Source organism: Maribacter sp. BPC-D8, from assembly GCF_035207705.1.
In the GTDB taxonomy this organism is placed as follows: domain Bacteria; phylum Bacteroidota; class Bacteroidia; order Flavobacteriales; family Flavobacteriaceae; genus Maribacter.
This window is the reverse complement of record NZ_CP128187.1, coordinates 1-115,343: the sequence shown is the minus strand read 5'-3', so window position 1 is coordinate 115,343 and position 115,343 is coordinate 1. Positions and strand designations below refer to the sequence as shown.

The 115,343-nt window shown below is 36.2% G+C and carries 84 protein-coding genes, 2 tRNA genes and 3 rRNA genes; 55 read left to right on the top strand and 34 right to left on the bottom strand.

The window, feature by feature from the left end:
• Positions 1-5: 5 nt before the first annotated feature.
• From QSV08_RS00445 to QSV08_RS00425, 5 genes are all read left to right on the top strand, one after another.
• A complete protein-coding gene (locus QSV08_RS00445; protein ID WP_073247251.1) occupies positions 6-209 on the top strand; it encodes a membrane or secreted protein in 204 nt (67 codons plus the stop codon).
• Between the two features lie 43 nt (positions 210-252).
• Entirely contained in the window at positions 253-810 is a 558-nt protein-coding gene (locus QSV08_RS00440; protein ID WP_324025676.1) for an RNA polymerase sigma factor, read from the top strand.
• Between the two features lie 108 nt (positions 811-918).
• A complete protein-coding gene (lipA, locus tag QSV08_RS00435; RefSeq protein ID WP_036156039.1) occupies positions 919-1,794 on the top strand; it encodes a lipoyl synthase in 876 nt (291 codons plus the stop codon).
• 101 nt (positions 1,795-1,895) lie between these two features.
• Entirely contained in the window at positions 1,896-2,906 is a 1,011-nt protein-coding gene (gap, locus tag QSV08_RS00430; protein WP_324025675.1) for a type I glyceraldehyde-3-phosphate dehydrogenase, read from the top strand.
• Positions 2,903-5,122 carry a hybrid sensor histidine kinase/response regulator gene (locus QSV08_RS00425; RefSeq protein WP_324025674.1) on the top strand — a complete coding sequence of 740 codons (2,220 nt, stop codon included), beginning with the start codon at positions 2,903-2,905 and terminating at the stop codon, positions 5,120-5,122. Before gap ends, QSV08_RS00425 begins: the two co-directional genes overlap by 4 nt.
• Here the strand turns inward: QSV08_RS00425 and lpxK are convergent.
• Positions 5,103-6,104 carry a tetraacyldisaccharide 4'-kinase gene (gene lpxK, locus QSV08_RS00420; RefSeq protein WP_324025673.1) on the bottom strand — a complete coding sequence of 334 codons (1,002 nt, stop codon included), beginning with the start codon at positions 6,102-6,104 and terminating at the stop codon, positions 5,103-5,105. The genes QSV08_RS00425 and lpxK overlap by 20 nt on opposite strands.
• 50 nt (positions 6,105-6,154) lie before the next feature.
• Here lpxK and QSV08_RS00415 point away from each other — a divergent pair, with 50 nt between their 5' ends.
• From QSV08_RS00415 to QSV08_RS00405, 3 genes are all read left to right on the top strand, one after another.
• Positions 6,155-7,249, top strand: coding sequence for a Nif3-like dinuclear metal center hexameric protein (locus QSV08_RS00415; protein ID WP_324028336.1), 1,095 nt, complete (start codon positions 6,155-6,157; stop codon positions 7,247-7,249).
• Between the two features lies 1 nt (position 7,250).
• Entirely contained in the window at positions 7,251-8,030 is a 780-nt protein-coding gene (locus tag QSV08_RS00410; RefSeq protein ID WP_324025672.1) for a zinc ribbon domain-containing protein, read from the top strand.
• 71 nt (positions 8,031-8,101) lie between these two features.
• Positions 8,102-8,515, top strand: coding sequence for a DUF4174 domain-containing protein (locus QSV08_RS00405; RefSeq protein ID WP_324025671.1), 414 nt, complete (start codon positions 8,102-8,104; stop codon positions 8,513-8,515).
• Here QSV08_RS00405 and QSV08_RS00400 read toward each other — a convergent pair whose 3' ends face one another.
• Positions 8,516-9,859 (bottom strand): FAD-dependent oxidoreductase, encoded by a 1,344-nt coding sequence (locus tag QSV08_RS00400; RefSeq protein WP_324025670.1) that lies wholly within the window; start codon positions 9,857-9,859, stop codon positions 8,516-8,518.
• Positions 9,860-10,012: 153 nt separating this feature from the next.
• Between QSV08_RS00400 and QSV08_RS00395 the strand changes: the two genes are divergently transcribed.
• The 8 genes from QSV08_RS00395 to QSV08_RS00360 all read left to right on the top strand — a co-directional run bounded on the left by QSV08_RS00395 (position 10,013) and on the right by QSV08_RS00360 (position 31,659).
• Positions 10,013-10,648 carry a flavin reductase family protein gene (locus QSV08_RS00395; RefSeq protein WP_324025669.1) on the top strand — a complete coding sequence of 212 codons (636 nt, stop codon included), beginning with the start codon at positions 10,013-10,015 and terminating at the stop codon, positions 10,646-10,648.
• Complete coding sequence (locus tag QSV08_RS00390; protein WP_299325835.1) at positions 10,648-10,803, top strand: DUF2256 domain-containing protein; 156 nt, start codon at positions 10,648-10,650, stop codon at positions 10,801-10,803. The genes QSV08_RS00395 and QSV08_RS00390 overlap by 1 nt, the downstream gene beginning before the upstream one ends.
• Positions 10,796-12,091, top strand: a complete 1,296-nt coding sequence (locus QSV08_RS00385; protein WP_324025668.1) for a DASH family cryptochrome — start codon at positions 10,796-10,798, stop codon at positions 12,089-12,091. Before QSV08_RS00390 ends, QSV08_RS00385 begins: the two co-directional genes overlap by 8 nt.
• Before the next feature lie 27 nt (positions 12,092-12,118).
• Positions 12,119-13,651: a cryptochrome/photolyase family protein gene (locus QSV08_RS00380; protein WP_324025667.1), complete on the top strand. Its 1,533-nt coding sequence runs from the start codon at positions 12,119-12,121 to the stop codon at positions 13,649-13,651.
• A 726-nt stretch (positions 13,652-14,377) separates the two neighbouring features.
• Positions 14,378-14,659 (top strand): hypothetical protein, encoded by a 282-nt coding sequence (locus tag QSV08_RS00375; protein ID WP_324025666.1) that lies wholly within the window; start codon positions 14,378-14,380, stop codon positions 14,657-14,659.
• The gene (locus QSV08_RS00370; RefSeq protein ID WP_324025665.1) at positions 14,659-28,503 is read left to right on the top strand and encodes a Calx-beta domain-containing protein; all 13,845 of its coding nucleotides are present in this window, start codon (positions 14,659-14,661) and stop codon (positions 28,501-28,503) included. Before QSV08_RS00375 ends, QSV08_RS00370 begins: the two co-directional genes overlap by 1 nt.
• Positions 28,504-28,791: 288 nt before the next feature.
• The gene (locus tag QSV08_RS00365; RefSeq protein WP_324025664.1) at positions 28,792-29,694 is read left to right on the top strand and encodes a type IX secretion system membrane protein PorP/SprF; all 903 of its coding nucleotides are present in this window, start codon (positions 28,792-28,794) and stop codon (positions 29,692-29,694) included.
• Positions 29,695-29,712: 18 nt separating this feature from the next.
• Positions 29,713-31,659, top strand: coding sequence for an OmpA family protein (locus QSV08_RS00360; protein WP_324025663.1), 1,947 nt, complete (start codon positions 29,713-29,715; stop codon positions 31,657-31,659).
• Positions 31,660-31,811: 152 nt separating this feature from the next.
• Here the strand turns inward: QSV08_RS00360 and QSV08_RS00355 are convergent, their stop codons facing one another.
• The 4 genes from QSV08_RS00355 to QSV08_RS00340 form a co-directional block, all read right to left on the bottom strand.
• Positions 31,812-32,360 carry a ClpP family protease gene (locus QSV08_RS00355; RefSeq protein WP_324025662.1) on the bottom strand — a complete coding sequence of 183 codons (549 nt, stop codon included), beginning with the start codon at positions 32,358-32,360 and terminating at the stop codon, positions 31,812-31,814.
• A gap of 118 nt (positions 32,361-32,478) precedes the next feature.
• Positions 32,479-33,312: a mechanosensitive ion channel family protein gene (locus QSV08_RS00350; RefSeq protein WP_324025661.1), complete on the bottom strand. Its 834-nt coding sequence runs from the start codon at positions 33,310-33,312 to the stop codon at positions 32,479-32,481.
• A 24-nt stretch (positions 33,313-33,336) separates the two neighbouring features.
• Positions 33,337-33,525 carry a hypothetical protein gene (locus QSV08_RS00345; protein ID WP_324025660.1) on the bottom strand — a complete coding sequence of 63 codons (189 nt, stop codon included), beginning with the start codon at positions 33,523-33,525 and terminating at the stop codon, positions 33,337-33,339.
• On the bottom strand, positions 33,525-34,151 hold the full coding sequence (locus QSV08_RS00340; RefSeq protein ID WP_324025659.1) for an RNA polymerase sigma factor: 627 nt from the start codon (positions 34,149-34,151) through the stop codon (positions 33,525-33,527). Before QSV08_RS00340 ends, QSV08_RS00345 begins: the two co-directional genes overlap by 1 nt.
• 78 nt (positions 34,152-34,229) lie before the next feature.
• Here QSV08_RS00340 and QSV08_RS00335 point away from each other — a divergent pair, with 78 nt between their 5' ends.
• The 3 genes from QSV08_RS00335 (at position 34,230) to QSV08_RS00325 (ending at position 37,387) form a co-directional block, all read left to right on the top strand.
• Positions 34,230-34,910 (top strand): hypothetical protein, encoded by a 681-nt coding sequence (locus QSV08_RS00335; protein WP_324025658.1) that lies wholly within the window; start codon positions 34,230-34,232, stop codon positions 34,908-34,910.
• Positions 34,911-34,953: 43 nt separating this feature from the next.
• A complete protein-coding gene (locus tag QSV08_RS00330; RefSeq protein WP_324025657.1) occupies positions 34,954-36,114 on the top strand; it encodes a hypothetical protein in 1,161 nt (386 codons plus the stop codon).
• A 106-nt stretch (positions 36,115-36,220) separates the two neighbouring features.
• Entirely contained in the window at positions 36,221-37,387 is a 1,167-nt protein-coding gene (locus tag QSV08_RS00325; RefSeq protein ID WP_324025656.1) for a hypothetical protein, read from the top strand.
• A 6-nt stretch (positions 37,388-37,393) separates the two neighbouring features.
• Here QSV08_RS00325 and QSV08_RS00320 read toward each other — a convergent pair whose 3' ends face one another.
• The 3 genes from QSV08_RS00320 to QSV08_RS00310 form a co-directional block, all read right to left on the bottom strand.
• Positions 37,394-38,542: an MFS transporter gene (locus QSV08_RS00320; protein ID WP_324025655.1), complete on the bottom strand. Its 1,149-nt coding sequence runs from the start codon at positions 38,540-38,542 to the stop codon at positions 37,394-37,396.
• 93 nt (positions 38,543-38,635) lie between these two features.
• Positions 38,636-39,904: a kynureninase gene (kynU, locus tag QSV08_RS00315; protein ID WP_324025654.1), complete on the bottom strand. Its 1,269-nt coding sequence runs from the start codon at positions 39,902-39,904 to the stop codon at positions 38,636-38,638.
• A 65-nt stretch (positions 39,905-39,969) separates the two neighbouring features.
• On the bottom strand, positions 39,970-40,440 hold the full coding sequence (locus QSV08_RS00310) for a GNAT family N-acetyltransferase (RefSeq protein ID WP_324025653.1): 471 nt from the start codon (positions 40,438-40,440) through the stop codon (positions 39,970-39,972).
• A gap of 62 nt (positions 40,441-40,502) precedes the next feature.
• Here QSV08_RS00310 and QSV08_RS00305 point away from each other — a divergent pair, with 62 nt between their 5' ends.
• Positions 40,503-41,144 carry an O-methyltransferase gene (locus tag QSV08_RS00305; protein WP_324025652.1) on the top strand — a complete coding sequence of 214 codons (642 nt, stop codon included), beginning with the start codon at positions 40,503-40,505 and terminating at the stop codon, positions 41,142-41,144.
• On the opposite strand, the gene QSV08_RS00300 is transcribed toward QSV08_RS00305, so the two are convergent.
• The 6 genes from QSV08_RS00300 to QSV08_RS00275 all read right to left on the bottom strand — a co-directional run bounded on the left by QSV08_RS00300 (position 41,107) and on the right by QSV08_RS00275 (position 46,548).
• Positions 41,107-41,682, bottom strand: coding sequence for a phosphatase PAP2 family protein (locus QSV08_RS00300; protein ID WP_324025651.1), 576 nt, complete (start codon positions 41,680-41,682; stop codon positions 41,107-41,109). The genes QSV08_RS00305 and QSV08_RS00300 overlap by 38 nt on opposite strands.
• Before the next feature lie 6 nt (positions 41,683-41,688).
• Positions 41,689-42,018, bottom strand: coding sequence for a Sec-independent protein translocase subunit TatA/TatB (locus QSV08_RS00295; protein WP_324025650.1), 330 nt, complete (start codon positions 42,016-42,018; stop codon positions 41,689-41,691).
• Positions 42,019-42,110: 92 nt separating this feature from the next.
• Positions 42,111-44,423, bottom strand: a complete 2,313-nt coding sequence (locus QSV08_RS00290) for a M1 family metallopeptidase (RefSeq protein ID WP_324025649.1) — start codon at positions 44,421-44,423, stop codon at positions 42,111-42,113.
• A 57-nt stretch (positions 44,424-44,480) separates the two neighbouring features.
• A complete protein-coding gene (locus QSV08_RS00285) occupies positions 44,481-44,987 on the bottom strand; it encodes a DUF6702 family protein (protein ID WP_324025648.1) in 507 nt (168 codons plus the stop codon).
• Between the two features lie 51 nt (positions 44,988-45,038).
• Entirely contained in the window at positions 45,039-45,812 is a 774-nt protein-coding gene (locus tag QSV08_RS00280; RefSeq protein WP_324025647.1) for a hypothetical protein, read from the bottom strand.
• Positions 45,802-46,548 carry a hypothetical protein gene (locus QSV08_RS00275; RefSeq protein WP_324025646.1) on the bottom strand — a complete coding sequence of 249 codons (747 nt, stop codon included), beginning with the start codon at positions 46,546-46,548 and terminating at the stop codon, positions 45,802-45,804. Before QSV08_RS00275 ends, QSV08_RS00280 begins: the two co-directional genes overlap by 11 nt.
• A gap of 293 nt (positions 46,549-46,841) precedes the next feature.
• On the opposite strand from QSV08_RS00275, the gene QSV08_RS00270 reads away from it, so the two are divergent.
• The 9 genes from QSV08_RS00270 to QSV08_RS00230 all read left to right on the top strand — a co-directional run bounded on the left by QSV08_RS00270 (position 46,842) and on the right by QSV08_RS00230 (position 65,032).
• Positions 46,842-50,240, top strand: coding sequence for a beta strand repeat-containing protein (locus QSV08_RS00270; RefSeq protein ID WP_324025645.1), 3,399 nt, complete (start codon positions 46,842-46,844; stop codon positions 50,238-50,240).
• Positions 50,240-51,403, top strand: a complete 1,164-nt coding sequence (locus QSV08_RS00265; RefSeq protein ID WP_324025644.1) for a gliding motility-associated C-terminal domain-containing protein — start codon at positions 50,240-50,242, stop codon at positions 51,401-51,403. The genes QSV08_RS00270 and QSV08_RS00265 overlap by 1 nt, the downstream gene beginning before the upstream one ends.
• A 237-nt stretch (positions 51,404-51,640) precedes the next feature.
• The gene (locus QSV08_RS00260; protein ID WP_324025643.1) at positions 51,641-59,674 is read left to right on the top strand and encodes a hypothetical protein; all 8,034 of its coding nucleotides are present in this window, start codon (positions 51,641-51,643) and stop codon (positions 59,672-59,674) included.
• A 4-nt stretch (positions 59,675-59,678) separates the two neighbouring features.
• Positions 59,679-60,719: a hypothetical protein gene (locus QSV08_RS00255; RefSeq protein WP_324025642.1), complete on the top strand. Its 1,041-nt coding sequence runs from the start codon at positions 59,679-59,681 to the stop codon at positions 60,717-60,719.
• The gene (locus tag QSV08_RS00250; protein WP_324025641.1) at positions 60,703-61,878 is read left to right on the top strand and encodes a hypothetical protein; all 1,176 of its coding nucleotides are present in this window, start codon (positions 60,703-60,705) and stop codon (positions 61,876-61,878) included. Before QSV08_RS00255 ends, QSV08_RS00250 begins: the two co-directional genes overlap by 17 nt.
• Before the next feature lie 3 nt (positions 61,879-61,881).
• Positions 61,882-63,054, top strand: a complete 1,173-nt coding sequence (locus QSV08_RS00245) for a gliding motility-associated C-terminal domain-containing protein (RefSeq protein ID WP_324025640.1) — start codon at positions 61,882-61,884, stop codon at positions 63,052-63,054.
• 129 nt (positions 63,055-63,183) lie between these two features.
• Entirely contained in the window at positions 63,184-63,918 is a 735-nt protein-coding gene (locus tag QSV08_RS00240; RefSeq protein WP_324025639.1) for a M15 family metallopeptidase, read from the top strand.
• Positions 63,919-63,957: 39 nt separating this feature from the next.
• The gene (locus QSV08_RS00235; RefSeq protein WP_324025638.1) at positions 63,958-64,728 is read left to right on the top strand and encodes a M48 family metalloprotease; all 771 of its coding nucleotides are present in this window, start codon (positions 63,958-63,960) and stop codon (positions 64,726-64,728) included.
• 136 nt (positions 64,729-64,864) lie between these two features.
• Entirely contained in the window at positions 64,865-65,032 is a 168-nt protein-coding gene (locus tag QSV08_RS00230; RefSeq protein ID WP_324025637.1) for a DUF6747 family protein, read from the top strand.
• A gap of 106 nt (positions 65,033-65,138) precedes the next feature.
• Here the strand turns inward: QSV08_RS00230 and QSV08_RS00225 are convergent, their stop codons facing one another.
• Together QSV08_RS00225 and QSV08_RS00220 are read right to left on the bottom strand one after the other, a co-directional pair.
• The gene (locus tag QSV08_RS00225) at positions 65,139-65,525 is read right to left on the bottom strand and encodes an ankyrin repeat domain-containing protein (protein ID WP_324025636.1); all 387 of its coding nucleotides are present in this window, start codon (positions 65,523-65,525) and stop codon (positions 65,139-65,141) included.
• Positions 65,526-65,723: 198 nt separating this feature from the next.
• Positions 65,724-66,116: an ankyrin repeat domain-containing protein gene (locus QSV08_RS00220; RefSeq protein ID WP_324025635.1), complete on the bottom strand. Its 393-nt coding sequence runs from the start codon at positions 66,114-66,116 to the stop codon at positions 65,724-65,726.
• Positions 66,117-66,340: 224 nt separating this feature from the next.
• Here QSV08_RS00220 and gpmI point away from each other — a divergent pair, with 224 nt between their 5' ends.
• From gpmI to QSV08_RS00205, 3 genes are read left to right on the top strand one after another with little or no spacing between them, the layout of a single operon-like run.
• Entirely contained in the window at positions 66,341-67,858 is a 1,518-nt protein-coding gene (gpmI, locus tag QSV08_RS00215) for a 2,3-bisphosphoglycerate-independent phosphoglycerate mutase (protein WP_324025634.1), read from the top strand.
• 30 nt (positions 67,859-67,888) lie between these two features.
• A complete protein-coding gene (gene map / locus QSV08_RS00210) occupies positions 67,889-68,707 on the top strand; it encodes a type I methionyl aminopeptidase (protein WP_324025633.1) in 819 nt (272 codons plus the stop codon).
• Positions 68,708-68,716: 9 nt separating this feature from the next.
• Positions 68,717-69,481, top strand: coding sequence for a class I SAM-dependent methyltransferase (locus QSV08_RS00205; RefSeq protein ID WP_324025632.1), 765 nt, complete (start codon positions 68,717-68,719; stop codon positions 69,479-69,481).
• Here QSV08_RS00205 and QSV08_RS00200 read toward each other — a convergent pair whose 3' ends face one another.
• The 8 genes from QSV08_RS00200 to QSV08_RS00165 all read right to left on the bottom strand — a co-directional run bounded on the left by QSV08_RS00200 (position 69,482) and on the right by QSV08_RS00165 (position 77,058).
• Positions 69,482-70,495, bottom strand: coding sequence for an FAD:protein FMN transferase (locus tag QSV08_RS00200; protein WP_324025631.1), 1,014 nt, complete (start codon positions 70,493-70,495; stop codon positions 69,482-69,484).
• Positions 70,492-70,854 carry a Na(+)-translocating NADH-quinone reductase subunit F gene (locus QSV08_RS00195; protein ID WP_324025630.1) on the bottom strand — a complete coding sequence of 121 codons (363 nt, stop codon included), beginning with the start codon at positions 70,852-70,854 and terminating at the stop codon, positions 70,492-70,494. Before QSV08_RS00195 ends, QSV08_RS00200 begins: the two co-directional genes overlap by 4 nt.
• 73 nt (positions 70,855-70,927) lie before the next feature.
• The gene (nqrF, locus tag QSV08_RS00190; RefSeq protein ID WP_324025629.1) at positions 70,928-72,235 is read right to left on the bottom strand and encodes an NADH:ubiquinone reductase (Na(+)-transporting) subunit F; all 1,308 of its coding nucleotides are present in this window, start codon (positions 72,233-72,235) and stop codon (positions 70,928-70,930) included.
• A gap of 2 nt (positions 72,236-72,237) precedes the next feature.
• A complete protein-coding gene (gene nqrE / locus QSV08_RS00185; RefSeq protein WP_324025628.1) occupies positions 72,238-72,999 on the bottom strand; it encodes an NADH:ubiquinone reductase (Na(+)-transporting) subunit E in 762 nt (253 codons plus the stop codon).
• A 21-nt stretch (positions 73,000-73,020) separates the two neighbouring features.
• Positions 73,021-73,668 (bottom strand): NADH:ubiquinone reductase (Na(+)-transporting) subunit D, encoded by a 648-nt coding sequence (locus QSV08_RS00180; protein WP_324025627.1) that lies wholly within the window; start codon positions 73,666-73,668, stop codon positions 73,021-73,023.
• Position 73,669: 1 nt separating this feature from the next.
• Entirely contained in the window at positions 73,670-74,422 is a 753-nt protein-coding gene (locus QSV08_RS00175; protein ID WP_324025626.1) for a Na(+)-translocating NADH-quinone reductase subunit C, read from the bottom strand.
• Positions 74,423-74,424: 2 nt separating this feature from the next.
• On the bottom strand, positions 74,425-75,705 hold the full coding sequence (locus QSV08_RS00170) for an NADH:ubiquinone reductase (Na(+)-transporting) subunit B (protein ID WP_073247426.1): 1,281 nt from the start codon (positions 75,703-75,705) through the stop codon (positions 74,425-74,427).
• A 3-nt stretch (positions 75,706-75,708) separates the two neighbouring features.
• Positions 75,709-77,058 carry a Na(+)-translocating NADH-quinone reductase subunit A gene (locus tag QSV08_RS00165; RefSeq protein ID WP_324025625.1) on the bottom strand — a complete coding sequence of 450 codons (1,350 nt, stop codon included), beginning with the start codon at positions 77,056-77,058 and terminating at the stop codon, positions 75,709-75,711.
• 153 nt (positions 77,059-77,211) lie between these two features.
• On the opposite strand from QSV08_RS00165, the gene QSV08_RS00160 reads away from it, so the two are divergent.
• The 5 genes from QSV08_RS00160 (at position 77,212) to QSV08_RS00140 (ending at position 82,326) form a co-directional block, all read left to right on the top strand.
• Complete coding sequence (locus QSV08_RS00160; RefSeq protein WP_324025624.1) at positions 77,212-78,453, top strand: DUF5103 domain-containing protein; 1,242 nt, start codon at positions 77,212-77,214, stop codon at positions 78,451-78,453.
• A 27-nt stretch (positions 78,454-78,480) separates the two neighbouring features.
• Complete coding sequence (locus QSV08_RS00155) at positions 78,481-79,605, top strand: DUF3667 domain-containing protein (RefSeq protein ID WP_324025623.1); 1,125 nt, start codon at positions 78,481-78,483, stop codon at positions 79,603-79,605.
• A 5-nt stretch (positions 79,606-79,610) separates the two neighbouring features.
• The gene (apaG, locus tag QSV08_RS00150; protein WP_324028335.1) at positions 79,611-79,997 is read left to right on the top strand and encodes a Co2+/Mg2+ efflux protein ApaG; all 387 of its coding nucleotides are present in this window, start codon (positions 79,611-79,613) and stop codon (positions 79,995-79,997) included.
• 73 nt (positions 79,998-80,070) lie between these two features.
• Complete coding sequence (gene pruA, locus QSV08_RS00145) at positions 80,071-81,699, top strand: L-glutamate gamma-semialdehyde dehydrogenase (protein ID WP_324025622.1); 1,629 nt, start codon at positions 80,071-80,073, stop codon at positions 81,697-81,699.
• 114 nt (positions 81,700-81,813) lie between these two features.
• Positions 81,814-82,326 (top strand): DinB family protein, encoded by a 513-nt coding sequence (locus tag QSV08_RS00140; protein ID WP_324025621.1) that lies wholly within the window; start codon positions 81,814-81,816, stop codon positions 82,324-82,326.
• Positions 82,327-82,628: 302 nt separating this feature from the next.
• Here QSV08_RS00140 and rsmG read toward each other — a convergent pair whose 3' ends face one another.
• Complete coding sequence (gene rsmG, locus QSV08_RS00135) at positions 82,629-83,264, bottom strand: 16S rRNA (guanine(527)-N(7))-methyltransferase RsmG (RefSeq protein ID WP_324025620.1); 636 nt, start codon at positions 83,262-83,264, stop codon at positions 82,629-82,631.
• A gap of 120 nt (positions 83,265-83,384) precedes the next feature.
• On the opposite strand from rsmG, the gene QSV08_RS00130 reads away from it, so the two are divergent.
• Together QSV08_RS00130 and QSV08_RS00125 are read left to right on the top strand one after the other, a co-directional pair.
• Complete coding sequence (locus QSV08_RS00130; protein ID WP_324025619.1) at positions 83,385-84,485, top strand: fatty acid desaturase family protein; 1,101 nt, start codon at positions 83,385-83,387, stop codon at positions 84,483-84,485.
• A gap of 15 nt (positions 84,486-84,500) precedes the next feature.
• Positions 84,501-85,691 (top strand): pyridoxal phosphate-dependent aminotransferase, encoded by a 1,191-nt coding sequence (locus tag QSV08_RS00125; RefSeq protein WP_324025618.1) that lies wholly within the window; start codon positions 84,501-84,503, stop codon positions 85,689-85,691.
• Between the two features lie 76 nt (positions 85,692-85,767).
• On the opposite strand, the gene QSV08_RS00120 is transcribed toward QSV08_RS00125, so the two are convergent.
• Both QSV08_RS00120 and trkA read right to left on the bottom strand, forming a co-directional pair.
• On the bottom strand, positions 85,768-87,261 hold the full coding sequence (locus QSV08_RS00120) for a TrkH family potassium uptake protein (RefSeq protein WP_299326168.1): 1,494 nt from the start codon (positions 87,259-87,261) through the stop codon (positions 85,768-85,770).
• A gap of 1 nt (position 87,262) precedes the next feature.
• On the bottom strand, positions 87,263-88,612 hold the full coding sequence (trkA, locus tag QSV08_RS00115) for a Trk system potassium transporter TrkA (RefSeq protein WP_324025617.1): 1,350 nt from the start codon (positions 88,610-88,612) through the stop codon (positions 87,263-87,265).
• Between the two features lie 228 nt (positions 88,613-88,840).
• Here trkA and ubiE point away from each other — a divergent pair, with 228 nt between their 5' ends.
• Together ubiE and QSV08_RS00105 are read left to right on the top strand one after the other, a co-directional pair.
• Complete coding sequence (gene ubiE, locus QSV08_RS00110; RefSeq protein WP_324025616.1) at positions 88,841-89,578, top strand: bifunctional demethylmenaquinone methyltransferase/2-methoxy-6-polyprenyl-1,4-benzoquinol methylase UbiE; 738 nt, start codon at positions 88,841-88,843, stop codon at positions 89,576-89,578.
• Between the two features lie 54 nt (positions 89,579-89,632).
• Positions 89,633-90,325, top strand: a complete 693-nt coding sequence (locus tag QSV08_RS00105; RefSeq protein WP_324025615.1) for a porin family protein — start codon at positions 89,633-89,635, stop codon at positions 90,323-90,325.
• Between the two features lie 201 nt (positions 90,326-90,526).
• Here the strand turns inward: QSV08_RS00105 and QSV08_RS00100 are convergent, their stop codons facing one another.
• Positions 90,527-91,246: a TrmH family RNA methyltransferase gene (locus QSV08_RS00100; RefSeq protein ID WP_324025614.1), complete on the bottom strand. Its 720-nt coding sequence runs from the start codon at positions 91,244-91,246 to the stop codon at positions 90,527-90,529.
• Positions 91,247-91,300: 54 nt separating this feature from the next.
• On the opposite strand from QSV08_RS00100, the gene QSV08_RS00095 reads away from it, so the two are divergent.
• The 14 genes from QSV08_RS00095 to QSV08_RS00030 all read left to right on the top strand — a co-directional run bounded on the left by QSV08_RS00095 (position 91,301) and on the right by QSV08_RS00030 (position 109,041).
• A complete protein-coding gene (locus QSV08_RS00095; RefSeq protein ID WP_324025613.1) occupies positions 91,301-93,865 on the top strand; it encodes a BamA/TamA family outer membrane protein in 2,565 nt (854 codons plus the stop codon).
• Positions 93,866-93,926: 61 nt separating this feature from the next.
• On the top strand, positions 93,927-94,994 hold the full coding sequence (gene fbaA, locus QSV08_RS00090) for a class II fructose-bisphosphate aldolase (protein ID WP_282076246.1): 1,068 nt from the start codon (positions 93,927-93,929) through the stop codon (positions 94,992-94,994).
• A gap of 29 nt (positions 94,995-95,023) precedes the next feature.
• A complete protein-coding gene (gene accD / locus QSV08_RS00085) occupies positions 95,024-95,899 on the top strand; it encodes an acetyl-CoA carboxylase, carboxyltransferase subunit beta (protein WP_324028334.1) in 876 nt (291 codons plus the stop codon).
• A complete protein-coding gene (locus QSV08_RS00080; RefSeq protein ID WP_324025612.1) occupies positions 95,896-96,381 on the top strand; it encodes a hypothetical protein in 486 nt (161 codons plus the stop codon). Before accD ends, QSV08_RS00080 begins: the two co-directional genes overlap by 4 nt.
• A gap of 105 nt (positions 96,382-96,486) precedes the next feature.
• Positions 96,487-96,756, top strand: a complete 270-nt coding sequence (rpsO, locus tag QSV08_RS00075; protein ID WP_324025611.1) for a 30S ribosomal protein S15 — start codon at positions 96,487-96,489, stop codon at positions 96,754-96,756.
• A 211-nt stretch (positions 96,757-96,967) separates the two neighbouring features.
• The gene (locus tag QSV08_RS00070; RefSeq protein ID WP_324025610.1) at positions 96,968-99,190 is read left to right on the top strand and encodes a polyribonucleotide nucleotidyltransferase; all 2,223 of its coding nucleotides are present in this window, start codon (positions 96,968-96,970) and stop codon (positions 99,188-99,190) included.
• Positions 99,191-99,350: 160 nt separating this feature from the next.
• Positions 99,351-100,214 carry a sigma-70 family RNA polymerase sigma factor gene (locus QSV08_RS00065; protein ID WP_299326462.1) on the top strand — a complete coding sequence of 288 codons (864 nt, stop codon included), beginning with the start codon at positions 99,351-99,353 and terminating at the stop codon, positions 100,212-100,214.
• A gap of 258 nt (positions 100,215-100,472) precedes the next feature.
• A complete protein-coding gene (pulA, locus tag QSV08_RS00060) occupies positions 100,473-102,455 on the top strand; it encodes a type I pullulanase (protein ID WP_324025609.1) in 1,983 nt (660 codons plus the stop codon).
• Positions 102,456-102,484: 29 nt separating this feature from the next.
• Positions 102,485-102,709 (top strand): VF530 family DNA-binding protein, encoded by a 225-nt coding sequence (locus QSV08_RS00055; protein ID WP_073247394.1) that lies wholly within the window; start codon positions 102,485-102,487, stop codon positions 102,707-102,709.
• The gene (locus QSV08_RS00050) at positions 102,709-103,167 is read left to right on the top strand and encodes a tRNA (cytidine(34)-2'-O)-methyltransferase (RefSeq protein ID WP_324025608.1); all 459 of its coding nucleotides are present in this window, start codon (positions 102,709-102,711) and stop codon (positions 103,165-103,167) included. The genes QSV08_RS00055 and QSV08_RS00050 overlap by 1 nt, the downstream gene beginning before the upstream one ends.
• A gap of 362 nt (positions 103,168-103,529) precedes the next feature.
• Positions 103,530-106,637: a WD40/YVTN/BNR-like repeat-containing protein gene (locus tag QSV08_RS00045; protein ID WP_324025607.1), complete on the top strand. Its 3,108-nt coding sequence runs from the start codon at positions 103,530-103,532 to the stop codon at positions 106,635-106,637.
• Positions 106,638-106,720: 83 nt separating this feature from the next.
• On the top strand, positions 106,721-107,371 hold the full coding sequence (gene rpe, locus QSV08_RS00040; protein WP_324025606.1) for a ribulose-phosphate 3-epimerase: 651 nt from the start codon (positions 106,721-106,723) through the stop codon (positions 107,369-107,371).
• Positions 107,368-108,348 (top strand): YpdA family putative bacillithiol disulfide reductase, encoded by a 981-nt coding sequence (locus QSV08_RS00035; RefSeq protein WP_324025605.1) that lies wholly within the window; start codon positions 107,368-107,370, stop codon positions 108,346-108,348. The genes rpe and QSV08_RS00035 overlap by 4 nt, the downstream gene beginning before the upstream one ends.
• Before the next feature lie 87 nt (positions 108,349-108,435).
• On the top strand, positions 108,436-109,041 hold the full coding sequence (locus QSV08_RS00030) for a hypothetical protein (RefSeq protein WP_324025604.1): 606 nt from the start codon (positions 108,436-108,438) through the stop codon (positions 109,039-109,041).
• Between the two features lie 566 nt (positions 109,042-109,607).
• Here QSV08_RS00030 and rrf read toward each other — a convergent pair.
• The 5 genes from rrf to QSV08_RS00005 all read right to left on the bottom strand — a co-directional run bounded on the left by rrf (position 109,608) and on the right by QSV08_RS00005 (position 114,867).
• A 5S ribosomal RNA gene (gene rrf, locus QSV08_RS00025) occupies positions 109,608-109,719 on the bottom strand.
• Between the two features lie 168 nt (positions 109,720-109,887).
• A 23S ribosomal RNA gene (locus QSV08_RS00020) occupies positions 109,888-112,719 on the bottom strand.
• 141 nt (positions 112,720-112,860) lie between these two features.
• Positions 112,861-112,934: transfer RNA gene (locus QSV08_RS00015), tRNA-Ala, on the bottom strand.
• A 152-nt stretch (positions 112,935-113,086) separates the two neighbouring features.
• Positions 113,087-113,160 (bottom strand) — tRNA-Ile (locus QSV08_RS00010).
• A 182-nt stretch (positions 113,161-113,342) separates the two neighbouring features.
• Positions 113,343-114,867: ribosomal RNA gene (locus QSV08_RS00005) — 16S ribosomal RNA — on the bottom strand.
• The 16S, 23S and 5S rRNA genes sit together here with 2 tRNA genes alongside, the layout of an rRNA operon.
• Between the last annotated feature and the right edge of the window lie 476 nt (positions 114,868-115,343).

Genomic DNA, 115,343 nt, shown 5'->3' with positions numbered 1-115,343 from the left:
AGCACATGAAACTAGTATTATTAACCATTGGGTTGTTAGCATTGGCATTTGCGGGTATCGCAATTAAAATATGGTCTAAAAAAGACGGAGAGTTTGCAGGAACTTGCGCAAGTCAAAGCCCCTTTTTGAATCAAGATGGACAAGCTTGCGGTATGTGTGGCAAAATGCCAAGTGAACAAGATTGCAAAAAGGATATGATTACCGAGTAATCAAAATTTCTTATCTTAACATTACGCATACCAAAATCATTTTTTGAATAAAACAGACACTTTAGAAGAAACAATACGCAAAGCGAAAGAAGGCAAGCAAATTGCCTTTAGTCGCTTGTTAGATATGTTCTGGAATGATGTCTACGGCTTTCAACTAAAGCGTACCGAAAACGAGAATGATACTGAAGACATTACCATTCAAACTTTCTCTAAAGCTTTTGACAAAATAAAAACCTACAACGATTCGTACGTATTTAAAACTTGGTTAATTGCCATTTCTAAAAACATACATATCGATTTAGTCAGAAAGCGAAAAAAGAGCTTATTAGATTCTAGAAGTAATTCTGAAGTAATAACGAGTGCTTTAGATGCTTCACCTTCTATGGAAGATCAATTGATTCAAGAACAAAATTTAGCCGATTTACTTAGAGATATTAAAAAACTGAAACCTCATTATCAAGCCGTTATCAATCTTAGGTATTTTAATGAATTAAGTTATGCTGATATTGCCGCTCATTTGAACGAGCCCATTAACAGTGTCAAAGTAAAACTTCTAAGGGCTAAAAAATTACTTTCAGAAATTATTAAAGAAAGAAAGTAAAATATAATTCAATTAAAAATTTCTCATAATTTAGAACTCATTTGTGTAGCACGTAATTCTGCGTTATCCTCACTTTTTTAGTTCGTATATTTGTATAAAATTTAGAGCATGTCTACAGTTTTAAAAGAAAATGTTGCCCCACCAAAAGGTAAACCGAAATGGCTTAGAGTAAAATTACCTACGGGTAAGAAATACACTCAGCTTAGAGGTTTGGTAGATAAGTATGACCTACATACTATTTGCACTAGTGGTAGCTGCCCTAACATGGGTGAATGCTGGGGTGAAGGTACCGCAACTTTTATGATACTAGGTAATGTTTGTACTAGATCATGCGGATTCTGCGGTGTTAAAACCGGTAGACCTGAAAATGTAGATTGGGCTGAACCTGAAAAGGTTGCTAGATCTATAAAAATTATGGGTATTAAGCACGCTGTAATTACATCTGTTGACAGAGATGACCTTAAAGACATGGGTTCTATCATTTGGGCAGAAACAGTGAAGGCAATACGCAGAATGAACCCTACTACAACTTTAGAAACTTTAATTCCTGATTTTCAAGGTATAGAAAAGCATTTAGATAGAATTGTAGCCGTTTCTCCTGAGGTTGTTTCACATAATATGGAAACTGTTAAAAGACTGACTAGAGAAGTACGTATACAGGCAAAATACGAACGTAGTCTTGAAGCGCTTAACTACTTGAAAAAGCAAGGCATCAATAGAACTAAATCTGGTATTATGCTAGGTCTTGGCGAACACGAAGATGAAGTAATTACCACATTGGCAGATTTGCGTAATGCAGATGTTGATGTTGTTACTATAGGTCAGTACCTGCAACCATCTAAAAAACATCTTCCTGTTAAGGAATTTATTACTCCTGAGCAATTTAAGAAATATGAAGATATAGGTCTTGAAATGGGATTTAGACATGTTGAAAGTGGCGCCTTAGTTAGATCTTCTTACAAAGCACACAAGCATATTCTATAAATCCTTAAGAACATAATTCTTAGTCACTATTCTAAGGAAAATTAATAGTTCTCATTTAATGAGAACTATTTGTATTAACTGAACACACTTATCGGTAAATAATGCAAAAACTGAACATCGGCATTAATGGTTTTGGAAGAATAGGTAGAACCCTATTTCGCCTTATGCAAGCACATGAAAATTTAAATGTGGTTGCCATTAACGATTTGGCAGACACCCGTACACTTTCGCATTTATTAAAATACGATAGTATTCACGGTACTTCGCCTCTTGATATTTCGCATGATGAAAAACATATTATCGTCGACGGAAATGCTATTTCGTTATACAACGAATCTCATCCTTCTAAAATAAATTGGTCTTCTGCAGCGGTAGACGTAGTTGTAGAATGTACCGGTAAATTTAAAGACAGAGAAACATTATCTTTTCATATTAAAAATGGTGCTAAAAAAGTCATTTTATCAGTACCACCAACCGAAGATGACATAAAAATGATTGTCTTTGGTATTAATGAAAATACATTGACAAAATCTGATGATATTATATCTAATGCGTCTTGCACCACGAACAATGCTGCGCCAATGATAAAAATTATCAATGATTTATGTGGTATTGAGCAAGCTTATATTACAACTATACATTCTTACACTACCGACCAAAGTTTACATGACCAACCACATAGAGATCTAAGAAGGGCTCGAGCAGCATCACAATCTATAGTACCAACAACCACTGGTGCAGCAAAAGCATTGACCAAAATATTCCCAGAATTAGCAGATAATATAGGGGGTTGCGGTATTAGAGTACCAGTACCTAATGGTTCGTTGACCGATATTACCTTGAATGTAAAACGGGCTACAAGTATTGAAGAAATAAACTCTACATTTGAGAAAGCGTCAAAAAATCAGTTTAAAAATATTGTACACTATACCAGTGACCCAATAGTTTCTATTGATATAAACAATAGTTGCTATTCTTGTACGTTTGATTCTTTGATGACTTCTGTAATAGGAAAAATGGTCAAAATTATCGGCTGGTACGATAACGAAACCGGGTACAGTAGCAGAATCATAGATTTAATTAATTTTATTAGTACTAAAAATTATATTTGAAGATTTTATTTTTAAATAAAGCACTTAAAATTTTACTAGTCCCCATTGTAATTTTGGCGACTACCACTGCCCTATTCTCACAAGATCAAATTCAAAAAACTGATATACAACCTTATTTCGATCAAGCAAGAAAATTCAAGAATCAAGATAAAATTGATCTTGCGCTTGAAACACTAAATACAGCTGCGAATGAAGCTGAAAAAGGTGAAGATATTAAAGGTCTTATCGATAGTTTACACGAATTAGCATTACTCTACTTAAAGATTGATAAAGAAGGTGATACCGAGTTTTACTGGGATCGCGCGAGTGTTCTATTAAAAGATATCGCATACCCTTATGGTGATGGTATGCACAAGTATATTGAAGCTATTCTTTTACATAGAAGTAACAGAAACTTTCAAGCATTATTTATGCTGAATGAAGCTAAACAATTAAATAACGATCGTAATTTCTATAACAATCTGTTATTAACCGAAGCAAAGGTATATCTCAGTTTAGAGAAATATGATAGTGCCTCTAAAAATTTAAATTCCCTTATTGTAAACACAGATCTTTACGAAAAAGAATATCTTACCACCCAGGCGTATCTAACGCTAGCTGAATTAAATTTGAAAATCGATAATTTATCTGAGGCTGCAAAAAATGGTGAGAACGCCCTAACGCTTGCTACTGCCAACGGTTTTTTAGAAGACATTAAAAATTCGAATACGTTATTATCTTCTGTATACGAAAGACTTGGTTTATACCAAAAGTCTCTTGTAAACACGCAAAATTTGGTACAATTAAAAGATTCGATTTTCAATATTGATAAAAATATAATTGAAGCCAAAACAGCAGATAAAATCAGGGACGATTATAAGACTGAAGAGATTGCACGCCAAGAGAAAAAAATAGAAGAGCTTACCGAATCTCAAAACAGATCTGAACTTACAGCTATTTTAACTTCTGCATTTTTAATTATTATTTCATTGTTGGCAGTTACGCTTTATAGAAATAACCAGATAAAGTTAAAAACTAACGATCTTTTACAGACCAAAAACAAAGAACTACAAATTGCTCGTGATGGTGCCGTACAAGCTATGGAAGCGAAAACGAATTTCCTTTCTACTGTAAGTCACGAACTTAGAACTCCGCTGTACGCTGTTACCGGCTTAACCCATCTTCTATTAGAAGAAGACCCAGAGGAGCATCAAAAAGAACATTTAAAGGCGCTAAAATTTTCTGGAGATTACTTACTTAACTTTATTAATGACATTCTACACATCAATAAAATTGATGCTAATAAATTAGAACCCCTAAACATGGAGTTCAACCTTAATAAGGTGATTAATGAAGTAATTAATTCTTTAGGACAAAGTGCAAAGGCGAATAAGACAAACTTAGTTTTAGAATATGATTCTGAAATACCAGGTAATTTACTGAGCGACCCACTAAAACTTTCTCAAGTTTTCATGAATTTGATTGGTAACTCCATCAAATTTACAAAAGGTGGTGAGGTAAAGGTTATTGCCAAATTATTGAATAAAGTCGAAGATGATGTTACCATCTATTTTGAAGTTAAAGATAATGGTATCGGCATCTCAAAAGAAAAGCAAAAAAGTATTTTTGAAGGATTTGAACAAGGCTCTATTCAGATTAACAGAGAGTATGGTGGTACCGGTTTAGGTCTTACCATTGTAAAAAGTCTACTAAGCTTATTTGAAAGTAAAATTGAGCTTGAAAGTGCATTAGACGAAGGCAGTTCTTTCTTCTTCGAAATTAGGATGAAGAGCATTGACAGTACAACTGAAGATATTCCTTTTGAAATTACACCTAAAGATTATGATTTTAAAGGGCTGCATTTACTAATTGTTGAGGATAACAAAATAAACCAAGTTATCACTAAAAAGATGCTCTCTAAAAGAGAAATGACCAGTGATATTGCCAACAATGGTCATGAAGCAGTCACTGCCGCTCAAGAGAATGTATATGATGCCATACTTATGGATATTCATATGCCTGGCATTAGTGGTGAAGAAGCGACCATTCAAATTAGAAAATTCAATCAAGATACTCCCATAATTGCCTTAACAGCTATTTCATTAGATGATAGTTTAGAGAGTTTCTATGCCGCAGGTTGTGACGACGTAGTTACGAAACCATTTAAGCCTGAAGTTTTTTACCAAAAGATAGGGGAGAATATTTTTGACAAAAGACCTAAGAAGTCTTTGTCATAAACTGATTTAATGCTGCTTCTAAAATAGCTTTACCATCTTCTAAAAACTCATGCTGAACTTCAATATAGTGCAACTTAGGCAGTTTAGATTGCAAACGGACATAGTCTTTCTCTGTAGTTAGAATACATTCCTTTTCTCTTAATATCGCAATCTCTTGATCAGAAAAAAAATGATGATCACTATATTTTAAGTGCTCAAAAGTGAGTCCCACCGAATGTAAATATTTCTCTAATGGCGCAGGATTAGCAATACCCGTTACCAATGTCACCTTTTTCCCTTTTAACGAATTTAAAGTCACCTCAGTTCCTTTTAAATCAGTATTATATGTCAAATAACTAAATAATAGCTTTTGATCAGATGCTATATTCATTTTTGCCGCTATAGAAGCTCTGTATTGTTTAGATACATCTGTCGGACATTTAGTTACTACTATCACATTTGCACGACTTGCCTCCCTTTTAGAATCTCGCAAGTTACCCGTTGGCAAATACCAATCATTCACATACAAATTGTCATATGCGGTTAATAGAATAGAAAAATCTGGTTTTACTTTTCTATGCTGAAAAGCATCGTCTAATAAAATGACATCTGGCTTTATTATATTTTCAAGCTCACTAATACCGTTTCTTCTATCGGCATCGACCGCTACTGTAATTTCAGGGAATTTAGTTTTTAGTTGAAAAGGTTCATCTCCCAAATCTTCTACACTGGTATCTTCGGTAGAAAGTAAGAATCCTTCCGATTTTCTTTTATATCCTCTACTTAGAATTGCCAATTGAAAGTCTTGACCAAGAGAACGAACTAATAATTCTATCATAGGTGTTTTTCCTGTTCCGCCTACACTTAAATTACCCACACAAATCGTTTTTGTCGAAAACGATTTTGAAGAAAAAATACCCATATCGTACAGGCGATTTCTAAGAAACACAATTAAGCCGTAGACTAATGAAATAGGAAAAAGAAGTTTTCGTAACACCTGCATCAGAACGAAATTATAATAATTTATCTTTGGATATCTTATTTTTCAATAAAATGACTGTAAAAGACATCACCAAAATATTAGAGGACTCCGCTCCTTTAAGCTATGCCGAAGATTTTGACAACGTAGGATTGTTAGTTGGTAACGCTTCTGCAGAAGTCAGCGGAGTACTTGTTACTCTAGATACTTTAGAAAATGTTGTCGATGAAGCCATTGCTAAAAAATGTAATTTAATTGTAAGTTTTCATCCTATTATTTTCGGGGGACTAAAAAAAATTACCGGTAAAAATTATGTGGAACGTGTAGTTATCAAAGCGATTAAAAACGACATTGCCATATATTCTAACCATACGGCTCTTGACAATGCTCGACATGGTGTTAATGCTAAAATCTGTGAGGTTTTAGGCTTATCGAACACCAAGATATTGATTCCTCAAAAAAATACGATTAAAAAACTAACTACCTATATCCCTAACGATAATCTAGAAGAAGTAAAAAATGCACTTTTTACTGCTGGTGCAGGTGATATTGGCAATTATTCTGATTGTAGTTTTACGGTTGAAGGTAATGGCACCTATAAAGGGAATGCAGATGCGAACCCTACAAAGGGAAGTATTGGCACAACGCATACAGAAAATGAAGTAATGCTTACCTGTGTATTTGGTAAGAACGAAGAATCTGCTGTAGTTAATGCTTTATTGTCTTCTCACCCATATGAAGAAGTAGCTTATGACATACAAACTATAGAAAATACCAACCAATATATTGGTATGGGTATGGTGGGCGAAATGGATAAAGAGCTTTCAGAAACAGCGTTTTTGGACCATTTAAAGCTTAAAATGAATGCTAAATTGGTACGACACTCTAATTTTTTAAATAAACCAGTAAAAAAAGTAGCCGTACTTGGTGGCAGTGGTTCATTTGCCATTGGCGCAGCAAAAGCAGCCGGAGCAGACGTATTTGTTACCGCAGACCTTAAATACCACCAATTTTATGAGGCTGAAAACCAAATAGTTTTGGCAGATATAGGACACTTTGAAACTGAGCAGTTTACAAAAAACCTTTTAGTTGATTATCTTACGAAAAAAATTCCTAATTTTGCAATCCATTTATCGGAAAGTATAACAAATCCCATCAATTATTTTTAATATGGCAAAAAAAGAAGATTCATCTGTAGAAGCAAAGTTAAGAGCATTATATGATTTGCAATTAATTGATTCTAGGGTTGATGAAATAAGGAATGTTCGAGGAGAACTTCCTTTAGAAGTAGAAGATTTGGAAGATGAAGTCCTTGGCCTAAAAACGAGAATGGATAAACTTAAATCTGATTTAGAAAATATCAATTTTGAAATCGGTGCTAAGAAGAACCTTATTGAAGAAGCAAAGACTTTAATTAAAAAATACGGCGAGCAGCAAAAAAATGTTCGTAACAGTAGAGAATTTAACTCTATCAGTAAAGAATTGGAGTTTCAAGAATTGGAAATTCAATTAGCTGAAAAGAATATAAAAGAATTCAAAGCTCAAATTGATCAGAAGAAAGCGGTTATTTCTGAAACTAAAGAACGTTTATCTGAACGTGAAGCTCACCTTAAGCATAAGAAAAGCGAATTGAACGCTATTCTTGCCGAAACTGAGAAAGAAGAAAAAGCGTTATTACAAGAGTCTATCAAATTTCAAGATAAAATTGAAGAGCGTTTGGTAAAGGCATATGCACGTATTCGTAACAATGTTAAGAATGGTTTAGCTGTTGTGCCAATTGAAAGAGGTGCTGCTGGTGGTTCTTACTTTACTATTCCACCTCAGGTTCAAGTTGAAATTGCTTCAAGAAAGAAGATAATTACAGATGAGCATAGTGGTCGTATTTTAGTTGACCCAACGTTAGCTGAAGAAGAAAGCGAAAAAATGCATAAAATGTTCGCTAAACTATAATAGCAAACATCTTACATATATTAAAAAAGCCATCTTTAAAAGATGGCTTTTTTTTGTTTACATTCATAACTATGAAATCTCTAAAAATCATTTTCATTTTTATTATGATGTATAGTTTTAATATGGAAGCTCAAGATTTATCGGACTACAAATGGAAAAATAGAATTATAATTCTTTATGAAAACGATACTAACATTACCGATGTAAAGTCTGCCTTAGAAATTATCGATAACAATGCCTCTAAATTTACTGAAAGAGCTCTTCTTGTTTTCGTTTACAAAGACAATCTATTATATAGCGTTGATAGAAAACCTACAGAAATAAAAAAATCAGAGATACTGCCAGAAACATACGATGGTTATATTTTAATAGGAAAGGATGGCGGAATTAAATCTAAAACCACATACCCATTTAACCTAGAAAAATTGCTTGACTTAATAGATAGTATGCCAATGCGCAAAAGCGAAATGAGGTATAATAAGTAATTACCCTATTAGCTTTAGCATTAGTTTTTCAACTTCTTCACTATCCCATTTCTTTGCTATATTTGGTAATTTCATAACTTCTCGCATAATATCTTCTTGTGCATCGCCTTCTGCTAGTGCTTCTGCATAGGGTCTATTTGAGAATGTTACTCTACTGTAAGCAGGAATCCATTTTCCTGGATGCTTTGCCGAAAAGTGCTTTTCTATTTTTTTCTGTAGTAAGAAATTAGTGTCGGCAGTTTTACTGCTCATCTCCACAAAATTACGGTAGCTTAATTCTGCAATTGCATCTGCATTCGGCTTGCGTTTTTCTTGATAGGTAGAAAAAATACGACCCCAATCATCTCCTAATTCCTTAATAATTTCATCTAACACAAAAATATCTTCGAAGCCAGCGTTCATTCCTTGTCCGTAAAATGGCACTACGGCATGCGCTGAGTCACCTACAAGGGCTACTTTGTCCCAATATGTCCAAGGATAGCATTTCATCGTTACCATGGCGCTCGTTGGGTTCTTAAAGAAATCTTCTGTAAGATTCTCTATATCATCCATAACATTCGGAAAATAGGTATTGAAAAAATGTACTGCTTCTTTTTTGGTCTTTATATTCTCAAATGAAACATCACCTTCAAAGGGCATAAATAATGTACAGGTAAAACTGCCATCTAAATTTGGCATAGCGATAAACATAAATTTACCACGTGGCCATATATGAAAAGAATTCTTATCTAATTTATGAGAACCATCTGCATTTGCCGGTATGGTCAATTCTTTATACCCAACATCGATAAAACTCTGAGAATAATCAAATCTACTACGTCGTTGCATTTTATGACGAACGCGCGAAAATGCTCCGTCGCAACCAAATACTAAATCGAACGGATATTCTATCCACTCCCCTTTTTCACTTTCTCCTGTAAATACTTTGGCGCCTGGTAAATCTATATCCCAAACTTTTTCTTCGAAACGAAACTCTACTCCGTTCTCTTCTGCCAAATCAATCATTCGCCTATTAAGAACGCCACGCGAAATAGACCAAATAGCCTCGCCGTCTTTACCGTACTTTTGAAAATATTGCTCCTTCCCTATTACATGCATCGCCCTTTTATCTAAGGGTATGGCGATTTCTTTAATCTCGTCTTCTATGCCTACTGCCCTTAAAGCGTTCCAGCCACGATTGCTCATAGCAAGATTAATGGATCGACCAGAAAATTCTATATTTCTAATATCTGGTCTTCTATCGAATACCGTAATTTGATGTCCGTATCTTTTCAGGTAAATGGCAAGCAAAGATCCTACTAGGCCTGAGCCAATAATGGCAATGTTCTTTTTTTCTTGGGTCATGTTTAAGGCTTTAAGCCAACATTAATTGAATGTTAAAAATATGAAATTATGCCTTCATTTCTTGTATAAAGAGATAAACTAAACTAATCATTTTCTTTATTGAGCGCATATCTGTTTAATTTTTAATTATTTTTGTTAAACAAAATATATAATTTGGAACATTTTAGTAAAGAAGACCTAGGTAAAATGCCTAGTAGATATAGAGCTCATTTAATCAATAGTTGCACCGGTTATAAATCTGCGAACCTACTTGGTTCTAAATCTGCTAGCGGTATTAGTAATTTGGCGATTTTCAATTCTGTAGTTCATATTGGTAGTACACCACCTATGCTTGGGTTTATTCTGAGACCATTAACCGTTAAAAGAAACACCTATGTCAACTTTAAAGAAAGCGGATTCTTCTCAGTCAACCAGGTTAACGAAGCTATTATTAAAGATGCACACCATACTGCTGCTAGTTATGACGAAAATATTTCAGAGTTTTCAAAAACTAATTTAACCGAATCTTATTTAGATGATTTTCAGGCTCCGTACGTAAAAGAGAGTGCAATTAAATTAGGTTGCAGCTATGTAAACGAATATGAAATTAAAGAGAATGGATGTCTATTAATAATTGGTGCTATTGAACATGTCTACATACCAGATGACATTTTACACGATGACGGTTGGTTGCAGTTAGATAAAGCAAATACTGTTGCCGTCAATGGTTTAGATGCTTATGCCCTACCGCAGCTTTTAGCAAGATTCGCTTATGCAAAACCAGACGAACCCAGTAAAAATATAGTATAGTGGCACATAAAAAAGTAAATCTTGAAACTAAAATTTGCGCTACTTGTAATAAACCTTTCTCATGGCGCAAGAAATGGGCACGCAATTGGGACGATGTAAAGTACTGCGGAGAAAAATGTAGACGTAATAAACTTAAAACCGAAATTCATGAATAATTTAATCTGGTTTAGAAACGACCTACGTGTTCGTGATAATTCTTCTCTGGTAGAAGCTATGAAAGGCAATAAGGTTATCGGCTTTTACTGTTTTGAATCTTCATTCTTTGAAACTGATGAATTCGGATTCAAAAGGACAGAAAAATACAGAGCAAAATTTCTGCTAGAAACTGTACAGCAACTAAAAGCAGAACTTGAAAAACTAAATATTCCGCTTTTTGTTTATCACGGTAATTCTGCAGATTACTTACCTAGTCTAATAGAGAAGCATACAATCGATACTATCTTCTTGCAAAAAGAATGGACAAGAGATGAGCTTGTGATATTGAACGACGTAAAGAAAAAAGTACCTTCTGAAGTCAAATTCAAGGAGGTGTATGATCAATTTTTATATCACCCAAATGATATCCCTTTTGATGACTTTACATCTATACCCAATATTTTTACAAACTTCAGAAAAAAGTGTGAAGCTATTTGCAAAGTAAGACCTATTGCCGAACTACCTACTAAATTATCTGATGAAAACTTAGTGGTAAATGATACTGAAATTCCCACTTTTAAAGAACTCGGCTTCACAAATTTCTCTACACATACTAATTCTGCTTTTCCTTTTAAAGGAGGAGAATTAGAGGCGCTCAAGAGAGTTCAAAATTACTTTTGGGAAACTAATAAACTAGGTTTTTATAAGAAAACGAGAAACGGATTAATTGGTGTCGACTATAGTTCTAAATTATCTGCTTGGTTAGCAAATGGCAGTATCTCGCCAAGAATAATTTACTGGGAAGTAAAAAAATTCGAACGTGAAATCATTAAAAATCAAGATACGTATTGGTTAATTTTTGAATTGATTTGGAGGGATTATTTTAAATATGTTTCGCTAAAACACCATGATGCAATTTTTAAGTTAGGAGGAATTCTAAATACTACTTATGATCCGAGAACCAATGAAAAAGATAAACATACTTGGATCAATGGTTTAACTAAAGAACCCTTTGTAAATGCCAACATGAAAGAACTATTAGAAACCGGATGGATGAGTAATAGAGGTAGACAAAATGTGGCTAGCTTTTGGTCTAAAGAACTAGAGCAAGATTGGCGAATTGGTGCCACATATTTTGAAAGTATGCTAATAGATTATGATGTACACAGCAATTGGGGAAATTGGATGTACGCTAGCGGAGTAGGTAATGATCCCAGAAACAGAAAATTTAATATCAAAGGTCAAGCTGAAAGGTATGACGCTGCAGGTAAGTATCAAAGGTTATGGTTACAAGAGACCTTATTCTAACCTAAACACCAAATAACAAACAAGAAAATGAAAATAGTACGCTTAATTTTAGGTGACCAATTAAATCAAAATCATTCGTGGTTTTCCTCAGTAAATAATGACATCACTTATGTGATGGCTGAAATGAGGCAAGAGACCGATTATGTAAAACATCATATTCAAAAAGTGACCGCCTTCTTTCTCGCAATGCGAAGTTTTAAAGAAGACCTTTCTGCAAAAGGGCATAGTTTCATGTATTATCAACTAGATGATAAAAACAATCCTCAAGATTTAGAGCAAATTATTTCAAACACAATAGCCGAAACTAATGCCGATAAATTTGAGTATCAACTACCAGACGAATATAGGCTTGACCAGCAGCTACAACAAATTTGTAGTTCTTTAGATATCGCTCATGATCATTACGATACCGAGCATTTTTATACGACCCGGTCTGAACTACAAGATTTCTATAAAGGTAAAAAGCAAATGGTCATGGAAAGCTTTTATAGAATGATGCGTAAAAAGCACGACATAATGGTGCAAAATGACCAACCGGAAGGTGGAAAATGGAATTACGACCAAAGCAATAGAAATAAATGGAAAGGGCAACCACCTATACCCAAAGAAAAAGAATTCATTAAAAATGTAGATGAAATCATTGAGCTTCTTAAGAATACCAATGTGCAAACAATGGGTAGCATAGATTCAGAATCGTTTGCATGGCCAGTAACAAGAGAAGAATGTTTAAGCACATTAGACTATTTCTGCAAACAACTTTTACCGCATTTTGGCGATTACCAAGATGCGATGCATGATGACGAGAAGTTTCTTTTTCATTCTAGATTATCTTTTGCCATGAATGCTAAAATACTATCACCTAAAGAGGTTATGGCTGCTGTTTTAGACCATTTTTATGATAAAACTACCGATATTAATATCTCTCAGGTGGAAGGATTTATCAGGCAAATTTTGGGCTGGAGAGAATATATGAGGGGAATCTACTGGAAAGAAATGCCTCAGTACAAACAATTAAACACCTTAAAAAACACTAATAAATTACCAGGTTTCTTCTGGACGGGCGATACAAAAATGAATTGCCTAAAAAAAGCTATTGGGCAAAGTTTAGATGCCTCGTATGCTCATCATATTCAACGCCTTATGGTTATTGGTAATTTTTCTTTACTGACACAAATAGACCCCGACGAAGTAGATAAATGGTATTTAGGGGTTTATATAGACGCCATAGAATGGGTTGAAATTACCAATACTAGAGGTATGAGCCAGTTTGCCGATGGCGGTATCGTAGCAACAAAACCTTATGTAAGCAGCGCTAATTACATCAACAAAATGAGTAATTATTGCGGCAATTGCCACTATAGCCATACCAAGAAAATTGGTGAAAAAGCATGCCCTTTTAACGCTCTTTATTGGAATTTTCTATCTGAAAAAAGAGAACATTTTAAAGACAATCAACGTATGAATATGATGATGGCACTTTTGAATAAAATGGACGGGAACAAGCTTGCAGAAATTCAAGAAAGAGCTGCTCATATTATTGAAAATCTAGACACAATTTAATGGTTATTTAAAATAAAATTAACACCTCAAAATAGTCTAAATAGTACTTTTGAAACGTAAATAATTAGAACATTCCGCGAGAGCGCCTATATAAAGAAAACACCTTTTCATAATTATGAAAAGGTGTTTTTATTTAGTTCAAATTCATCAAAAAAAACACACTTTTAAATCTTCATTCGCGACTTTATAATTATCGCTAATCAGCTGAATACATTGATTTTATCGATAAAATACATCTCTCTACTTTAAGTGATTTAAACCACTTCTTTCACAACAATTTTAACAGTCTACAACAATTACATATTAAGTGTAAAAAATACCTTTTGTTTAAACTTTCAGCTTCTTTATATTATTACAAATATTTAATTAACTGAATGTCAGTGTATTATGTTTTTTAAATATTTAAACAAAAAAATATTTATTAATAATTGAAAGAAACAGATTACAAACTAAATACCACAGAATAGCAGGGCTTCACAACAAGTATTAAATATTCAGAGGGTATCAGCGTTATTTTGCCAACGTATGTTCATCGACGAATGACACCGTGTGGACTATAAAATTTAGTTTTTAAACAGTTAGGTGCTAATTTTGTGTCAGAATTAGATCCCAAATCTGTTCTAAAAACTTTTCTTAACCTGCTAGCCAATAATGTTTTGCATTCAACTTGCAATCATTTTTGATAAGGTTAAGGATTAATATTAAGAATTAAACTTAACCATTATTATGAAGTCAATTGACACTTCTAACAACATCATCACCCTTTACAGAAATTTAACTTCTGCACATCCTCAATTTGGATGGCAGTCTTCTTCGGTTATTTATTCCGGAGTATACAATTTTGACCATATGGTGAAGAACAATAAAAGTGCTCATCAGGTTGACCTTTCTCCTAATTTAATAGAGACCGTGTTTGGAAATAATACATTTTCAAATAACTCTAATATGGTTTCAACTCACTCTACTTTTTCAAAAAGTACATTTTCAACTAATACAAAGAATCAATAATGAAGAATTCTACTTTCATAAAATCGACAATGTTATTATTTGTCATGTGGTTCTTTTTTGGTTCTGCAAATGTAATGGCACAGACCTTTTCTGTTTCTGACGCAAGTGCGAACGAAGGGTCTAATATGACTTTTACAGTCACCTCTAGTACTCCGCTCACCGGTAACTATACTTTTGATATTGCATACGCAAATAATGGTACTACAACCGCAGCAGATTATAACGGACCAAATTCGGTTACCTTAAGTTTTCTATTAAATACTACAGATACATTTACTGTTGCTGCATTGAACGATGATTGGGTAGAGGTTACACAACAAGAATTCACATTAACGTTAAGCGATCCTTCAAGCACGTATACTTTCGCTGATGCCAATGGTATCGGTACCATTACAGATACTGATGTCGCCTATGTTACTGGCAGCAATTATGACATTACAGAAGGTGGAGAGATACAATACAGTTTATCATTATCTAACGGCACCAATTCTGGCGGTCAACAATACGTTGGTATTGAAGATGCGTATAGTGTTGATTTTTCAGTAGAAATTAACCCTAGCTCATCGAGCCCGGCAACTGATGGTTCTGATTTTAATTCTTTTACCACTACAGTTACTTTTCCTGCTAGTTCAGTGGCTGGTTCCGAAATAATTATTCCTATACCGACTATTGACAATACTATTGTTGAACCTTCTGAAGAATTTAACGGAGTTAAGTCTAGAAACGCGGCAGAAGCTACCAAATATGGTTCTGCACCATCTAGAGTTAGTATAAATACAGAACGATCTGCATTACGTATTCATGATAATGACGTCGCTACAATTAATTTAAGTAATACTAACGAACTAGAATCTGTTGGTAATGCCAATATTGTATTTACATTAAACGGTGATGTTCAAAATGATTTCACTGTAAATTACAGTACTTCAGATAATTCTGCCGTAGCATCTTCAGATTATAACTCTAGTTCAGGTTTTGTGATTTTTAACGGGAATAACACTGAAAATTATTTTAGAATTTTTGCAATAACCGATGATTCAATAATTGAATCTACAGAATATTTTACAGTAGTACCAACATATAGTCCTTCCCCTATCTCTAGTGCAATGACTAATTATGTGCCACAAAATATTGTTTTTGCAACTAATGAAGGTGTTGTTACCATTACAGATGATGATTTAGATACCGATTTTGACGGAGTTAACGATTTAGTTGATGAAGATGATGATAACGATGGTATTACCGATATTAACGAAGGTAGCGGAGATTCTGACTTAGACTCAATCATAGATAGTTTAGATTCTGATTCAGACAATGATGGTTGCCCAGATGCTGTTGAAGCGGGACATACAGATCCTGATGATGACGATTATTTAGGCACTTCTCCTATTTCTGTAACCTCAACAGGTTTAGTAGTTGGACAAGGTGGCTATACAGGTACTGATAGTAAAGTAACAACAGCTTTTCAAACTGTAAGTATAACATTGCAACCTACAGATAGAGTTGCTAACCTAGGTGACACAGTTACCTATACAACTGCAGTCAATGGAACGGCACTTACCTATCAATGGGAAGTTAGTGCTGATGATGGTGCTAGTTGGAATCCAATTTCAAATGGCGGAGTTTATTCGGGAGCTACTACTACAGCTTTGACCTTAACTACGATTACTAGTACAGAAAGTGGTAATCAGTATCGTTTTAGTGCATTTGATAGTCAAAACTTATGTACGCCATATACCTATTCTAACGCTGCTGATTTATTTATTAGACCTACAATAGCAATTGCCGATGATAGTACTGCCGAGGGCACTGACCTAGATTTTGCAGTTACCCTTTCTCACGCAGTGAATGAGGTGGTAACTTTTGATTTATCTTATACAAATATTACTACGCTAGCCACAGATTATACGGCATTAGCTAATTTTTCAATTCCTAGTAATACACTAAATACCAATATTTTAATACCTGCTATTGACGACTCACTTATTGAAAGTGATGAAACCTTTACTTTAGGTATGACTAATGGATCCACTAATACTGGTAACATTACAGATACCGCAACAGGCACAATTACCAATATAAATACACCTGCCGCTGGCGACGGAGTATCTATAGCCGATTTTTCTATAAATGAAAATGTGGGTACGGTAGATTTTGTTTTGACCTATACCGGCCCAACAGTTCAAAATGCATTTACAGTTGATTATGTTATAACCGATGTAAGTACAACTTCTAGTTCAGATTATAATGTAAACCTAACAGGTCAGGTTACTTTCCCTGCCGGTACTGCCGATGGAGATACGCAACCTTTATTATTAGCAATTACAGATGATACAGTAATTGAGGGCGATGAGAGCTTAACGGTACAAATATCGAATATCTCTAACAGTCTCTTAGCTATTATAGATGCAGATGCTTCGGGTACAATTACAGATAACGACACTACCCCAACTACAGGTTTATCTATCGCAGATATCAATTTTAACGAATCGACTGCATCAGCTAATTTCGTGGTAACCTATAATGGTGGTAACGTTAAAACCGGATTTACTGCAGATTACACCATAACAAATGGTTCTGCTATATCTGGTACGGATTACAGTGCTTCTTTAACCGGACAAGTTTCATTTCCAAATGGTACGACAGATGGTGCAACCCAACTTGTAAGTGTAACTATTATAGATGACCTTATTATTGAAGGTGATGAAGACTTGAATATTGAATTAACTAATCTTTCTACTACTCTTATCAATTTGGTTGATCCAAATGCAGTGGGTACTATCTTAGATAATGATTCAAAAACAGCCACTACAGGTTTAACAGTTGCTGATATAATTGTAGATGAAGATACTGGTACAACTAATTTCGTAGTAACCTATAACGGTAGCGAATTACAAAATGCTTTCACCGTAGATTATACTATAACTGGTGATACAGCTACTGCCGGTTCAGATTTCAGCGGTAATCCTGCGCTATCGGGTCAGCTAACTTTCCCTGCTGGAACCTCAGACGGCAATGTGCAAAATGTAAGTATCAATATCAATGACGATACTTTTATTGAATCTGATGAAACCATCAATTTTCAATTAACGAATTTATCAACAACCTTAATCAATTTGGTCGATGCCAATGCAATTGGTACCATTACCGATAATGATGTTAAAACAGCTACTACAGGTTTAAGTGCTGCTGATTTTTCTGTTAGCGAATCTGCAGGAAGCACGAATTTTGTAATCACTTATAATGGTAACGATATTCAAACTGGTTTTACGGTTGATTATAATATTACAGACGGTACAGCTACTGCTGGAAAAGATTATAGTACTACGCTCGCAGCAGGACAGTTGAGTTTCCCTACTGGCGCTACAAATAATGACCAACAGACAATTACAGTAACAATTTCAGAAGATTCTTTTATTGAAGCTACCGAAGATTTAAACATTCAGCTTTCAAACTTGTCTACAACATTAATTAATATTGTAGATCCTACAGGCACTGGTACTATTACTGACAACGACAATACTGCTGCTAACGGAATAGATTTTCAAAACGCAACTGTTACGGTTGCCGAAGGAGACCCAACCGATAATGTTAATGCAACTTTTATAGTTGAATTTAATGGTGATGTAGATACTGGTGAAACCGTTGAAGTAGATTATTTTGTAAATAATGGTTCTGCTAACAATGCAACAGATTTCAACCCTAATGCTACTATACAAACGTTAACTTTTACCAATACTACAAAAACTCAAAATATTGTTGTACCGATCATAAGTGACAATGTAATTGAAAATGAAGAAGACTTCTTTGTAAACTTAGTAGCTATTCGTTCTAATGTAGGAGTTAATTTATTGAACAACCAAGCTAGAGGAGTAATTACCGATGATGATGGTGGTTCCCTTTCTGTAACCGGTTTTAGTATTGTAGAACAAACAAACAGTATAAATTTCGATGTTACCTATACTGGAGATAGATTAAATGGCGGTTTTACCCTGGCATACGATATTGCTGATATTACTACGACAACTGGCGTTGATTACACATTGACTACAGCTCCTGCCACGTCGGGCACCTTAACCTTTACAGGTGTAAATAACGAAGTACGCTCAGTTCAAATTAATATAGTAGGTGATGACTTTATAGAGAATAATGAAGATTTAAGTATCACAATTTCAAATCCGACCTCAACTAAAATCAGCATTACAAATGCAGATGCAATCGGTAGTATTACAAATGATGATACAGGTACTATTGCCGTTACCGGTTTTACAGAAGATGAATTTAATACAACTGCAAATTTCGATGTTACCTATACCGGTAACCCTGTTAATGGAGGCTTTACAGCAACATACGAAATAACCGATAATACGACCACAGCTGGTAGTGATTACTCTGTAGCTTCACAAACTGGTACGCTTAACTTTTCAGGTGCTACGTCAGAAGTTATTCAGGTTCCTGTAAATATTATTCAAGATGCATTGATTGAAGGTGATGAATCTTTAAGAATAACGATTACTTCAATTTCACCAAATTTAATTACGGCATCTGCCCCAACAGCTATAGGTACTATAACAGATATAGATCACTTACCTACTGCTGTAAATGATTCTTTTGTTGTTTTCCAAAATCAAACCTCAGCACATATTACCGTGCTTGATAATGATGATTATGGTTTTGATGGACCGGCTTCAACTAATCCATTACAAATAGTAAACAACCCAATAAACGGTACCGTTACTCTTATGGATAATGGCACCCCTGGTGATGCTACAGATGATTATTTTGAATATCTACCTAGTCCGTCTTTTAACGGAAACGATACTTTTAGATATAAGATAGTGGATTCTAACGGTTCTGAAGATGAAGCGGTAGTCAACATATTTGTAAACGATACCAACCTTAAAAAAGATTTTGAAATTCGTTATTCTGGCAGTATTAATGGTGATTTTACCATGATTGCCAATAATGTTCTTTCAAGAAATGCAACTGGAAATTATAATGGCGAAGACGGTAACCATACTTTTTTCGATAATGTTTTTGTTGATATCGATTCTGATCCAACAACATTTAACTCTACCAATGCCAACTTAGCTAATCCTGAGCCATCGTTAAGCTGTTTAAATATTAAGAAAGCATACCTATACTGGGCTGCTGCAGATAAAGAATATGATGGTACTACGGGTGGTAGCGCAACTGAACCATCTTGGAATTACGATCAGGTGAAATTAATGCTACCTGGTCAATCTTCTTACACAACTATTTCTGCAGACGAGGTTATTTATAGAGGTCGTAATGATCATTTTCAAAATGACCCATACGTTTGTATTAAAGATATTACTGATGATATAAATGCACTTTCTACCCCATTTGGTTCGTACCAAGTAGGTAATGTAAAAGCTACTGAAATGGACTTACGTTCGCATGGTATTGCAAATGTTACCGGTACTTCTGGTGGATGGCAAATTGTCTTTGTATATGAAAATGTTTCTCTTGACCCTAAAAACATCACACTATATGATGGTTATGTTCACACTTTTGCTTCTGATGGTGCAGGTGAAACAGAATTTAACTTTAGCGGTTTTGAAACCATTCCGAACGGAATAATAAATGCTGATGTAATGTTAGGTGCCTTAGAAGGTGACCGTGACCTTACTGGTGATCAATTATTAATTTATGACACTTCAAATAACTGGTCTAAATTATCGACTACATTAAGAGATGAGGACAACTTCTTTAATAGCCGAATAACTATTGACGGTCTAAATTATGTAGATAGAAATGCCGCTAGTACAAACACTTTAGGTTTTGATGCTACTGTTTTTCCTTTAGCAAATACTTCTAATCGATATATAGATAACGATCAAACTTTTGCCCGTTTTAAAATTACAACCGATCAAGAATCTTACGGTCTATATTTAATGGGCTTAAGTGTAGATGTATACAAACCTAGTTTAGGCGCCTTAAGCTTAGACACAAATGCAACAGGTCCTTTCAACGCCGGCGATATTGTACCCTTAACTTTAAATGTTACCAACATAGGTAATGATAATATTCAAGATTTGGTAATTACTACGGTATTACCAATTGAAGCTAATTTTTCTGGGGTAGGAACTTTACCTTCAGGTATTACGCATTCTTATGACCTAGCAACAAAGACCTTAACTTTTACAGCTCAAAATGGTTTCACCGATATGGGCGATAATTACGATCTTGATTTTGATATTGAAATCATTGAGGCTTGCCACTTTTTAGAGACCGCTTGTACAGCTAGTTTTGAATTGCAGGCAAATGCTACCTATAGCGGGGTTACCAACGGAGACCCAATTACTACGAATAGTTCTTCTTCTACAGATTCTTGTGGTATTGGTACGCATACACCAACGATTATTGATGTACAACAGCCTGCACAAGTAAATTGGTCTACAGCTCCAAATGCATTGGACAGAACTGTTGCTTGTGATAATATTGCCGCGCTGAACAATGCTAATTCTTTAGTACCGGCAACGGCATCTTGTAATTTTACATTAGATAAAACTGCTGGAAATTTTGTGCAATCTGGCGCATGCCCAACACAAGGTACATATACCAATACTTGGACGTTTACCGATGCTTGTGGTAGAGTAAGTGATACTTTCACTCAAGTTATTACTATAGAAGATAAAGAAGCTCCGACTTTCAACGAGTCATTACCACAAGACTCTTACGCTGCTCATGATAATATTCCTGTAGCACCAGTACTTTCTGCTAACGACAACTGTGATTCTAATTCTACAGTTACCTTCGACGAAACTTATATTGGTGATAATACAAGCACTGATTATACAATTATTAGAACTTGGACAACCAATGATTGTGCAGGTAACAATACTAGCCATACACAACACATTTACGTTAGTGAAAGTGGTAATCCTATTGGTATTAGCATTAACGATGTTACCGTAAATGAAGATGCAGGTACGGCAGTACTTGAAATTACACATACAGGTACCGTTTCTGGCGGTTTCACCTTAAACTATGCTACTGCAGATGATACTGCACTACAACCAGGTGATTATGTTTCGGCGTCAAATACTGTTGTTTCTTTCGCAGGTACAAACAATGAAGTACGCTTTGTTACCATTACAATTAATGATGATTCAATTATAGAAACTACCGAGCAATTCTTTGTACAACTTACTAGCGGTACAAATACGCCTACCATTAATGATAATGAAGGTATTGCGAGCATAACAGATAATGACAATGTTCCTGGCAGTACTGGTATCTCCTTTGCAGATGACAATGTTATTGTTACCGAAGGCACTAATACCTACGCTAGATTTGTGGCTACGTTCACGGGTACTATTGCTCCGGGTGAAACGGTTACTGTTGATTATGTAACTGCTAACGGCACTGCTATAGAACCTGACGATTACACTTCCTTTACAGGCACGGTGACATTCAACAGTACTACGAATTCTGTAAATATAGACGTTCCGATAATTGATGACAGTTTTATAGAACCATCAGAAGATTTTACAATCACATTATCTAACATACAATCGAATATTAATGTTGGCTTCCTTGATGAACAACCGACAAATACAGCAACTGGTACTATTAATGATGACGATAATATACCTGGTACAACTGGTATATCTTTCCAGAACGACAACATCACAGTAGATGAAGCTGCAGGTACTGCAACTATTAATGTTTTACTTACTGGTAATGTTCAAGGTGGCTTCACGTTAGATTTTACAACTAATGATGATACCGCTACACAACCTGGTGATTATAGCACAAATAGCGGACAATTAACTTTCGCAGGTACAGATGGCGAATTACAACCAATTACCGTTGCTATTAATGACGATGGTATTATAGAAGTTACCGAAGGTTTGTTTATTGATCTTTCTAATCTTTCTACTACATTAATAGCGATAAATGATGATCAAGGTGTTATCAATATTACAGATAACGATAGTCTTGCCGGAACTGGTATTTCATTCCAAAATGATGATATTACCATTAACGAAGCTGATGGTACTGCTACTATAAATGTTCTTTTAACTGGTAACGTTCAAGGCGGATTCACATTAGATTACGCTACTGCAGACGATTCTGCCATTCAACCGGGAGATTACACTAGCATTGCTGGTCAATTGACTTTTGCAGGTACTGATGGTGAAGTTCAACCTATTACGGTTACTATTATTGATGATGATATTATTGAGGCTACCGAAAGATTATTGGTTGACCTTTCTAACCTTTCTACATCATTAATTACAATTAACGATAACCAAGGTAATATCAACATTATCGATAATGATAATATACCAGGTACAACGGGTATCTCGTTTGAAAATGATGATATTACTATCAACGAAGATGCTGGTACAGCAACGATTAATGTTTTACTTACAGGTAATGTTCAAGGTGGATTTACTTTAGACTATATCACTAACAATGATACGGCTGTTCAACCTGAAGATTATACGGCAACATCTGGTCAGTTAACTTTTGCAGGTACTGATGGTGAAATACACCCAGTTACCGTATCCATAATCGATGATACTGTTATTGAGGCTACTGAAAGGTTATTTGTTGACCTTTCTAACTTATCTACAACTTTAATTGCTATTAACGATAGTCAAGGTAATATCAATATTACTGACAATGATAATGTTGCTGGTACAGGTTTGGCTTTTCAAAATGATGATATTACAGTTGATGAAGGTGCCGGTACAGTTACTGTCAATGTTTTATTAACTGGAAATGTAGGCGGAGGCTTTACTGTAGATTATACCACTGGCGATGATACTGCGCTTGAACCAGATGATTATACAACCAGTTCAGGTCAATTGACTTTTGCAGGCACCGATGGTGAATTACAACCTATTACGGTAACAATTATCGATGATAGTGTCATTGAGACATTAGAGCGTTTATTCGTTAACCTTTCTAACTTATCGACTACATTAATTACTATTACCGACAACCAAGCTAACGTCAATATCACAGATAATGATTATATACCTGGTACTACTGGTATTGCGTTTGAAAATGATGATATTACTATAGATGAGGCTGCGGGTACAGCAACAATAAATGTGCAATTAACTGGTAATGTTCCTGGCGGATTCACTTTAGATTATACCACTAATAATGACACTGCTATTCAACCAGGAGATTATACCCCTACCAACGGGCAATTAACATTCAATGGTAATGACGGCGAAATTCAACCTATAGTTGTTCCTATTATTGATGATAATATCATTGAAGCCACTGAAAGGTTATTTGTAGACCTTTCTAATTTATCGACTTCTCTAATTATTATAAATGATAACCAAGGGAATATTAACATTACGGATAATGACAATATACCGGGTACAACAGGTATCTCTTTCCAAAATGATGATATTACAGTAGATGAAGCTGCAGGTACTGCAACTATCAATGTATTGTTGACAGGTAACGTTCAAGGCGGATTCACTTTAGATTACACCTCTAATAATGATACGGCCGTAGAACCAGGTGATTACACTGCTGATGCAGGACAGTTAACCTTTGCTGGTACAGATGGTGAAATTCAACCTGTAACTATAACCATCATTGACGACAATATCATTGAAGCGACCGAAAGATTGTTTGTAGACCTTTCTAATTTATCTACGACCTTAATTGTCATTAATGACAACCAAGGGAACATCAACATTACAGATAATGATAATGTGATTGGTACAGGTATCTCATTTGAAAATGATAATATCATAGTAGATGAAGCTGCTGGTACCGCCACCATAAATGTAGTATTGACCGGTGACGTTCAAGGCGGCTTTACTTTAGATTATACGACCAATGACGATACTGCTGCCCAACCTGGTGATTATACTACTAGTGCAGGACAGTTAACATTTGCAGGTACTGATGGTGAAACACACCCTATTACTGTTAGTATAATTGATGATAGCTTAATTGAAACAACAGAGAGATTATTTGTAGACTTATCTAATTTGTCTACTACTACTGTTATAGCTATTAATGAAACCCAAGGAAATATTAGTATTACTGATAATGATAATATACCAGGTACAACGGGTATTGCATTTGAAAATGATAATATCACGGTAGATGAAGCTGCTGGCACGGCTACAATCAATGTACAATTAACAGGTAATGTACCTGGCGGATTTACTATTGATTATGCTACGGCAGATGGTACTGCAATTCAACCTGGCGATTATACTAGTAATTCTGGTCAATTGACCTTTGCTGGTACCGACGGCGAATTACAACCTATTATAGTTTCTATTATAGATGATAATATTATTGAAGTAACAGAAGCGTTGTTGGTGAATTTATCTAACCTTTCTACTTCTTTAATCGGTATTAACGATAACCATGGGAATATTAATATCACAGATAATGACAATATACCTGGTGTTACTGGTATATCATTTGAGAATGATGATATCACTATTGATGAAGCTGCTGGTACTGCTACTATAAATGTAGTATTGACCGGTAATGTTGAGGGCGGATTCACGCTTGATTACACTACTAATAATGATACAGCTGTTGAACCTGGTGATTATACTACCGATGCAGGACAGTTAACCTTCTCAGGTACTGATGGAGAAATTCAACCTGTAATCGTAACAATTATTGATGATAACATCATTGAAGCAACCGAAAGATTGTTTGTAGACCTTTCAAACCTATCTACAACTTTAATTGCCATCAATGATAACCAAGGTAATATCAATATCACCGATAATGATAACATACCAGGAGTTACTGGTATATCATTTGACAATGATAATATCACTATAGACGAAGCAGCAGGTACGGCAACAATTAATGTATTGCTTACTGGAAACGTGCAAGGCGGATTCACATTAGATTATACAACTACTAATGATTCTGCTATTGAACCTGGTGATTACACTACTAGTTCGGGTCAATTGACCTTTGCCGGTACTGACGGAGAAACACATGCTATTACAATTAGTATTATAGATGATACATTAATAGAGTTAACTGAAAGTCTATTTGTAGACCTTTCAAACTTATCTACTCCGTTAATTACAATCAATGATGATCAAGGTGTTATTAATATCACTGATAATGATAGTGACCCATCTCTTTATGGAGTTGCCTTTGATATTACTTCAATTGATGTAAATGAAGATGCCGGTACAGTTTCTCTTGATGTTATACTTAATGCCGATGTTCAAGATGAGTTTACGGTAGAATACTACACTGTAGATGGTACTACTTTAGATGGTAGTGATTACACGGGTGTTCCACAAAATACTCAGACATTAACATTTGGCGGTACAAATTCAAATACACAGACCATCGTAATTCCTATTATTGATGATACGTTGATTGAATCTACAGAAGATTTCCAAGTAATATTAGAGAATATATCTACTCCGATAGTTGGTATACTTGCCAATGATACGGCTACAGTTAATATCATTGATAATGATGCTGACCCATCTCTTTACGGTGTTGCCTTTGATACTACTTCAATTGATGTAAATGAAGATGCTGGCACAGTTACTTTAACTGTCGTTCTTAATGCAGATGTTCAAGATGAGTTTACTGTTGAGTATTATACTGTAGATGGTACTACCTTAGATGGTAGCGATTATACAGGTGTTCCTCAAAATACACAGACCTTAACGTTTGGTGGTACAAATTCAAATACACAGACCATCGTAATTCCTATTATTGATGATACGTTGATTGAATTCACAGAAGACTTCCAAGTAATTATTGAAGACATCTCTACCCCTATTGTTGGTATTCTTACCAATGATACCGCTACAGTTAACATAATTGACAACGATGCAGATCCAGCTCTTTATGGGGTTGCTTTTGATATCACTTCAATTGATGTAAACGAAGATGCTGGTACAGTTTCTCTTGATGTTGTACTTAATGCAGATGTTCAAGATGAGTTTACGGTTGAATATTATACTGTAGATGTCACTACCTTAGATGGTAGCGATTATACAGGTGTTCCTCAAGATACACAGACATTGACATTTGGTGGTACAAATTCAAATACACAGACCATCGTAATTCCTATTATAGATGATACTTTGATTGAAGCTGCAGAAGACTTCCAGGTTATTCTTGAAGACATCTCTTCTCCTATTGTTGGTATTCTTGCCAATGATACGGCTACTGTGAATATCATTGATAATGATGCCGACCCATCACTTTACGGTGTTGAGTTCGATACTACTTCGATAGAAGTAAATGAAGACGCTGGTACGGTTACTATTAACGTAGTTCTGAATGCAGATGTTCAAGATGAGTTTACTGTTGAATTCTATACTGTTGATGGTTCTACTGTTGATGGAATGGATTATACGGGAGTTCCTCGTAATACACAGACATTGACATTTGGTGGAACAAACCCGAATACACAGACTATAACAATTCCTATTATTGATGATATCATGATTGAAGATCCTGAAACATTCAGTGTAATTCTTGAAAATATCTCGAATCCGATTATAAGTATATTATCAGATAATATTGCCACGGTTACTATTATTGATAATGATGGTAATGAAGGTTGGCCAACTGATGAGACTATTGAAGCATGTGATGCAATACCTGATGCTTTTGTAATAACCTCTGATAGCGCTTGTGCCATTACTGTTGTTTATAAAGAACTAATCGCTGGTCAAGATGATGAGTGTGCTACAGAATATACGATTACTAGAACATGGACGATTACCGATTGTGTTGGTAATGTTCGTACACATACCCAAGTAATTACTATTGAAGATACGGTTGCACCAACTTTCAATGAAACGCTACCTCAAGATATGACGGTTGAATGTGGTATGGTTCCAGATGCAACTACATTAACCGCTACTGATTCTTGTGAGCCTAATATTGATGTAACGTTTGAAGAAACGATTACAAATGATGAAAACTGTGCTCTAGGGTATACAGTTACCAGAACTTGGACAGCTACTGATTGCGCAGGTAACATGGTTGAACATACGCAGGTAATTACTGTAGAACCTACGGACCCAATTATGAGTCAGCCGTATGAAGAAGAAGTTACCATTATATGTGGTGATGATATTCCTGAAGCACCAGAAATGGTATTCACGGGTGGCTGTAGCAATTTTGATGTTGTTTACAATGAAGAAACGCAACAAGCTGATGATTCTGATGATTACATGATTATTAGAAACTGGAACGTAACTGATTCTTGTGGTAACACTGCTTCTTTTGAACAAATCGTTTTTGTTCTGCAACCACAATTGCAAGAAATTACCATAAACGTTTGTATTGAAGAAGAGTCTATTGACTTATTGAATTACCTCCCGGCAGATTTCGACCGTAATGGTTCATTCATGATTTTAGAGGGCGATGTAGTATTGGAGCAAAATTATTTTGATCCTATGACCCACGAACCTGGTGAATACAAAATTGCCTACAGTTCTACTGAAGGTACTTGTAAGTATTATGTTGACTTTACCGTTATCGTTGACACAGAATGCATACCATGTGGTAAAGGTGATATAGAAATTTCTAAGGCAGTTACCGCTAACGGAGATGGTGTAAATGATTTCTTTGAAATCAAAGGTGTAGAGTTTTGTGCCTTTAGTTTTGATGTTATGATATTTAACCGTTGGGGTACTAAAGTAGCCGAGGTTAAAGATTATCAAAATGACTGGGGCGGTGAATCTCCTGATGGTTCTTTCGGACAATCTGGAATGTTACCGACCGGTACTTACTATTATATTATTAATGCTACCGATATAAATACTGGTACAATTCTAGAACCATTTAATGGGTATATCTACCTAGGTACTAATTAAAATTTAAACATATAATTCATAATACCTCATCATTTTATTGATGAGGTATTTTTATTTTCACTGACAAAAAAAATCAACACAAACTACTACATATAAGCCTTTTACATACTTATTCTAGTTTAACCGATAAATATATCAATTGAACGAAAATGCTGTTTCAGAACGAATAATCTGGGGTGTCAGCCGTTATTTTTTAAATACTTAAGAACAGCTATTAAATTTGTAACCAATAAGATAACCTACTTATACATTAACATATAGCCTTTAAAGCTAAACCCAAACACAACCATGAAAAAAGCTAATCTACTTTTAGCCATTCTACTTATAACAGGTGCCTTTGTAAGCGCACAGCAGTTGCCCCAGTTTACGCAGTATATGTATAATACAATTTCTGTAAACCCTGCTTATGCCGGTAGTAGAGAAACGTTGAATGCAACTATTTTACATAGAAACCAATGGGCAGGTTTAGAAGGTAATCCAAGAACTAGTACCCTATCAATACATTCTCCTATGAAAAATGAGCGCGTAGGTATTGGTGTATCTTATATCAATGATAAGTTAGGTTTTGAAAGTACAAATTATTTCTACGGAGATTTCTCATATACCGTTCCTGTTAACCAAAAAGTTAATATGCGTTTTGGTCTAAAAGGTGGTTTCACTAGCTACAATCTTGAAAATCCTGATCCTAACGATCAGTTCTTCAATGCTAATTTCAACAACATAAATCCAAACTTTGGTGCTGGTTTTTATATTGGTTCCAACAGATGGTATGCAGGTATTTCCTCTCCTAGAATATTAAATACAGATTTAAACGATGGTGAGTTTGAAGCTATTGAGCGTAATAGTTACTACGCTATTGGTGGTATGGTATTTGACCTTTCTGAAACCACAAAATTCAAGCCTACCGTTATTACAAAATTCACCAATGGTGCCCCGGCAACGTATGATTTTACTATTAACTTTTTATTCAACGAAAAGTTTTGGATTGGCACTTCTTACCGTGTAAACGATGCATCAAACTTTGGTGCTATGATGGACTACCAAGTGTCTAGAGATTTTAGAGTTGGTTATGCTTATGATTTACCTACCTCAGCAGTAAGACCTTACACTGGTGGTACACACGAAGTTATTTTAATCTATGAACTTTTCAAAAAGGTGTTAGGCCCTGTTAAGTCTCCTAGATATTTCTAATAATTTAAAATCGATAAGATGAAAAATTATAAAAATATTGTAGTAATAATGCTGCTTTTACTAGTAGCTCAATTATCTATTGCACAGGTAGCATCACAAAAAAAGGCTGATTACTATTTCAGTAAATTCTCATACTCTTTAGCGATACCTGAGTATGAACGAATGGTAGAAACAGATTTCAACGCAGAATATGCACATCAGCAATTAGCCGAATGTTATTTATTAATACGCGACTATAAAAAATCTATTCCTCACTTTAGCGCTGTTATAAACAATGCAACCCTACCTACAGATTACTATTTTAAATATGCCATGGCCTTATACGCCAACGGCGATATGGAGGAGTCTGAAGTTTGGATAAAAAAATATAAAAAATACAATAAGAACGATTCTCGTGTTAAGCGATTTTTACAAGATGGCAACTTAGCTTCTGTAGTTTTTAACAGTAGACAACGTTACGAAGTGGAGCCGGTCGCCTTCAATTCTACCGACAGCGATTTTGGTGTGTATCGATTTATGGGCAACTTATATTTTGGTTCTTCAAGAAGAGATGCTGTAACCGGTGAAAGTTATGGTTGGAACGATGAGCCTTGGTTAGACCTTTTTGTAGTTCAAGAAGATAACCCTCTCTCTGAACCTAAACGCGTAAAAGGGAACATCAATACTAAATACCATGAAAGTTCTGTAGCATTTTCTACGGATTATAAGAATGATACTATCATGTATTTTACCCGAAACAACTTCTATGACAAGAAAGCTGGGTACGGAGTTTCTAATGAAATAAACTTAAAAATATACACAGCTAAACTAGTTGATAATAAATGGGAAGAAAATAGCAACCTTAGGGTTAATAGTGACTATTATTCCACTGGGCATCCGTCTGTAAATCTTGCGAGAACACGCATTTATTTTGCATCGGATAGACCTGGTGGTTATGGTGGCACCGATATTTACTATGCTGAAATTCATGAACGTGGTGGTGTACAAGAACCTATTAATGCCGGACCTATTGTAAACACGGAAGGCAATGAAATGTTTCCTTTTATAAATGAGGAAGGGAAACTATTCTTTAGTTCTGATGGTCATGTTGGGTTTGGTCAATTAGATGTTTTCTCAACCATTTCTAATGAAGAAGATGAGGTTATTGACATTATAAATTTAGGTACGCCTATCAATAGTTCTAGTGACGATTTTGCTTATTACGGTTTACCGAACGGATTAGACGGCTACGTAAGTTCTAATAGAGAAGGTGGTGTAGGTAGCGATGATATCTATAAATTTAAATTTACACCTGCATTAGATGTTGAAGGTTATGTGGTAGATGGCGTAAACAACCAAATGCTTGACAGTGTTCAAATTAAATTATTTGACCAAGTTACCAATACAATGGTAGCACAAACAATGACAGATGAAAATGGGTACTATAGATTTCCCGTTAATAGAAAAACAAACTATATGATAGAGGCGGTTAGAAAAACACATCCTCATAAAAACGTTTACTTCAACACGTCAAAAACACCAAAGGCTCAAAAAATAATGAGACAAGATATTGTTCTTGAGCCTGTTATGGATTTGAAATTACTAGCGGGACTTAATAAAATATATTTCGATTTTAATAAAAGTGATATAAGACCAGATGCTGCGAGAGAATTAGATAAAGTAGTTCGTGTTATGAATAACACCTACCCTGATATGATTATTAAGCTAGAAGCACATACCGACCCCGTAGGTAGTCACGAATACAATGATGACCTTTCTGAAAGAAGGGCTAAGTCTACCTATGAATATCTTATTGAAAATGGCGTATCACAAGATAGAATTGTTTCTTACAAAGGTTTTGGTAAACGTGTACCTATTAATAAATGTACTAGCAAAGAAGATTGTACTGCTGAAGAATTAGAGCTAAACAGAAGAACAGAGTTCCCGATTATGCAAATCAAAAAAGGTGTATTGGCATCTAAATAATTTTTTAAGAATACCTCATAAATTCAACAACAACCTTATCGCTTTAAGATAAGACCGGATAACATTTTGTTTTCCAAAAGTTAACTACCAACCAAAAAAAAGTCCTTTACCAATCTGGTAAAGGACTTTTTAATTTTTATAGCTGTTGTAACCTATTCCATAATACCGTCAACGATACCATATTTGATAGACTCTTCTGCATTCATCCAATAATCTCTATCGAAATCCTTTAAAACCTTATCAAAATCTTGACCACAGTTATCTGCCAATATATGTGCACTTAATTCTTTAGTTTTAATAATTTCTCTAGCTTGTATTTCAATATTAGAAGCTTGACCTCTTGCACCACCACTTGGTTGGTGAATCATTACCTGTGCATGTGGCTGAATAAATCTTCTTCCCTTTTTACCTACTGATAATAAGATAGAACCCATTGATGCCGCCAAACCTGTACAGATAGTTGAAACCGGACTCTTTAATGCTTTTATAGTATCATACATTGCAAAACCAGAAGTAACATAACCACCCGGACTATTAATATATAATTGAATTTCTTTATCGCTCTGCATATCTAGATATAACAACCTGTCAATTACATGTTTTGCAGAATCGTCATCAACCATACCCCAAAGAAAGACTTTTCTTTCCTCCAGCATTTTCTCATCTATGGCTTCCTGAATTTTTCCTTTTTTAGCACTCATATTTTAAGTTTATTTATCTCTAACAAAATTAATGAATTAATTCATAAACATACGTAGCAATAACATTTTGAATTATTACCATATCTGTTCTTACTAAATGAAAAACGTTAATTTTCGATTAGGATTGTTCTTCTACGGTAACTGTTTTCTCTACTACCTTTTTAATAGGGATAACAACCTTACCAGATTTCGTTTTCAATATCATTGAAATATTATCAATACCGATTACCGTACCCTGTAAATCCCCTATTTTAACCTTATCTCCTACCTCGTAAATCTTTCTTGAGTAGAATGTTCTTAATAGGTCACCTACAATTTCTCTAGACCCTAAGCCTAATGCCAATGCAATTGCCAATAAGAATGCACCTAGTACAATAGTAAAGTTATTAGTGATAATCTGTGTATCTATACCTGCTTGGTTCAATGCAGTAATACTAACAAATATGATAATTAGATAAAATAAAACATTACCTAACAACTTACCACCACCAAGACCAATTGAATCAAATACTTTAATAATTGTTTCTTTGATTGTTTTGGCTAAAAACAGCCCTAACATAAGTATTACCATCGCCGATAATAATATTGGCAAGTATCTTAATAGGTTGGCAATTTCGGTCGATATAATGGTTAAGCCCATAATATCTGATGCAACGATTATAAATACCAACCACAATAATACCTTTATAAAAGTGATAATTATCTTAGGTAAATCTATTTTGATATCGGCATCACCGAACAGTTTTGCTTCATTAATTTTTTCAGAAGCTTTATCTAATTTGATGGCTTTGAATATTCTTTTTAAAACAAAGGTGACAACCTTAATAATTATCCAACCAAAAATAATAACGATGAATGCTCCGAAAATTCCTGGCAATGCAGAGGCAATATCTTTGAAAATATTACTTAAAGATTCGAAGGTGAGGTCTTTCCACTTATCAACTGTATCCATATAACTTATTCTACTTTATTTTTATTAGCTTTTAGATTTCGTCTGTAACATACCTTCTATTATTGAGGCAAAACTGTCTGTAAACAGACCAGATAATTCCATGATCAATTTAGCCGTAGCAACGTCGCCCATAACTTTTTTACGTAGTTCTGGCGGAACATCTTTTAGGTCCCCGTCTAAATTTTTAAATGGATTTTGGTTCTGTTCTAACATCAGTTTAGAGTTTTATACATTTCCGTAACCTTAGCCTTAGCTCTCTTCAACCTCATTTTAATAGCGCTTGATTTAAGCTCTAAAATATCTTCCAATTCTTTTATTGATGCTCCATCTTGATATTTCAACAACAATATCGTCTTATCTTCTGGAGCAATAAGTTCTAATGCTTCTTTAAGTTTATCGACTTGCATTTGCAATAACAAATCATCAGTAACTTCAACAGGTACATCTTCTTGCACGTCGAATTTTACTGAATTATCGTCGATTTTCCGTTCCTTATTTCTATTGACATAATTGACACAGAAATTATAGGTAAAAGAATATAACCAGGTAGAGAATTTTGAATTCCCTTTAAAAGAACCAAGCTTAACATATAACATTAAAAATATATCTTGGGTCAAGTCTTCTGCCTCTTTGTTCGATTTTGCAAACCCCAAGCATTTATTGTAAACCAATTTAGAGTACCTATCATAGAGCACACCAAAGAGCATAGAGTCATTGTTAGATACAATGCGTTCTACTAACTCTAAATCGGTATAGTCTTCGTTTTTACCACTAGAAACCGTTTTTTCACTGAATTGGTTTCCAATAATAATAAAACATAGCTTTTTAAGAAATGTCACTTTGATAGATGGTTTACAAAAAATAAAAGTAGGTTAAAGATACTGTAATTGATATATTTACTTGAAAATCTGCTGAAAATGAAAAAATTAATTATTCTTTCCATTATTATTTCAAGTGTTTTTACAGCATGTAAAACCGACCAAAAAAAGCCTAAAATTGCTCTTGGCGAAGATACGCAATTGACAGTTCTTGAAAAAATCGCAAATGCAAACGGATTTGAAAAATGGAAAGATGTACAAAGTATCAAGTTCACATTTAATGTAGACCGAGATGATGAGCACTTTGAACGTACTTGGTTATGGAAAACATCGTCTAACGAAGTTACCATGATGACCAGACAAGATACTATTACCTATAACAGAAAAGCAGTTGATAGCACCATGACCGCAACAGATGGCGGATTTGTAAATGATAAGTTCTGGTTACTAGCTCCTTACCAATTAGTTTGGGATCAAAAAAGTTTTACTTATAAACATACCGAAGGTGTAGAAGCTCCGATCAGTAAAGCTACTATGCATAAATTGACCACAGTCTATTCAAACGATGGTGGTTACACACCTGGTGATGCGTACGATTATTATTTTGGTGATGATTTTATTATTAAGGAATGGGTTTACAGAAAAGAAAATCAGTCTGAACCTAATATGACTACCAGCTGGGAAGACTATAAAACTGTAAACGGATTGAACATTAGTATGATGCACAAAAGACCAGATGCTGATTTCTCTCTTTTCTTTACAGGTGTAGAGGTGAAATAATTCGGTACGGAGTTTGATATTGTTCAGAACTAACTCACCAATTATGAAACTCTCCCTATTCACATTACTTCTTTTTTCTTTTTTTAGCTACGCCCAATACAGCACTAGCGCTATTGTTTTAGATAGTGCAGACAATTCTCCGTTAGAATTTGTCGGTATTTACAATAGTAAAGATCATACGATGACCAATGCCGATGGGCGTTTTCAGTTTACATCATCTTTAGATTCTGTTGTTATTTACAGACCTGGGCACGAAACAATCAAAGCTATTTTTAGCAATCTAAAAGACACCATATTATTAGAAAAGAGTGTTTTAGAATTAGATGAGGTAGTAGTTACCAATCAAAAATCAATTCTACAAGAAGTTTACGAATCTCTAAATAAAAACTACAGCGCTGAACCCTATAAAGAGAAGTTTATGCTTCGTGCAATTAATAAATATAATGGAGAGATGCACAGGATTGAAGATATTACAGGTAAGCTTTCTATTAAAAACATGTTCAAGGATGACTCTACCAAAGAATCAAAAAAGGACTTTATTGTAGAGTTAATTAATATGAGAAAATTAGGTCTAAAAAATGATGCTAAAAATGCTTATTTGGTTTTCCCTTCATTAAAAGATTTCTATAATCAACTTACTGAAATTACCCAAAACGAGTCTCTTTATGATATTACCGAAAAGAAATTTAATAATGGTGAGAATATAAAAATTGAATTCATTAAAGAGTCGGACTCAATTGATATTAAAGGTTATTATATTATAAAAGTCAGCGATTTTGCAGTCCAAGAATACAAGTTTGAAAAAAACTCGAAAAAAGGTGAACTTTTCAAAAATAAGCACCTCTTATACAGAACAAGTTTTTACAAGAAACATTCGTTTTTTAAGAAAAAAATTGATTCAGATAAATATTATCTTAATTCTGGAAATCTTGAATATACAGTTATAACTACCGATAATGAGAATTCTTTCGAAGGGAAACATAACCTCAAAGTGATTTTAATAACCTCAGATAATTTTGGGAATTTTCAAGTTACTAAGAATGCAAATGCCACCAAAGACCTTTTTAAATTAGACTACCCATACAACCCTAGCTACTGGAACGAACAGAACCAATTACTTTTAACTGATGAAATGACGGCCTTCATTGAAAAAGTACAAGACCCACAAAACGATTTTAAAATTAGCAGTAACCTTAAAAATTAAACAGCTAATAGGAAAGATTACTTGTCAACGGTATACAATAGTCTTTGGCTAAAAATTAAATATAATGGTATAAAATTTGATGTACTTCAACTTCATTAATTACACTATGAAACTTCAATTCTTCTTACTTTTTTTATTTTCTATTTTCAGCTATGCTCAGCATACTACAAAAGCTGTAGTTTTAGATAGCGCAGACAATTCTCCGTTAGAATTTGTAGGTATTTACAATAGTATAGACCATACAATGACCAATGCTGATGGGCGTTTTCAGTTCTCTTCTAGCTCAGATTCTATTATCGTTTACAGCGTTGGGTATGATAAACTTATAACCACTTCTCAAAAAGTAAAGGACACCATCTACCTTAACAAAAGTGTATTAGAATTAAATGAAGTAACCGTTACCAATGAAAAAACGCTCTGGCAAAAAGTAGGGGATTCTGTAAGATCCAACTACCCTACTTACCCTTATAAAGAGAAATTTTTATTAAGAGGTGTATTGCGATATAATGGTGAAATTACACGAATACAAGATTTACAAGGAAAGCTAGAAAGAAGAACGCTCTTATACACTAAAGAAATTGATCCAGACAAAAAAGATTTTAAAGTTGAGTTGACCAATATGCGTAAAGTTGGCTTGGTAAAAGACGAAAAACAAGTGTATTTCATCTTCGAAACTTTTTACCAATTATTCATGAACTTCACTCCGCTGAATGCAACAGGAGATGCTTTTGATTTAACCGAATCGACTTTCGAGAATGGCAATAAAATAAATCTAAGCTTTCACACCAAGCCTGAATTTGACAATGAAGAAGTAAAAGGACATTATATCATTAATACTAAAAACAATGCATTAGAAAGTATTTCCATGAATTTTAATTTTAAAAATAAGCCCTACAAAAAAGACGGGGAAACAAGATTTAGAACAGTATCGGTAGAAAAAGAAATTTACCTTTCAAAATCTTCTAAAAATAATAAGTATCATATAGCATCTGCCAAGTATGATGTAAAAGTGGAATTGACTGATGAGCAACAATCATACACTTCATACTACGATGTTTCTTTTATTCTAACCACTTCAGATAATGAAGGCGATTTTGAGGTAAAGAAAAATGTGAGCACTTCTAAAGATCTTTTTAAAATAAACTACCCTTACGACGAGAGTTACTGGAATGCACAAAACCAATTGCTTTTAACTGATGAGATGGTAGATTTTATTGAGAAAGTACAAGATCCCAATAGCGAATTTAAAATCCGGAGTAATATTAAAAACTAAGTAGAGCTACGCCTTTTTTCTTTTTAACAAGAGTGTAAATAGTAGAATTAAGAATGCACATGCTAGCAGCACTACAAAACTTCTAGTAAGACTATAATTTTCTGCTAAGAATCCTAGAATTGGTGGGGCACATAAAAACCCAGCATACCCTGCTCCTGCAATAAATGCTATGCCCTTTGAGGAATCTATTCCTTTTACATTCCCTCCTATTCTAAATACTTCGGGCACCATTACTGAAAAACCTAATCCGTTCAAAGCAAAGCCTATGATACTTAAATAGGTATTTCCTGTAAGCACCAAAAAATAGCCCAATATCGCAAGAATAGCACCTAGCGCGACTATTTTAACTGAACCAATTTTGTCGCTGATTCCATCACCCAAAAAGCGACCTAGGGTCATGGTGATTTGAAATCCTAAAAATCCTAATCCCCATAGGGCTTCTGGTGCTAGTGCAATTTCTTTTAAGTACAATCCGCTCCAATCTACAATAGCACCTTCACTACCCATTGCCATAAAAGAAATAAGTCCCAAAAGCAACAATGGTTTTAGCAAACCAAAACTAAATGGTTCATTTTCGATTTCTTCAGCTACTTCGGTAAAATAATAGTTCCTGAATTTTAAATTGACCAACAAAACCAGTAACACGGCAATAGTCATGTGTAATACGGGATTTGACAACGGACCAATTAAAAAGCTACCCAAACCTGCCAATACTCCGCCAAGACTAAAAAAGCCATGCGAAGCTGCCATAAATTTGACTTTATCTTTTTTCTCTATTTCGGTAACCAAGGTATTCATCGAAATATCGGTAATGCCGTTTGCTGCCCCAAAGAGAAATAAAGCTCCCATTAATACATAATAATTAGGAGCTAGCAACGGTAACATTGCCGCTGCACAACTTAATAGTACACCATAAAAAGTGGTTTTACCTACACCTACCCTATTAACAATACCAGAAGCAAACGGAAAAACAGTAAACACACCCAATGCCAAAAAGAAAATAGCTATCCCTAATTCAGATTTACTGATTTCTAAAGCATCTTTTACAGCTGGTATATAGATTGCCCATGTACCAAAAAGAATATTAATACTTGCGAAAACCCACGAGGGACCGAAATATCTAGCATTCCCTAAAATTAATCGTAATGACTTCACTTTTTATTTGTTGTCCGTTGTCCGTTGTCCGTTGTCCGTTGTCCGTTAAATATTAAAAAAAATCTATGTTCTATTCTCTAAATTCTATAAAATTTAATTTGCTAGAACCCCTGCTTTTAAAATTTGACCAAAACGGTACATATCTTCATAGGTAGAATAAAAAGGTGCTGGTGCCAAACGAATTACGTTTGGTTCGCGCCAATCGGTTACGACGCCGTTTTCCATTAAATAATTGAACAGAGATTTTCCTTGTCCGTGTAAGAACACAGATAACTGACAACCTCTATCTTCGGGAGTGATAATTTCAAAAGAACTATCTACTTCTTTATCTATTTCGTGTAGAATATATTCCAAGTACGATACGATCAATTTTCTCTTTTCAATCAACTTTTGCATACCCACTTCTTCGAACATCGTAAGTGAAGCCAAATAAGGTGCTACAGATAATATGGGTGCATTACTTATTTGCCAAGCATCTGCATTTTCCATTGGCTCAAATTCTGGCTTCATAAGAAAACGAGTTTCTTTCTTCGTTCCCCACCAACCTTCGAAACGTTGAATATCTTTCTTGTTTAGGTGTCTTTTATTTACAAAAATTCCTGATGCATTTCCTGGTCCGCTGTTCATATACTTATAACTACACCACGACGCAAAATCTGCATCCCAATCATGCAATTTTAATTCTACATTACCTACGGCATGCGCTAGATCCCAACCTACATTGGCGCCTACAGCTTTTCCGGCTTTTGTAATGGTTTCCATATCCATCACCTGACCATTGTAATAATTTACTCCGCCTATTAAAACTAATGCTAGCTCATCACCTAATTCATTAATTTTCTCAAGTATATCTTCTGTTCTCCAATGGTGTTCTCCATCGCGTTTCTTAATCTCAACAATGGTTTCTTTTGGATCTAAACCATGAAAGCGAACCTGGCTTTGAAACATGTATTGATCACTAGGGAAAGCCTTTTCTTCGCACAGAATCTTAAATCTTTTCTTTGTTGGGTTGTAGAAAGAAACCATCAATAAATGAAGGTTCACGGTCAAGGTATTCATCACCGAAACTTCTTCTGGCAATGCACCAACCACTTTTGCCAATGGTGCTGCTAATCGCTCATGATAGTCCCACCATGGTTTTTCAGCATAAAAATGCCCTTCTACCGCTAATTCTCCCCAATCTTTCATGACCTCATCAACAAAAGATTTGGTTCGTTTTGGTTGTAATCCTAAAGAGTTTCCTGTAAAATAGATAACTTCTTTCCCTTTGATTTTAGGAAAAATGAACTCATCTCTATATGTTTTTAAGTTGTCTTTTGCATCTAACGATTGTGCAAACGCCAACGTATTTTTAAATTCCATAGCTAATTTTGTATAAAAGTAATCATAAGCCTATAATTTTATAAGCTCTATTAAATATATGGGTACTACAATTCTGTTCTTAAACGCATTTCTATCATATGTCTTTTGAACCCTTTTTTCTCGTAAGCGCGTATGGCAGGTTCATTATCACTATAGACATCTAACTTAATTTCGGTTAATCCTGCTTTTTTAGACCAATCTAACAAGGCGTCAACAATTTTACCGTTTAATCCCCTACCTCTATAATCTGGGTCTGTATACATAAACCCTAAGTAGGCAAAAGCTTCGTGATCCAAGTAATCTTTGGCTGCTTTTTCTAACGCATAACCCGTAGCAACAATTTTATCGCCATCGCATGCTAATAGTATCGTAGCTCTGGGATTTTCTATTAGTGCTTCTAAATCGTAATAAATTACGCCGCTTTCTTTTATTGCTGGATTCATAGGACGTTCTGCATTGACTACTTCTTGCTCATATTTTCGTAACACGGGCACATCACCTTTGACGGCTTCTCTTATAGTTATTTCATTATTCATCGCTACTCTAATTTAGACCCTTAATTTAAGGCTTAAAACCCTATTTTTGCAAAAAGAAACGCATGCATTTTTTATCACCTCTTTTAGAAAACTATTTAGCCGATAATTCACAAGCTGAACCTAAATTATTACAAGAACTTACGCGTGAAACGCACTTAAAAGTCATACAACCCCGTATGCTTACAGGTCATTTTCAAGGGCGTGTTCTAAGCTTGCTTTCTAAATTGACGAATCCGACCAATATTCTTGAAATTGGCACCTACACGGGGTATTCTGCCTTATGCCTTGCGGAAGGATTACCGAAAAACGGACAATTACACACCATAGATGTCAATGCAGAACTAGAACATATTCAGCGTTCTTTTTTTGATCGAAGCGATTATGGTTCTCAAATTATTCAGCATGTGGGTAATGCACTAGATATCATTCCCAAAATGGATATTACTTTTGACCTTATTTTTATTGATGCCGAAAAAAAACAGTACAATAAATATTTAGAAGCGGTACTACCAAAAACCAAGTCTGGTTCTGTTATACTTTCTGATAATGTATTGTGGTCTGGCAAAGTGGTAGAGACCTTAGACCCTAAAGATGTTACTACAAAAGTGTTGTTAGACTATAACAAAAAACTAAGTGAGCATCCGCTTTTAGAAACGGTATTGCTACCTATACGCGATGGTTTAACTTTAAGTAGGGTGAAATAAGCAAACCGTACAATCTATAGAATAGCCAAGCCGATAATATACCTACCAAAGCACCCACCATTAAATCGATAGGGAAATGCACACCTACGTACACTCTACTCATTGCAAATAATATGGGCCAGATATAAAATAGGTATACCCATTTAAATTTTCGTCTTAAAAAAAGTACCGTTATGGTGATGACAGAAAAGGATGATGAAGCGTGACCTGAGAAAAAACTGAAGCCTGACGGACTTCTTAATATTCGAATCAACGTATTTAGCTCTTCGTCATTGTTTGGCCGTAACCTAGCAACCACATTTTTGGTCAAATCTGTTAATGTACCCACAAATACAACCATTACCAACAAGGTCAAAATCATAGCTATAGCTTCTCGCTTTGGAAACTTAACAAAGAAAAGGATTATGATAAATGCAAATAAGGGAAGCCAAGGTGGAAATTTGGTTACTGTAGACCAAAAAACATCGTACTGCTCAATACCAAGACTGTTAAGATAGACAAAGGCATCTCGATCCCATTGTAAAATCTTATCTAACATAGAAGTCTACTTTCTCTTGATACTGCCTGTTACATCATTGATGTTTTTGCTGACATCGGCAATTTGTTTCTTAACATCACTACCTAAGCCCGAGCTAATATCTTTTTTCATATCATCGATATCTTTCTTAATATCGGTAACGAAACTAGTATCTATACCCTGCTTGTCTGCACTCTTCTGAATCTCTTGTTTAATATCTTCGGTAGCATCTTTAAGTTGACGCATACCCTTACCCAACCCCTTCGCAATATCAGGAATTTTGTCGGCACCAAAAACCATCACTACGATAAACATAATGAAGAAAATTTCTGCGCCACTAATAAATAATGAATACATCCCAATCATACTACAAATATAAACAAGTTTAGTATCGAAATTAAAAAAGCCCCGTAGTTATACGAGGCTTTTTTTAATAATTATTTTGTTACTTATTTTCCTTTTACTTCACCCTTCATTTTATCGAAATCGCTCTCTTGCTCTTTCTTCGGCCAGCTATTGTTTGTAGTATCAATATCTGCCGTTTCCATTTTGGGATCAATGTTTACACCTTTTAACTCAGAAGTAGATGAAATCACCATACTTACCTCTTTGCTATTCTTTCTCCATATTTCTGGAGGGTAGGTTACATTCTCAACAGAACCATCTGCATACGTATATTCTACAATCAATGGCATTGGTAAGCCACCCGGACTGTTATATGTTACTTCGTAAAAATACTTTGGCTCTTTAACCGCTGCTCTTTCTGCTGCAGTCATATTATCCATCATAAATTCTTTTAAAGTTTTTGAAGTCTCTGAAGGTAAATTATCCTTTAATTCAGGAGCTACCATATTTGCATCATCAAATTCCTCTAAGTAAACCATTGGTCTTAAATTAGATTCTGGAATACCACGTTCAGCTAAATAAGCTTTCATTTTTTTATTCGGCTGATCGCTTACATAATATTTCTTGATATCCTTTACGCCCATATCTACATAATCAGTAGTATAGAACCAACCTCTCCAGTACCAATCTAAATCTACAGCAGAAGCATCTTCCATTGTTCTAAAGAAATCTTCTGGGGTTGGGTGCTTAAACTTCCAACGGTGAGAATACGTTTTAAAAGCATGGTCAAACAACTCACGCCCCATTACTGTTTCTCTCAATATATTTAAAGCTGTTGCCGGCTTACCATATGCATTCGGACCTAGTTGAAATACATTTTCTGGATTAGACATAATCGGAGAAATAGTACTTTGATCTCCGCTCATGTAAGGTACGATCTTCGCAGGATCACCTCTTCTAGACGGGTACTTATCATTTGGCGCTATTGCCGCTGGATATTCTTCACCAAATTCTTGCTCAGCCATAAACTGCATAAAAGTATCTAAACCTTCATCCATCCATCCCCATTGACGTTCGTCTGAGTTTACGATCATTGGAAAAAAGTTATGACCTACTTCGTGAATAATTACACTGATCATTCCGTATTTAGTTCTATCTGAGTAGCTACCATCTTTATTTGGTCTACCGTAGTTCCAACAAATCATTGGGTACTCCATACCTTGCTGCTTAGCATGTACAGATATTGCTTTAGGGTAAGGGTAGTCAAAAGTATGCGATGAGTACGACTTTAACGTATGTGCAACTGCTTTAGTAGAATACTCTTCCCATAACGGGTTACCTTCTTTAGGGTACATAGAAACCGCCATGATATCTCTGTTACCTAACTTAACAGCTTGCATGTCCCAAATGAACTTTCTTGATGTTGCAAAACCGAAATCACGAACATTTTCTGCCTTAAGCTTCCATGTTTTTGTTTTCTCTGAAAATCCTTTTTCAGCTGCTTCTGCTTCTGCCTGCGTTACAATAATAACAGGTTTGTCATACGACTTCTTTGCCTGCTCATAACGACTCATCATTGCTTTGGTAAATACTTCTTTTCTGTTTTGAAGTACACCTGTACCATCTAAAATATGATCTGCAGGTACTGTAATATTCACTTCATAATTACCAAATGGCAATGCAAACTCGCCATTACCCCAAAACTGGTGGTTCTGCCATCCTTCTACATCATTATAAACTGCCATTCTTGGAAAAAACTGAGCAATTACATATGCTCTGTTTCCATCTTCTTCAAAAAACTCATATCCAGATCTAGCTCTGTTTACTGTATGATCAGGTATGTTATAATTCCACTTTATATCAAAAGAAAATTTATCTCCACTTTTAAGCGGTGTAGGTAAATCTACACGCATCATGGTGAAGTTCACTGTAAATGGTAATGCTTTACCTGAATTATCTTTTACGTAATCGATATTAAAACCGCCATCAAAAGACTCTGTCATGTAATTACCAACAAATTTCTCAGGTGAATCGCCAAGAGAAACTCCGCTACCGTTCTTTAAGGCTGCTTTTGAATCTTTTGTTCTAACATTCTGATCTAACTGCACCCATAAGTACTCTAAATCATCTGGTGAATTATTTGTGTAGGTAATTGTTTCTGTACCGAATATTTTGGCATCTTTATCATCTAAACGAATATCCATTACATAATCTGCCTGCTGCTGATAATAATCAGGACCAGGAGCACCCGAAGCCGACCTGTAGGTGTTCGGCGTAGCGAACTCTTCATATAATTGTTTAAACTTACTCTGGTTGGTGTGCCCAGCTTCCTTTTCTTTGGTAACCGCCTCTTGTGCAAAAGTTACAGCGGCAAAAAGGAATAAAATAGACGCAAATGCGTACTTTACTCTTATCATTTCTTAGTTATTTAGTGTGGGAAAATTAAAGTTTTTATAGGGATATCTTAATCTTTGTTACAAATTTAACATTCCTTTAATACGTGATTTTACAAGTACATGGCTCTTTTTCTTTCCATTTACCTTCATATGCACCACATTCTGCTGATCATCATATATATCTGTCAGCACCTCATTGGTTATACCAATTTGCTTTAAAGTTTCAAGGGGAATATTTGGGACTTCTAAGTAACAAATGACCATATCTGAATCGTATTTATGACCTATGAAATCGTATTTTACTGTTTCGCCATTTATCTCTACCAAGAATTTAGTACGCAAGTATCTTTCTAAATACTCCTTATCTACCGATGATTCTTTATCTGTACCCAATGACGAAGCAAATTCATACCTTTCTTTTAGTACCGCATTCATATCATCGATAAAAACGCGTGTAATTATTTGTACGGCTTGATCTTTTTCTGAATAATCTACATTGGTTACACTGATGTAAAATTTATGCGCTGCCGTAAATGCAAAAAGGGGAAGTATTAACAACAAGAATGCTGTTCTAGTAAGTTTCATATTGTATTGTTTAATAGCTTCTTTACAAACCATATGCCAAAGATAAGATGCTTAATCTAAAGTGTTATTTTCTCTGTACAGTAAACTTTTCTGTCGCAGATACTCCCAAATCTCTAATTCGCTATGGGTATCTACAATCTGTTGAAATCTTGGATCTACCTCGCAGTAATATAGAAAATCGTCTATTTTATCTTCAGGGATCGATAGTTGCTTTACATAAACACTATCCTCATAAAAGTCCCTTACGCGTTCTGTTCGATCATAAAGCTTATTTCGCTCTACTCGTTTTTTTAACATTTTGGTACGCCCCGAAATTGCATTTATTAAGGGATCAAAACTCATAATAGGGTTACCAGTGGCCGCTTTAAGCTCTCGTTCTGCCTTCGTAGGTATTTTTACATATGCATTTGGTAGCCCTAAAGTAGATGCGGTAACTATCGGATCTAAATCTAAAGTTGGCAGATCAGCCAGCAGATTACCACTAAGGTTATAGGGTGTTACGGTAACTTCATCTAATTCGGTCAAAGCATCTTCTAAACCTACAGAAATCAACTTACTTTCAAAAATCGACGCGCTGACCACTATAATTTTCTTTTTGTATTGAATAGCAGAAAACTCTAAGGTATCTAATACACTAACAGGTATCGAAAAATACCCGTATTCATCTGTAATAGTAGCTCTTTGTGAAGTTAAATTAAGTACATGTGTCGCAGCAACGTCGCCGTCATCGCTATACACTCTACCTTCTAATCTTTTAGAATCACCTATTTGTGCAAATATGAATGCACTAGAAAAAAGAAAAAATAGTAGGAGTCTACTCCTCATTTAAATTTTTAAGAAATGTCTTACTATGATCAACCAAAGAATCGATCAACTGAAATTCATTTTCCTTTTTTAATAAAGACCTCGTTGGCATTTGATCATCACAATAGAATAAAAACTCATTTATTTTATCTTGAGGTATATTTAAATCTACCACAAAGAAAGAATCGTCATATACCTGTCTAAGAACTTCGCTAACTTTTAATTTAGGCGCTTCTTCTGTCGCTTTCTCATCTTGAGCTTTGAAAATAGCCCTAAAAATATTCACGAAATTTAAACCGTCTTGCATACCTTTCTCAGAATCAGACATGGCTATATTATCTACCTTAGTACCACGATCAATTTCGTATTCGTATTCTTTAAACTCTTGGTTCTTTACTGCTAAAAAACGTTCTTGCTGTTCTGGGGTTATTACTACCTCGTCTAACTCCGTCACTTTTTCGTTGACCTCTACCACCAAACGATTATTGGCTAAAATTTCTTCAGTAATCGTCACCACTTTAATATTGTAGTTAACGGCAGAAAAAGCAATTTGATCACCCACCTTTACATTAATTCGAAACAAACCTTGATCATTGGTTATTGTGGCGTGTTCAGCAGTGACATTGATAACATTTTCATTGGGCACCCCAATGTTCATGTATATTACCGAACCTCTTAATGGTTGTCTGGTATCATCTTGCGAAAAGCCAGATACTGTTGTAAATAATACGAGTAAGAAAAGTAATTTTTTGGTCATTTAGTGTATATTAAAACTGATAATACCCTAAGTAAAGGGCTATCAAAAGATAAAGAAAAGATTTGTATTCTTCATAAAAAAAAACCCGCCAATAAATTTTTGTTAATTTCTTCATAGCAGATAGTAATTACCAGGGCTAACAAAACCCCAAATTAGATATAAAAACTACCCCATTCAACGACATTAGATGTTCTTTAACCCAATAGCCTATTATTTCAACTTATAAATAAAGCGGATTAAGAAGATAATTCTATTTTTGTTTATCACTATTTTCTCGTCTTAAGACACTAAGTATGAAAGCAATAATTTTCTTTATTTTATTTACAGTACTAGCGGCACCTACCGCATTCGCACAAATTAAAATAGGAGACAACCCACAAAATATAGATGCTTCGTCGGTTTTAGAGCTTGAAAGCACTTCTAAAGTATTGGTAATAACCCGTGTAACCACATTAGAGATGGAGGCTATTACTCCGCAACGTGGTGGTATGGTCTACAACACCGATACAGAGTGTATTAATTATTTCGACGGTACACAATGGGTTAATTTATGCGACGCCGTTAACTTTTCTATTACCAACGACCCTATTATAAATGGTAGAAGTACTATTGAAATTACCGAAGCTGAAGGAAGTATTAATTTAGAAGTTGCCAAAAACAGTATTTTAGGCGATAATATTATTGATGGCGGTATAGGACCAGATGACATTCAAGATAATTCGATTACCCAAGATAAATTAGCAGCCGAATCTGTAGGTTCTAGCGAACTAAGACAAAACTCGGTTGGATCAGAAGAAATTAGAGATGCCAGTATTGCACCGGCAGATATGGCAAATTTTGTACCGGGACAAGTATTGACTACCGATGAAAACGGAATTGTACAATGGGAAGACTCCGACGGACTTTTCGATTTAACATTTAGTAAATTAGATACTACCCTAACTATTGCTAGATCTACCATAGCAGGAGTTTCAACGATTAGCTTAGGTGCCTTAATAGGTTCTGATGATCAACAATTAGACCTTACGGCTAATATTCTTAGTATTGAAAATGACCCGAATACCATTGATTTATCTACATATTTTCAAACCTTAAGCATTGACCCTGTCACAAACGAAATAACTTTAAGTAATGGCAATACAATAACATTACCTGCTGCAGCTGTAGAAGTTGATGGTATTGTTGGTAATGAAATTTTAAATGCTACGGATGCCACACTTGTACGTAATGGCGACGGAACAAATGCCGACCCCTATACTATTGATGTTGAAGTAGGTGGTATAGATACCGCAGAATTAGCAAACAATTCTGTAACCACCGGAAAAATCGCAAATAATGCCGTAAGAACGGCAGACATTTTAAACGGTACCATATTGCCTGTGGATATTGCACCGTCTGATGCCGCACCAGCAAATGCACAGATTTTATCGACAAGTACTACTGGAGTTGTTGGGTGGATAGATATCCCAGAAGGCGCAGTAGATACAGATGAGCAACAATTAACTATCGTAGGGAATCGTATTTCGTTAACCGATGGTGGTTTTGTAGATATACCTGAAGGAAATCTAAGTTTAGATGATGGGTTTATATTTGTTGGTAACGCAGCAACCGACCCAACACCTGTTGCCGTAGGCGGCGATGTCACCATGAATAATATTGGTGAATTTACTATTGAAGATGCAGCAGTTACACCTGCTAAGATTAATCCTGCACCGGGTGTATTAACCGAAGACCAAGTGTTGATCACAACAATTGCGGGAGATGTCGAGTGGGCAGATTTCCCTCCTGGAGGAGGCGGAGGTACTGACCAAGATGCTAGCGAAGTTGATTTTACACCTATCGGCAATACAGTAAGTACCGATGTTCAAGCGGCGATAACAGAACTACAAACTGAAATCGATGGAATAACTATTACAGGCGGCGAAACCAATACAGCCTCCAATCAAGGTGTTGCGGGAGTTCCAACTTTTATTCAAAAGAATGGTGTCGATCTTGAATTCAGAAGTATAAATGCAGGGTCAAATAAAGTAACTGTTATCGAAGATGCTATCAACAACGAAATTCTTGTCGATATCGATGATACAAACTTAGCAATAACGGAAAGCCAAATTTCAGACCTTACCCATACAGCAAATACTGATGAACAGATTGCTTCAGCAGTTCCTTTTGCTCCAGCTGGAAATACAATAAGTACCGATGTTCAAGCAGCTATTGTAGAAATTCAAACTGAAATTGATGGATTTACCATAACAGGTGAAACCAATACAGCTTCAAATCAAGGGATTGCAGGAGTTCCCGTTTTTATTCAAAAAAATGTTGCCGATCTTGAATTCAGAAGCGTAAATGCCGGCTCAAATAAAATAACTGTTATCGAAGATGCTATCAACAACGAAATTCTTGTCGATATCGATGATACAAACCTAGCAATAACGGAAAGTCAAATTTCAGACCTTACCCATACAGTAAATACTGATGAACAGATTGCATCAGCAGTTCCTTTTGATCCAGCTGGAAATACAATAAGTACCGATGTTCAAGCAGCTATTGTAGAAATTCAAACTGAAATTGATGGATTTACCATAACAGGTGAAATCAATACAGCTTCAAATCAAGGAATCGCAGGAGTTCCTGTTTTTATTCAAAAAAATATTGCCGATCTTGAATTCAGAAGCGTAAATGCTGGCTCAAATAAAGTAACTGTTATCGAAGATGCTATCAACAACGAAATTCTTGTCGATATCGATGATACAAACCTAGCAATAACGGAAAGCCAAATTTCAGACCTCACTCACACTATTAATACCGATAACCAGATTGCATTAGCAGTTCCTTTTACTGCTGTTGGTAATACAGTTAGTACAGATGTACAAGCAGCTATCGTGGAAATACAAACTGAAATTGATGCGTTAAACGCTGGTGATAATTTATCTAACACCAACCTTACTCAATCTGCCGATAGAACATATGATTTAAACGGGAATGATTTAACCTTCGACATTACAAATAGCATCCTTTCCTTTGCTGGAACAGGAAGTAATGTTGGGATTGGTAATATAACTCCTCAAGATAAATTAGATGTTGACGGGCAAATTAGAGCTCGAAATGGTTTCGCTGGAAACATAGGTTCCTCAGGAAACCCTAGTTATGGTTTTTCTACAGAGTCAAATATGGGAATGTATCGTGCAGGTGTAAGCCAGTTAGGCTTCTCTACAAGTGGCAATGAAGCAATGAGAATTATAGCTAATGGAGATATTGGTATAGGTATAACTCCAACCGTAAAGCTTCATGTCAATGGTGATATAAGAGCAGTAGGAGAAATTCAGGCAACTGGAGATATCACGGACAACGTTCCAGATTATGTTTTTCAAAAATATTTTCTTGGTAATTCCATTCTAAATCCTAATTATAACTTTGAAGATTTAGCTGAAATTGAAAAATTTGTAAAAGAAAATAATCACCTTCCAGGCATCAAATCTGCTACCGCAATAAAAGAACAAGGTTTTTGGGATTTAGGCGAAACCTCTAGAGTAAACCTTGAAAAGATAGAAGAACTATTTTTGCATACTATTGAGCAAGAAAAGAAAATTAAAGAATTGCAGAGCACCAATGATAACATGAGTACAGAATTAGAGGCTTTAAAAGCCCAAATGACAGAGATTAAAACCATGTTATTAGAAAAGCAGAACGACTAATGAAAAAATACATACACATACTTTTCTTTCTATTTGCGGCAACTATTTCTGCCCAAACAGCATTATATAATAATGGCAACTTACGTATTCACGAAGGTGGGCAAATTGGTTTTCATACCAACCTCATTAATGAATCGCCTTTAGATAATAATCTTGGGCTAGCAGGTTTTTATGGATCTGAGCTTTTAACAGTTTCGGGCAACGTTACTCCGCAGTTCTATGATATGGAAATTGCTTTGGAGAACAACATGCAACTGAACCTTGGTATGGATAATACGAATAACACCAACTTTATTTTTGGTAGTATCCTCACCCCTACTGCACAACCAGATATATTCTACAATTTCGTAGATAATTCTTTTTACAGTGGTGAAAATGACTTTAGTAAAATTGAAGGGTATGCGGCAATTACCAATCAGCAAAATTTTGGTTTCCCGGTTGGTGATGTGCAATATTTAAGACCTTTAATTATAAATTCTGAGAGCGTAAACTTATTTGCTAAATGTGCCTATTATTTTGAAAATCCGAATAATGCACCAGCTCCTTTAGATAGTTATAACACGGCAAAAACTGCCCTAGATGTTGAATCGGTAAATACATTTGAATTTTGGAGATTAGAGGGTTCTATTCCTTCTACCGTAACCCTAAGTTGGAATATACGTAGTAGCATAGAAACTTTAACCGATAACGTTGATGAAGTTATACCAGTTGGGTGGAGCAAAGCCTCTCAAAGTTGGGTTAATTTAATCGGTAGTGTTCCTGTAGGTACTTTAACCGAAGGTTTTGTAACTACAGAATCTTTCACTCCAGATGATTACGAAGTTATAACACTGGGCTCGTCTAAAAGTCCGTTCGAACCGCTATCTAGAGATGTACTTTTTATAGATAATTTCTTTATTTCTGTAAATGGTGATGGAATCAATGACAATTTTTTCATTGAAGAATTAGAAGAATATGACAGTAACTTTCTCCAAATCTATGATCGCTACGGACTAAAAGTATTCGAAAAAACAGATTACGTAAATGATTTTGTCGGATTCTCAAATCTGAACAATGTACCTTTCGGAGAAGAAAAAGGATTACCGACGGGCGTTTATTTTTATACTGTTTATATACCTGAAGGAGACTTAAATTATCAGGGCTTTTTATACCTATCTAGATAACCAATTCAGCCATAAATTTGTTTCCGCATTAAATAATTTTGAAAGAAATATCTTACCATAAAATCAACCTCCTACACATTTATATTCTTTTACACTCAGATTAAACGCATATTTCAACGTTGTAACGAAAGCTTTATCGGGTTTCCCAACATATTCCCTTAGGTTCACAACATAATATATTTTTCCTACAGCGTCCGATTTATTTTTGCAGATGATAACATATTCCCCAATATTTAGATGTCTACAAAAATTAAATTTCTATTATTCTTCGTTTTCATTTCATTCTGTGCAAATGCGCAGGTGAAAATAGGTCAGAATCCTAATACCATAGATTCAGCTTCTATTGTCGAGCTAGAAAGTACAGACAAAGCATTTGTACTTACCAGACTTACTACGGCACAAATGCAAGCAATCTCTCCACTAAACGGTGCGGTGGTTTATAATACCGACACGCAATGTGTGCATTATTATAACGGATTGATATGGACAAACCTTTGCGATGGTAATTCTTCTTCATCATTTTCATTTAATGATAATGGAGATGGCACCATTACACTTTCTGACGGAAACGGAAATAACGTAACCTTTAATGGGGCGGCACAAACCATATCTACACTTGCAGACAATGGTGATGGCACATACACATATACCAATGAAAACGGAATAGATACAATTATTTCTATCGTTAGTACTGACAATCAAAATTTACAAACCGACAATACACCTGGGAATATTAGTATTGATAACGGTAACGCAATTGCCATCAATGTAGATGATGCAGATGCAGATGACCAAAATGAAATTCAGACATTAAATTATACTTCGGGAGTACTTACCTTATCTAATGACCCAAATGCAACAACTGTCGATTTATCAGGATTTGACCAAAATGCTGCTGATGATTTTTCAGGAAGCTTCAATGATTTAATTGACCTACCTGTAAATTTAGACACCGATGCTACTGATGATTTTAACACTGGAATCTCTTTTGATGGAACTAACTTAACCGTATCTGATGCCGGTGGCGATGTAAGCACTAATATAAGCGGACTTGCATATGACGATACTGCCATTCAGGCGGATGTTGATCAGAACTCTGCGGACATTGTTAATATGGAAGCTGAGCAAACAACTCAGAATACTGCAATAGCTACAAATGCTACAGACATCGCAACGAATGCGACAGATATTGACAACCTTGAAGCGGAGCAAACAACTCAAAATACTGCAATTGCTACAAATGCGACAGACATCGCAGCGCATAATGCTGCCGATGGAGATTTGAGCGCTACGAACGAATACAACACAGGCATCAGTTTTGACGGAACAGACCTTACGGTTACAGATCTTGGTGGTGATCAAACTATTGACATTAGTGGTTTGGCTTATGACGACACTGCTATCCAAGCGGATGTTGATCAGAATACTGCCGACATTGCTACCAATGTAACCGATATCGCTACTAACGTAACGAATATCGACAACCTTGAAGCAGAGCAAACAACTCAGAATACTGCAATAGCTACAAATACAACTGACATCGCAACGAATGCGACAGATATTGACAACCTTGAAGCAGAGCAAACAACACAGAATACTGCAATAGCTACTAACGCTACAGACATCGATGCGCATAACGCTGCCGATGGAGATTTGAGCGCTACGAATGAATACAACACAGGTATCAGTTTTGATGGAACGGACTTGACCGTTACTGACCTTGGTGGTGACCAAACAATAGACATTAGCGGTCTGTCTTATGACGATACTGCAATCCAAGCGGATGTTGATCAGAATACTGCCGACATTGCTACCAATGTAACCAATATCGCTACTAACGTAACAGATATCAACAACCTTGAAGCAGAGCAAACTACGCAGAATACCGCAATAGCTTCAAATGCTACAGATATTGATACTCTGGAAGCGGAGCAAACAACTCAGAATACCGCTATCGCTACAAATGCGACAGACATCGCAACGCATAATGCTTCCGATGGAGATTTAAGTGCTACAAACGAATACAACACAGGTATCAGTTTTGATGGAACAGACCTTACGGTTACAGATCTTGGTGGTGATCAAACAATAGACATTAGCAGTCTTGCTTATGACGACACTGCTATCCAAGCGGATGTTGATCAGAATACTGCCGACATTGCTACCAATGTAACCAATATCGCTACTAACGTAACGGATATCGACAACCTTGAAGCAGAGCAAACAACTCAGAATACTGCAATAGCTTCAAATGCGACAGACATCGATACTCTTGAAGCAGAGCAAACAACACAGAATACCGCTATCGCTACAAATGCTACAGACATCGCAGCTCATAATGCTGCCGATGGAGATTTGAGTGCTACGAACGAATACAATACCGGCATCAGTTTTGACGGAACGGACTTAACCGTTACAGACCTTGGTGGTGATCAAACAATAGACATTAGCGGTCTGACTTATGACGACACTGCAATTCAAGCGGATGTTGATCAGAATACTGCCGACATTGCTACCAATGTAACCGATATCGCTACTAACGTAACGAATATCGACAACCTTGAAGCGGAGCAAACTACTCAGAATACTGCAATAGCTACAAATACAACAGACATCGCAACGAATGCGACAGATATTGACAACCTTGAAGCGGAGCAAACAACTCAAAATACTGCAATAGCTACAAATACAACTGATATCGCAACAAATGCGACAGACATCGATACTCTTGAAGCAGAGCAAACAACACAGAATACCGCTATCGCTACAAATGCTACAGACATCGCCGCTCATAATGCTGCCGATGGAGATTTGAGTGCTACGAACGAATATAACACAGGCATCAGTTTTGATGGAACGGACTTAACCGTTACTGACCTTGGTGGTGACCAAACTATTGACATCAGCAGTTTGGCTTATGACGACACTGCAATCCAAGCGGATGTTGATCAGAATACTGCCGATATCGCTACTAACGTAACGGATATTGACAATCTTGAAGCGGAGCAAACAACCCAGAATACTGCAATTGCTACAAATGCAACAGACATCGCAACAAATGCGACAGACATCGCAGCTCATAATGCAGCCGATGGAGATTTGAGTGCTACGAACGAATACAATACCGGCATCAGTTTTGATGGAACGGACTTAACCGTTACTGACCTTGGTGGTGATCAAAAAATAGACATTAGCGGTCTGGCTTATGACGACACTGCAATTCAAGCGGATGTTGATCAGAATACCGCCGACATTGCTACCAATGTAACCAATATCGCTACTAACGTAACGGATATCGACAACCTTGAAGCAGAGCAAACAACACAGAATACTGCAATTGCTACAAATACAACTGACATCGCCGCGCATAATGCAGCCGATGGAGATTTAAGCGCTACGAACGAATACAACACAGGTATCAGTTTTGATGGAACGGACTTGACCGTTACAGACCTTGGCGGTGATCAAACTATTGACATTAGCGGTCTTGCTTATGACGATACTGCTATCCAAGCGGATGTTGATCAGAATACTGCCGACATTGCTACCAATGTAACCGATATCGCTACTAACGTAACGGACATCGACAACCTTGAAGCGGAACAAACAACTCAAAATACTTCAATAGCCACAAACGCTACTGACATCGCCGCTCATAATGCTGCCGATGGAGATTTAAGCGCTACGAACGAATACAACACAGGTATCAGTTTTGATGGAACGGACTTGACCGTTACAGACCTTGGCGGTGATCAAACTATTGACATTAGCGGTCTTGCTTATGACGATACTGCTATCCAAGCGGATGTTGATCAGAATACTGCCGACATTGCTACCAATGTAACCGATATCGCTACTAACGTAACGGACATCGACAACCTTGAAGCGGAACAAGCAACTCAAAATACTTCAATAGCCACAAACGCTACTGACATCGCCGCTCATAATGCTGCCGATGGAGATTTGAGTGCTACGAACGAATACAATACTGGCATCAGTTTTGATGGAACAGACTTAACCGTTACAGACCTTGGCGGTGATCAAACAATAGACATTAGCAGTCTTGCTTATGACGACACTGCTATCCAAGCGGATGTTGATCAGAATACTGCCGATATCGCTACTAACGTAACGGATATCGACAATCTTGAAGCAGAGCAAACTACTCAGAATACTGCAATAGCTACAAATACAACTGACATCGCAACGAATGCGACAGATATTGACAACCTTGAAGCGGAGCAAACAACTCAAAATACTGCAATAGCTACAAATGCTACTGATATCGCAACAAATGCGACAGACATCGCAGCTCATAATGCTGCCGATGGAGATTTGAGTGCTACGAACGAATACAACACAGGTATCAGTTTTGACGGAACGGACTTAACCGTTACTGACCTTGGTGGTGATCAAACAATAGACATTAGCGGTCTGGCTTATGACGACACTGCAATTCAAGCGGATGTTGATCAGAATACTGCCGACATTGCTACCAATGTAACCGATATCGCTACTAACGTAACGGACATCGACAACCTTGAAGCAGAACAAACAACTCAGAATACTGCTATTGCTACAAATACAACTGATATCGCAACAAATGCGACAGACATCGATACTCTTGAAGCAGAGCAAACAACACAGAATACCGCTATCGCTACAAATGCTACAGACATCGCAGCTCATAATGCTGCCGATGGTGATTTGAGTGCTACGAACGAATACAATACCGGCATCAGTTTTGATGGAACAGACTTGACCGTTACTGACCTTGGTGGTGATCAAACAATAGACATTAGCAGTCTGGCTTATGACGATACAGCAATCCAAGCGGATGTTGATCAGAATACTGCCGATATCGCTACTAACGTAACGGATATCGACAATCTTGAAGCAGAGCAAACTACTCAGAATACTGCAATAGCTACAAATACAACTGACATCGCAACGAATGCGACAGATATTGACAACCTTGAAGCGGAGCAAACAACTCAAAATACTGCAATAGCTACAAATGCTACTGATATCGCTACAAATGCTACAGACATCGCCGCGCATAATGCTGCCGATGGAGATTTGAGCGCTACGAACGAATACAACACAGGTATCAGTTTTGATGGAACAGACCTTACGGTTACAGATCTTGGTGGTGATCAAACTATTGACATTAGTGGTTTGGCTTATGACGACACTACCATCCAAGCGGATGTTGATCAGAATACTGCCGACATTGCTACCAATGTAACCGATATCGCTACTAACGTAACGGATATCGACAACCTTGAAGCAGAGCAAACAACTCAGAATACTGCAATTGCTACAAATACAACTGACATCGCAACGAATGCGACAGATATTGACAACCTTGAAGCGGAGCAAACAACTCAAAATACTGCAATAGCTACAAATGCTACTGATATCGCAACAAATGCGACAGACATCGCAGCTCATAATGCAGCCGATGGAGATTTGAGCGCTACGAACGAATACAACACAGGTATCAGTTTTGATGGAACGGACTTAACCGTTACAGATCTTGGTGGTGATCAAACTATTGACATTAGTGGTTTGGCTTATGACGACACTGCTATCCAAGCGGATGTTGATCAGAATACTGCCGACATTGCTACCAATGTAACCGATATCGCTACTATCGTAACGGATATCGATAATCTTGAAGCGGAGCAAACAACTCAGAATACTGCAATAGCTACAAACGCTACAGACATCGCTGCGCATAACGCTGCCGATGGAGATTTGAGCGCTACGAACGAATACAACACAGGTATCAGTTTTGACGGAACGGACTTAACCGTTACTGACCTTGGTGGTGACCAAGCAATAGACATTAGCAGTTTGGCTTATGACGACACTGCTATCCAAGCGGATGTTGATCAGAATACTGCCGATATCGCTACTAACGTAACGGATATCGACAATCTTGAAGCAGAGCAAACTACTCAGAATACTGCAATAGCTACAAATACAACTGACATCGCAACGAATGCGACAGATATTGACAACCTTGAAGCGGAGCAAACAACTCAAAATACTGCAATAGCTACAAATGCTACTGATATCGCAACAAATGCGACAGACATCGCAGCTCATAATGCTGCCGATGGAGATTTGAGTGCTACGAACGAATACAACACAGGTATCAGTTTTGACGGAACGGACTTAACCGTTACTGACCTTGGTGGTGATCAAACAATAGACATTAGCGGTCTGGCTTATGACGACACTGCAATTCAAGCGGATGTTGATCAGAATACTGCCGACATTGCTACTAACGTAACGGATATCGACAATCTTGAAGCAGAGCAAACTACTCAGAATACTGCAATAGCTACAAATACAACTGACATCGCAACGAATGCGACAGATATTGACAACCTTGAAGCGGAGCAAACAACTCAAAATACTGCAATAGCTACAAATGCTACTGATATCGCAACAAATGCGACAGACATCGCAGCTCATAATGCTGCCGATGGAGATTTGAGTGCTACGAACGAATACAACACAGGTATCAGTTTTGACGGAACGGACTTGACCGTTACAGACCTTGGCGGTGATCAAACAATAGACATTAGCGGTCTGGCTTATGACGACACTGCTATCCAAGCGGATGTTGATCAGAATACAGCCGATATTGCTACCAATGTAACCGATATCGCTACTAACGTAACGGACATCGACAATCTTGAAGCAGAGCAAACTACTCAAAATACTGCAATAACTACAAATACAACTGACATCGCTGCGCATAATGCAGCCGATGGAGATTTGAGCGCTACAAACGAATACAACACAGGTATCAGTTTTGATGGAACAGACTTGACCGTTACTGATCTTGGTGGTGACCAAACTATTGACATTAGTGGTTTGGCTTATGACGACACTGCTATCCAAGCGGATGTTGATCAGAATACTGCCGACATTGCTACTAACGTAACGGATATCGACAACCTTGAAGCGGAACAAACTACTCAAAATACTGCTATCGCAGCGAATACTACCAATATTACTGCCGTAGACAATAAAGTAGATGCACACATTCTTGCTGATGAAGATACTTCTGCTACCAACGAACTATCAGACCTAAGCTTAAGCGCTACCAACATTCTTACATTGACAAATCCATTAACTGGATCTAACCAAGTTGATTTGAGTACTGTTTCAACCGACAATCAAACAGTAGAAATGTTAGCTTTTAATGGTTCTACATTTGAACTATTATTAAAAATAGAAGATGACCCAACAACTCACGTGGCCAATTTATCTTCTTTATATGCAGATGGAACTGAGACTGAAATTACAGCAGGTGATGGCATTCAAATATTAGGTGATGGTTCTAGCTCTTTACCATATACTATTACTAATGATTTCACAGAGATAGATGGTAGTGTAACCAATGAAACCAACACTAGTTTTTCTACTGTTGATGTTGCCGGCACAGACTACTTAAGAATATCTGATTCTAACGGAGACTTAGATGTGCCTTTAACAGACTTATCACATACAGGTACTACAGGTTCTGTTTTCTTTGCTGGAGCAGATGGCACACCAACTGAAAATAATTCTGAATTATTTTGGAACAACGGGAGTAATAGCCTTGGTGTAGGAACGAATACACCTTCAAATAAATTAGAAGTTTCAGGTGCAATTCGTTCTCAAGGAATGCTTAATTCAAATGGAACTGCTAATGAACCTTCATATAGATTTTCTAATGACACCAATACAGGTATTTTTAGACCAGCAGCAGACGAAATAGCCTTTACAGTAGGAGCAATTGAAGCTTTAAAAGTGGAAGAAACTTCTGGAAACACATCTGTAATCGTAAACGAAACTTTAGAATTAGAAGGTGCGGTATTAGATGAGAATGATTCTGCAGGTACTGCCGGGCAAGTGCTTAGCGCAACAGCTACAGGCACAGAATGGGTAGATAATTACAACCCTGTAAAAGCAATAGGTAAAATCAGCTCAACCGGAACAATAACTAAAGCTACAACTGGAGTTACGGTTGCTAGAATTAGTGTTGGTTACTACCGCGTTACTTTACCTGCAGGTTCTGTATCTGATGCAGACTACATTATACAATTATCGCAACCAGGTAGAAACGGTGTTGGCAATGACGATCCGGGTATCTCCTACTCTAACCAAACTGCAACTAGCTTTGAGGTGATCATTGGTGATAATGATAATGGTGCTACAGATAGAAGTCGTTTTGATTCTGAATTTATGTTTACCATTTTAGATTTATAGTCGTATGAAAAAGATATTCACTTTATTTTTATTTATAGCTATTGTTCAAGGAACATATGCTCAAATAGATGGTTCTTTATTACTAGGATTGACCCAGGCTACAACGTCTGAAATTAGTTTAATCACAAATCCTACAGAAGGTTCGTTAGTTTACAATACTACTGAAAAAGCTGTTTATCAGTTTGATGGTAGTAATTGGATTTCTATTACAAAATTACCTCTTGATCTTGCAAATGGTGATGATGACACTACATATTCAGCAGGAAACGGAATTATATTACAAGAAACTACCATGTCTGTTGATCAAGATGCATTAACACCAGATTGGTCGAACATAAAAAATATACCGACTAATCTTGATACTGACAGTGGTAATGAAATACAAAATCTTTCTAAATCAAGCAATAAAATTACGCTAAGTAATGGAGGTGGTTCTATAGCCGAAACAGAAACTGGTATGAAACAAGATACCGATACCGGTAAAATCTACTTTATTAATGAAGCTTCTAACGAGTACACTGCAAACATTGTTTCTGCAGATGAAAATAATGAGCTTAAAGCTGGCTCAGATGGCGGTGTTTATTTAGAGGTTGCGAATAGCAGAAAAATCACTTATTCTCAAACCTTTGGAGGTAGAGCTTATTATTACAATAATAGGTGGTATTCTCTAAATGACGCATACGGAGTAGTTTATTTTCATTGGAATTCAAATAAAGGAGTTGCCAATACCCCTACATATAATATAGCAGGGCAAGCTGGCGTTCCTATTACTAGAGATGTTACCCTGATAAAATTTGTTATGAAAAACGATTTTACAGCAGCCCCAACGGGTACACAACAAATTAACTTAGCCGTATTAAGAAGCGGCTCTTATATTAATATTGGCACTTATGACATTAAAGGATCAAGTACCAACGTTACCATGTTCAATCAAGATATAAATTTTGAATTGAAAGAAGATGACCTTTTAGTTTGGTCGTGTAGAAATGTTAGCGGTGGAAATTTACTTTCATATGCCTCAATAACCTATGAGTTTGGATATTAAAAAAAACATATTAAGTCTATTCGTATTCCTTTGCATTAGTTTTTGCTATTCGCAAGCACCTACTGCAGGTGATCTTGTAGCAATTCATTCGGCTACTTTAGCTGAAATAAATGCAATTGTTAGTCCGCATGAAGGATCGTTAATCTACAATTCTGATGACAGTTTTCTGTATCAGTTTACAGGTAGTGTATGGCAAAAACTTACCCCAGAGGGTAATGAAACAAAAATTATATCTGACGGAAATGTCAATATAGTAGGTACAGGTACATCGGCAGATCCCTATATCGTTTCTTCAATCAAACCTACGTTCACAACAAACCCTGATGGGTCTTTTACATTTTCTAATGGTGTTGATCCAGATGTAAACTTTTTACCTACAGTGCCGGGCAACTCCCCTATCGTTTCAAATTCTGATGCGGGTACGGGTAATTGCTCTCAATTCGGATTAAATGAAACAAGAAATGTAATTATTCAAGGTGCCTACTTTGATGGTGCTTCTACAGTTGCTATTACAGGACAAACCGTAAATTCAGTAGTTATAAACAGTTCTTCTCAAATAACGGCTAATGTAACCTCTGGCTCTGCTTATGGTAATTTTGACATTTCGGTGACCAATAACGCTGGTGCAAGCACATTAATTGGTGGTTTTAATATACAGACCTCATCTACATTAACGACTAGTGGTATTGCTATTGCAGATATGATATTGACCGGCTCTATGACCTATAATGGTATGCAACTTAAAAAAACCGCCACCGCAGGTTGGAACGCCCAAGGGTATTCAACAGCTAATGGCATCAGTGCTACCAATGGCGGACATTTAGACTGGGTTGCCGATCAATCTAATAAGTATGTTATGATCGGTTTAAGCGCTTCGCCATCTAGTAGTGCATCGTATACCAATTTAGATTATGCCATGTATATGGTACCAAACAGTCAAATTCAGATTAGAGAAAACGGAGCAAGTTTAGGCTATGTAAGTAGTTATTCTGCTGGAGATAGGTTAACCATAAATATAGATTGTTTAGGTAATGTAACGTATTTGAAGAATGATATTTTAATATATTCTTCCTCTAAAAAAGCAACCAACCCATTGTATTTTGATTCTTCATATCATGGTGTAGATGCATCAATTTCTAATATATCAATGACCTATTAAATCATGAAAATATTCAAAATCATACTTGCCTTCTTACTACTACAAAATACCATTGTAGCACAAGATGCCGTGCATAATTATGGTAATATTCAAATTCACGATGATGGTTTGGTTGGTTTTCATATGGATGTAATAAATAACGGAGCTTTTAATCAGAATAAAGGTTTAGTAGGTTTTTATTCTTTCGACAAGGCTTTAACGATATCAGGTGGGTCAAATCCTATTTTTTATGATTTTGAGGTTGCAGTAGATAATGATCTTTATATAGATAATACAGTAGGTATTCAAAATAACGCAAACTTTATTGCGGGTGACATAGTTACATCAAGAGTAGCATCCGAAGTAAACATCAATTTTATAAATGATTCATTTTATACAGGGGAAGCAAATTTCACAAAGGTTGATGGTTACACTGCCATAAGCAAGAAGTCTGAATTTACGTTTCCTGTAGGGCAATTTGATAAAATACGTCCTTTAACCATTGAATCAATCGGTTCTAACGATTATGCAAAGTCTGCCTATTACTACGAAGACCCTAATACTACTAGTGTATTTAACACAAGCTTTAGCACATTCATTAAAGAGAATGAAGCCTTATCAATTAGCGAATATGAGTTTTGGCATTTAGAAAGTACCATACCGTCAAAAGTGATATTAACCTGGGACGAAGAGAGCAATGCTTACCTATTCGGAGAGACTATTGCGGAAATAAAAGTTGTAGGCTGGAGTGTAGATGATAAAATTTGGGTCGATTTAGGCAACACCAATGTTGAAGGCAACTTTGCTTATGGATCGGTTACTTCTAAAGAATTTACACCTAGTGATTATGAGATCATTACTATTGGCGGCAATTCTGATATTATAGAAACGCTTGATAATATAACTCTAGATAATTATTACATGACCCCTAACGGTGATGGCATCAACGACTTTTTAGAGATTGAAGGCATTGAAAATTCACCTAATAATACCTTACAAATCTATAATAGATATGGAAGACTGGTATTCTCTTTAGATAATTATAGTGAGGAGTTTACAGGTTTATCTAATGTAAATGGGGTAGTTTCTAGAAATACCGGTCTGCCTTCAGGCATCTATTTCTATATTGTAAACTTGAAAGATTTAAACTATAAACATCAAGGGTACTTATACCTTACGACCTACGAAGAAAATTGATCATTAATTCTATTAAGATTAAGATTCATTACTTTTACTTTAAGATTGCATGATTTACTACTTTCAAAAGTTTTTCTCTTTTGGTATAGTTTGGCAAATCTTTTGCATTACATAACACAACATACAATTATGCAGAGAAGAACATTTATTAACAGAAGTAGTTCGGCAGCTTTAGCTCTTGCCCTTGCACCTAATTTCTTTATACAAGAAGAAACTGAGTACGGTATTTTAGAACTCATGGGTAAAGAAGATATCAAGTTATACGGTAAAGACATCAACCTCCGAAAAGAAGCTCATGATGCCTTTGTTGAAATGAAAAAAGCTGCTTACAAAGACGGTATCGATTTAAAAATTGTTTCAAGCTTTAGAAGTTATGATAGGCAAGAGGCAATTTTTGAGCGTAAATATTTAAAATATACAGATGATGATGGTATGAACCCTACAGATGCTATCAATAAAATTATAGAATACTCTACCATACCTGGTACAAGTAGACATCATTGGGGTACAGATATTGATGTTGTCGACGGGTATAGAAAAGTAGATGGTGATATTTTGGTACCACACAAGTATGAAGGTGAAGGACCTTATGTTGACTTTAAAAAATGGATGGATGAAAATTCTGAGACCTACGGATTTTTCTTAGTGTATACTGACGAAGCAAAAAGAAGAGGTTTCAAATACGAGCCATGGCATTATAGTTATGCTCCATTATCGATACCGATGCTTGAACAATTTAGAAGTAAAAATGTCGCTTCAATTATAATTAGAGAAGATTATTATGGGGCAGAACATTTTACTATGAACTTTTTAAAATCATACATTCAAAATAATATATTAGATATTAATAGAAACCTACTGTAAGCATTTCGTACATTAGAGCCTGTACTATAACACATTACCATGAGAAGAGGAAGTTGGAAAATTAGAATATTTATCGGTTTGGCTATTGTTGCCTTTGCATTTATACAAAAATGTAGCAACACTGAAGAAAACCCTTATACCGGTCGATCCCAACATATTACTATGTCTTCTGAACAAGAAATCGCTATTGGTTTACAAAGTGCTCCAGAAATGGCACAACAACATGGCGGTCTTTACCCTGACCAAAGTTTACAGGCTTTTGTCGAATCTGTCGGTAATAAACTGGTTCAAAACAGTGTTGCCAAAGAGACTCCGTACCAATATGATTTTCATTTATTAGCCGATGATCAAACCATAAATGCCTTTGCATTACCTGGCGGACAATGTTTTATTACTTACGCCTTATTCTCACAACTTAACGAAGCACAATTAGCTGGTGTTTTAGGTCATGAAATTGGTCATGTAATCGGTAGACATTCTGCAGAAAGAATAGCCGATAGCCAAACATGGCAGACAGCAACTATGGGTGCTACTGTTGGTGCTGGTGATATGGGTAGTATTTTAGGAAGTATTGGTCAGAATACACTACTAAAAAATGGTCGTGGCGATGAGTTGGAAAGTGATGAACTAGGGGTTCTATTTATGATTCAATCTGGTTATGATCCATACGAGATGATTAAAGTGATGGAAATTTTAAAAGCTGCTGGTGGTCCAGACCGTACTCCTGAATTTCAGAATACCCACCCAGATCCTGAGAATAGAATAGAAAAAATCAGAGAAGCTATAGACAAATACAAAAACCAAGGTTAATCGGTTTTTTTGCACACTTCATCTAGAGGACAATACTCAGTGTTTTTATTTTTGTAGATTTGAGGAAGTCCCAAGCTTATTTTGCCATTTATGAATTGCCTTTATAGCTATGATTTAATCATAGAAGAACACTATAATGGGAACAATTACACATTTCAGAAACTTATACGTGCAGGCGTTTGAGAACTGTAAACCAGTAGTTTTGGTTACATTTTTAAAGGTCTACTCAGTATTTTGTGCCCTAATGATATTTTCGGCACTGTATGCTTTTGTTGTTAGAGCAGCAAATGGATTTGATTTTTAACGCGTTTTACTCTTTTACCTGAACACTATTTGAAGTAGAATTACGTAGTATTAAAAAGGGCTCATTGATATTTCAATGAGCCCTTTTTATTTTCACAAAGATAAAACTATGAATCTTGCTTAATTACATCTAATACATCTTTAGCATTCGACATTTTCGCATAGTCTTTTGCTGTATAACCTTGATCGCTTTTAATGTTAAGATTCGCGCCGTTCAATAATAAAACCTTAAGTACTTCTGCCTTATTATATCTAGCGGCATACATTGCCGGCGTTAGACCCATAGACTTCTCATTAGACTTTTCACCTAAAGCCAACAAACTTCTTACTTGATCTACATCACCCTTCATAACTGCTTTACATAACGAACTAATTTCGTCATTTACAGAAATAGATACTGCTTCATTTAAATTTATACCGTCATTATTATTTGCATAAACTCCTGTTAATGTAAATACACTAACGAACAACAAAATTGAGATTGATTTTTTCATAATATTTACGTGGTTTTGATTAATATTATTATTAATAACTTAAAATTAAGTATATAATTATATTAATAACGTAACTTTAAGAAAGATATAGTAAATATTTAACAATTGACAGATACTAAGAAAACCCTATGATCCAATTTATTTCAAAATTGGATCATAGGGTTTTAGATTTACAAGTAGAAATCGTTTAAAATAGACTTAACTTCCTACTGCAGTTTCAATTAATTCGAGAGCCTCTGTTGCATTAGATAATTCGGCATAACGTTTTGCTGTATGCCCTTGACTACTCTGCATCTTAAGATCGGCTCCGTTATTAATAAGTATTTCCAAAACGGCTACCTTATTATAACGAGCGGCAAACATGGCAGGCGTCATACCTAAAGATTTCTGATTTACATCTTCGCCTAAATCGATCAACCGTTTTACGGTCTCTAAATCGCCCTGTATAACAGCTTTACAGAAAGAGCTAATATCTACTCTTGACACAAGGTCAATGTTATTCGTTGGTGCTAAAGTTTCATTTTCAGCAGCTAAAACAGTTGTTCCTATGGTAAGAATTACCATAGATAATGTAAGGATTACTTTTTTCATGATGATTGATTTTTAATTGATGAGTACAATAGTGTACATTTAAAAGACGCCAGTTATCATTAATTGTTTCATCCTTTAACATTGTTATAACTAAACTTTAACAAACAAATCTTCACCCAAACTTAAAATATGTTGCGATACACCTCCAAAATGAAAAAGGTCGGTAATCTAGTAGCTTAACTTGGCAGAACATAGTATTTTTGTACTCCTAAAACCTTATGAAGATGAACAAAAAAGTAATCTTAATGATATTAGATGGATGGGGTAAATCTCCTGACCCATCGATATCTGCAGTTGATAAAGCCAATACTCCTTTTATAGATAGTTTATATACCAAATATGCTAATTCTAACCTTCTTACAGATGGTATGAACGTTGGCTTACCTGAAGGTCAAATGGGTAATAGCGAAGTGGGTCATATGAATTTAGGGGCTGGTCGTATTGTATATCAAGATTTAGCTAAAATCAATAAGGCAGTTAAAGAGAATACTTTAAGTTCTGAACCGGTTTTAAAAAGTGCTTTCGAATACGCAAAAAAGAATAATAAAGATGTTCATTTTTTAGGACTTTTAAGTGATGGTGGCGTACATAGCCATACTAATCATATTAAAGGACTTATTGCCGCTGGTAAAGAATCTGGAGTTGAAAATATGTATTTACATGCTTTTACCGATGGTAGAGATGTAGATCCAAAAAGTGGAAAAGGTTTTTTAGAAGATATCGTTCATTTTGGTGCTGACAAAAACACGAAACTAGCTACTGTTATCGGTAGATATTACGCTATGGATCGTGACAAACGATGGGAGCGAGTTAAAGAAGCTTATGATGTTATCGTAAATGCAGAAGGTGAAAAATCGACTGATATTGGCAAAACCATTCAAAAAAGCTATGACAATGACATTACCGATGAGTTTATAAAACCTATCGTAATGACCAGTACAGACGGCACTCCTGTTGCTTCTGTAAAAGAAGATGATGTCGTTATATTCTTCAACTTTAGAACTGACCGTGGTCGAGAATTAACGCAGGTTTTAAGTCAGATAGATATGCATGAGCAAAACATGCATAAACTTAACTTATACTACGTTACACTTACTAATTATGATGAATCATATGAAAAGGTTCATGTGGTCTATAATAAAGATAATATCGTTGAAACTTTAGGCGAGGTATTAGCTAACGCAGGTAAAAAGCAAATACGTATTGCCGAAACCGAAAAATACCCACACGTTACTTTCTTTTTCAATGGTGGTAGAGAAGTTCCTTTTGATGGCGAATCACGTATTTTATGTCCGTCGCCAAAAGTGGCTACATATGACCTTCAACCAGAAATGAGTGCTTATGAGATTAGAGATAAAATCATTCCTGAAATTAAAAAAGGAGATGTTGACTTTATCTGCTTAAACTTTGCTAATCCTGACATGGTAGGTCATACCGGTGTTATGGAAGCTGCAATTAAAGCTTGTGAAACTGTAGATGAATGTGCAAAAGATGTTATTACAGCAGCTATCGAAAAAGATTACTCTGTAATTGTTATTGCCGATCACGGTAATTGTGAAACTATGGTAAATGAAGATGGTAGCCCTAACACGGCACATACTACTAACCCTGTTCCACTAATTTTAGTAGACAAAGATATTCACCATATCAAAGATGGTGTATTAGGAGATATTGCACCTACCATCTTAAAAATGATGGGTGTAGAAAAATCAAAATTTATGACCCAAAATTCATTGGTATAAATTTAGGTACAACCGAAAGTATTTTATTTTATGATTAAATTAAAAACAGCAGAAGAGATTGAGTTAATGCGCGAAAGTGCGCTTATTGTTTCTAAAACTTTAGGAATGATAGCCTCTGAAGTTAAACCCGGAGTTACTACACTACATTTAGATGCTTTGGCCGAAACTTTTATTCGTGACCATGGTGCAATACCTGGTTTCTTAGGTCTTTACGATTTTCCGAATTCATTATGCATGAGCCCAAATGCTCAAGTAGTACATGGTATTCCAAATAATACCCCTTTAGTTGAAGGGGATATTATTTCAATTGACTGCGGTGCTTTGAAAAATGAATTTTACGGTGACCATGCTTACACTTTTGAAGTGGGAGAAGTTAGCCCAGAAATCAAGAAATTATTAGAGGTTACCAAAAAATCGTTATACGTTGGTATTCGAGAATTTAAAGTTGGTAATCGTGTTGGTGATGTTGGGTATGCCATTCAAAAATTCACTGAAGACCATGGTTATGGTGTAGTTCGTGAATTGGTTGGTCACGGTCTTGGTAAAAAGATGCACGAAGGTCCTGAAATGCCTAATTACGGCAGACGTGGTAGAGGCAAGAAATTTGTTGAAGGTATGACGGTTGCTATCGAACCTATGACCAATATGGGTACAAAGAATATCAAACAACTTAAAGACGGCTGGACAATTCTTACTGCAGATGGTAAACCGAGCGCTCATTTTGAACATGATGTTGCCATAGTTAATGGAAAACCAGAGCTACTATCTACCTTCAAATATATTTATGAAGCTTTAGGTATTGTAAGTGATGAAGAAGATGAGTTTACAAAATCTACCGTAAAAAGTTAGAAAATACAGATGAAGAAAATTTTTAAATTTTTTCTTAACCTTGTTCCAAGACCTGTATTAATTTCTTTAAGCTATATAGTAAAGCCTTTTTTTAAGGCTTACTATCGTGGCAATACCTATGAAGACCCTATTGACGGCAATACTTTTCGTAGCTTTTTACCATACGGATATGAAAAACCACGTGAGAACGTGCTTTCACCTTCTACCCTTTCATTAGAACGTCATCGTTTACTATGGTTGTTTTTAAAAGAGGAGACCGACTTTTTCACTGCTCCGTTACATGTTTTGCATTTTGCCCCTGAACAAGCTTTCTATAAAAGATTCAGAAAACTAAAGAATCTAAATTATGTTACTACAGATTTAAATTCTCCTTTGGCAGATGTTAAGGCAGATATCTGCAACCTTCCGTTTGAAGATAATATGTTCGATGTAATTCTATGCAATCATGTACTAGAACACATACCAGATGACACGAAAGCTATGTCTGAGTTATATAGAATTCTAAAACCTGGCGGTTGGGGCATTTTTCAAATTCCTCAAGATTTAAGCAGAGAAGGAACTTTCGAAGACGACACCATAACCGACAAAGTTGAACGTGCTAAAATATTTGGTCAATATGACCATGTTCGTATTTACGGAAGAGATTACTTTGATAAATTAAGAAGCATAGGTTTTACCGTCGAAGAAATAGATTTCACCAAGCTCATGAGCCAAGAAAACATCAATAGATATCGCTTAGCACCCGGAGAGATAATTCCGTTCGTAAAAAAATAGTTATTTCACTACAAGCGCTTTAAATCCTTTTGTCGAAAACTCTTTTGTCTCACCATTCTCATCTAAATAAATAATATAAGCTTCTAGCTTATTATTTTCTTCAACAAGTTCAAAAGCATCCTCTAAATTCATCGCCATTAATGCTGTTGCATAAGCATCTGCTGTAGCACAGTTATCAGCTAATATAGTTACGGCAAGTGTATTAGACAATTGTGTATAGCCGGTTTTAGGATTTACGGTATGCACAAACTTTTTACCAGTTTCTTCATCTATTCTAAACTTTCGATAGTTACCCGAAGAAGCTAATGCCCTATCATTTAAATGAATTAATATTTTGGTAGCTCTATTTACCTCCATTTCAGGATCATCGATACCTACCACCCAAAACTTATTTTTTATGATATTCTTTCCTTTGGCTACCAATTCTCCGCCTACTTCAATTAAATAGTTATCAATACGCTTAGCATCTAACATAGCAGCAAGTCTATCAATGGCATATCCCTTAGCAATAGCGTTAAAATCCAAGTAGATATTAGGATTATCTTTTACGATATGGTTACTATCTTCTAAAGTAATCTTATCCAATCCAACAAAATTCAACAAACTATCAATTTTTAGACTGTCCATCGAAATTTGACGTTCAGGTCCGAAACCCCATGCATTTACAAGCGTACCTACCGTTGGATCAAAAAAGCCATTAGTTTCTTCGTGTATTGATTTAGATAACTCAAATACTTCTTGAAACATCTTATCAACAACAACAGTACTATCTCCTTTATTAATTCTAGAAATATCAGACTCCGGAATATAAGTAGATAAAGAATGATTGATAACAGCGAATACTGAATCAATATCTTTTTGTAAATCTAATTTCTCGTTAGAGATTGAAATTATACTATAAGATGTCCCTAAAGCGCCACCTACATTTTCATTTCGAAATTCGGCATCTCCTTTCTCCTTACAGGATGAAAACAAGGTTAATATCGTGGCGATTACTAAAATATAATTCTTCATAATTCTACTAAACCATCAAAGTCAACTATATACTCTTCATCTAAATATACAGGCAAATTTTTATCTACAGCATTTACCAGCCCCACACCTGCATAAAAGGTAGTCGCTTCAAATTTAACAGCATGTTCTTTCATTTTAGTAAGGTCAGACATAAAGAAATCCATATCCTTTGGGTCACCAGGGTATTCAATTGCCTTTACCACAACAAAGCGCATCTTCTTATCTTTTGTACATACAAACTGCGGATTCTTGCGCAATTCACTGTTTACAGCTAAAAACTCAAACCCTTCATCTTCTAATTGCTTGCCTACAATATTCATTGCCAAATTATGAAGTTCTTGTTCTGTTAATACATGCATACTTAACTATGTTTTATAAAAAAACCGATACATTACATATCGGTTAGTTTTAATTATTTAAAAGACTTAAGGTTTAACCACCGAAGTCATCAAAACGTATATGCTCATCTGGGATACCGAAATCTTCACCCATTTTCTGAACAGCTTTGTTCATCAACGGAGGTCCACAGAAATAAAGTTCGATATCTTCAGGAGACTCATGCAGGCTTAAGTAGTTATCAATTACACAATTGTGAATGAAACCTACGAAACCATCACCAGGAGCATCAATATTCTCTTTTACCTTCCAATTATCTTCTTCTTGTGGTTCAGATAATGCTAAGTAAAATTTGAAATTTGGAAACTCTTCCTCCAATTTATAAAAGTGATCTAAATAGAATAATTCTCTTTTAGAACGACCACCATACCAGTACGATACTTTTCTCTTAGTTCTTAATGTTTTGAATAGGTGATATAAATGAGAACGCATTGGTGCCATACCTGCACCACCACCTACGTATAACATTTCTGAATCTGATTCATTGATAAAGAATTCACCGTAAGGTCCAGAGATAGTACAATCATCACCTGGCTTCAAATTAAAAATGTAAGAAGAAGCAACACCAGGGTTCACATCCATCCATCCATTTTTAGCACGATCCCATGGCGGAGTAGCGATACGTACATTCAACATAATCTCTCTTCCTTCAGCAGGGAAAGAAGCCATTGAATACGCTCTTTCAACCGTTTCTGGATTCTTCATTGTTAAAGGCCAAAGGTTGAATTTATCCCATTCTGCTTGGAATTTATCTGGAGTTTCATGTTCCTCAGGGTGTGCTGTAATATCAATATCAGCATACTTAACCTCACACTCAGGAATTTCAATTTGAATATAACCACCAGCTTTGTAACCCATATCTTCAGGGATTTCAACTACAAATTCTTTGATAAAAGATGCTACGTTATAGTTACGTACCACTTTTGCCGGCCATTTCTTAATACCGAATACCTCTTCAGGAATGGTAATATCCATGTTTTGCTTCACTTTAACTTGACAAGCTAAACGTATACCATGGTTTAATTCTTTTTTAGAGAAATGCGGAGTTTCTGTAGGTAATGCTTCACCACCACCAGAAAGTACATGACATTCACACTGAATACATGTTCCACCACCACCACAGGCAGATGGTAAAAATATTTTTTGGTTACCTAAGGTTGATAATAAAGATCCACCTGAAGAAACTTCAATTTTCTTCTCTCCGTTAATTGTAATGGTTACAGGACCAGATGGAGAAAGTTTTTGTTTAGTAAACAGAAGCAATGCTACTAATGCCATCAACAGTATTAGAAATGCGACAACAGTTATTAAAATAGTTCCGCCTGTACTTGCAGCTAAAATCATGTTTATTTATTTACGTCGTTATAAGAAATTACCTTTTCGTCAATTTCTTCGTTCTTTTCTACTACTACTTCTTCGACAGGTGTTACAACCTCTGGCTGAATTACCTGATTAACTTGCTCTGCAGCTTCTTCAGCATCATCACCACCACCAGTTAACATACCTCCAAAACTTTGAAAGCCAATACCCATAAGACCTGTGATAATAAACGTAATACCTAGACCTCTTAAAGGAGCAGGAACATTACTATATCTAATTTTCTCACGAATAGCTGCAATCGCTAAAATTGCCAAGAACCATCCAATACCAGAACTAACACCATAATTGAATGCTAAACCTAAGGTTTCAATTTCTCTTGCCTGCATGAATAAAGATCCACCAAGAATTGCACAGTTTACTGCAATCAACGGTAAAAATATACCCAGTGAGTTATATAAAGAAGGTGAAAATTTCTCAACCACAATCTCTACTAATTGTACCATTGTAGCAATGGTAGCAATGAATAAAATAAATGATAAAAAGCTAAGGTTGTAATCTGCATATTCAGGACCTAACCAAACTAAGGCTCCGTCTTGTAATAAATACTTATCTAACAACCAGTTCATTGGTACAGTAACCGCCAATACGAATATAACAGCAGCACCTAAACCAACCGCAGTAGCCACTTTTTTGGATACCGCTAAATAAGAACACATCCCCAAGAACACGGCAAATACCATGTTATCGATAAAGATGGACTTAAAAAATAATTCTACATGTTCTAACATAATTTCTACTTAAATGTCTGTTTAACTCTCTTCTACTAACGCAGGATTTCTTGAACGTTGTACCCAAATAATGATACCAACCACAATTAATGCCGCTGGAGGAATAATCATAAATCCGTTATTCTCATACCCTGTTGCATACAAACCTGTTTTTGTTATTGGATCACCTAAAACCGGATAACCAAAAAGTGTTCCTGAACCCAAAAGTTCTCTAAAGAACCCTACGATAACCAAAATAACACCGTAACCTAAAGAGTTACCTATACCGTCCAAAAATGAACGCCATGGTCCGTTCGCCAAAGCAAAAGCTTCAAAACGTCCCATAATTATACAGTTTGTAATAATTAGACCTACGAATACAGCCAAGGTTTTACTTAACTCGTAAGCATATGCCTTAAGTACCTGATCCACTATAATTACCAATGTAGCAACTACAATTAACTGAACAATAATTCTAATTTTCGATGGAATGATATTTCTCATCAATGAGATAACTACGTTACCTGCACCTAATACGAACATTACAGAAATAGCCATTACCAAAGACGCCTTTAGCTCTGCTGTAATTGCCAATGCCGAACAAATACCCAATACCTGAATGGTAATAGGGTTATTGTCTGCAAGTGGATCCGTAATAAGATTTGCATCTTTTTTTGATAGTAGTGCCATATTACTTTGCTCTAATTGTTTCTAAATAAGGTTTATATAATTTAACGGTTTCCTTAATCATAGCAGAAACACCGTTACCTGTTATAGTAGCACCCGCTAAGGCATCTACTTCATTATCATCTTTTGTCTTGTTCAAAGGATCGTTATTACCTTTAGCTACAGCGATACCTGCGTATTGCGTACCATTTAAAATAGTCTCTCCGGTAAAATCGTCCATGAAATAACGCATTTTAATGTTTGCACCTAAACCAGGTGTTTCTCCTTTATGATCAAAATATACACCTTGAACAGTCATTGTGTCATCTAAAGCGATAAAACCCCAAATAGCATCCCAAAGACCTTTACCGTACATAGGGATGATATAAAATTTCTTACCATCTTTCTCCCCAATAAAAACTGGCAATTTATAAGGTTCTCCCTTTTTAATATTAGCCAATTGCTTTTTTAAATCGATTAAATATGCTTCGTTATCTTCAGTGATTTTATCACCTTGAATAACCAATTGCTCTTTGATATAACTTGCAAACTCATCTTCTACTACATCTGTAGGTATAAAGTTTACACTACCAGCATCATCTCCATTTTCATTTACACCCATGGCATAAAGAATGTTCTGCTGTTTTTCAAAACGCTCATTTTCTTGAATGTTAGGACGTAATGCTGAAGCCAAAAACGCAAGTATTGACCCAACTACCACAACCATAACAGCCGCAAAAACTACTGTATAAACGTTACTATCTGTTTTTTGTGCCATAATTAAACTGTTTCAGCTTTAAGTTCTTCTGCCTTACCATCTGAATCTTTTGGATAGATAGTAGCGTTTTTCAATCTGTTCATTCTTCTCTTAATATTACCTCTAACCACATAATGATCAATTGTTGGTGCAAATACGTTCATTAAAAGAATCGCTAAGAAAACACCTTCTGGGTAAGCTGGGTTGAATACACGAATCATTACAGAAATAAATCCTATAAAGAAACCATAATACCACTTCCCTTTATTTGTTTGTGAACCAGTAACAGGATCCGTTGCCATATAGACAATACCGAATGCCAAACCACCTACGATTAAATGTTTCCAGAAATCGAAACTCATCAATCCGTAAAATTTACTTGATTCGCCTACCCAACCAAAATCTACTACCTGATTGAATATTAAACCCATTACCAATGAACCAATAACAGCACTTACCATTATTCTCCAACTAGCAATCTTTGTAAATATCAAAAACAAACCGCCTAATAAGATTAGAAATGCAGATGTTTCACCTACAGAACCAGGTATAAAACCGAAGAACATATCTGAAACAGAATAGGTCATTTCAGCCCCTTTATTCTGAGCTAAATACCCTAATATAGTTTCACCTGATATTGCATCAACATTTGCGCCAGCTAAAATTTCTTCTGAACGCTCACGAGCTCCATAAACCCAAACTTTATCACCACTCATCCAAGTTGGATAAGCGAAGAACAAAAATGCTCTAATAGTCAATGCCGGGTTAAGAATATTCATTCCTGTTCCTCCAAAAACTTCTTTACCAATAACAACACCAAAAACAACAGCTACAGACAACATCCAAAGCGGCGTATCGATAGGCACTATTAAGGGCACTAACATACCGGTAACTAAATACCCTTCTTCTACTTCGTGACCTTTTATAACCGCAAAAATAAATTCTACTAAAAGTCCGACACCATAAGAGACAACTACTAATGGCAATACCTTAATGATACCGATCCAAAAGTTATCCCAAGTAAGGAAATCGTTCATCAAAGAAAAATCTGCCGGAAAACCGTTTATTGCAGAAAAATGCTGATAACCTGCGTTGAACATTGAGAATATTAACACTGGTACCAGTGCCATTATTACCGTGTTCATTGTACGCTTTAAATCATCTGCTGATTTTACGTGTGTACCACCTGCATGAGTAGTCTCATCTGGCGAAAACAAAAAAGTATGAAAGGCATTAAAGGCAGGAGCCATTTTCTTACCCTGATACTTCAGTTTAAGTTCGTGTAATTTGCTTTTTAAACTCATTTCTTATCCTATTTCTTTTTGCAATAAATCTAACCCCTCACGAATAATCTTCTGGTGCGGTTGCTTAGAAATACATATAAACTCAGTTAACGAAAAATCTTCTGGAGCCACTTCGTACAAACCTAACTGCTCCATTTCATCCAAGTCTTTTATCATGCAAGCTTTTAATAGTTGCATTGGAAAAATATCCATTGGAAAAACTTTCTCATATTGTCCCGTTACTACGAAAGCTCTGTGCTCTCCGTTAGTATTGGTATCTAAATCATACTTTTTGTTTGGCTGCATCCAAGAGAACGTCAATGCTCTGGTAGCCGAAATTTTATTGAAAACTGGCTTATTCCATCCGAACAATTCATAATCGTCTCCTTCTGGAATAACCGTTACTGTATTGTTATAATACCCTAAGTAACCGTCTGGTCTACTTTTAGAACCTGTAAGCACATCACCATTGATGACTCTAAAGTTTTCTTCGTTTACACCACTAGCGTATAAGAAGGTAGAAATCTCTGCTCCTATTTTAGTTGTATAATATTTAGGCGCCTTAACTGAAGAACCTGCAAGCGCTATAACACGCTCTGCATTGAACTTACCTGTCAATAAATACTCACCTATAATAATTAAATCTTGCGGAGTAACCGTCCAAACCAATTCACCTTTATTAATAGGATCTAACTTATTAATATGCGTACCTACCAAACCTGAAGGATGCGGACCAGAAACATTATGCAACTCTACCCCTGTCATTGAAGACAATGGCGATTTACTAGAACCTACAGATACATGAACTTTACCTGGCGTTAATTTACCTAATGCAGTAATTGCAGATTGTAGTTCTTTTTCTTTACCCTGTAATACATAATCCAAATCTGCCTGTAAGGGTCCACTTGAATACCCAGAAATAAAAATAGATTTCGGTGTAGTATCAGGATTAGCGACTACGTCATAAGGTCTCTGTTTAATAAATGGCCAACAGCCACTTTTTAACAGAACTGCCTTCAACTCTTCTTTCGATGTATTCTCTACATCAACAGCAGCAGCAGAAAACGACTCTTGTGTCTTGTCTGCTAATATCTTTAAGGTCAAAATACGTCTTCTATCCCCTCTTTCAATCTCAATAAGCTCACCGCTTACTGGTGAAACAAAAAGCATGCTCTCCATGTTTTTGTTATAAAACAAAGGTTCTCCCGCTTTTACTTCGGCGCCTTGCTTTACCAACATTTTAGGGGTAATTCCGTGAAAATCACTTAACTGTATAGCGTAAACATTACTTAAAACAGCTTTTGAAGTAGTCTGTTCTGCGGTTCCCACCAGATTAATGTTGAGCCCTTTTTTAATTCGAATGTCTTTTGACATGTGCGTATAGACCTTTAGGTTATCAAAATTTGAGCAAATTTAAGTACAAAAACTTCGTTTTCATAATTATTGTCCCATAAATTAGACAATAGAACGAGGTATATTTTTTAGGCACCCTTTTTGTTTACCTTTACTTAAAAAAAACAGGGTATAATGCGCATTTTCTTCAAACATTTTATTTGTCTATTATTTTTACAAAATATAGCTGCTCAAGTTCAAGAAGAGGTGAACCCACCAGAAAATATTAAATCGATTGTTTTCAAAGGACCTACCGAAGATCAATTCCCTGTTATTAAAATAGGTGAACCTTTATATTTAGAATTCGATGATATTTTAGCCAACGAACAAGATTACTATTATAAGGTAATTCATTGCGATTACGACTGGACCCCTTCATCCTTATTAAAATCTCAATATTTAGACGGTGTCGACAACCAACGAATTACTGATTACGAGAACAGCTACAGCACTTTACAATCATACTCAAACTACCAACTGACCATACCAAATGATAATGTTCGACTAAAAGTTAGCGGCAATTATCTTATAGAAATTTACAATAGCAACAACGACTTACAATTCTCTAGAAGATTTGTAGTATACAAAGACATTGTTACCGTATCAACTACTATTAAGCGTTCTAGAGATTTTAATTACATCAACGAAAAGCAAGTCGTTCAATTTAGTATCACCTCTGGATCATTACGCCTTATAAACCCAAAGAAAGAAGTTAAAGTTGCCATTCTTCAAAATCATTATTGGCCAACCGCTATTACCAACATTGCCCCGCAATACACAATGGGAAGCGAATTAGTTTATAAATATGATCAAGAAACTGCCTTTTACGGTGGTAACGAATTTCTATTGTTCGATACTAGTGACCTAAGAGCACCAAGCTCTCAAATTTCGAGTATTGATCTAACAGATTTATACAATCATTATTTATTCTCTGACGATTTTAGAAATGACAAACCATACACCTATTTTCCAGATATTAATGGAGATTTCGTGGTCAGAACTTTACAAGGTGATAATGCTTCTAGAGAAGCTGAGTACACCAATGTTTATTTCAGTTTACCTTACACTGAATACATTGCCCTAGACGATGTTTATATTTTCGGAAAGTTCAATAATTATGCCCTCACGGACCAAAACAAACTGGTTTATAATGAGAAGAATGGCATGTTAGAAGCAACCCTAAAAATGAAACAGGGATTTTACAATTATAAGTATGCAATTAAGAGTGGCGAAAAAATTAAATTAAATGAGGTTGGGGGCAACTTTCATTTTACCGAAAACAATTATCTAGTACTTGTATATTACCGCAACTTTGGCGACATGTACGATAGTATTATAGGTATTGGTTCTGCCAACTCTAGAAATATCACCAACTAACTGTATATTTACGTTTTTCATTGATTTATGGAGAACAAACCAGCAGTTCAACCAGCAGGCAGATTTAAACTAAAATACAGAGGCGCAGATTGCCTAAATTGCGGGCACCCTCTAGATTTGAGTGATAAATATTGCCCTAATTGCTCTCAAGCCAACAGCACCAAAAAACTCACCCTATTTGATTTTTTTGAAGAGTTTCTTGCGAATTATTTCTCATACGATTCTAAGCTATGGAAAACCTTAACCGCCTTACTTTTAAGACCTGGTAAAATTACACGAGAATACATTCGTGGCAAACGCCTTTCTTATACCAACCCTTTTCGCTTTCTACTAAGTTTATCTATTATTTATTTTCTAATTATCAGCTTTAGTAGTGAATTTGAGTCTTTCAATAAATTTGGCCACGAAACCAGAAAACCAATTATTGACCTTCAAACAGAATTTGACAAAATTGAATTTGAAAACGAGGAAGAACGACAGCTTGCCCTAACTCAAATGGACTCGCTTAAAATAAATAGCTTTTTCAAAAATCAAGTGAGCGATAAAGACTCTACAATTTTAAAAGATCCTAAGTCTTACTTTAAAGAAATAAATACAGATGGCCTAACACGCCGGTTTCTTGGCAAAATTGACTTCTTCAACACCATTATTAAGCACGATACCATTTATTATTTTGAACAAGGGTTAACTAAATTTGAAATACCCGAAAACAAAGAAAATGAAATGGCATTTAACTTAGCCAGTAGCCTGGTTGACATTGAAAAACGACCAGGAACGTTCGTAAATTCTTTAATTTCAAAACTGCCATTCACCACATTTTTCTTTCTTCCATTCTTTTCTATTTTCATTTGGATGGTCTATGTCAGAAAAAAATACACTTATACCGATCATTTAATCTTTAGCTTTCACAATCAGTCATTATTATTTATCTTGCTCATTGTTAGCAATTTGATCAACGCAGTGTTCAATATTAGTAGCGAAGGATTGTTTATTTTAATATTCGCTATTTACCTTTACAAAGCAATGCGAAATTTCTATCAGCAAGGAAGAGTTAAAACGGTTATAAAATATTTTTTCCTAAATACATTATTTTTTATCTTAGGAAGTATAGCGATAACCATATTAATCGCAGCAAGCGTATTTACATATTAAATATGATGATAACACAGGTAACTAAAGGCATTAAGATTTCGGTTCAAACAACTTTTGAAGGCACGTTCTTTAAAAACTACAAAATGCATTATGCATTTGGGTATACTATTACCATTGAAAACCAAAGTAAAGATGTTGTTCAGTTAACTTCTCGTCATTGGAAAATATATGACTCTTTAAATGAAATGGAAACCTTAGATGGTGAAGGTGTTATTGGAAAAAAACCAGTAATACAACCAGGGGAATCTCACACCTATAATTCAGGTTGTCTACTAACATCGCCAATAGGCGCAATGAAAGGTCATTACAATATGGTGACTATGAGTAATGCCGAAAAGTTTAGAGTTTACATACCTACTTTTAAATTTAGCGCACCTTTCGCTCTTAACTAAAGTCTTTTTATAGTTTTTAGTCCACCACCCTTTTAGTACCTTTGTTCAACTTTTTAATTTAAAAATATTGACAATGGGTAAAGGATTTTTTCAAGTTCCTACAGCATTTAATGAACCAATTAAAAGCTATGCTCCTGGATCTCCAGAAAGAGAAGCAGTTTTGGAACAATACAAAGCATATTTCAACAACACGGTTGATGTACCAATGTATATTGGTTCTGAAGAGGTACGCACAGGCAACACTAAGCCAATGTCGCCACCACACGATCACAAACACATTGTAGGTACTTATCATACTGCCAGTAAAGAAAATGTACAATCTGCAATTGATAACTGTTTATCATCTAGAGATGCATGGGCTAACTTAACTTGGGAGCAACGTGCTGCTATTTTCTTAAAAGCCGCAGAGTTAATTGCCGGTCCTTATCGTGCTAAGATCAATGCGTCAACCATGATCGCACAATCTAAAAATATTCACCAAGCAGAAATAGATGCTGCCTGCGAGTTAATTGACTTTTTACGTTTTAACGTAGAGTACATGTCTCAAATTTATGCAGAGCAACCAGATTCTGCCGAAGGTATTTGGAACAGAGTAGAATATCGTCCTTTAGAAGGATTCATTTACGCTATCACCCCTTTCAACTTTACTGCAATTGCCGGTAATTTACCTGCAAGTGCAGCTATGATGGGTAACGTTGTAGTTTGGAAACCGAGTGACTCTCAGGTTTTCTCTGCTAAAGTTATTGTAGATATTTTCAAAGAAGCTGGTTTGCCTGACGGAGTTATCAATGTTGTTTATGGTGACCCAGTAATGATTACCGAAACAGTATTGGCTAGTCCTGATTTTGCAGGTATTCACTTTACAGGTTCTACGCACGTATTTAAAGAACTTTGGAAGCAAATAGGAAATAACATTCACACCTATAAAACATACCCGAAAATAGTTGGCGAAACTGGCGGTAAAGATTTTATTCTAGCACACCCAACAGCTAACCCTAAACAAGTAGCTACGGCTATTTCAAGAGGTGCATTCGAATTTCAAGGTCAAAAATGTAGCGCAGCTTCAAGAGTATATTTACCAAAATCTACTTCTAAAGAGATTTTAGAATATGTTAAAGCTGATATCGCTTCTTTTAACAAACCTGGATCTCCTGAAGATATGAGCAATTTTATTACTGCTGTAATTCACGAAGGTTCTTTTGATAAATTGGCAAAATATATTACCCAAGCAAAAGAAGATAAAAATGCTGAAGTATATGCTGGTGGATCTTTTGATAAATCTAAAGGTTACTTTATTGAGCCAACGGTTATCTTAACAACAGACCCTAAGTACACTACTATGGAAACTGAATTATTCGGACCAGTAGTTACTATTTACGTTTACGACGATAAAGATTGGAGCGAAACATTACAATTAATCGATGGTACTTCTGAGTACGCACTTACTGGCGCTGTACTTTCACAAGATAGATATGCTATTGACGAAGCTACCAAAGCACTACAAAACTGTGCAGGTAACTTCTATATCAATGACAAACCTACAGGTGCGGTAGTTGGTCAACAACCTTTCGGTGGAGCAAGAGCTTCTGGAACAAACGATAAGGCTGGATCAGCTCAAAACCTTTTACGTTGGGTTTCTCCTAGATTAATAAAAGAGACTTTTGTTACCCCTGTTGATTACAGGTATCCGTTTTTAGGATAAAAAATAACTTTAAAGGCTGAATTTTTAATTCAGCCTTTTTTTTTGACATAGCGCTACTTTTAGCTTACATTACAAGTATTACAATTTACTTTCAACAACCTTAACACACTAATTATGAAAAAGTTACTACTCGCAGCATTCTTATTTACAGGATGCTTTTCTTACGCACAAGAAGAATTAACACAGAACACAATCAAAGCCGTTTTAACCGGAAATCAATCTCAAGTGATACAACTTGCCGAAGCTTTTCCTGAAGAAAAATACGATTGGAGACCAGCGGAAGGAATCAGCTCTGTTGGCGAAGCCCTTCTTCATGTTGCAGGCGGAAATTACTTTTTAGCCTCTAAATTAGGATTTGCTCCACCAGAAGATGTAGACGTCATGAACTTAGGTAAAATTACAGGTAAAGAAAACATCATTGCCGCTCTTAAAAAATCTAACGAATTTGTACTAGAAAACATTACTAAAGTTGAAGATGGTTCTTTAAACGAAGAAGTTGATTTCGGTTTTATGAAATCTAATAAACTTGGCGGATTACTAGCTATTATGGAACACAACGGCGAACATAAAGGTCAACTTATTGCTTATGCAAGAACAAACGGAGTTGTACCACCATGGAGTGAATAAACAATTTTACAATTATAAAAAACGCCCATTGACACGTAGTTGATGGGCGTTTTTTTGTGTTATTTGATAAGTATTAATACTACACTCACACAATATCAATGTAAATTTAACGTTAATTAATTGTAAACTAATGGTAATTTAACGAGATTTGTACTTCATTTAAAATCAATAACTTATGACTACTAAAAATATAAGATTACATTTAATAAGCACTCCTACTCAAACTTGGAACTACCTAAAAGAGTTTGCTCGCAAATACAAAAAGGCTTATTACGGTGCATTTCTATTATAATTTTACGCCGTTATCCTTTAAATTTTAAAGGCAAGTAGACCATTTTCTTTGTTTCAAAGAAATCTTCTTTAAAATAATCGGTCAAATTGTAGATCTCAGCGGTTTTATAATCTTTTAGCTCCTCACTTAAATCACCTCCTTTTAAGTATAATATTCCATTACGAATAGGATGCTTAGATTCCTTTTTAATTTTACCTTTTATCCAGTGTACAAAAGTTGGCATCGCTGCCACTGCCCTACTGACAATAAAATCGAATTTACCCGGTATCTCTTCGACCCTAGAATTTATGGTTGTAACGTTTGTTAATTGCAAACCTTCAACTACTTCGTTAACTACTTTTATTTTTTTACCGATAGAATCCACTAAAGTGAAGTGTACTTCAGGAAATAAAATAGCTAAAGGTATACCTGGAAAACCACCTCCAGTACCAACGTCAAGAACAGTAGAACCATCTTTAAATTCTATAAATTTTGCAATACCCAATGAATGCAAAACGTGTCTCAGATAGAGCTCATCGATATCTTTTCTGGAAACCACATTAATTTTTTGGTTCCAATCCTTATATAATTCCTCTAACTTTCTAAACTCTTGTTTTTGATTTTCAGATAAATTGGGAAAATTTTCAAATATGATTTCAACAGTCATGCGTATATTTGTAAATAGATAATATTAGTATTTTCACTAATGCAAAGATTTAGCTTTTAATTAAGCTATCAAACTATTATAGATTCAATTACAAAATATTAAGTAAAAGATTACCGAATTATGGAACAAAATACCATTCGTTTTCCAAGAACAGATTCTGCAAAGTTTTTTAAAACTTTGAACAGTAGAGTTAACGATTATTTCAAAACAAATAAATTAAAGAAAACAGGCAACTGGAAATTACACTTAAAAACTGTAGTTATGTTCGCTCTTTTTCTTGCTCCTTATTTTTTAATACTGACATTAGGACTACCTAATTGGGCTAATTTTCTCTTAACCATTGTTATGGGGGTTGGTATGGCCGGTGTTGGTATGAACGTAATGCATGATGGTAACCATGGTGCATACTCCAACAAAAAATGGGTGAATAAGTTAATGGGCAGTAGCATCTATATTCTTGCAGGTAATGTATATAACTGGCAGGTACAACACAATGTACTTCACCACACATATACTAATATTCACGAGCATGATGAAGATATGGAAGCGGGTAGAATTTTACGTTTCTCGAAACATGCAGAATGGAAAAAGCACCATAGGTTTCAACATTTTTATTCCGTTTTACTTTACGGACTATTAACATTCAACTGGGCTATTACAACCGATTTTCAGCAAATGTACAGGTACATGAAGCGTAAGCTATCTTACGGTAAACTACCAAGTGCTACTATGAACTGGAGCACCCTAATTATCACAAAACTACTTTACATCACTATTTGGATTGTATTACCAATGTTGATTTTAGATATCGCATGGTGGAAAATCTTAATCGGATTCTTTTTAATGCATTATGTTGCAGGGGTAATATTAAGTGTTGTATTTCAATTAGCTCATATTGTTGATGACGCAGACACACCATTACCTGATGAATCTGGTACCATGAAAAACACATGGGCAATTCACCAATTGTTCACCACTGTAAATTTCGGAACTAAAAATAAGATTGTAAATTGGTTTACAGGTGGTTTAAATCACCAAGTTGAACACCATATATTCCCGAACATTAGTCACGTACATTACACAAATATTTCGAAAATTGTGAAACAAACGGCACAGGAATTTAATTTACCATATCACGAGTATAAAACTACTAGAAAAGCTATAATTTCGCACTTTAAACATTTAAAAGAATTAGGCAAAGAGCCTACATTACAATACTAGAAATTAAAAGCAACCATGAGCAATCAACTTTCGGACAGGATTAACAACGTTACACCGTCAGCTACTTTGGAAATGGCCGCTAAGGCCCGTGAATTAAGAGCACAAGGAAAAGATATTATCGGTTTAAGCTTAGGCGAACCAGATTTTAATACTCCTGATTATATTAAAGATGCTGCTATACAAGCTGTAAAAGACAATTACAATTCTTACTCACCTGTTGATGGTTATGTAGATTTAAAAAAGGCTATTATCACTAAATTCAAAAGAGATAACAACCTATCATACGAACTACCACAAATTGTTGTTTCAACGGGTGCTAAACAATCTTTATATAACGTTGCACAGGTTATTCTAAACCCTGGTGATGAAGTTATTTTGCCATGCCCTTACTGGGTTAGCTATAGTGACATTGTAAAGTTGGCCGATGGTGTTCCAGTAGAAGTTCCTACTTCTTTAGAGAACGATTTTAAAATGACACCAGAACAGTTAGAAGCTGCTATTACACCAAAAACTAAAATGTTATGGTATAGTTCTCCTTGTAACCCTAGTGGATCTATTTATAGCAAAGAGGAATTACGCGCTCTTGCAGATGTTTTAAAGAATCATCCTCAAATTATTGTGGTAAGCGATGAAATTTACGAACACATCAATTACGGCGTTACAGCACACGCTTCTATGGCAGAATTTGAAGATATGTTTGATCGTACCGTTACTGTAAACGGCGTTGCAAAAGCATTTGCAATGACGGGATGGCGTATTGGTTATATTGGTGCACCTGCTTACATTGCTCGTGCAACAAACAAACTACAAGGTCAAGTTACCAGTGGTGCAAATTGTATCGCTCAGCGTGCCGTAATTACTGCTTTAGAAGAATCGCCAGACCGTATTAAATACATGGTAGATGAATTTAAAGAAAGACGTACACTTATTTTAGGATTACTAAATGATATTGAAGGATTTAAATGTAATGAGCCAGAAGGTGCTTTTTATGTTTACCCAGATGTAACCGCTTATTTTGGTAAAACATTCAATGGTACGACTATAAATAATGCTTCAGATTTCTCAATGTACATTTTAGAAGCTGCCAATGTTGCAACCGTTACTGGTGATGCTTTTGGAAATGGAAATTGCATACGTATTTCTTATGCTGCATCAGTAAAAGAAATTAAAGAAGCAATATCAAGAATAAAAGAAGCGTTGAAATAAACCTCAACTAATCATATAACATAAAAAAGTCCCTTCAAACGAAGGGACTTTTTTATGCTTTATAGTTCTACTAAACTTAAGTTCTTTTCCAAAAATATGGAGTCAGTAATATAAGTACAGTAAAAAGTTCTAACCTACCTGCCAACATTAAAAAACCACACCACCACTTTGCCAAATCGGGCAAACTATTAAAATTACTCACAGGATTTAAACTCCCCAATGCCGGACCAACATTACCCAAAGATGACGCTGCGCCACCAATGGCAGATTCAAAATCTAATCCTAAAAAACCTAGCACTAAAGCCCCAATAATAAAGAGCAGCATGTATAGCACAAAGAACCCAATAATATTATAGACGATTTTCTCTTTTACAGTCTTATTATTATATCTTACAGGTATGATGGCATTAGTATGCAATGTTCTTTTAAACTCCAATACGCCATTTTTTATAATCAATAAGTGACGCATTACTTTTATACCACCTGCCGTTGACCCCGCCGACCCTCCTAAGAAGAACAATCCGAAGAAAAACACAGTCAAAAAAGGTGTCCACTGCGTAAAATCTGCACTTACGAATCCGGTTGTCGTAATCACAGAAATAATTTGAAATAACGAATGCCTGAATGCACTTTCTGCCTTACCTAAAACCATAGGATACCCAGGAGTAAGGTCAGTTATATTAGCTTGATAATATACTACCAGAGCTACTATTATAGTAAAGACAATGGTAAAACCGGCGTAGTACTTAAACTCTTCATCTTGTATTACTTTCTGAACCTTTCCTTTAAAGGCAAAATAGCTCAGTACAAAATTACTACCTGCCAGAAACATAAAGAATATGATGATATATTGAATAACAGGTTGATCATTCCAATGTGCTACACTTGCATTTTTTGTAGAAAAACCACCAGTAGATAGCGTTGCCATAGCATGATTGATAGCATCAAAAAATGACATACCCGCTACTTGAAGCAAAATGGTTTCTGCTACAGTATAGCCGAAATAAATTAACCACAAACGTTTTGCTGTATCTGTAATCCTTGGATGTAATTTATCCCCTGTAGGTCCTGGTGCTTCCGCAGAAAATAACTGCATACCTCCTATCCCTAACAAAGGCAATATGGCAATCGCCAATACGATAATACCCATACCACCGATCCAGTGAGTTAAACTTCTCCAAAATAAAATACCTTCTGGCATCGCTTCAATATCATCCATAATTGAAGCCCCGGTAGTCGTGTAACCTGATATAGTTTCAAAAAAAGCATTTGTTACTGTTGGTATAGCCCCTGAAAATAAATAAGGGAGCATACCAGAAATAGACATTACTATCCACCCGAAGGTTACAATAATATAGCCTTCTTTCTGCTTTACTTCTTTTTTATGACCTCTAGTATAGTACATCATAAAGACCCCTACAAACATAGTGCTTATAGATGCCAAAGCTATACTTAAAGTAGCCCCGTCTTGGTATACACCACTGACAACAGCTGCCAAAAGCATAAAGCCCCCATTGCATAGCAAAAGAAGCCCCATTATGTGAATTATGATTCTTAAATTAAGCCGCATCTTACAGGAACATTCGTTCTATTTTTTGAATCTCGTTTGGCAAACAACAAACTACCACTCGATCCCCTTCTTGAATTTTAAATCCACCAAGTGCAATATGCCCTACACCATCTCTAACAACACCGCCAATAGTAGCTGCTTTCGGAAAATCTAGCTCCCTAATCGTTGCACCAGTTACTTTTGAATTCTTTTTTACTATAAATTCTAAAATCTCAGCATTTAAATTATTCAAACGCATTAAGGCAACTACCTCACCTTTTCTGATATGCCTAAAAATATTATTAGCTGCTAATAGTTTTTTATTGATTAAAGTATCAATACCGATAGAATGAGAAAGCTGAAAATAATCCATATTCTCAACTAGCGCTATCGTCTTTTTAATATACTTTGATTTTGCCACCAAGCATGACATAATATTCGTTTCAGAATTTCCAGTTACCGCAATAAAGGCATCCATAGATTCTAAACTCTCTTCGTCTAACAATTCAACATTTCTACCATCACCATTAATTACAAGTGCATCTGGCAACTCATCTGCTAAATCAAAAGCTTTTTCTTTGTTTTTCTCTATCAACTTTACGTTGAATTTGTTGGCACATAGATCTCTAGCCGTTTTATAACCTACTTTACTCCCTCCAAGAATCATTACATTCTTGATTTCAGCTTTTTTCTTTCCAGTTAATTTATAAAGTTCGTCAACTCCTTTTTTAACGGTTATAAAATACACTTGATCACCTTCTTTAAATACGGTATCACCTCTAGGTATTACCGTATACTGCGTACCTGTTCGCTGTAATGCAATTGGCATGAAGTGTAATTCTGGAAAAATCTTTGCCGCTTCTTTTACTTGCTTACCTACAAACGGTGCTGACTTAAGTAATGATACACCTACCATTATCAACTCTCCATCTTCAAATTCGTAAGTATCATTAAACGCCGATTTATTTAAAAGCATCTGAATTTCAGTTGCTGCCAAAGCTTCTGGAGATATCAACTCATCGATACCTAAATCTGAAAACCTTAATAAATCTTTATTCTTAATAAACTCTGTATTCGATATTCTGGCGATAGTTCGCTTACAGCCTAATTGCTTAGCCAGCATGCAAAGTGTTAAGTTCGTAGTTTCAGAAGAAGTTACCGCAATAACTAAATCTGAATCTTTTACCTGAGCATCATTTAATACCGCAATAGAAGTTGCATCGCCTTTTAAAACTCGTATATCTAAATGATTATCTGCGTAAGCAAGACTTTCTTTTTTAGAATCGATTAAGGTAATATCCTGTGATTCATAGGAGAGCAATTTAGCTAAATGAAAGCCTACTTCCCCAGCACCAGCAATTATAATCTTCATTTATTTTATTAGACCGCTAATTATCAAGCACTAATTTTCTTCTCTTAACTATCATATATACTTAAAAGTAGTGTTGAAATCTATAGCATTTATTATGCGGCAAAATTACATAATTAAATTAGTTTATTCTTTATTTTCAATTCTTTAACCATCAACAACCAACCTAAATCGTTAAAAAGGAATAAAGCACGAGCTATATTGTATATTTGCCAAAAAAATAGCAATAAAATGCCCCAAAAAGTTACTCCATACAAAGATTCTAACCTGGGAAAAAAGGAACAGGTTACTAAAATGTTCGATACTATTTCTAAAAATTATGACGGTCTAAACCGCGTAATATCATTTGGCATAGATATTAAATGGCGTAAAAAAGTAGTTGAAATATTAAAAAAAGAAAAACCACAATCTATTCTCGACATTGCTACTGGCACTGGAGATTTAGCTATTGCTCTTGTTAAAACAGGTGCAAAAAAAATTGTAGGTTTAGATATTTCTCCAGGGATGTTAGCTGTTGGCAAAGAAAAAGTGACCGACAAAAAACTTAACAGTACTATTGAAATGGTAGTTGGCGATAGTGAGAAACTAACTTTCGATGACAATTCTTTTGACGCCGTAACAGTTTCTTTCGGAGTAAGAAATTTTGAAACACTGAATATCGGTATGGCAGAAATTCTACGTGTACTAAAACCAAATGGCACGCTGGTTGTTTTAGAAACTTCTGTACCTACTAAAACCCCGTACAAACAAGGTTATAGTTTTTACACTAAAAATATACTTCCATTAATCGGAAAATTATTCTCAAAAGATGATTCTGCCTATGGCTATTTAAGTGAATCTGCTTCTGTTTTTCCCCATGGCGAAAACTTCAACAATATTTTACGCGAAATCGGGTTTATAGATGTAACGAATAAACCTCAAACATTTGGGGTTGCATCAATATATATTGCAAAGAAGGCTAATAAATAATTTTAGCATACTCACAATATATATTTGACGTTTTACAATCGTAAACCAGGATATATGAAGAAGTGGTTTTTTATACCCCTAACGTTGTTGCTTGTTAATATAGCAAGTGCTCAATTCAACGAAAGTCCCATATTGAACAAACAAAACGAAGACAAGAAACTCTTAAACTGGGGTTACTTCCTTGGTTTAAATCAATATGACTTTAAAATAGAATACAAAGAAAACGGTCAAGATATTTTGGTCAGCAAAAGCTTTGGTTTTAATGTTGGATTAATTGGTGAAATACGACTTAACGAATTTTTAGATGTACGTTTTGAACCGGGACTTCATTATGGCTCAAGATTAATGGGATTCCCTGGTTTTGAAGATGAGCGAGATGCTATTAGAGAAGTAAAATCAACTTATATTAATTTCCCTTTATTACTAAAAGCGAGTACTAGAAGATATGGAAACTTTAAACCATTTCTTTTAGGCGGTGTATCTACCGGACTCAACCTAGGTAGCAATGAAGAAAGTCTTGACGACAATAGTTCAGGCACCTTTAGAATGAAAAAATGGGTTAATAATTATGAACTTGGTTTCGGTATTGATTTTTACTTAGAATACTTCAAATTCACACCTTCTATTCGTGGTATTTTTGCCATTACCGACGAATTAGTTCCCGATAATGACCCCAATAGCCCTTGGACAGGAAATATCGAGTCTTTAAAAACGCGCGGAATTTTCATCAACTTTACTTTCGAATAGCAATTAGCAATTAGCAATTAGCAATTAGCAATTAGCAATTAGCAATTAGCAATTAGCAATTAGCAATTAGCAATTAGCAATTAGCAATTAGCAATTAGCAATTAGCAATTAGCAATTAGCAATTAGCAATTAGCAATTAGCAATTAGCAATTAGCAATTAGCAATTAGCAAAAGTTAAATTTTTCAATAATCACAACCTAACTATCTTCTAATTTCATGCAGTAGAATTGCAGTTGCAGAAGCTACATTTAGGCTTTCTGTGGTTGCTTCACCAAATTGAGGTATTGCCAATCTATCGGTACATAGTGCTGCAACAGCGTTAGAAACTCCTTTCCCCTCATTACCCATAATCATTATACCTTTCTCTGGTAATTTAGAATCATTAACACTTACACCATCCATAAAAGTACCATATACAGGCAATTTTGTTGATGACAAAAATACCTCAAGGTCGGTATACTGAATGTTCACTCTGGTAATAGAACCCATTGTAGCTTGCAATACTTTAGCGTTATAGCAATCTACAGTAGTAGCAGAACAAACAATATCATTAATACCAAACCAATCGCAAAGTCTAATAATGGTTCCTAAATTACCTGGATCTTGAATACCATCTAATACCAAAATCCAATCAGATAAAATATTTTCTATTTGTTCAGGCATATAAAATACTCCAAGATATCCATTAGGGTTCTTCAGACTACTTACTTGACCTAATTCTTTATTTGATATTGCATTTACCTGCACATCGCTTACATCTAATGCGCTAGGCTCTACTGCAAACAGCTTGTACACTTTCATGTCGGAACTCACTACTTCCTCCACCGTCTTTTTACCTTCCACAACAAATAGTCCATGCTCATTTCGGCACTTTTTTTGCTGTAGACTTTTGATAAGTTTCAATTCACTTTTGACAACCATTCAAATAATGTATTTTTGATTTCTATGAGGATGGCACTTTGCTCCAAAAACAACATGGCTAAATTAAGCTTATTATCACTACTGGCAATAGTCTTGCTATCCTGCAACTCGTTAAAAAAAGTTGAGGACGACGAGTACTTGGTGATTAAAAACGCCATTTACGCCGATTCTATCAAAATACATAACGAAGAATTAGAAAGCCTTATCTATCAAAAATCAAATTCTACAGTATTAGGCTATCCCTTAAGACTTAATTTATACAACTTAGCAAAAGAGAATACTGACTCATCTTACAATGCTTGGTTATATAGAAAAGAGAACAGAAAAAAAAGACTTGACAAGCTACTTTCAGAAAAACAAGTAGAGCGCTTAGGCGAATCATTTTTGGTAAAAGGTCTTAGCAATTGGCTTAAAGATATTGGCGAAGCACCTACGGTTTTAGATACCACAAAAACCCGTTTAAGCTTAGCTAAACTTAGTGCCTACTACCAAAGTAAAGGCTATTTTACTAATAACACCTCGTACGAAATTGATAGTGCCAAACGTAAAAAAGCCAAAGTAAACTACCATATTGAACTTGGTGACCCGTATATGATTGATTCACTTGGCAACAATATATCATCAACGGCAATTGATTCATTGTACTTTTTAAATTCTGCACAATCATTAATAAAAGAAGGGCAACAATTCGACCTCAGCAATTTCAATGGTGAACGCGAACGATTGACAGGAATTTTTAGAAACAGTGGTATTCGTAATTTTCAAGAAAGCTCTATTACCTTCGATATTTTAAGAGATACTATTAAAGCTGAAGACGATCAGCAAATGAATATTACCCTAAATATTGGTGATTTAAAAACTAGGGGAGAAAACGAAGTAACTACTTCTGCTTACAAGGTAGAAAAGATCAATAAAATAAATATTTACACTGACTACCTATCAACTAACTCTCAAGACTCACTTTACACTATTGATTACCAAGACTATACTATTCACTATTCAAAGAATTTTGACATTAAGCCAAAAACCTTGGCTAACGCCATCTTTTTCAAAAAAGACAGTATTTATAGAGATGTAGATAAAATCAGAACCTCTAGGCAGTTAAATGCACTTAATGTATTTAAATATCCGAATATCATTTTTGAAGCCGATTCCGTAGGCAACAAAGTAAACACTAATATTTACCTTGCTCCAAAAACAAAATATTCTCTTGGTACCAATTTCGAAGTTAGTCGCTCTAACCTGCGTCGTTTAGGCGTTGGTCTGGGCACTACCCTACTTATAAGAAACATTTTTAAAGGTGCAGAAAACTTAAGTATTTCTGCAAATGGATCTTACGGACTTTTAAGCAGCAATACTTTTGAAGCCAATTACTTTTCAGAATTTGGCGGTGACATTACATTAGACTTTCCTAGAATATGGTTTCCGTTTGTTAACACTTCTAGAATTATACCTAATTATACACTACCTAAAACAAGAATTGCCATCGGAACCAATTTTCAGAACAATATCGGTCTGGACAAACAAACATTTAATACTGTTTTAGGTTACAACTGGGTACCAAGTGATTTCGTAAATCATGATGTTGAATTACTAAACATTCAATTTGTTAGAAATGTCAATAGTAATAGATTTTATAATGTATACACAAACACCTATGAACTACTAGATGATATTGCAGACTCTTACGAAGACGCCACCTTATACCCAGAATTAGCAGAATATTTTGAAACCGGAGATAGTGACGATGAATTAAATTTAATAATTCCGTCAGGTACAACAGGCTTTACAGATGCTATTATAAATAGCGAGGTGAGCGCTACAACAGATGATTTTGATGATGTCAACTCTATTGAAGAAAGAAGAATAAGGCTAACTGAGAATAATCTGATTTTTGCTTCTAACTATACTTTCAACAAAACCAACAGAACCGGACCTATAGATAATTCATTTTATCAATTTCGATGGAAAATTGAAGGCGCGGGTAATGTACTTTCTGCTTTTTCATCAATTATTCCGTTCAACAAAAATGATGACGACCAACTTTTAGTTTTTGGTGTACCATTTTCTCAGTATATAAAGAATGAATTTGAATATGTAAAATATTGGGACCTATCTCGCTCTAACGTGTTAGCGGCAAGAGCATTTTTCGGTATTGCCATACCCTATGGTAATTCTGACAACATTCCCTTTGTTCGAAGTTATTTTGGTGGTGGCTCAAATGACAACCGCGCATGGTTTCCTTATTCTTTAGGACCCGGAAGTGTTTCTGCAGTAAACGATTTTAATGAAGCAAACTTAAAATTGGCTTTAAATCTAGAATATAGATTTCCTATTGCAGGTGATATCAACGGAGCTATTTTTGCAGATGCGGGTAACATTTGGAATGTTCTTGACAATGTAGAAGACCCTGACGCTACTTTTGACGGATTAGGCTCTTTAAAAGATATTGCATTAGGAACAGGTGTTGGTCTGCGCTACGATTTCACCTATTTTCTATTTCGATTAGATCTGGGCTTCAAAACCTATAATCCGGCTGAGATTCAGTCTAAACGTTGGTTTAGAGATTATAATTTTGCGAATTCCGTATTGCAAATAGGCATCAACTATCCCTTTTAAATATAATTGTTTTATTACTTTTGTTTTTCATTTTTTTTTAGAAACAAACAACAACATAATTATGGCTCACAATATCAAACCGGGAGTTGCAACCGGAGACGAAGTTCAAGCAATTTTCAACTACGCAAAAGAAAAAGGATTTGCATTACCTGCGGTAAACGTTATTGGTTCAGATACTATTAATGGTGTTTTAGAGACAGCAGCAAGCTTAAACGCTCCTGTTATCATTCAATTTTCTAATGGCGGTGCTCAGTTTAATGCTGGTAAGGGTCTTTCTAATGATGGGCAAAAAGCAGCTATTTTAGGTGCAGTTGCTGGTGCAAAACATGTTCACCAATTAGCAGAAGCTTACGGTGCTACAGTTATTCTTCATACAGATCATTGTGCAAAAAAATTATTGCCTTGGATCGACGGTCTTCTAGATGCTAGTGAAAAACATTTCGCTGAAACTGGTAAATCTTTGTTCAGTTCACATATGATCGATCTTTCTGAAGAGCCTTTAGAAGAGAACATCGAAATCTGCAAAGGGTACTTAGAGCGCATGAGCAAAATGAACATGACGCTAGAAATCGAACTAGGTATAACTGGTGGTGAAGAAGATGGTGTTGACAATTCTGATGTAGATGATTCTAAATTATACACACAACCAGAAGAAGTAGCATATGCTTACGAAGAACTTTCTAAAGTAAGCCCAAAATTCACTATCGCTGCTGCGTTCGGTAACGTACATGGTGTTTATAAGCCGGGTAACGTAAAATTGACTCCGAAAATTCTTAAAAACTCTCAAGAGTATATTTCTGAAAAATATGGTGTTGAGCATAACCATATCGATTTCGTATTTCACGGTGGATCTGGATCTACGGTTGAAGAAATTAGAGAAGGTATTAGCTACGGTGTTATTAAAATGAATATTGACACAGATTTACAATATGCTTTTTTAGCAGGTGTTCGTGACTATGTTCAAGATAACAAAGACTACTTACAAGCACAAATAGGTAACCCTAAAGGTGCAGATGAGCCTAATAAGAAATTTTACGACCCAAGAGTTTGGTTGAGAAAAGGAGAAACTGCTTTCATAGAGCGTTTGAAAAAAGCCTTTGAAGACTTAAACAACGTAAATACTCTTTAACAGTATAGGATAACCAAAAAATGGATGATATGACGGCTTGGTTTAAAAGAAAAGAAAAAGGTATACAAACCTCTACCGAAGAAAAGAAAGACACACCTAAAGGCTTGTGGTATAAATCGCCAACTGGTAAAATAGTTGAGTCAGACGATCTTGCTAAAAACTTTTATGTAAGTCCTGAAGATGATTACCATGTAAGAATCGGTAGTAAGGAGTATTTTGAAATTTTGTTCGATGACAATAAGTTTAGAGAACTTGATGCTAATCTTACTTCTAAAGATCCTTTGAAATTTGAGGATACCAAGAAATATAGCGAACGTTTAAAAGCGGCACAGAAAAAAACCGGACTTAAAGATGCTGTAAGAACAGGATACGGAAAGTCATTCGGTAAAGATATCGTAATCTGTTGTATGGATTTTAAATTCATCGGTGGTTCTATGGGTAGTGTCGTTGGTGAGAAAATTGCTCGTGGTATTGACTACGCTATTAAAAAGAAAACACCATTTATGATGATTTCTAAATCTGGTGGAGCTCGTATGATGGAGGCAGCACTTTCGCTAATGCAATTAGCAAAAACATCTGCTAAACTTGCACAACTGTCTGAAGCTGGCTTACCATATATTTCTTTATGTACCGATCCAACAACTGGTGGTACGACTGCATCATATGCAATGCTTGGCGATATTAATATTGCAGAGCCAGGTGCATTGATAGGTTTTGCTGGTCCAAGAATTGTAAAGGATACTACTGGTAAAGATTTACCTGAAGGTTTTCAATCATCTGAGTTTTTATTGGAACACGGATTTCTAGATTTCATTTCGCACAGAAAAGATTTAAAGAAAAAAGTTAACCTTTATATAGACCTTATTCAAAATAATGCTGTGAGATCAGAAAAAGCAACTGCTTGAAAACTTTAGTATGTACCATACTATCATTTTGGTTTTTATGCTGTTCTACAGATAAAGAAGAAGTGCTCGTCGATGAATCAGATTCGACGAGCATTTTTGATTTTAATGCACAAGTTACCGAGATAAGCATAACAGGAGAGACAAATGCGTTTACATTTGCCACTACAGTCTCTAGTCCTGATACGGGTTGTGATCAACATGCAGATTGGTGGGAAATTATAGATTTAGAAGGAAATCTCATTTATAGAAGAATTCTAACTCATAGTCATGTAGACGAACAACCATTTACAAGATCAGGTTCAAATATTCCGCTTGAAAATGACGACGAAATTTATATTCGTGTTCATATGAATACTACAGGTTATGCATCTGCTGTACAAAAAGGTTCAATAGTCAATGGATTTTCTGCCGCTGAATTAAGCTCTGATTTTGCTGAAGGTTTAGAAAAAGTAGCACCATTACCAAATGGTTGTGCTTTTTGATGTAAATTATCAGAATATAAATTAAACATTTCAAAAAAAATCATACCTTTGCGCCCTGATTGAAAATCAATCATGTACATAAAAATCATTTAAATTAATATTGGAATGTATTTAACAAAAGAAGTAAAAGCCGAAATTTTCAAGAAACACGGCGGTAAAGCAGATAACACTGGTTCTACAGAAGGACAAATCGCTTTATTCACACACCGAATCAATCACTTGACCGGTCACTTGAAAAGAAATCATAAAGACTACAACACTGAGCGTTCACTTGTGAAACTAGTAGGTAAAAGAAGAAGTCTTCTTGATTACATGATTAAAAATGATATTGTAAAATACAGAGAGCTAATTAAAGAGCTAGGTATTAGAAAATAATATTGCAAAAGGGGATAGCTAGCTATCCCCTTTTTTAATACTCCTGCCTTGGGAGGTTAAGCCAAACATATTGGCAAAGGCGAACAAAAAGCTACACACGGTTTTTCATTGGTCAACACAACAACACAACACAACATCTCCGACCAGAGAATTTCAGTCGGAAAGACCATTGTTTAACAAATCTGCATTGCGCAGATTTTAATCAAATTTTATGATTCCAAAAGTTTTTAGAGAGGTTATTGACCTAGGGGACGGTAGAGAGATTTCTATTGAAACCGGAAAATTAGCAAAACAGGCGCATGGTTCTGTTGTTGTTCAATCAGGAAAATGTATGTTATTATGTACAGTTGTTTCCAATTACGAACAAAAAAATCTTGGTTTTCTACCATTAACAGTAGATTATCGTGAAAAATTTGCTGCTGCAGGACGTTATCCAGGTGGTTTCTTTAAAAGAGAAGCAAGACCTAGTGACGGTGAAGTATTAACAATGCGTTTAGTGGATCGTGTTTTACGTCCGTTATTCCCAAAAGATTATCAAGCTGAAACGCAAGTGATGATTCAGTTAATGTCTCATGATGATGATGTTATGCCTGAAGCTATGGCTGGATTAGCTGCTTCTGCTGCTATTCAATTATCAGATTTTCCATTTGAATGTGCTATCTCTGAAGCTAGAGTTGGTCGTATTAATGGCGAATTTATTATTAACCCTACACGTGCTCAATTAGCAGAATCTGATTTAGAGATGATGATTGGAGCTTCAGCTGATTCTGTAATGATGGTTGAGGGTGAAATGGATGAGATTTCTGAAGAGGAAATGGCTGATGCTATCAAGTTTGCTCACGAAGCTATTAAAGTGCAAATTGCTGCACAATTACGTTTAGCTGAAGCTTTTGGTAAAAAAGAAGTACGTGAATATGAAACTGCTGAAGTTAACGAAGATTTAGAAAAAAGAATACACGATTTATCTTACGATAAATGTTATGCTATTGCAAAGAAGGGAACTTCTAAAGCAGAACGTAGTAAGGCATTTGCTGAAGTAAAAGAAGAAGTTAAGGCATCTTTTACTGAGGAAGAAATGGAAGAATTTGGACATCTTGTTGGTGGATATTACAGACAAGCTGAAAAATCAGCAGTACGTGATTTAACACTAAACGAAGGTTTACGTTTAGACGGTCGTAAGACTGATGAAATTAGACCAATTTGGTGTGAGGTTGATTATCTACCTTCTACTCATGGTTCTGCAATCTTTACTCGTGGAGAAACTCAAGCTTTGGCTACAGTAACTTTAGGTACGTCTAGAGATGCAAACAAAATAGATATGCCATCTTACGAAGGCGAAGAGAATTTCTATTTACATTATAACTTCCCTCCTTTTTGTACAGGTGAGGCAAGACCTATTCGTGGAACATCTCGTAGAGAAGTTGGTCACGGTAACTTAGCTCAACGTGCATTAAAAGGTATGATCCCTGCAGACTGCCCTTATACAGTTCGTGTAGTATCTGAAGTTTTAGAATCTAACGGTTCTTCTTCAATGGCAACAGTTTGTGCTGGTACAATGGCTATGATGGATGCTGGTGTAAAAATGAAGAAACCAGTTTCTGGTATTGCAATGGGATTAATTTCTGATGCAGAATCTGGAAAATACGCTGTATTATCTGATATTTTAGGTGATGAAGATCATTTAGGAGATATGGATTTTAAAGTAACTGGTACTGCAGATGGTATTACTGCTTGCCAAATGGATATTAAAGTAAAAGGATTGTCTTATGAAATTCTTGTTAATGCTTTAAAACAGGCCCGTGAAGGTCGCTTACATATCTTAGGTAAAATTACTGAAACAATTTCTGCTCCTGCTGAAAGCGTTAAAGATCATGCACCTACAATGGTTACTCGTAGAGTTCCTAACGAATTCATTGGTGCTTTAATTGGTCCTGGTGGAAAAGTAATTCAAGAGATGCAAAAGGAAACTGAAACGACTATCGTTATAAATGAGGATCCTGTTACTGAAGAAGGTATTGTAGAAATTTTAGGTGTTGGTAATAAGGGTATTGATGCTGTTATGGCAAAAATAGACTCTATATTATTTAAGCCTGAAGTTGATAGCGTTTACGAAGTAAAAGTTATTAAAATGCTTGATTTTGGTGCTGTTGTAGAATATATGGATGCACCTGGTAACGAAGTATTATTACACGTAAGTGAATTAGCTTGGGAACGTACAGAAAATGTATCTGATGTTGTAAACATGGGTGATGTATTCGATGTTAAGTATTTCGGCCTAGACAAACGTACACGTAAAGAGAAAGTTTCTCGTAAAGCGCTTTTACCAAAACCAGAAGGTTTTGTTGAAAGACCACCACGTGATGACAAGCGTAGAGATGACCGTCGTGGAAACGATCGTAGTCGTGATCGCGATAGAAAACCAAGAAGAGATTAATACTCTTGTAAGTTTATAAAGTAAGCCCCGACATATATGTTGGGGCTTTTTTTATGCATTTCAACAGATTTATGAAGTTTTTTGCCTCCAATTGTAACATTCGGAAGATTTTTACGTATAAGTATATGCAGTCTATGCAAATTGAACTTAATTTATTTTAATGAGACAGCTTAAGATTACAAAACAGGTCACCAATAGAGAGACCGCATCTTTGGACAAGTACTTACAAGAAATTGGAAAAGTTGACTTGATCACCGCTGATGAAGAAGTAGAATTGGCACAACGTATTAAGGCAGGCGACCAGCGTGCACTTGAAGAACTTACGAAAGCCAACCTCAGATTCGTGGTTTCAGTTGCTAAGCAGTACCAAAACCAAGGTCTTACTTTACCAGATTTGATTAACGAGGGAAACCTTGGTCTTATCAAAGCTGCACAGCGTTTTGACGAAACGCGGGGATTTAAATTTATCTCCTACGCCGTATGGTGGATCCGTCAATCTATATTACAAGCTTTGGCAGAACAATCTCGTATCGTTCGTTTGCCATTGAACAAAATTGGTTCTATCAACAAAATCAACAAGACTTTTGCTTTCTTAGAGCAAGCGCATGAAAGAATGCCTTCTCCTGAAGAAATTGCTAAAGAATTGGATATGACTGTTGATGACGTAAAACAATCATTGAAAAACTCAGGTAGACACGTATCTATGGATGCGCCTCTTATCGACGGTGAAGATTCTAACCTTTATGATGTACTTCGTAGTGGCGAATCTCCAAACCCAGATAGAGAATTATTACACGAGTCTTTACGTACAGAAATTGAGCGTGCATTAGAAACATTAACGCCTCGTGAGGCAGATGTTATTCGCTTATACTTTGGTCTTGCTAATCAGCATTCTATGACCTTAGAAGAAATTGGCGAAACTTTTGATCTAACAAGAGAAAGAGTTCGTCAAATTAAAGAAAAAGCGATTAGACGTTTAAAGCATACTTCTAGAAGTAAAATATTAAAAACGTATTTGGGTTAAAACTCAAAGCGTTCAAGCTATAAAAATTACACGTTAAATATTCCTTAAATTGGCAATATTGGCATATTAGTTGTAATTTTAACGGTAACAACAGTTTATCATGACTGTTCGTTTTTTGATTGATGAATAAACTCCGGCTGATTACCGGAGTTTTTTCATTTATAATAGTTTCTACCGTAATTTAAGAAGCTAAGTATCTGTTTACTGATACATACTCTAAAAAATCTTTCCTTATCTTAGAGTATCAACATTAGCCTAATGAAACATACAGTACTAATTCTAATGAGTTTCGCACTGTTCAACTCTTGTAATACCAAAAAGACTATTACTGATTTCAATAAATACCCTATCCCTATAAACGAAAACCTTTGGATACAATATACCGAAGATGCTACGCTCTTCAAACTTTGGTCTCCAAATGCTGAAGAAGTATTTTTAAGACTCTATAAAGACGGACATGACGCTACTGTCTTTTCATACTACAACCTGACAAAAGAGCATCAAGGTATTTGGCAAACAAAAGTAGATGGTGATTTAAATGGCATCTATTACACCTATCAAGTTAAAATTAATGATTCGTGGCTAGATGAAACTCCAGGAATTTATGCAAAAGCTGTAGGTGTAAATGGCAATAGAGCCATGGTCTTAGATATGGAAACTACCAACCCGAATGGTTGGCAGAAAGACACTTCCCCAACTCTTAGCACCTATAATGAAGCTATAATTTATGAATTACATGTTCGCGACATGACAATTCATTCGCAGTCTGGCTCATCACTGCCTGGTACATATTTAGGGTTAGTAGAAGCTGATACTAAAGGTCCAACTGGAGTTGCTACAGGTATTGATCATTTAAAAGAATTGGGTATTACCCATGTGCATCTTTTACCCACTTTAGACCACTACGCTATTGACGAAACCAATTTAGACACTCCACAATTTAATTGGGGTTACGACCCTAACAACTATAATGCTCCTGAAGGTTCTTTTTCTACCGATCCCTTTAATGCCGAAGTGCGCATTAAAGAGTTTAAGCAAATGGTAAAGACTTTTCATGATAATGGTATTGGAGTTATTTTAGATGTCGCATATAACCACACTGGCAAAACAGAAGAATCTAATTTTAATCAAGAAGTACCTGGGTACTACTATCGCCATTGGGAAGATGGTTCTTATTCAGATGCTGCTGCCTGTGGAAACGAAACGGCATCAGAGCGTGCTATGATGCGGAAATTCATCATAGAATCTATCTTACATTGGACGAAAGAATATCATATTGACGGATTCCGGTTCGACCTCATGGGTATTCATGACATTGAAACCATGAATAAAATTGGCGAAGCTGTTTTAGAAATAAATCCTGATGCACTTTTATATGGGGAAGGATGGACTGCTTCAGATTCTCCGCTACCGGAAGAAAAACGAGCTCTTAAAAAACATATGCAGCAACTTCCAAAATTTGCAGCTTTTAGTGATGATTTACGTGACGGATTAAAAGGTTCAGTTTTTGAAGATGAAAGTTTAGGTTTTGTTAGTGGCGCTAAGAATTCAGAGGAATCTATTAAATTCGGGGTTGTAGGCGCTATTCAACATCCTCAAATTGAATACGAAAACGTAAATTATTCTGATGCTCCTTGGACTTTAGAACCATGGCAATCTATCAACTATGTTTCTTGCCACGATAATCATACCTTATTTGACAAACTTAAAATTTCAAGACCAGACGCAACATTTGAAGAATTAATTGCCATGGATAAATTGGCGAATGCCATTGTACTGACCTCACAAGGAACCCCATTTCTTCATGCTGGATCAGAAATGCTTCGTACTAAAAACGGAGAACATAATTCTTACAACCTACCAGATAGCATTAACCAAATAAACTGGAATTGGAAGAATGATAACAAAGAAGTATTCGACTACTATAAAAATCTAATAAAGCTGAGAAAAGAGCATCCAGCTTTTTATATGGCTACCTCCAATCAAGTAAGAGAACATTTAAAATTCCAAAATACTAATAATAGTCTTGTTTCCTTTACACTAGAAGGTAATGCAAACGATGATAATTGGAAAAACATTTTAGTGATTTATAACGCATCAAACGAAAAATTAAATTATAAAATTGATGGAGTTTGGCAAAAAGCTGTTTCTGGTAGTACCTTTGACTTTCAAGGGCTGCATTTATTGAAAGACAGTATTGAAGTACCTGGGCTATCAATGTACATCGCATTTCAGAAATAATTGTAAGTCTATAAAATTTTAATAAAAACATGAGTTCAGATTCTCAACCTAATAATCCGCTTCATGGTATTAAGCTAGCAACAATACTTGAAGAACTTACAGAAAAGTATTCTTGGGAAGATTTGGCTGGTCAAGTTGATATTAATTGCTTTAAAAGTAATCCCTCTATAAAATCAAGCTTAAAATTTTTACGTAGAACTCCTTGGGCTCGAGAAAAAGTTGAACATTTATACTTACAATCCTTCAAAAAATAATGAGCCTTAATATTGTACTCATAGAACCAGAAATACCAAATAACACAGGTAACATCGGCAGACTAGCCCTTGGTACCGGATCCACGTTGCACTTGGTAAAACCATTCGGATTTGAACTTACTGATAAACGTTTAAAAAGAGCGGGACTAGATTACTGGCAGCACCTCAATGTTATTATGTACGAGAATGTTGATGATTTTTTTGAGCAGCATAAGAATCAAAAAATGATATTCTTTTCTGCTACTGCTACCAAAAATCATTGGGAAATGGATTTTGAAGATGATATGTTTCTCGTTTTCGGAAAAGAATCTATTGGCTTACCAAAAGAATTATTACAGCAAAACACCGAAAATACTTCCAAAATCCCATTGTATAGCGAACACATTAGAAGTTTAAACCTAGCCAATGCTGTTGCCATTACTATCTACGAAGGTTTGCGACAAATAAACTTGAAATAACTACTTTTTCTAATAACTGAAATCGTAAACATTCCTAAAAACTGCTAACTAATCTATTGGCAGTAAAATTTAAGTTGCACTAATTCCCTTTTAATAATTAACAACTTCAATCTAGTTATTGAATTTAATTCTATCGATTGCCAAATTCCAAATAACAGCAGTTCATATTTCCTATATCTTAAAAAATCATGATGATATTATGATTCTATCATTCATGAAAAAATACTCAAAATAGCCAAGAAATTAGGTTTCCCCAACTTCCCGTTAAAATTTGAAAATCATTCAATTATAGCAGAATAATTGATTATTTTCAAAGTGAAATTCTTTTATTTCATCAATAGAACCAACCTAACTTCCACCTTATGAATACGAAAAAATACTACCTATTACTTGCATTTACATTGGTCGCTTTTAGCTCCAGTTTTGCACAAAAAAAATCTAAAACAAATACTGCAACAATAACTCCAGAATTCTATGAGAATTTAGAATGGCGAAATATCGGTCCTGTACGTGGCGGTCGTTCCTTAGGGTCTTCGGGAAGTCCAAGTAGACCTAACGAATATTATTTCGGTGCAACAGGTGGCGGACTATGGAAAACTACAGATGGCGGTAATGAATGGGAAGCTGTTACCGATGGTCAAATTACAAGCTCTTCCGTTGGTGCAGTGGCGGTCGCAGAAACTAATCCTGATATTGTATACATTGGTATGGGAGAAGTACAATTACGCGGCAGTATCACCCAAGGTGACGGAGTTTATAAATCAGCTGATGCCGGTAAAACTTGGACACATCTAGGTCTCGAAGAAACTCAAGCGGTTTCTAGAATTAGAATTCACCCAACAAATCCTGATATTGTTTATGTAGCCGCATTAGGGCACCCATATGGCGATAATGAACAACGTGGTATTTTTAAAAGTACCGATGGTGGAAAAACTTGGAACAAAACATTGTATGTAAGTGATAAGGCAGGTGCCGTAGATTTAATTATTGACAGAAATAATCCTAATGTTTTATACGCTAGCACATGGCAAGTTCAAAGAAAAGCATGGAAAATGTGGGGCGGTGGTCCAGATTGTAAACTATGGAAATCTACTGATGCCGGTGAAACTTGGACAGATCTTTCAAAAAACCCTGGAATGCCAGAAGGTCCGTTAGGTAAAATCGGAGTGACAGTTTCACCAGCAGATTCTAATCGTGTTTGGGCTGTTGTAGAAGCTAACGAAGGTGGTATTTTTCGTTCAGACGATGCCGGTAAAACTTGGGAACGCACTAATGATGAAAGAAAACTGAGACAACGTGCTTTTTACTATTCGAGAATTTATGCGGATCCGCTAGACAAAGACATTGTTTACGGACTTAATGTTGATTTTTGGAAGTCTACCGATGGAGGAAAAACTTTTGATACAAAAATTAAAGTACCGCATGGCGATAATCACGATTTATGGATAGACCCTAACAATCCAGAGCGTATGATTTCTTCAAATGACGGTGGTGGCGTTGTTAGTATCAACGGTGGTAAAACTTGGACAGAAGAAGATTACACTACTACTCAACTATACCATGTAATGACAACGAACGATGTACCTTATCATGTAGCTGGTGCACAACAAGACAATAGTACTATTGCCGTACCAAGTGATGGTTGGGGACATATGCAAGCAAGAGGTCAAGGAGATGGTTGGGCTTACGCTGTTGGCGGTGGTGAAAGTGGCTGGATCACACAACATCCTACGGACTTAGATATTTTTTATGCCGGTAGTCAAGGAGCACTTTTAACTCGTTATGATAGAAGTAACGGACAATCTAGAGATATTCAAGTATACCCACGATTTTTCTCTGGTGAACCCGCTAGTGCTTTACCAGAACGCTGGCAGTGGACTTTCCCTATTATGTTTGCTCCTCAAGATTCAAATGTAATGTACACATGCTCTCAACATGTTTGGAAAACTACAGATGACGGACAGTCTTGGGAAAAAATTAGTCCAGATTTAACCTATGCAGACCCATCTACCTTAGGTAAAACTGGTGGTATTATCACCATGGATATGAACGGGCCAGAAATTTATGCGACGGTATTTGCCCTTGCTCCATCAAACCACGATATTAATACCATATGGGCAGGTTCTGATGATGGCAAAATACATATTACAAGAGATGGCGGCAAAAATTGGGCTGATATTACCCCTAAAGATTTACCTAAATTTTCTAGAGTAAGTATTATTGATGAATCTATTCACAACCCAGGTACACTTTATGTTGCAGCTAACAGATACCAAGTTGATGACAGACAACCTTATGTTTTCAAAACACATGATTACGGAAAAACATGGACCAAAATTATTAACGGAATTGAAGATGGACATTTTGCAAGAGCCGTACGTGAAGACCCCGTAAAAGAAGGGTTACTATTTTTGGCTACTGAACATGGTGTATATTTCTCAATGAACGATGGTGAGCTATGGCAAAGTCTTCAGTTAGAACTTCCAGATACTCCTGTTAGAGATTTAGTTATAAAAGATAATGATGTCGTATTAGGAACACACGGTAGAGGATTCTGGATCTTAGATGATATTCAACCCATAAGACAGTTTACCCCAGAAATGACAAAGCAAGATGCTGTTCTGTTTAAACCTTCAGATGCGCTTAGAGGTTTAACAAACGCCTCTATTCAATACTACTTAAAGGAACAAAAAGACACCATCACTTTTGAAGTTTATGATGCTCAAGATAAATTAATCAACACCTTTACCGGTAGTAAACCGAAATATGAAGTAGACCCTAACATTCCTTATTGGCTAAAAGGTGGATCTACTAAGCCTACCACTGCAAAAGGAATAAATACGTTTACTTGGGATATGAGATATACAGGCGCCACCACTTTTGACGGTATGATTATTTGGAGTGCAAGACCTGCTCGAGGACCAAAAGCTCCATTAGGAATTTATAAAGTGAAAATGAAATCTGGCGATTATGAAAAAACATATGCCTTCAAAATAAAAATGGACCCCAATCTTAAAGGTATCACCAAAGAAGATTTAGATGAGCAGTTCGAGCTTTCCAATAAAATTATGGGTAAAACTACTGCAGCTAATGAAGCAGTGATTAAAATTCGTGAAATTAAAAAATCACTTACAGCCGCGAAAGAAAGTATTGAAACCAGCGACTATACTAATACGGTAACTCCATTTTTAAATGATTTATCAGAAGTTGAAGAAGCATTGTATCAAGTAAAAAACCAATCGGGTCAGGATCCTTTAAATTTTCCAATAAAACTCAACAATAGATTGGCTTCTTTGCGCAGAAGTGTAGAAGATGGCGATGCAAAACCCACCAACGGTGCTTATAAAGTTTTTGAAGAACTATCTGCAGAGCTTAAAGTTGAACTTGAAAAACTAGATAGTATTTTGAATAAATACAAAACTAAAATAAATCCTATACTAACTAAAAATGGTGAGTCGAAGATTGATTAAATGATGTTAAAGCAAAAGCTAAAACGCTATTAAAACGAATTACAAATACGTATTTTTGTAATGAACAATTAAGGTTTATTCATATGAAAAAGGCAAGTATAGCGCCATCACTTTTAGCAGCGGACTTTGGAAATCTACAACGTGACGTTGAAATGGTAAATGCAAGTGAGGCGGAGTATCATCATATTGATGTTATGGACGGAGTTTTTGTTCCGAACATATCTTACGGTATGCCGGTTGTAAAAGCCATTCATAAGCATGCTACAAAACCTTTAGATGTACATTTAATGATTGTAGACCCTGATAGATATCTTGAAGAGTTTGCTAATCTTGGAGCTCATATATTGACGGTACATTATGAAGCGTGCACGCATCTACATAGAACTATACAAGCCATAAAGGCATTGGGCATGAAAGCTGGTGTTGCATTGAATCCGCATACTAATGTTATGCTTTTAGAAGATATCATTCAAGATATTGATGTTGTTTTGATTATGAGTGTAAATCCGGGTTTTGGCGGACAATCATTTATAGAAAATACATATGATAAAATAAAAGCTACTAAGGCTTTGATTACAAGAAAGAAATCATCTGCTCTTATTGAAGTCGATGGCGGAGTTACAACTGCCAATTCAAAGAAATTAGTTGAAGCAGGTGCAGATATTTTAGTTGCCGGAAGTTTTGTATTTAAAAGCGCCGATCCAATTAAATCTATAAAAGAATTAGAAGGATGAAAACTGAATTTGATATGGTCATCGTTGGTGGTGGACCAATAGGAATTGCATGTGGCTTAGAAGCAAAGAAAAACGGACTCAGTTACCTTATTCTAGAAAAGGGTCCGATTGTGAATTCGCTGTTTCACTACCCAAGTAATATGCAATTTTTCTCTTCATCTGAAAAATTAGAGATTGACGAAATACCATTTATAAGTAATGAAGCTAAACCTAAACGAGATGAAGCTTTAGAATATTACAGACGAATTGTAACCTCTAATAAATTGAATATAAATCTATTTGAAAAGGTTGAAAATGTTCAAAAGAATGAAAATGTTTTTACAATAGTTTCAGATAAAGCCACCTATACTTCTAAACAGGTTGTAGTCGCTACTGGTTTCTATGATCTACCTAATTTATTGAATGTACCAGGAGAAGATTTAGATAAGGTGGTTCATTATTATGACAATCCCCATTACTATTCAGGTCAAAAAGTGGCGGTAATTGGAGCTAGTAATTCTGCCATTGACGCGGCACTTGAATGTTATAGAAAAGGTGCTGAAGTATCCTTGATTATACGTGGACCAGAAGTTGGTCAACGCGTTAAATACTGGGTGCGACCAGATATCATTAATAGAATTGAAGAAGGTAGCATCAAAGCTTATTACAACACAACCATAAAATCAATATCAAAAAATCACATCAACTTAACCACACAAGATGGTGATGTAACAATTGAAAATGACTTTGTTTTAGCATTAACAGGGTATAAACCTAATTTTAACTTTTTAGAAAAACTAGGTGTCAATATAAGTAATGATGCAAAGAAATTACCAGAGTATAATCCAGATACTATGGAAACCAATGTAGAAGGTCTTTATTTAGCGGGTGTAATTTGTGGCGGGATGGAAACCCACAAATGGTTTATAGAGAATTCTAGAATTCACGCAAAAATGATTGTTAAGAGTATTATTTCGAATGTGATAACTACCTCGTAATTAACTGATATATTGGTTTTAAAAGTTGTCACGACAATAGACAATTTTTAAAAACGTTATATTTACTTAATAACAAAACCAAACCCTATGATTTTCTTCGGTACCGGATCAGCAAATCTTGACTCCGTAAAAACAAGAAATATTACTTGTCAACACTGCAACAATCAAGATACTATTTACATCAATATTTACAGAAAGCATGCTCACGTTTTTTGGATTCCTATGTTTCCATTAGGGAAAAGTGGTAGTTCTTATTGCACCCATTGTAAAGAGACCTTATCTCCAAAACAAATGCCCGAAGCGCTTAAAATGCAATATAAAAACATTAAAGACGAAGCGAAAGGACCCATATGGCAGTTTTCAGGACTTTTAGTATTAGCGCTCTTAATTGGATTTGTAATTTATTCTAGTGGGAAAGACAAAGAAAATACGCAGCTATATTTATCAGCTCCGGCTGTTGGTGACGTATACAAATACAAAGTTGATAATGGTAGTTATTCTACGATGAAACTTGAGAAAGTAACTTCAGATAGTTTATACCTTTCTTTAAACGATTATGAAATGTCAAAAAAATCTAGACTTTATAAGATTGATAAAGACGAGAACTATTCTGAGGTAACCTATGGGTATTCAAAAAATGAAATTTCTCAAATGCAGAAAGAAGGTATTATTTTCGATATCAATAGAGATTAAGATTCAACATATATTTCAGATTGCAAATTAATTTACAATCGTTATTCAAAACAAACGAAACCTGAGAAGATAACTTCTCAGGTTTTTTTATATAGACTACTGTAAGCTCAATTTATTGGTGCTTATCTTCCAAAATATAGATTTACTTATAAAATTGACAAATACACGTATCAATTAAAAGATATAGTATCAGTGATTCTTTTACGTACCGTTATTAATAAACCTTTAGAGATTACTTCAAAACTTGAAGCATTAATTTAACTGCCATTTACATCTTCAATCCCAGATTTACGATTAACTAATTTTGGTTACATGTAAACTATATTCTTATTTAAGTTGTACCCTTCTTAAACATAGTACACTAAATAGTCAATACAATTGATATGAAGTCTCTATCGTAGGTACAGATGAATTAGCTGTAGAAATGATTATTATATGAGTAGTAGTAGTAGTAGTAGTGATGTTCGTTTTGCTATTACCTTTTGTTACAGAGGGTTTATGCAGTAGAGTTTTGTTGGATTTATGGTATAAAAAAAGCCCTTTACATTACTGTAAAGGGCTTTCGAAAAAGGCGGCTACCTACTCTCCCACTTGATATAGCAGTACCATCGGCGCAAACGGTCTTAACTTCCCTGTTCGGAATGGTAAGGGGTGGGCCCCGTCGCCATGGCCACCTAAGTTTTAGATCGGATATTACCGACCGCGGCCTTCGCCGCAATATCGTTGACATGAATGGAACAGGATCCTATAAAGGAAAGAAGCACTTATAGTATTAAGTATTTTTCGTAATAAAAAGAAAGAAGTAAAGATCGTCGTCCGCCCCTTCCCTAAAGAAGGGACGTACGTATGCGCAAGCCTGACGGGCAATTAGTACTACTCGGCTACGGACATTACTGCCCTTCTACCTATAGCCTATCAACGTGGTCATCTCCCACGGCCCTTTAAAGAAATCTCATCTTGTGGCTGGTTTCGCGCTTATATGCTTTCAGCGCTTATCCAATCCCGACATAGCTACCCAGCGATGCTCCTGGCGGAACAACTGGTGCACCAGCGGTCAGTCCAACTCGGTCCTCTCGTACTAGAGTCAGATCCACTCAAATTTCTAACGCCCGCAGTAGATAGAGACCGAACTGTCTCACGACGTTCTGAACCCAGCTCGCGTGCCACTTTAATGGGCGAACAGCCCAACCCTTGGGACCTTCTCCAGCCCCAGGATGTGACGAGCCGACATCGAGGTGCCAAACCCCCCCGTCGATATGAGCTCTTGGGGGAGATCAGCCTGTTATCCCCGGCGTACCTTTTATCCTTTGAGCGATGGCCCTTCCATGCGGAACCACCGGATCACTATGCTCTTGTTTCCAACCTGATCGACCTGTATGTCTCTCAGTCAAGCGCCCTTGTGCCATTGCACTCTACACACGATTGCCAACCGTATTGAGGGCACCTTTAGAAGCCTCCGTTACTCTTTTGGAGGCGACCACCCCAGTCAAACTACCCACCACGCACTGTTCTCTCATCGAGAGTTAGGCCCCGGACAAGCAAAGGCTGGTATTTCAACAATGACTCCACCACACCTAGCGATGCAGCTTCAAAGTCTCCCAGCTATCCTACACATTGCTTGACCAAGGTCAATACGAAGCTATAGTAAAGGTGCACGGGGTCTTTTCGTCCCACTGCGGGTAACCGGCATCTTCACCGATACTACAATTTCACCGAGCTCATGGCCGAGACAGTGTCCAGATCGTTGCACCATTCGTGCAGGTCGGAACTTACCCGACAAGGAATTTCGCTACCTTAGGACCGTTATAGTTACGGCCGCCGTTTACTGGGGCTTCAATTCAATGCTTCTCCCCGAAGGAATGACATCTCCTCTTAACCTTCCAGCACCGGGCAGGTGTCAGGCCCTATACTTCATCTTTCGATTTTGCAGAGCCCTGTGTTTTTGATAAACAGTCGCCTGGACCTCTTCACTGCGGCCCCCCATAAGGGGGCGACCCTTCTCCCGAAGTTACGGGTCTATTTTGCCTAGTTCCTTAGCCATGAATCTCTCGAGCGCCTTAGAATACTCATCCCAACCACCTGTGTCGGTTTACGGTACGGGCTGCTTCACTTGCTTTTCTTGGAAGTCGATATGCTGGATTATCACCTTGACCGTGGTCTCGGTGTACTATCGGGGCGTTACCGCTCCCTTCAACGTACAATTCCGTCTGTACGCACCAACTTCTCGCCTCCGTCACTTTTAGCGTGAGCAGGTACAGAAATATTAATCTGTTGTCCATCCACTATCCCCTTCGGGTTCGCGTTAGGTCCCGACTGACCCCCAGCTGATTAGCATAGCTGGGGAAACCTTGGTCTTTCGGCGTGCGGGTTTCTCGCCCGCATTATCGTTACTTATGCCTACATTTTCGTTTGTAATCGCTCCAGCATCCCTCGCAGGTACACCTTCGACGCAATTACAATGCTCCCCTACCCCTCATATAAATATGAAGTCACAGCTTCGGTGATATACTTATGCCCGATTATTATCCATGCGGAACCGCTCGACCAGTGAGCTGTTACGCACTCTTTAAATGAATGGCTGCTTCCAAGCCAACATCCTGGCTGTCAATGCAGTTCCACCGCGTTATATCAACTTAGTATATACTTTGGGACCTTAGCTGGTGATCTGGGTTCTTTCCCTCTCGGACATGGACCTTAGCACCCATGCCCTCACTGCGCAGAAACATTTTATAGCATTCGGAGTTTGTCAGGAATTGGTAGGCGGTGAAGCCCCCGCATCCAATCAGTAGCTCTACCTCTATAAAACTATCTACACGCTGCACCTAAATGCATTTCGGGGAGTACGAGCTATTTCCGAGCTTGATTGGCCTTTCACCCCTACCCACAGGTCATCCCAAGACTTTTCAACGTCAACGGGTTCGGTCCTCCACTATGTGTTACCACAGCTTCAACCTGCCCATGGGTAGATCGCACGGTTTCGCGTCTACTACTACTAACTATGGCGCCCTATTAAGACTCGCTTTCGCTACGGCTCCGGACCTGAAGTCCTTAACCTTGCTAGTAAAAGTAACTCGTAGGCTCATTATGCAAAAGGCACGCCGTCACCCATATGGGCTCCGACCGCTTGTAAGCGTATGGTTTCAGGATCTATTTCACTCCGTTATTCACGGTTCTTTTCACCTTTCCCTCACGGTACTGGTTCACTATCGGTCTCTCAGGAGTATTTAGTCTTGGCGGATGGTCCCGCCGGATTCATACAGGGTTTCACGTGCCCCGCACTACTCAGGATACCACTATCTTAATGCTCTTTACCTATACGGGACTATCACCCTCTATGGTCGCTATTTCCAAAGCGTTCTAGTTCATTACATCTCGAATGTCGTGGTCCTACAACCCCGCACATGCCGGAACATGTACGGTTTGGACTAATCCAATTTCGCTCGCCGCTACTATCGGAATCACTTTTGTTTTCTCCTCCTCCGGGTACTTAGATGTTTCAGTTCCCCGGGTTTACTTCCATTACTGGATAACATATCTTCAATATGCTGGGTTGCCCCATTCGGATATCTACGGATCATATCGTGTGTGCCGATCCCCGTAGCTTTTCGCAGCTTATCACGTCCTTCATCGCCTCTGAGAGCCTAGGCATTCCCCATACGCCCTTTTCCAGCTTGTCGCCAGATCTTTAATCTATTCTATTTTATTCGTACTCTTTACTTAATAAAGATTCGTGTTTCTTTCTTTTTTAGTCGGTAAAACATAAAAATGTCTTACCTCCTGTTCCAATATGTCAATGAACGTTGTCGACTTTCGTCGCTGTGGAGAATATCGGAGTCGAACCGATGACCTCCTGCGTGCAAGGCAGGCGCTCTAGCCAGCTGAGCTAATCCCCCGTTTTCAGTTATCAGTATTCAGTTTACAGTATTCAGCCTATGCCGTACTGCGTACCACATACCGTGTACTGCAAAACTGGTTTCCCAACTTCTAAAATTTCCTTCAATACTTAATGAACGTACCGTCTAATCAAAGACGATTTTCTTGTTTGTAGTCCCAGGCAGACTCGAACTGCCGACCTCTACATTATCAGTGTAGCGCTCTAACCAGCTGAGCTATGGGACTGTCCCTACTCTTTCCTCTCGGCATAAATACCTCGCAAAAAAAAGCAATTACTTATATATCATAATTATGGAGATTATTGTAATGGAACATTTACTAAAGAAACTATTATTAAATCAAAAGACCGGGACCGTAGTTCCATTCTTTACTTCGTCAGGGACTGTCCTTAAAAGGACAATCTCTAGAAAGGAGGTGTTCCAGCCGCACCTTCCGGTACGGCTACCTTGTTACGACTTAGCCCTAGTTACCGATCTTGCCCTAGGCCGCTCCTTACGGTGACGGACTTCAGGCACTCCCAGCTTCCATGGCTTGACGGGCGGTGTGTACAAGGCCCGGGAACGTATTCACCGGATCATGGCTGATATCCGATTACTAGCGATTCCAGCTTCACGGGGTCGAGTTGCAGACCCCGATCCGAACTGTGACAGGTTTTGTAGATTCGCTCTGCCTTGCGACATGGCTGCTCTCTGTACCTGCCATTGTAGCACGTGTGTGGCCCAGGACGTAAGGGCCGTGATGATTTGACGTCATCCCCACCTTCCTCACGGTTTGCACCGGCAGTCCCGTTAGAGTCCCCATCATGACATGCTGGCAACTAACGGTAGGGGTTGCGCTCGTTATAGGACTTAACCTGACACCTCACGGCACGAGCTGACGACAACCATGCAGCACCTTGCAAATTGCCCGAAGGAAAATCTATCTCTAGACCTGTCAATATGCATTTAAGCCCTGGTAAGGTTCCTCGCGTATCATCGAATTAAACCACATGCTCCACCGCTTGTGCGGGCCCCCGTCAATTCCTTTGAGTTTCATTCTTGCGAACGTACTCCCCAGGTGGGATACTTATCACTTTCGCTTGGCCGCCCAGAACTCAAGGTTCCGGACAGCTAGTATCCATCGTTTACGGCGTGGACTACCAGGGTATCTAATCCTGTTCGCTCCCCACGCTTTCGTCCATCAGCGTCAGTATATAGTTAGTCACCTGCCTTCGCAATCGGTGTTCTATGTAATATCTATGCATTTCACCGCTACACTACATATTCCGGCAACTTCACTATAACTCAAGACTAACAGTATCAAAGGCAATTTTACAGTTGAGCTGCAAACTTTCACCCCTGACTTATCAGCCCGCCTACGGACCCTTTAAACCCAATAATTCCGGATAACGCTCGGACCCTCCGTATTACCGCGGCTGCTGGCACGGAGTTAGCCGGTCCTTATTCTTACAGTACCGTCAGTAAGCTACACGTAGCTATTTTTCTTCCTGTATAAAAGCAGTTTACTACCCATAGGGCATTCTTCCTGCACGCGGCATGGCTGGATCAGAGTCTCCTCCATTGTCCAATATTCCTCACTGCTGCCTCCCGTAGGAGTCTGGTCCGTGTCTCAGTACCAGTGTGGGGGATCCCCCTCTCAGGGCCCCTACCCATCGTAGTCTTGGTAAGCCGTTACCTTACCAACAAACTAATGGGACGCATGGCCATCTTATACCGCCCGAAGGCTTTAACCACATCCTGATGCCAGGTCGTGGTACTACGGGGCATTAATCCAAGTTTCCCTGGGCTATTCCCCTGTACAAGGTAGGTTCCATACGCGGTGCGCACCCGTGCGCCGGTCGTCAGCGGAGCAAGCTCCCTGTTACCCCTCGACTTGCATGTGTTAGGCCTGCCGCTAGCGTTCATCCTGAGCCAGGATCAAACTCTTCATCGTTGTTTTGTAAATATTCGTCCCAACGAAGTCTAAATTTCTCCCGGCCCCGACTCTCGATTCAATTCCTTATATATACCTTACGATATACTAAATTGTATGTTTCCTTAATTCTTGTTCCTCTCGTTCAGGTCCTCACCTGAACTCGATTCTTATCTCCACAATATTTCAATGAACTTCTATCCACTCCGCATTAAATCTCTCGATTTCTTTGCTTCGTTTCCCTTAGGTGTTTCCCTAAGCGGCTGCAAATATACAACTGTTTTTTAACCTGACAACTTTTATTGAAAAAAATATTTTCTTTTTTTCTCAGATCAAATCAACATATATATGAACCTTTTTCCAACTCCCGATTCCGAACTAATCTTCCTCGTTTGCGGGGTGCAAATGTACACACTATTCTTAATAACACAAGCCTTTTTGAAATAAAAAAAACAAAGTTTTTTAACACCACCATAACAACATGATTTACCGTACGT

What these genes read in the sequence shown, in the direction of transcription:
- QSV08_RS00265 (WP_324025644.1), top strand. Translation starts at nt 50,240, where the DNA reads ATGAAAAAATACATACACATACTTTTCTTTCTATTTGCGGCAACTATT.
- QSV08_RS00055 (WP_073247394.1), top strand. Translation starts at nt 102,485, where the DNA reads ATGAGTTCAGATTCTCAACCTAATAATCCGCTTCATGGTATTAAGCTA.
- QSV08_RS00365 (WP_324025664.1), top strand. Translation starts at nt 28,792, where the DNA reads ATGAAAAAAGCTAATCTACTTTTAGCCATTCTACTTATAACAGGTGCC.
- QSV08_RS00180 (WP_324025627.1), bottom strand. Translation starts at nt 73,668, where the DNA reads ATGGCACTACTATCAAAAAAAGATGCAAATCTTATTACGGATCCACTT.
- QSV08_RS00255 (WP_324025642.1), top strand. Translation starts at nt 59,679, where the DNA reads ATGAAAAAGATATTCACTTTATTTTTATTTATAGCTATTGTTCAAGGA.
- accD (WP_324028334.1), top strand. Translation starts at nt 95,024, where the DNA reads ATGACGGCTTGGTTTAAAAGAAAAGAAAAAGGTATACAAACCTCTACC.
- QSV08_RS00350 (WP_324025661.1), bottom strand. Translation starts at nt 33,312, where the DNA reads ATGGATACAGTTGATAAGTGGAAAGACCTCACCTTCGAATCTTTAAGT.
- QSV08_RS00130 (WP_324025619.1), top strand. Translation starts at nt 83,385, where the DNA reads ATGGAACAAAATACCATTCGTTTTCCAAGAACAGATTCTGCAAAGTTT.
- QSV08_RS00385 (WP_324025668.1), top strand. Translation starts at nt 10,796, where the DNA reads ATGAATAATTTAATCTGGTTTAGAAACGACCTACGTGTTCGTGATAAT.
- QSV08_RS00270 (WP_324025645.1), top strand. Translation starts at nt 46,842, where the DNA reads ATGAAAGCAATAATTTTCTTTATTTTATTTACAGTACTAGCGGCACCT.
- QSV08_RS00205 (WP_324025632.1), top strand. Translation starts at nt 68,717, where the DNA reads ATGAAGAAAATTTTTAAATTTTTTCTTAACCTTGTTCCAAGACCTGTA.
- QSV08_RS00030 (WP_324025604.1), top strand. Translation starts at nt 108,436, where the DNA reads ATGATTTTCTTCGGTACCGGATCAGCAAATCTTGACTCCGTAAAAACA.
- QSV08_RS00360 (WP_324025663.1), top strand. Translation starts at nt 29,713, where the DNA reads ATGAAAAATTATAAAAATATTGTAGTAATAATGCTGCTTTTACTAGTA.
- QSV08_RS00050 (WP_324025608.1), top strand. Translation starts at nt 102,709, where the DNA reads ATGAGCCTTAATATTGTACTCATAGAACCAGAAATACCAAATAACACA.
- QSV08_RS00165 (WP_324025625.1), bottom strand. Translation starts at nt 77,058, where the DNA reads ATGTCAAAAGACATTCGAATTAAAAAAGGGCTCAACATTAATCTGGTG.
- QSV08_RS00380 (WP_324025667.1), top strand. Translation starts at nt 12,119, where the DNA reads ATGAAAATAGTACGCTTAATTTTAGGTGACCAATTAAATCAAAATCAT.
- QSV08_RS00375 (WP_324025666.1), top strand. Translation starts at nt 14,378, where the DNA reads ATGAAGTCAATTGACACTTCTAACAACATCATCACCCTTTACAGAAAT.
- QSV08_RS00250 (WP_324025641.1), top strand. Translation starts at nt 60,703, where the DNA reads ATGAGTTTGGATATTAAAAAAAACATATTAAGTCTATTCGTATTCCTT.
- QSV08_RS00335 (WP_324025658.1), top strand. Translation starts at nt 34,230, where the DNA reads ATGAAAAAATTAATTATTCTTTCCATTATTATTTCAAGTGTTTTTACA.
- QSV08_RS00275 (WP_324025646.1), bottom strand. Translation starts at nt 46,548, where the DNA reads ATGACCAAAAAATTACTTTTCTTACTCGTATTATTTACAACAGTATCT.
- QSV08_RS00120 (WP_299326168.1), bottom strand. Translation starts at nt 87,261, where the DNA reads ATGCGGCTTAATTTAAGAATCATAATTCACATAATGGGGCTTCTTTTG.
- QSV08_RS00280 (WP_324025647.1), bottom strand. Translation starts at nt 45,812, where the DNA reads ATGAGGAGTAGACTCCTACTATTTTTTCTTTTTTCTAGTGCATTCATA.
- QSV08_RS00325 (WP_324025656.1), top strand. Translation starts at nt 36,221, where the DNA reads ATGAAACTTCAATTCTTCTTACTTTTTTTATTTTCTATTTTCAGCTAT.
- QSV08_RS00405 (WP_324025671.1), top strand. Translation starts at nt 8,102, where the DNA reads ATGAAATCTCTAAAAATCATTTTCATTTTTATTATGATGTATAGTTTT.
- QSV08_RS00300 (WP_324025651.1), bottom strand. Translation starts at nt 41,682, where the DNA reads ATGTTAGATAAGATTTTACAATGGGATCGAGATGCCTTTGTCTATCTT.
- QSV08_RS00235 (WP_324025638.1), top strand. Translation starts at nt 63,958, where the DNA reads ATGAGAAGAGGAAGTTGGAAAATTAGAATATTTATCGGTTTGGCTATT.
- fbaA (WP_282076246.1), top strand. Translation starts at nt 93,927, where the DNA reads ATGGCTCACAATATCAAACCGGGAGTTGCAACCGGAGACGAAGTTCAA.
- QSV08_RS00330 (WP_324025657.1), top strand. Translation starts at nt 34,954, where the DNA reads ATGAAACTCTCCCTATTCACATTACTTCTTTTTTCTTTTTTTAGCTAC.
- rpe (WP_324025606.1), top strand. Translation starts at nt 106,721, where the DNA reads ATGAAAAAGGCAAGTATAGCGCCATCACTTTTAGCAGCGGACTTTGGA.
- QSV08_RS00070 (WP_324025610.1), top strand. Translation starts at nt 96,968, where the DNA reads ATGATTCCAAAAGTTTTTAGAGAGGTTATTGACCTAGGGGACGGTAGA.
- QSV08_RS00160 (WP_324025624.1), top strand. Translation starts at nt 77,212, where the DNA reads ATGCGCATTTTCTTCAAACATTTTATTTGTCTATTATTTTTACAAAAT.
- nqrF (WP_324025629.1), bottom strand. Translation starts at nt 72,235, where the DNA reads ATGATTTTAGCTGCAAGTACAGGCGGAACTATTTTAATAACTGTTGTC.
- QSV08_RS00400 (WP_324025670.1), bottom strand. Translation starts at nt 9,859, where the DNA reads ATGACCCAAGAAAAAAAGAACATTGCCATTATTGGCTCAGGCCTAGTA.
- QSV08_RS00260 (WP_324025643.1), top strand. Translation starts at nt 51,641, where the DNA reads ATGTCTACAAAAATTAAATTTCTATTATTCTTCGTTTTCATTTCATTC.
- QSV08_RS00310 (WP_324025653.1), bottom strand. Translation starts at nt 40,440, where the DNA reads ATGAATAATGAAATAACTATAAGAGAAGCCGTCAAAGGTGATGTGCCC.
- QSV08_RS00345 (WP_324025660.1), bottom strand. Translation starts at nt 33,525, where the DNA reads ATGTTAGAACAGAACCAAAATCCATTTAAAAATTTAGACGGGGACCTA.
- map (WP_324025633.1), top strand. Translation starts at nt 67,889, where the DNA reads ATGATTAAATTAAAAACAGCAGAAGAGATTGAGTTAATGCGCGAAAGT.
- QSV08_RS00200 (WP_324025631.1), bottom strand. Translation starts at nt 70,495, where the DNA reads ATGAAGAATTATATTTTAGTAATCGCCACGATATTAACCTTGTTTTCA.
- QSV08_RS00175 (WP_324025626.1), bottom strand. Translation starts at nt 74,422, where the DNA reads ATGGCACAAAAAACAGATAGTAACGTTTATACAGTAGTTTTTGCGGCT.
- QSV08_RS00065 (WP_299326462.1), top strand. Translation starts at nt 99,351, where the DNA reads ATGAGACAGCTTAAGATTACAAAACAGGTCACCAATAGAGAGACCGCA.
- QSV08_RS00305 (WP_324025652.1), top strand. Translation starts at nt 40,503, where the DNA reads ATGCATTTTTTATCACCTCTTTTAGAAAACTATTTAGCCGATAATTCA.
- QSV08_RS00445 (WP_073247251.1), top strand. Translation starts at nt 6, where the DNA reads ATGAAACTAGTATTATTAACCATTGGGTTGTTAGCATTGGCATTTGCG.
- QSV08_RS00100 (WP_324025614.1), bottom strand. Translation starts at nt 91,246, where the DNA reads ATGGTTGTCAAAAGTGAATTGAAACTTATCAAAAGTCTACAGCAAAAA.
- QSV08_RS00285 (WP_324025648.1), bottom strand. Translation starts at nt 44,987, where the DNA reads ATGAAACTTACTAGAACAGCATTCTTGTTGTTAATACTTCCCCTTTTT.
- QSV08_RS00170 (WP_073247426.1), bottom strand. Translation starts at nt 75,705, where the DNA reads ATGAGTTTAAAAAGCAAATTACACGAACTTAAACTGAAGTATCAGGGT.
- QSV08_RS00095 (WP_324025613.1), top strand. Translation starts at nt 91,301, where the DNA reads ATGGCTAAATTAAGCTTATTATCACTACTGGCAATAGTCTTGCTATCC.
- QSV08_RS00290 (WP_324025649.1), bottom strand. Translation starts at nt 44,423, where the DNA reads ATGATAAGAGTAAAGTACGCATTTGCGTCTATTTTATTCCTTTTTGCC.
- QSV08_RS00105 (WP_324025615.1), top strand. Translation starts at nt 89,633, where the DNA reads ATGAAGAAGTGGTTTTTTATACCCCTAACGTTGTTGCTTGTTAATATA.
- QSV08_RS00045 (WP_324025607.1), top strand. Translation starts at nt 103,530, where the DNA reads ATGAATACGAAAAAATACTACCTATTACTTGCATTTACATTGGTCGCT.
- lpxK (WP_324025673.1), bottom strand. Translation starts at nt 6,104, where the DNA reads ATGCAGGTGTTACGAAAACTTCTTTTTCCTATTTCATTAGTCTACGGC.
- QSV08_RS00220 (WP_324025635.1), bottom strand. Translation starts at nt 66,116, where the DNA reads ATGAAAAAAGTAATCCTTACATTATCTATGGTAATTCTTACCATAGGA.
- pulA (WP_324025609.1), top strand. Translation starts at nt 100,473, where the DNA reads ATGAAACATACAGTACTAATTCTAATGAGTTTCGCACTGTTCAACTCT.
- QSV08_RS00140 (WP_324025621.1), top strand. Translation starts at nt 81,814, where the DNA reads ATGAAAAAGTTACTACTCGCAGCATTCTTATTTACAGGATGCTTTTCT.
- QSV08_RS00410 (WP_324025672.1), top strand. Translation starts at nt 7,251, where the DNA reads ATGGCAAAAAAAGAAGATTCATCTGTAGAAGCAAAGTTAAGAGCATTA.
- rsmG (WP_324025620.1), bottom strand. Translation starts at nt 83,264, where the DNA reads ATGACTGTTGAAATCATATTTGAAAATTTTCCCAATTTATCTGAAAAT.
- QSV08_RS00245 (WP_324025640.1), top strand. Translation starts at nt 61,882, where the DNA reads ATGAAAATATTCAAAATCATACTTGCCTTCTTACTACTACAAAATACC.
- nqrE (WP_324025628.1), bottom strand. Translation starts at nt 72,999, where the DNA reads ATGTTAGAACATGTAGAATTATTTTTTAAGTCCATCTTTATCGATAAC.
- lipA (WP_036156039.1), top strand. Translation starts at nt 919, where the DNA reads ATGTCTACAGTTTTAAAAGAAAATGTTGCCCCACCAAAAGGTAAACCG.
- QSV08_RS00195 (WP_324025630.1), bottom strand. Translation starts at nt 70,854, where the DNA reads ATGCATGTATTAACAGAACAAGAACTTCATAATTTGGCAATGAATATT.
- trkA (WP_324025617.1), bottom strand. Translation starts at nt 88,612, where the DNA reads ATGAAGATTATAATTGCTGGTGCTGGGGAAGTAGGCTTTCATTTAGCT.
- QSV08_RS00125 (WP_324025618.1), top strand. Translation starts at nt 84,501, where the DNA reads ATGAGCAATCAACTTTCGGACAGGATTAACAACGTTACACCGTCAGCT.
- QSV08_RS00230 (WP_324025637.1), top strand. Translation starts at nt 64,865, where the DNA reads ATGGGAACAATTACACATTTCAGAAACTTATACGTGCAGGCGTTTGAG.
- kynU (WP_324025654.1), bottom strand. Translation starts at nt 39,904, where the DNA reads ATGGAATTTAAAAATACGTTGGCGTTTGCACAATCGTTAGATGCAAAA.
- gap (WP_324025675.1), top strand. Translation starts at nt 1,896, where the DNA reads ATGCAAAAACTGAACATCGGCATTAATGGTTTTGGAAGAATAGGTAGA.
- QSV08_RS00370 (WP_324025665.1), top strand. Translation starts at nt 14,659, where the DNA reads ATGAAGAATTCTACTTTCATAAAATCGACAATGTTATTATTTGTCATG.
- gpmI (WP_324025634.1), top strand. Translation starts at nt 66,341, where the DNA reads ATGAACAAAAAAGTAATCTTAATGATATTAGATGGATGGGGTAAATCT.
- QSV08_RS00155 (WP_324025623.1), top strand. Translation starts at nt 78,481, where the DNA reads ATGGAGAACAAACCAGCAGTTCAACCAGCAGGCAGATTTAAACTAAAA.
- QSV08_RS00355 (WP_324025662.1), bottom strand. Translation starts at nt 32,360, where the DNA reads ATGAGTGCTAAAAAAGGAAAAATTCAGGAAGCCATAGATGAGAAAATG.
- apaG (WP_324028335.1), top strand. Translation starts at nt 79,611, where the DNA reads ATGATAACACAGGTAACTAAAGGCATTAAGATTTCGGTTCAAACAACT.
- QSV08_RS00295 (WP_324025650.1), bottom strand. Translation starts at nt 42,018, where the DNA reads ATGTATTCATTATTTATTAGTGGCGCAGAAATTTTCTTCATTATGTTT.
- QSV08_RS00415 (WP_324028336.1), top strand. Translation starts at nt 6,155, where the DNA reads ATGACTGTAAAAGACATCACCAAAATATTAGAGGACTCCGCTCCTTTA.
- QSV08_RS00035 (WP_324025605.1), top strand. Translation starts at nt 107,368, where the DNA reads ATGAAAACTGAATTTGATATGGTCATCGTTGGTGGTGGACCAATAGGA.
- QSV08_RS00225 (WP_324025636.1), bottom strand. Translation starts at nt 65,525, where the DNA reads ATGAAAAAATCAATCTCAATTTTGTTGTTCGTTAGTGTATTTACATTA.
- pruA (WP_324025622.1), top strand. Translation starts at nt 80,071, where the DNA reads ATGGGTAAAGGATTTTTTCAAGTTCCTACAGCATTTAATGAACCAATT.
- QSV08_RS00240 (WP_324025639.1), top strand. Translation starts at nt 63,184, where the DNA reads ATGCAGAGAAGAACATTTATTAACAGAAGTAGTTCGGCAGCTTTAGCT.
- rpsO (WP_324025611.1), top strand. Translation starts at nt 96,487, where the DNA reads ATGTATTTAACAAAAGAAGTAAAAGCCGAAATTTTCAAGAAACACGGC.
- ubiE (WP_324025616.1), top strand. Translation starts at nt 88,841, where the DNA reads ATGCCCCAAAAAGTTACTCCATACAAAGATTCTAACCTGGGAAAAAAG.